Source organism: Spirosoma arboris (assembly GCF_009754945.1).
In the GTDB taxonomy this organism is placed as follows: Bacteria; Bacteroidota; Bacteroidia; order Cytophagales; family Spirosomataceae; genus Spirosoma; species Spirosoma arboris.
Map to the genome: position 1 here is coordinate 1 of NZ_WPIN01000019.1, position 115,343 is coordinate 115,343.

General features: G+C 45.8%; 110 protein-coding genes and 2 tRNA genes (1 of these 112 running past the window's edge). 56 read left to right on the forward strand and 56 right to left on the reverse strand.

Annotated elements, in window-relative coordinates; translation table 11 throughout:
- Nucleotides 1-202: 202 nt before the first annotated feature.
- Entirely contained in the window at nucleotides 203-580 is a 378-nt protein-coding gene (locus tag GO755_RS32820; RefSeq protein ID WP_157589679.1) for a helix-turn-helix domain-containing protein, read from the reverse strand.
- A 131-nt stretch (nucleotides 581-711) separates the two neighbouring features.
- On the opposite strand from GO755_RS32820, the gene GO755_RS32825 reads away from it, so the two are divergent.
- The 23 genes from GO755_RS32825 to GO755_RS32930 all read left to right on the forward strand — a co-directional run bounded on the left by GO755_RS32825 (nucleotide 712) and on the right by GO755_RS32930 (nucleotide 15,911).
- A complete protein-coding gene (locus GO755_RS32825; protein ID WP_157589680.1) occupies nucleotides 712-978 on the forward strand; it encodes a hypothetical protein in 267 nt (88 codons plus the stop codon).
- Nucleotides 975-1,169, forward strand: a complete 195-nt coding sequence (locus tag GO755_RS32830) for a hypothetical protein (RefSeq protein ID WP_157589681.1) — start codon at nucleotides 975-977, stop codon at nucleotides 1,167-1,169. The genes GO755_RS32825 and GO755_RS32830 overlap by 4 nt, the downstream gene beginning before the upstream one ends.
- 80 nt (nucleotides 1,170-1,249) lie before the next feature.
- Nucleotides 1,250-2,461, forward strand: coding sequence for a VapE domain-containing protein (locus GO755_RS32835; protein ID WP_157589682.1), 1,212 nt, complete (start codon nucleotides 1,250-1,252; stop codon nucleotides 2,459-2,461).
- A gap of 345 nt (nucleotides 2,462-2,806) precedes the next feature.
- A complete protein-coding gene (locus tag GO755_RS32840; RefSeq protein ID WP_157589683.1) occupies nucleotides 2,807-3,682 on the forward strand; it encodes a CHC2 zinc finger domain-containing protein in 876 nt (291 codons plus the stop codon).
- Nucleotides 3,683-3,895: 213 nt separating this feature from the next.
- Nucleotides 3,896-5,971, forward strand: coding sequence for an NACHT domain-containing protein (locus GO755_RS32845; RefSeq protein ID WP_157589684.1), 2,076 nt, complete (start codon nucleotides 3,896-3,898; stop codon nucleotides 5,969-5,971).
- 491 nt (nucleotides 5,972-6,462) lie between these two features.
- Nucleotides 6,463-7,155 (forward strand): hypothetical protein, encoded by a 693-nt coding sequence (locus GO755_RS32850; protein ID WP_157589685.1) that lies wholly within the window; start codon nucleotides 6,463-6,465, stop codon nucleotides 7,153-7,155.
- Nucleotides 7,152-7,610 carry an NDR1/HIN1-like protein gene (locus tag GO755_RS32855; RefSeq protein ID WP_157589686.1) on the forward strand — a complete coding sequence of 153 codons (459 nt, stop codon included), beginning with the start codon at nucleotides 7,152-7,154 and terminating at the stop codon, nucleotides 7,608-7,610. The genes GO755_RS32850 and GO755_RS32855 overlap by 4 nt, the downstream gene beginning before the upstream one ends.
- Nucleotides 7,610-8,065 (forward strand): hypothetical protein, encoded by a 456-nt coding sequence (locus tag GO755_RS32860; RefSeq protein WP_157589687.1) that lies wholly within the window; start codon nucleotides 7,610-7,612, stop codon nucleotides 8,063-8,065. Before GO755_RS32855 ends, GO755_RS32860 begins: the two co-directional genes overlap by 1 nt.
- Entirely contained in the window at nucleotides 8,052-8,408 is a 357-nt protein-coding gene (locus tag GO755_RS32865; RefSeq protein WP_157589688.1) for a hypothetical protein, read from the forward strand. Before GO755_RS32860 ends, GO755_RS32865 begins: the two co-directional genes overlap by 14 nt.
- Nucleotides 8,409-8,449: 41 nt before the next feature.
- Nucleotides 8,450-8,986: a hypothetical protein gene (locus tag GO755_RS32870; protein ID WP_157589689.1), complete on the forward strand. Its 537-nt coding sequence runs from the start codon at nucleotides 8,450-8,452 to the stop codon at nucleotides 8,984-8,986.
- A gap of 89 nt (nucleotides 8,987-9,075) precedes the next feature.
- Nucleotides 9,076-9,246, forward strand: a complete 171-nt coding sequence (locus GO755_RS32875) for a hypothetical protein (RefSeq protein WP_157589690.1) — start codon at nucleotides 9,076-9,078, stop codon at nucleotides 9,244-9,246.
- A gap of 77 nt (nucleotides 9,247-9,323) precedes the next feature.
- Nucleotides 9,324-9,848 (forward strand): hypothetical protein, encoded by a 525-nt coding sequence (locus tag GO755_RS32880; RefSeq protein ID WP_157589691.1) that lies wholly within the window; start codon nucleotides 9,324-9,326, stop codon nucleotides 9,846-9,848.
- Between the two features lie 44 nt (nucleotides 9,849-9,892).
- Nucleotides 9,893-10,222: a hypothetical protein gene (locus GO755_RS32885; protein WP_157589692.1), complete on the forward strand. Its 330-nt coding sequence runs from the start codon at nucleotides 9,893-9,895 to the stop codon at nucleotides 10,220-10,222.
- A 39-nt stretch (nucleotides 10,223-10,261) separates the two neighbouring features.
- Nucleotides 10,262-10,948, forward strand: a complete 687-nt coding sequence (locus GO755_RS32890) for a hypothetical protein (RefSeq protein ID WP_157589693.1) — start codon at nucleotides 10,262-10,264, stop codon at nucleotides 10,946-10,948.
- A gap of 2 nt (nucleotides 10,949-10,950) precedes the next feature.
- Entirely contained in the window at nucleotides 10,951-11,547 is a 597-nt protein-coding gene (locus GO755_RS32895; RefSeq protein ID WP_157589694.1) for a hypothetical protein, read from the forward strand.
- A 5-nt stretch (nucleotides 11,548-11,552) separates the two neighbouring features.
- A complete protein-coding gene (locus GO755_RS32900) occupies nucleotides 11,553-11,717 on the forward strand; it encodes a hypothetical protein (protein ID WP_157589695.1) in 165 nt (54 codons plus the stop codon).
- 15 nt (nucleotides 11,718-11,732) lie between these two features.
- Nucleotides 11,733-11,858 (forward strand): hypothetical protein, encoded by a 126-nt coding sequence (locus GO755_RS41920; RefSeq protein WP_262887037.1) that lies wholly within the window; start codon nucleotides 11,733-11,735, stop codon nucleotides 11,856-11,858.
- A gap of 28 nt (nucleotides 11,859-11,886) precedes the next feature.
- Nucleotides 11,887-12,342 (forward strand): hypothetical protein, encoded by a 456-nt coding sequence (locus tag GO755_RS32905; protein ID WP_157589696.1) that lies wholly within the window; start codon nucleotides 11,887-11,889, stop codon nucleotides 12,340-12,342.
- Nucleotides 12,343-12,423: 81 nt separating this feature from the next.
- Nucleotides 12,424-13,002: a lysozyme family protein gene (locus GO755_RS32910; protein ID WP_157589697.1), complete on the forward strand. Its 579-nt coding sequence runs from the start codon at nucleotides 12,424-12,426 to the stop codon at nucleotides 13,000-13,002.
- A gap of 18 nt (nucleotides 13,003-13,020) precedes the next feature.
- Entirely contained in the window at nucleotides 13,021-13,656 is a 636-nt protein-coding gene (locus GO755_RS32915) for a hypothetical protein (protein WP_157589698.1), read from the forward strand.
- Nucleotides 13,646-14,914, forward strand: coding sequence for a hypothetical protein (locus GO755_RS32920; RefSeq protein WP_157589699.1), 1,269 nt, complete (start codon nucleotides 13,646-13,648; stop codon nucleotides 14,912-14,914). The genes GO755_RS32915 and GO755_RS32920 overlap by 11 nt, the downstream gene beginning before the upstream one ends.
- Nucleotide 14,915: 1 nt before the next feature.
- On the forward strand, nucleotides 14,916-15,653 hold the full coding sequence (locus GO755_RS32925; RefSeq protein WP_157589700.1) for a hypothetical protein: 738 nt from the start codon (nucleotides 14,916-14,918) through the stop codon (nucleotides 15,651-15,653).
- Nucleotides 15,654-15,665: 12 nt separating this feature from the next.
- Nucleotides 15,666-15,911, forward strand: coding sequence for a hypothetical protein (locus GO755_RS32930; RefSeq protein ID WP_157589701.1), 246 nt, complete (start codon nucleotides 15,666-15,668; stop codon nucleotides 15,909-15,911).
- 63 nt (nucleotides 15,912-15,974) lie between these two features.
- On the opposite strand, the gene GO755_RS32935 is transcribed toward GO755_RS32930, so the two are convergent.
- Nucleotides 15,975-16,982 (reverse strand): DUF4062 domain-containing protein, encoded by a 1,008-nt coding sequence (locus GO755_RS32935; protein WP_157589702.1) that lies wholly within the window; start codon nucleotides 16,980-16,982, stop codon nucleotides 15,975-15,977.
- A gap of 222 nt (nucleotides 16,983-17,204) precedes the next feature.
- On the opposite strand from GO755_RS32935, the gene GO755_RS32940 reads away from it, so the two are divergent.
- A complete protein-coding gene (locus GO755_RS32940) occupies nucleotides 17,205-18,206 on the forward strand; it encodes a DUF4062 domain-containing protein (protein WP_157589703.1) in 1,002 nt (333 codons plus the stop codon).
- Between the two features lie 85 nt (nucleotides 18,207-18,291).
- Here the strand turns inward: GO755_RS32940 and GO755_RS32945 are convergent, their stop codons facing one another.
- The 3 genes from GO755_RS32945 to GO755_RS32955 all read right to left on the reverse strand — a co-directional run bounded on the left by GO755_RS32945 (nucleotide 18,292) and on the right by GO755_RS32955 (nucleotide 19,989).
- On the reverse strand, nucleotides 18,292-18,879 hold the full coding sequence (locus GO755_RS32945) for a PKD domain-containing protein (protein ID WP_157589704.1): 588 nt from the start codon (nucleotides 18,877-18,879) through the stop codon (nucleotides 18,292-18,294).
- 34 nt (nucleotides 18,880-18,913) lie between these two features.
- Entirely contained in the window at nucleotides 18,914-19,813 is a 900-nt protein-coding gene (locus tag GO755_RS32950; RefSeq protein ID WP_157589705.1) for a tyrosine-type recombinase/integrase, read from the reverse strand.
- Nucleotides 19,814-19,915: 102 nt separating this feature from the next.
- Nucleotides 19,916-19,989 (reverse strand) — tRNA-Ala (locus tag GO755_RS32955).
- A 150-nt stretch (nucleotides 19,990-20,139) separates the two neighbouring features.
- On the opposite strand from GO755_RS32955, the gene GO755_RS32960 reads away from it, so the two are divergent.
- Nucleotides 20,140-20,394 (forward strand): GIY-YIG nuclease family protein, encoded by a 255-nt coding sequence (locus GO755_RS32960; RefSeq protein WP_157589706.1) that lies wholly within the window; start codon nucleotides 20,140-20,142, stop codon nucleotides 20,392-20,394.
- A gap of 101 nt (nucleotides 20,395-20,495) precedes the next feature.
- On the opposite strand, the gene GO755_RS32965 is transcribed toward GO755_RS32960, so the two are convergent.
- The 3 genes from GO755_RS32965 to GO755_RS32975 all read right to left on the reverse strand — a co-directional run bounded on the left by GO755_RS32965 (nucleotide 20,496) and on the right by GO755_RS32975 (nucleotide 23,743).
- Nucleotides 20,496-21,125 (reverse strand): C40 family peptidase, encoded by a 630-nt coding sequence (locus tag GO755_RS32965; protein WP_157589707.1) that lies wholly within the window; start codon nucleotides 21,123-21,125, stop codon nucleotides 20,496-20,498.
- A gap of 67 nt (nucleotides 21,126-21,192) precedes the next feature.
- On the reverse strand, nucleotides 21,193-23,352 hold the full coding sequence (locus GO755_RS32970) for a Tex family protein (protein WP_157589708.1): 2,160 nt from the start codon (nucleotides 23,350-23,352) through the stop codon (nucleotides 21,193-21,195).
- A 199-nt stretch (nucleotides 23,353-23,551) separates the two neighbouring features.
- On the reverse strand, nucleotides 23,552-23,743 hold the full coding sequence (locus GO755_RS32975; protein WP_018620078.1) for a cold-shock protein: 192 nt from the start codon (nucleotides 23,741-23,743) through the stop codon (nucleotides 23,552-23,554).
- A 301-nt stretch (nucleotides 23,744-24,044) separates the two neighbouring features.
- On the opposite strand from GO755_RS32975, the gene GO755_RS32980 reads away from it, so the two are divergent.
- A complete protein-coding gene (locus GO755_RS32980) occupies nucleotides 24,045-24,836 on the forward strand; it encodes a M23 family metallopeptidase (protein WP_157589836.1) in 792 nt (263 codons plus the stop codon).
- A gap of 5 nt (nucleotides 24,837-24,841) precedes the next feature.
- Here GO755_RS32980 and GO755_RS32985 read toward each other — a convergent pair whose 3' ends face one another.
- The 4 genes from GO755_RS32985 to GO755_RS33000 form a co-directional block, all read right to left on the reverse strand.
- Complete coding sequence (locus tag GO755_RS32985) at nucleotides 24,842-26,023, reverse strand: acyltransferase family protein (RefSeq protein WP_157589709.1); 1,182 nt, start codon at nucleotides 26,021-26,023, stop codon at nucleotides 24,842-24,844.
- Nucleotides 26,024-26,129: 106 nt separating this feature from the next.
- Nucleotides 26,130-26,339, reverse strand: a complete 210-nt coding sequence (locus GO755_RS32990; RefSeq protein ID WP_157589710.1) for a hypothetical protein — start codon at nucleotides 26,337-26,339, stop codon at nucleotides 26,130-26,132.
- A 72-nt stretch (nucleotides 26,340-26,411) separates the two neighbouring features.
- Nucleotides 26,412-27,881, reverse strand: a complete 1,470-nt coding sequence (locus tag GO755_RS32995; protein ID WP_157589711.1) for a CCA tRNA nucleotidyltransferase — start codon at nucleotides 27,879-27,881, stop codon at nucleotides 26,412-26,414.
- On the reverse strand, nucleotides 27,878-28,447 hold the full coding sequence (locus GO755_RS33000; protein ID WP_157589712.1) for an L-threonylcarbamoyladenylate synthase: 570 nt from the start codon (nucleotides 28,445-28,447) through the stop codon (nucleotides 27,878-27,880). Before GO755_RS33000 ends, GO755_RS32995 begins: the two co-directional genes overlap by 4 nt.
- A 171-nt stretch (nucleotides 28,448-28,618) precedes the next feature.
- Here GO755_RS33000 and GO755_RS33005 point away from each other — a divergent pair, with 171 nt between their 5' ends.
- Complete coding sequence (locus GO755_RS33005; RefSeq protein ID WP_157589713.1) at nucleotides 28,619-29,731, forward strand: AI-2E family transporter; 1,113 nt, start codon at nucleotides 28,619-28,621, stop codon at nucleotides 29,729-29,731.
- A gap of 106 nt (nucleotides 29,732-29,837) precedes the next feature.
- Here GO755_RS33005 and GO755_RS33010 read toward each other — a convergent pair whose 3' ends face one another.
- Complete coding sequence (locus GO755_RS33010) at nucleotides 29,838-30,845, reverse strand: nitrilase-related carbon-nitrogen hydrolase (protein ID WP_157589714.1); 1,008 nt, start codon at nucleotides 30,843-30,845, stop codon at nucleotides 29,838-29,840.
- Nucleotides 30,846-31,066: 221 nt separating this feature from the next.
- On the opposite strand from GO755_RS33010, the gene bshB1 reads away from it, so the two are divergent.
- A complete protein-coding gene (gene bshB1, locus GO755_RS33015) occupies nucleotides 31,067-31,786 on the forward strand; it encodes a bacillithiol biosynthesis deacetylase BshB1 (RefSeq protein WP_157589715.1) in 720 nt (239 codons plus the stop codon).
- Nucleotides 31,787-31,854: 68 nt separating this feature from the next.
- Here bshB1 and GO755_RS33020 read toward each other — a convergent pair whose 3' ends face one another.
- A complete protein-coding gene (locus tag GO755_RS33020; RefSeq protein ID WP_227687182.1) occupies nucleotides 31,855-35,073 on the reverse strand; it encodes a ligand-binding sensor domain-containing protein in 3,219 nt (1,072 codons plus the stop codon).
- A gap of 307 nt (nucleotides 35,074-35,380) precedes the next feature.
- On the opposite strand from GO755_RS33020, the gene GO755_RS33025 reads away from it, so the two are divergent.
- Together GO755_RS33025 and GO755_RS33030 are read left to right on the forward strand one after the other, a co-directional pair.
- Nucleotides 35,381-36,622 carry a histidine kinase gene (locus GO755_RS33025; RefSeq protein WP_317166011.1) on the forward strand — a complete coding sequence of 414 codons (1,242 nt, stop codon included), beginning with the start codon at nucleotides 35,381-35,383 and terminating at the stop codon, nucleotides 36,620-36,622.
- Nucleotides 36,619-37,359 (forward strand): LytR/AlgR family response regulator transcription factor, encoded by a 741-nt coding sequence (locus tag GO755_RS33030; protein WP_157589716.1) that lies wholly within the window; start codon nucleotides 36,619-36,621, stop codon nucleotides 37,357-37,359. The genes GO755_RS33025 and GO755_RS33030 overlap by 4 nt, the downstream gene beginning before the upstream one ends.
- A 525-nt stretch (nucleotides 37,360-37,884) precedes the next feature.
- Here the strand turns inward: GO755_RS33030 and GO755_RS33035 are convergent.
- The 4 genes from GO755_RS33035 to GO755_RS33050 all read right to left on the reverse strand — a co-directional run bounded on the left by GO755_RS33035 (nucleotide 37,885) and on the right by GO755_RS33050 (nucleotide 45,565).
- Complete coding sequence (locus GO755_RS33035; protein WP_157589717.1) at nucleotides 37,885-40,365, reverse strand: S9 family peptidase; 2,481 nt, start codon at nucleotides 40,363-40,365, stop codon at nucleotides 37,885-37,887.
- A gap of 105 nt (nucleotides 40,366-40,470) precedes the next feature.
- On the reverse strand, nucleotides 40,471-40,950 hold the full coding sequence (locus tag GO755_RS33040; RefSeq protein ID WP_157589718.1) for a DUF4843 domain-containing protein: 480 nt from the start codon (nucleotides 40,948-40,950) through the stop codon (nucleotides 40,471-40,473).
- Nucleotides 40,951-40,959: 9 nt separating this feature from the next.
- Nucleotides 40,960-42,411 (reverse strand): RagB/SusD family nutrient uptake outer membrane protein, encoded by a 1,452-nt coding sequence (locus GO755_RS33045; protein ID WP_157589719.1) that lies wholly within the window; start codon nucleotides 42,409-42,411, stop codon nucleotides 40,960-40,962.
- A gap of 25 nt (nucleotides 42,412-42,436) precedes the next feature.
- Nucleotides 42,437-45,565: a SusC/RagA family TonB-linked outer membrane protein gene (locus GO755_RS33050; protein ID WP_157589720.1), complete on the reverse strand. Its 3,129-nt coding sequence runs from the start codon at nucleotides 45,563-45,565 to the stop codon at nucleotides 42,437-42,439.
- Between the two features lie 371 nt (nucleotides 45,566-45,936).
- Between GO755_RS33050 and GO755_RS33055 the strand changes: the two genes are divergently transcribed.
- The 7 genes from GO755_RS33055 to GO755_RS33085 all read left to right on the forward strand — a co-directional run bounded on the left by GO755_RS33055 (nucleotide 45,937) and on the right by GO755_RS33085 (nucleotide 55,535).
- On the forward strand, nucleotides 45,937-46,653 hold the full coding sequence (locus GO755_RS33055) for a hypothetical protein (protein ID WP_157589721.1): 717 nt from the start codon (nucleotides 45,937-45,939) through the stop codon (nucleotides 46,651-46,653).
- 49 nt (nucleotides 46,654-46,702) lie between these two features.
- Nucleotides 46,703-49,447, forward strand: a complete 2,745-nt coding sequence (locus GO755_RS33060; protein ID WP_157589722.1) for a VWA domain-containing protein — start codon at nucleotides 46,703-46,705, stop codon at nucleotides 49,445-49,447.
- Between the two features lie 206 nt (nucleotides 49,448-49,653).
- Entirely contained in the window at nucleotides 49,654-50,397 is a 744-nt protein-coding gene (locus tag GO755_RS33065) for a BPL-N domain-containing protein (protein ID WP_157589723.1), read from the forward strand.
- A gap of 387 nt (nucleotides 50,398-50,784) precedes the next feature.
- Nucleotides 50,785-51,351, forward strand: coding sequence for a dihydrofolate reductase family protein (locus GO755_RS33070; protein WP_157589724.1), 567 nt, complete (start codon nucleotides 50,785-50,787; stop codon nucleotides 51,349-51,351).
- Between the two features lie 163 nt (nucleotides 51,352-51,514).
- Nucleotides 51,515-51,853 (forward strand): PadR family transcriptional regulator, encoded by a 339-nt coding sequence (locus tag GO755_RS33075; protein WP_157589725.1) that lies wholly within the window; start codon nucleotides 51,515-51,517, stop codon nucleotides 51,851-51,853.
- Nucleotides 51,846-54,590, forward strand: a complete 2,745-nt coding sequence (locus GO755_RS33080; protein WP_227687183.1) for an FtsX-like permease family protein — start codon at nucleotides 51,846-51,848, stop codon at nucleotides 54,588-54,590. The genes GO755_RS33075 and GO755_RS33080 overlap by 8 nt, the downstream gene beginning before the upstream one ends.
- Before the next feature lie 207 nt (nucleotides 54,591-54,797).
- The gene (locus GO755_RS33085) at nucleotides 54,798-55,535 is read left to right on the forward strand and encodes a hypothetical protein (protein ID WP_157589726.1); all 738 of its coding nucleotides are present in this window, start codon (nucleotides 54,798-54,800) and stop codon (nucleotides 55,533-55,535) included.
- A 20-nt stretch (nucleotides 55,536-55,555) separates the two neighbouring features.
- Here GO755_RS33085 and porG read toward each other — a convergent pair whose 3' ends face one another.
- From porG to GO755_RS33115, 6 genes are all read right to left on the reverse strand, one after another.
- A complete protein-coding gene (gene porG / locus GO755_RS33090; protein WP_157589727.1) occupies nucleotides 55,556-56,227 on the reverse strand; it encodes a type IX secretion system protein PorG in 672 nt (223 codons plus the stop codon).
- 41 nt (nucleotides 56,228-56,268) lie between these two features.
- Nucleotides 56,269-57,249, reverse strand: coding sequence for a DUF6089 family protein (locus GO755_RS33095; protein ID WP_157589728.1), 981 nt, complete (start codon nucleotides 57,247-57,249; stop codon nucleotides 56,269-56,271).
- A 171-nt stretch (nucleotides 57,250-57,420) separates the two neighbouring features.
- Nucleotides 57,421-58,296 (reverse strand): NAD kinase, encoded by an 876-nt coding sequence (locus tag GO755_RS33100; protein WP_157589729.1) that lies wholly within the window; start codon nucleotides 58,294-58,296, stop codon nucleotides 57,421-57,423.
- 103 nt (nucleotides 58,297-58,399) lie between these two features.
- Nucleotides 58,400-59,068: a CBS domain-containing protein gene (locus GO755_RS33105; RefSeq protein ID WP_157589730.1), complete on the reverse strand. Its 669-nt coding sequence runs from the start codon at nucleotides 59,066-59,068 to the stop codon at nucleotides 58,400-58,402.
- Nucleotides 59,069-59,255: 187 nt separating this feature from the next.
- Entirely contained in the window at nucleotides 59,256-60,032 is a 777-nt protein-coding gene (locus tag GO755_RS33110; protein ID WP_157589731.1) for an alpha/beta fold hydrolase, read from the reverse strand.
- The gene (locus GO755_RS33115) at nucleotides 60,029-60,646 is read right to left on the reverse strand and encodes an anthranilate synthase component II (RefSeq protein ID WP_157589732.1); all 618 of its coding nucleotides are present in this window, start codon (nucleotides 60,644-60,646) and stop codon (nucleotides 60,029-60,031) included. Before GO755_RS33115 ends, GO755_RS33110 begins: the two co-directional genes overlap by 4 nt.
- A gap of 220 nt (nucleotides 60,647-60,866) precedes the next feature.
- Here GO755_RS33115 and GO755_RS33120 point away from each other — a divergent pair, with 220 nt between their 5' ends.
- On the forward strand, nucleotides 60,867-62,171 hold the full coding sequence (locus tag GO755_RS33120) for a protoporphyrinogen/coproporphyrinogen oxidase (protein ID WP_157589840.1): 1,305 nt from the start codon (nucleotides 60,867-60,869) through the stop codon (nucleotides 62,169-62,171).
- A 57-nt stretch (nucleotides 62,172-62,228) separates the two neighbouring features.
- On the opposite strand, the gene GO755_RS33125 is transcribed toward GO755_RS33120, so the two are convergent.
- Nucleotides 62,229-63,857 (reverse strand): carboxylesterase/lipase family protein, encoded by a 1,629-nt coding sequence (locus GO755_RS33125; RefSeq protein ID WP_157589733.1) that lies wholly within the window; start codon nucleotides 63,855-63,857, stop codon nucleotides 62,229-62,231.
- A 172-nt stretch (nucleotides 63,858-64,029) separates the two neighbouring features.
- Between GO755_RS33125 and GO755_RS33130 the strand changes: the two genes are divergently transcribed.
- Complete coding sequence (locus GO755_RS33130) at nucleotides 64,030-64,755, forward strand: NUDIX hydrolase (protein WP_157589734.1); 726 nt, start codon at nucleotides 64,030-64,032, stop codon at nucleotides 64,753-64,755.
- Between the two features lie 25 nt (nucleotides 64,756-64,780).
- On the opposite strand, the gene GO755_RS33135 is transcribed toward GO755_RS33130, so the two are convergent.
- Nucleotides 64,781-65,953 (reverse strand): Ntn hydrolase family protein, encoded by a 1,173-nt coding sequence (locus tag GO755_RS33135; RefSeq protein ID WP_157589735.1) that lies wholly within the window; start codon nucleotides 65,951-65,953, stop codon nucleotides 64,781-64,783.
- Nucleotides 65,954-66,091: 138 nt separating this feature from the next.
- Between GO755_RS33135 and GO755_RS33140 the strand changes: the two genes are divergently transcribed.
- Nucleotides 66,092-66,901, forward strand: coding sequence for a hypothetical protein (locus GO755_RS33140; RefSeq protein ID WP_157589736.1), 810 nt, complete (start codon nucleotides 66,092-66,094; stop codon nucleotides 66,899-66,901).
- A gap of 18 nt (nucleotides 66,902-66,919) precedes the next feature.
- Here the strand turns inward: GO755_RS33140 and GO755_RS33145 are convergent, their stop codons facing one another.
- Together GO755_RS33145 and GO755_RS33150 are read right to left on the reverse strand one after the other, a co-directional pair.
- Nucleotides 66,920-69,364, reverse strand: coding sequence for an Ig-like domain-containing protein (locus tag GO755_RS33145; protein WP_157589737.1), 2,445 nt, complete (start codon nucleotides 69,362-69,364; stop codon nucleotides 66,920-66,922).
- A gap of 232 nt (nucleotides 69,365-69,596) precedes the next feature.
- Complete coding sequence (locus tag GO755_RS33150; protein WP_157589738.1) at nucleotides 69,597-70,538, reverse strand: hydrogen peroxide-inducible genes activator; 942 nt, start codon at nucleotides 70,536-70,538, stop codon at nucleotides 69,597-69,599.
- A gap of 183 nt (nucleotides 70,539-70,721) precedes the next feature.
- Here GO755_RS33150 and GO755_RS33155 point away from each other — a divergent pair, with 183 nt between their 5' ends.
- Nucleotides 70,722-71,510 carry a hypothetical protein gene (locus GO755_RS33155; RefSeq protein WP_157589739.1) on the forward strand — a complete coding sequence of 263 codons (789 nt, stop codon included), beginning with the start codon at nucleotides 70,722-70,724 and terminating at the stop codon, nucleotides 71,508-71,510.
- A gap of 41 nt (nucleotides 71,511-71,551) precedes the next feature.
- Entirely contained in the window at nucleotides 71,552-72,613 is a 1,062-nt protein-coding gene (gene hemH / locus GO755_RS33160; protein ID WP_157589740.1) for a ferrochelatase, read from the forward strand.
- Between the two features lie 322 nt (nucleotides 72,614-72,935).
- Here the strand turns inward: hemH and GO755_RS33165 are convergent, their stop codons facing one another.
- The 3 genes from GO755_RS33165 to GO755_RS33175 all read right to left on the reverse strand — a co-directional run bounded on the left by GO755_RS33165 (nucleotide 72,936) and on the right by GO755_RS33175 (nucleotide 75,566).
- The gene (locus GO755_RS33165) at nucleotides 72,936-73,523 is read right to left on the reverse strand and encodes a carboxymuconolactone decarboxylase family protein (protein ID WP_157589741.1); all 588 of its coding nucleotides are present in this window, start codon (nucleotides 73,521-73,523) and stop codon (nucleotides 72,936-72,938) included.
- A gap of 114 nt (nucleotides 73,524-73,637) precedes the next feature.
- Nucleotides 73,638-74,192 (reverse strand): peroxiredoxin, encoded by a 555-nt coding sequence (locus tag GO755_RS33170; protein WP_157589742.1) that lies wholly within the window; start codon nucleotides 74,190-74,192, stop codon nucleotides 73,638-73,640.
- A 291-nt stretch (nucleotides 74,193-74,483) separates the two neighbouring features.
- Complete coding sequence (locus tag GO755_RS33175) at nucleotides 74,484-75,566, reverse strand: hypothetical protein (RefSeq protein WP_198175004.1); 1,083 nt, start codon at nucleotides 75,564-75,566, stop codon at nucleotides 74,484-74,486.
- Between the two features lie 205 nt (nucleotides 75,567-75,771).
- Between GO755_RS33175 and GO755_RS33180 the strand changes: the two genes are divergently transcribed.
- Entirely contained in the window at nucleotides 75,772-76,707 is a 936-nt protein-coding gene (locus GO755_RS33180; protein WP_157589743.1) for an OmpA family protein, read from the forward strand.
- Nucleotides 76,708-76,709: 2 nt separating this feature from the next.
- Here GO755_RS33180 and GO755_RS33185 read toward each other — a convergent pair whose 3' ends face one another.
- From GO755_RS33185 to nadE, 4 genes are read right to left on the reverse strand one after another with little or no spacing between them, the layout of a single operon-like run.
- On the reverse strand, nucleotides 76,710-77,609 hold the full coding sequence (locus GO755_RS33185; protein WP_157589744.1) for a DMT family transporter: 900 nt from the start codon (nucleotides 77,607-77,609) through the stop codon (nucleotides 76,710-76,712).
- Nucleotides 77,610-77,620: 11 nt separating this feature from the next.
- On the reverse strand, nucleotides 77,621-78,244 hold the full coding sequence (locus GO755_RS33190) for a hypothetical protein (RefSeq protein ID WP_157589745.1): 624 nt from the start codon (nucleotides 78,242-78,244) through the stop codon (nucleotides 77,621-77,623).
- Entirely contained in the window at nucleotides 78,241-79,518 is a 1,278-nt protein-coding gene (locus GO755_RS33195; RefSeq protein WP_157589746.1) for an AAA family ATPase, read from the reverse strand. The genes GO755_RS33190 and GO755_RS33195 overlap by 4 nt, the downstream gene beginning before the upstream one ends.
- A gap of 35 nt (nucleotides 79,519-79,553) precedes the next feature.
- Nucleotides 79,554-81,638 carry an NAD(+) synthase gene (gene nadE / locus GO755_RS33200; protein ID WP_157589747.1) on the reverse strand — a complete coding sequence of 695 codons (2,085 nt, stop codon included), beginning with the start codon at nucleotides 81,636-81,638 and terminating at the stop codon, nucleotides 79,554-79,556.
- A 205-nt stretch (nucleotides 81,639-81,843) separates the two neighbouring features.
- Here nadE and GO755_RS33205 point away from each other — a divergent pair, with 205 nt between their 5' ends.
- On the forward strand, nucleotides 81,844-82,071 hold the full coding sequence (locus GO755_RS33205) for a DUF433 domain-containing protein (RefSeq protein WP_157589748.1): 228 nt from the start codon (nucleotides 81,844-81,846) through the stop codon (nucleotides 82,069-82,071).
- The gene (locus GO755_RS33210; RefSeq protein WP_157589749.1) at nucleotides 82,071-82,403 is read left to right on the forward strand and encodes a DUF5615 family PIN-like protein; all 333 of its coding nucleotides are present in this window, start codon (nucleotides 82,071-82,073) and stop codon (nucleotides 82,401-82,403) included. The genes GO755_RS33205 and GO755_RS33210 overlap by 1 nt, the downstream gene beginning before the upstream one ends.
- Before the next feature lie 41 nt (nucleotides 82,404-82,444).
- On the opposite strand, the gene GO755_RS33215 is transcribed toward GO755_RS33210, so the two are convergent.
- The 8 genes from GO755_RS33215 to GO755_RS33250 all read right to left on the reverse strand — a co-directional run bounded on the left by GO755_RS33215 (nucleotide 82,445) and on the right by GO755_RS33250 (nucleotide 93,636).
- Complete coding sequence (locus tag GO755_RS33215; RefSeq protein WP_157589750.1) at nucleotides 82,445-83,428, reverse strand: phosphatase domain-containing protein; 984 nt, start codon at nucleotides 83,426-83,428, stop codon at nucleotides 82,445-82,447.
- Nucleotides 83,429-83,446: 18 nt separating this feature from the next.
- On the reverse strand, nucleotides 83,447-84,469 hold the full coding sequence (locus tag GO755_RS33220; protein WP_157589751.1) for an RNA ligase: 1,023 nt from the start codon (nucleotides 84,467-84,469) through the stop codon (nucleotides 83,447-83,449).
- A 213-nt stretch (nucleotides 84,470-84,682) separates the two neighbouring features.
- Nucleotides 84,683-85,969 carry a DUF5690 family protein gene (locus tag GO755_RS33225; protein ID WP_157589752.1) on the reverse strand — a complete coding sequence of 429 codons (1,287 nt, stop codon included), beginning with the start codon at nucleotides 85,967-85,969 and terminating at the stop codon, nucleotides 84,683-84,685.
- A gap of 93 nt (nucleotides 85,970-86,062) precedes the next feature.
- Nucleotides 86,063-86,623: a phosphonate degradation HD-domain oxygenase gene (locus GO755_RS33230; protein WP_157589842.1), complete on the reverse strand. Its 561-nt coding sequence runs from the start codon at nucleotides 86,621-86,623 to the stop codon at nucleotides 86,063-86,065.
- 4 nt (nucleotides 86,624-86,627) lie between these two features.
- Nucleotides 86,628-87,551, reverse strand: a complete 924-nt coding sequence (locus GO755_RS33235) for a metallophosphoesterase family protein (protein ID WP_157589753.1) — start codon at nucleotides 87,549-87,551, stop codon at nucleotides 86,628-86,630.
- A gap of 31 nt (nucleotides 87,552-87,582) precedes the next feature.
- Nucleotides 87,583-88,665, reverse strand: coding sequence for an alkaline phosphatase family protein (locus GO755_RS33240; protein ID WP_157589754.1), 1,083 nt, complete (start codon nucleotides 88,663-88,665; stop codon nucleotides 87,583-87,585).
- Nucleotides 88,666-88,740: 75 nt separating this feature from the next.
- A complete protein-coding gene (locus GO755_RS33245) occupies nucleotides 88,741-90,339 on the reverse strand; it encodes a SusD/RagB family nutrient-binding outer membrane lipoprotein (RefSeq protein ID WP_157589755.1) in 1,599 nt (532 codons plus the stop codon).
- A gap of 72 nt (nucleotides 90,340-90,411) precedes the next feature.
- A complete protein-coding gene (locus tag GO755_RS33250; protein WP_227687185.1) occupies nucleotides 90,412-93,636 on the reverse strand; it encodes a SusC/RagA family TonB-linked outer membrane protein in 3,225 nt (1,074 codons plus the stop codon).
- A gap of 457 nt (nucleotides 93,637-94,093) precedes the next feature.
- On the opposite strand from GO755_RS33250, the gene GO755_RS33255 reads away from it, so the two are divergent.
- Nucleotides 94,094-97,465 (forward strand): fibronectin type III domain-containing protein, encoded by a 3,372-nt coding sequence (locus GO755_RS33255; RefSeq protein ID WP_157589757.1) that lies wholly within the window; start codon nucleotides 94,094-94,096, stop codon nucleotides 97,463-97,465.
- Between the two features lie 83 nt (nucleotides 97,466-97,548).
- On the opposite strand, the gene GO755_RS33260 is transcribed toward GO755_RS33255, so the two are convergent.
- The 3 genes from GO755_RS33260 to GO755_RS33270 form a co-directional block, all read right to left on the reverse strand.
- Nucleotides 97,549-98,697 (reverse strand): TIGR03364 family FAD-dependent oxidoreductase, encoded by a 1,149-nt coding sequence (locus GO755_RS33260; RefSeq protein ID WP_157589758.1) that lies wholly within the window; start codon nucleotides 98,695-98,697, stop codon nucleotides 97,549-97,551.
- A 34-nt stretch (nucleotides 98,698-98,731) separates the two neighbouring features.
- Nucleotides 98,732-99,466 carry an HAD family hydrolase gene (locus tag GO755_RS33265; RefSeq protein ID WP_157589759.1) on the reverse strand — a complete coding sequence of 245 codons (735 nt, stop codon included), beginning with the start codon at nucleotides 99,464-99,466 and terminating at the stop codon, nucleotides 98,732-98,734.
- A gap of 154 nt (nucleotides 99,467-99,620) precedes the next feature.
- The gene (locus tag GO755_RS33270) at nucleotides 99,621-101,141 is read right to left on the reverse strand and encodes a nicotinate phosphoribosyltransferase (protein ID WP_157589760.1); all 1,521 of its coding nucleotides are present in this window, start codon (nucleotides 101,139-101,141) and stop codon (nucleotides 99,621-99,623) included.
- A 153-nt stretch (nucleotides 101,142-101,294) separates the two neighbouring features.
- On the opposite strand from GO755_RS33270, the gene rpoN reads away from it, so the two are divergent.
- The 7 genes from rpoN to GO755_RS33305 all read left to right on the forward strand — a co-directional run bounded on the left by rpoN (nucleotide 101,295) and on the right by GO755_RS33305 (nucleotide 107,099).
- Nucleotides 101,295-102,740 (forward strand): RNA polymerase factor sigma-54, encoded by a 1,446-nt coding sequence (gene rpoN, locus GO755_RS33275; RefSeq protein WP_157589761.1) that lies wholly within the window; start codon nucleotides 101,295-101,297, stop codon nucleotides 102,738-102,740.
- A gap of 152 nt (nucleotides 102,741-102,892) precedes the next feature.
- Nucleotides 102,893-103,480: a hypothetical protein gene (locus tag GO755_RS33280; RefSeq protein WP_157589843.1), complete on the forward strand. Its 588-nt coding sequence runs from the start codon at nucleotides 102,893-102,895 to the stop codon at nucleotides 103,478-103,480.
- An 11-nt stretch (nucleotides 103,481-103,491) separates the two neighbouring features.
- Nucleotides 103,492-104,289 carry an enoyl-CoA hydratase/isomerase family protein gene (locus tag GO755_RS33285; protein WP_157589762.1) on the forward strand — a complete coding sequence of 266 codons (798 nt, stop codon included), beginning with the start codon at nucleotides 103,492-103,494 and terminating at the stop codon, nucleotides 104,287-104,289.
- A gap of 53 nt (nucleotides 104,290-104,342) precedes the next feature.
- Nucleotides 104,343-104,416 (forward strand) — tRNA-Arg (locus GO755_RS33290).
- A 317-nt stretch (nucleotides 104,417-104,733) separates the two neighbouring features.
- On the forward strand, nucleotides 104,734-105,909 hold the full coding sequence (locus GO755_RS33295; protein ID WP_157589763.1) for a phage integrase SAM-like domain-containing protein: 1,176 nt from the start codon (nucleotides 104,734-104,736) through the stop codon (nucleotides 105,907-105,909).
- Between the two features lie 440 nt (nucleotides 105,910-106,349).
- A complete protein-coding gene (locus GO755_RS33300; protein ID WP_157589764.1) occupies nucleotides 106,350-106,526 on the forward strand; it encodes a hypothetical protein in 177 nt (58 codons plus the stop codon).
- Nucleotides 106,527-107,099: a recombinase family protein gene (locus tag GO755_RS33305; RefSeq protein ID WP_157589765.1), complete on the forward strand. Its 573-nt coding sequence runs from the start codon at nucleotides 106,527-106,529 to the stop codon at nucleotides 107,097-107,099.
- Between the two features lie 108 nt (nucleotides 107,100-107,207).
- On the opposite strand, the gene GO755_RS33310 is transcribed toward GO755_RS33305, so the two are convergent.
- The 3 genes from GO755_RS33310 to GO755_RS33320 all read right to left on the reverse strand — a co-directional run bounded on the left by GO755_RS33310 (nucleotide 107,208) and on the right by GO755_RS33320 (nucleotide 109,041).
- Complete coding sequence (locus GO755_RS33310) at nucleotides 107,208-107,408, reverse strand: hypothetical protein (RefSeq protein ID WP_157589766.1); 201 nt, start codon at nucleotides 107,406-107,408, stop codon at nucleotides 107,208-107,210.
- 782 nt (nucleotides 107,409-108,190) lie between these two features.
- The gene (locus GO755_RS33315; protein WP_157589767.1) at nucleotides 108,191-108,493 is read right to left on the reverse strand and encodes a hypothetical protein; all 303 of its coding nucleotides are present in this window, start codon (nucleotides 108,491-108,493) and stop codon (nucleotides 108,191-108,193) included.
- A 200-nt stretch (nucleotides 108,494-108,693) separates the two neighbouring features.
- Nucleotides 108,694-109,041 carry a hypothetical protein gene (locus GO755_RS33320; protein ID WP_157589768.1) on the reverse strand — a complete coding sequence of 116 codons (348 nt, stop codon included), beginning with the start codon at nucleotides 109,039-109,041 and terminating at the stop codon, nucleotides 108,694-108,696.
- A 332-nt stretch (nucleotides 109,042-109,373) separates the two neighbouring features.
- Between GO755_RS33320 and GO755_RS33325 the strand changes: the two genes are divergently transcribed.
- The 3 genes from GO755_RS33325 (at nucleotide 109,374) to GO755_RS33335 (ending at nucleotide 110,649) form a co-directional block, all read left to right on the forward strand.
- On the forward strand, nucleotides 109,374-109,775 hold the full coding sequence (locus GO755_RS33325; RefSeq protein ID WP_157589769.1) for a LytR/AlgR family response regulator transcription factor: 402 nt from the start codon (nucleotides 109,374-109,376) through the stop codon (nucleotides 109,773-109,775).
- 259 nt (nucleotides 109,776-110,034) lie between these two features.
- A complete protein-coding gene (locus GO755_RS33330) occupies nucleotides 110,035-110,190 on the forward strand; it encodes a hypothetical protein (protein ID WP_157589770.1) in 156 nt (51 codons plus the stop codon).
- Nucleotides 110,191-110,478: 288 nt separating this feature from the next.
- The gene (locus tag GO755_RS33335; RefSeq protein ID WP_157589771.1) at nucleotides 110,479-110,649 is read left to right on the forward strand and encodes a hypothetical protein; all 171 of its coding nucleotides are present in this window, start codon (nucleotides 110,479-110,481) and stop codon (nucleotides 110,647-110,649) included.
- A 73-nt stretch (nucleotides 110,650-110,722) separates the two neighbouring features.
- Here GO755_RS33335 and GO755_RS33340 read toward each other — a convergent pair whose 3' ends face one another.
- The 7 genes from GO755_RS33340 to GO755_RS33370 all read right to left on the reverse strand — a co-directional run.
- Complete coding sequence (locus tag GO755_RS33340; protein WP_157589772.1) at nucleotides 110,723-110,872, reverse strand: hypothetical protein; 150 nt, start codon at nucleotides 110,870-110,872, stop codon at nucleotides 110,723-110,725.
- Between the two features lie 265 nt (nucleotides 110,873-111,137).
- Nucleotides 111,138-111,329 carry a hypothetical protein gene (locus tag GO755_RS33345; protein WP_157589773.1) on the reverse strand — a complete coding sequence of 64 codons (192 nt, stop codon included), beginning with the start codon at nucleotides 111,327-111,329 and terminating at the stop codon, nucleotides 111,138-111,140.
- Nucleotides 111,330-111,557: 228 nt separating this feature from the next.
- Nucleotides 111,558-112,007: a hypothetical protein gene (locus GO755_RS33350; RefSeq protein WP_157589774.1), complete on the reverse strand. Its 450-nt coding sequence runs from the start codon at nucleotides 112,005-112,007 to the stop codon at nucleotides 111,558-111,560.
- Between the two features lie 57 nt (nucleotides 112,008-112,064).
- On the reverse strand, nucleotides 112,065-112,616 hold the full coding sequence (locus GO755_RS33355) for a hypothetical protein (RefSeq protein ID WP_157589775.1): 552 nt from the start codon (nucleotides 112,614-112,616) through the stop codon (nucleotides 112,065-112,067).
- Nucleotides 112,617-112,618: 2 nt separating this feature from the next.
- Nucleotides 112,619-113,110, reverse strand: coding sequence for a hypothetical protein (locus GO755_RS33360; protein ID WP_157589776.1), 492 nt, complete (start codon nucleotides 113,108-113,110; stop codon nucleotides 112,619-112,621).
- 11 nt (nucleotides 113,111-113,121) lie between these two features.
- The gene (locus GO755_RS33365) at nucleotides 113,122-115,131 is read right to left on the reverse strand and encodes a hypothetical protein (protein ID WP_157589777.1); all 2,010 of its coding nucleotides are present in this window, start codon (nucleotides 115,129-115,131) and stop codon (nucleotides 113,122-113,124) included.
- 47 nt (nucleotides 115,132-115,178) lie between these two features.
- Nucleotides 115,179-115,343, reverse strand: partial view of a right-handed parallel beta-helix repeat-containing protein gene (locus GO755_RS33370; protein WP_157589778.1) — the final stretch only. The gene runs 1,299 nt beyond the window's last position; only the last 165 of its 1,464 coding nucleotides appear in the window; its start codon lies beyond the right edge, outside the window; the stop codon is at nucleotides 115,179-115,181.

The following is a 115,343-nucleotide window of genomic DNA, read 5'->3' on the forward strand; positions in this document are numbered from 1 at the left end:
TAAATTACCTAGCTGAATTAGTATAACTAAACACTAATTATTACAAAAAGAAAAGCCGTTTCCTTATAGGAAACGGCTTTTGATATTAGAAATCTACTATAGAGTGGAGAATATCGGATTTTGCTCTATTCCCAACAGTTTGGCGGCTCGTCATTTCTGACGAATAAACACTACTTTTTAGCAGGTTTACCAATAGGCTCATTTACGCTGTAATTGAATCCTGTTGAACCGCGTTCGGAAAAAAACGTAAGACTAGATTATCATATCTTTCCTGTAAGTCAAAGTACTTGCGTTGTAACTCTAAATGAATTTCAGCAGGTACCGTTTCTCCATTAAGATTTATCTGCCTCTCTATTTTTTTGTCTTGCTGGACACTCTTCAAATTTATTTCCTCAAAAAAATCATCTAAGGAAAAACCCAACTTTTCCGCATACCTACTTACAACCTTTCTCGTAAGTTGCTCGCGTTTAAAATGGTTCTCAACGGCTGTTCTTGTTACTCCAAACATTCCAGCTAATTGACTCATGTTAAACCCTTTAGCTTTTGTGAGTTGTTTTAGTCTCTCTCCTTGGTGCTCCATAGTTGGAATTTTTATTAAGAAAAAACTTTCTTTTTGATTGGCATAATGCTAATGTTGTCACGTTTAAACGTAAATCGTTACCGTTTAGATGTAAAAATAAAGCAAAGTTTAACCGTATCGCAACTTTTTTTATGCACCGAACTGCAACACAACCCACCCAGAAGAAAAGAAAGCTCCTCAACAACTTAGGCCGTGCCTATAGTGATGCTAAAAGAAGCAAGCAGCTAGCCTATCAATCGGCCCTATTAGAAGCAGGTGAGAATGATAATGCAAACTACTGGCGGTCATTCCGGGACGTTTGGCAGTATGCCGAAAGCATTGGTAAAGCTCCTTTTATCATTGTTGCGTTAGCCGAAGAAATTCTAAGCGCTAAAATTCTAAATCCTTTAACGAAATGAAAACCTACTACTGTACCGTCTGGTATGATGGTGACAAAACGCCATTTGAGTTTGATTATATACAGGCCGAAAGTGAAGAATTAGCCTTAAGAGATTTTAAAGCATGGTACACCAAATGTTATGAACACATGCCAAATTTTGAGGGAGCTATATATGAAGTAGAAGAATCTAAAAACGAAAATTCAAAATGAGAAAGTGGCTATTCACCTACGAGAACGAAGAAATTGATTGTGTTGAATTTGAATAATACCCACTCTTTACCTTTTATAAAATGTCAAAAGCTGGCGATAAACCAATTAAATTTTTATTGATTATGAGCTACCTAGAAAAGAAATATGATTTTCGATTTAATACAGTCTCCATCGACTTAGAGTACAAAGACAAAAAAGGAACTGATTGGACAACACTAAACCCCGCTGATTTAGAAGTAGAACTTCTGAAAGAGGGGTTTACAGGTTTCGACAAGCAGTTAGCAGCTTTATTAAAATCCTCATTCGTAAAGCGTTACGACCCAATTGCGGCTTATTTCGAGAGTTTACCTGAACCTGACCATAGCCAAGACTATATAGGAGAACTAGCCGGGTACGTAAAAACAACCGATCAGGAATTTTACGTTAGGATGTTTCGAAAAAAGCTGGTTAGAATGGTTGCTCAGGGAATAAATGCAATTGCATTTAACAAACACTGTTTTACGTTCTTCTCAAATCAAAACGACGGAAAAACGTATTTTTTCGAATACCTACTACAAGGAACTCCGCTTGCAGAATACTCAAAAAAGAATATTGATTTTGAGGGTAAAGATTCTAAAATTTCTTTGGCGGCTAATTTTATGATTAACCTAGATGAATTAGCTGGACTAAGTAAGCAAGATGTAAACCGGGCCAAGGCGTTCTTTTCTGAGTCACAAATTAAATTACGATTGCCCTACGATAAAAAGGATTCTATAATGTCTCGTAGAGCTTCATTTGTTGGCTCAACAAATCAACGTGAATTTTTAGTTGATGAAACCGGGAACGTTCGCTGGATAGTTTTCGAAGTCATTTCTATTAATCACGATAATGGAGGGCCAAACGGCTATCATAAGGTTGATATGAATAAAGTTTGGGCGCAAGCCTATTATTTATTTAAAGAGGGTTTTCCTGTACAATTATCAAAAGATGATATTGCACATAGCGAAAGTAACAACGCTAGATACGGACGTGACTCAGTAGAGTATCAAATGATACTTCAATATTATACCCCCTGTACTAAAGAACAAGGCGGTACGCATTTACAGCCCTACAAAATGGCCGAACGGCTTACACAGCTATCTAATAATACAATTCGGCTTACAAGTGAAAATATTGGCCGTGCAATGCGGAAAATCGGCGTAGACAAAGTTCAGGTAAGTATTGGACAATACTCAGTTTGGGGCTACTACGTAAAAGAGAACTTATTAAACGTTGCCGGGTCTCCTGTGGTACTGTCAGATACCCCAATGTAAAAAAACACTCATTTCTCAAAATCGTCTTACTACACTTACTACTTACTACATACTAAGCTATTTAACAGGGCTTTAACTGTAGTAAGTATATCTTAATTCTCTTACTATCTAACCTACTATTTCTTACTACATTTTAAAAGATTCTATAGTAAGTGTAGTAAGTATGATTTTAAAAAAATTAGCACATAACCGACACAAAATCAGCACATTACAAAGAAATATAGTAAGTAGTAACTGTAGTACCATACTTTTTGGAAATCTTTTTTTATTCCTAACTCGCTTTTTCTTTAGCGGCTTTAAAGAATTGTATTTAGCCGCTAAAGAAAAAGCACAGATTTTACCTAAATGATCCCACTGGAAACAATTGAAAAGGTTAAAAATGTGTCGATTACTTCCTATCTACAATCAAAGGGCATTCTACCTGCTCACCAACTCGCAGACAAAAAAGAATATGCTTATTGCTCTCCCCTATCTGGTGAGCGTACACCGTCGTTTTTTGTAAACTATCGCGATAATGTTTTTAATGATTCCAGTACGGGCGAAAAGGGCGATATTATCCGATTAGTCCAGAAACTTGAAAAGATTAGTTTTTTTGAAGCCGTAAGACGCTTACAGGCGTTTGTAGGCATTAACGAGCCGATTGTAATGTCTCCTTATAGCATTGCATCAGATAAGGCTTTAGATACAACGTTTCGTATTACTGCAAATCGAACATTACAACATCCTGCATTAATAAAGTATCTTGAAGAAAAACGAGGTATTCCTTTTGCCTATGCCAATCCGTGGGTAAGGCAAATTCATTATACTAGAAAAGATAAACCTTTTTTCGGTATAGGCTTTCGTACCAATTCAGGAACGTGGGCAATAAGAAACGAAGCATTTAAAACGTGGATTGGAAAAACGGACATCACAACTATTCACGTAGAAAATACAACTACACTAAATTTATTTGAGGGGTTTATTAATTTCCTTTCTGCCCTTACACTTTATAAAAAGCACGGCCCGGCAGCGACAACTATAATATTAAACTCAGTAACCAATCTTAAATCGGCTTTACCAGTTCTTTCCAATTACGAATCGGTAAACTGTTACTTAGATAATGATCGGGCAGGTAAGAAAGCCGTAGTTGATATGGGTATAGCAGGCATTAAGACGATAGATAGGTCTAATCTATATGCAGATTACAACGATTTAAACGATTTTCTACTAGCCCGCCTATAGTGCCTTCTATGGCTTTAGGAAGGCTTTAGGAAGGCTTTTGGCTGGCTTTCAGTAAGAATCAGGTAGGCTTTTAGCAAATTTTGCTTTATTTATATTATCATTACTTATAAAATAAGCAACCATAGTGACATATTTAATGAATCGTTACAAATGAGATTTGTAACGATTCTACTATTATCCTATCTCAAGAGGAATTAAATAAATTTATTAAACATGGAAATCAGTAAAGAACAAGAACTGCTTGCCGCTAATCTTATTTTGCCAATAATAAAAGACTTAGTAACTCCTAAGATCTTAGCTATATTTAGCAGGTATCAAACTAATCATATAGAAAGTACTATATATGAAAAAAATTTTGAAACATATTTAACTAGAAGATATATTAAATTCCTGACTATAGATACCTTGGCTTTTCCTAATAAGCAAACACAATTCGATTTACTATATGAACCTCTTACCTTAATTTCTAACAATAGAGAGTCAATTAGTAAAAAAATAGATGACAACTTTGAACCGTCTACTTTTTTTGCTAAATATTATAGAATTATTATCGAAGATACGGCGGGAATGGGAAAATCTACTTTAACAAAAAAGTTATTTAAACTATGCATTAAAAAGAAATGTGGTATTCCAATTTTAATAGAACTCAGGCATATAAATAGGACAAACCCTATTTTAGAAGAAATTAAATGTCAGCTATCTATACCTGGTTCAGAGTTCAACAAGGAAACTATTATAAATTTATTAAACGAAGGTGGCTTCACATTTTTCTTCGATGGCTATGATGAAATACCTCTTATTGATAGAATATTTGTCAAAAAAAATATCCAAGATTTTATTGAAAGTTCGCCGGAAAATTTTTTCATCATTACGTCACGCCCAGAAGTATCATTAGCTTCTTTTGGTGCTTTTCAAAAATTTAATATAGTTCCTTTAGAAAAAAAAAGTGCATATAATCTAATAAAAAGATATGACATATACAGTCATAATCCTATTGCTGATAGGCTTATAAACGAGATAAAAATAAATGAAGAGGAATCAATCAATGAGTATCTTGAAAATCCATTGCTCGTTTCTCTTCTATTTAAAGCGTATGATTACAAAAAAGATATACCTCTAAAAAAGACTCAATTCTATAGGCAGATATTTGAAGCACTCTTTGAAGCTCACGATTTATCAAAAGAAGGATATCTTAGGAGAGAAAAAAATTCAAACCTTCATTTTGATGATTTTGATCGTGTTCTACGGCATGTGGGTTATTTTACCGCAATCGAAAATAAAGTAGAATATACAATAGATAGTTTTACTACTATAATTGATAAAGTAAAGAAATATGTTCCTGTTTTATCATTTAATTCCAGTGACTTTATTAGAGACATACTTGAACCAGTACCATTATTTAAAAGAGAAGGAAGCTACATAATGTGGTCTCATAAATCATTACAGGATTATTTTGCTGCAAAATTTATATGCTTAGATACCAAAGAACACCAAGAAAAAATATTAATAAAATTGCATTCTATGAATAATCCTCAAAGGTTTAGCAATCTTTTAGAATTATTTTATGAATTAGATTCCCAAGTTTTTGAAAATACGTTCTTATATTGGATATTAAAAGATTTTAAAGAATATGCTGATCAATCTAAAATAGATTATTCATCAATGCCTATTGATTTGACAAAAAAAAGAATAACAAATACTTTTCAAAAAAAAGCTTATATATTAGTAACAGAAGAAATAGACTATGAAGTCTTAAGGCGTTATGGTTCTAATGGAAATATATTTAATCGAAAATATAGAAATCAATTAAAAGGTTTATCAAGCTATCAAGGTCATGTTAATTATTATGGTAATGATTTTGATGATGATTTTGATGATGATTTAATCTCAACAGATGCACGGGAATCTATATATTACAATAGCGATGAATTACACAATGAGCTTTATTTTTCCAATAATCCCAAAATTATATTAGTAGTTTATTATTTAATTAAATATGAGCATCCACTATTTATACAAAAGTTAATAGCAAAACGATATCCAGATATTTTAAAATTTGTTGAATCTAATAATTTTACAATTGATATACCACATCAATATCTTCAACAAGGCAAAATGTATGGAGTCAGCAAATCAGATTGGATATCAAATAATCCTATTTTATTTGATTTTATAAATGATTTGTTATTATATGGGGTTACATTTAATTATGATAGTGCTTTAGAAAAATTAGAAGAAATAGAAAAAAGAAAAATCAACAATTCAAGTGATGAATTATTTAATTGGTAAATCATTTAAAGTATAAAAATAAAATAACTAATATCCTTAAACATGATTTATACAAAAGTTTTTAGTTAGTCAATTAATCATCGAAATAATTTCGCTTTAATAGCTTTTACAATCTAAAAGCTCGACTAATAATTGACTCGGCTTCATATAGGCTCCCCTAAGTGCTCAAACACCTTAATAACAACTTTCGGCGGGAATTTCTGACGCTGGCCTTTTATCCATCCTATCTCCTTTGCAATGTCACTAATCCACTTCTCAAAAGTTGGCATTGTGACCCCGTAAGCCATGCAAAAATCAGTTTTAGAATAGACCCCAATACGCGCCGTTTGCATCGGTTAAAATATAGTTAAGCCCTTGTAATAGCCCTGTTTACCTCGATTATCCTCAGTTAATCATCGTTTTCGTGCGTTAAGTTACGCAAACCTAAACACATACTAAAATGCTAACTATTCTTGTATCGTTAATCACGAGCAAAACGATACGGCTATGTAATGGCAGACAAGAACACACAGTATCAGGGCTATGCAGAAACGTTTGACATTGCCCAAATAAAGCGGAACATGTATGGTTATTGGGGGAGCCACAACCCTACGAATGAGGAAATAGAAAACTTTCTCAGTCACAACCCAGACCTGCAAGACAGAGCGAATAAGGTAATTCAGTTTAATGCTGATTCCGTTTCAACGGTAGCAGCCGTTAAAGTGGCCTATTCTGGAACAACACAGGCCGAACGTGTAGCATGGATTAATGAACGCCTACAGGCAATTGAAAACCGCGCCGACTTTATTAAGGCACGTGCAGACATTATAATCAGTAGTCTGAAAGAGTTAGGCGCAACAGGTGCAGGGGATGTTTTTCTAAGTCTTTGGGGTGCTGCCTTTTCAATTGCGGTACCAGTGTTCGGGACATTGCTTAGTTCGCTTTTTGTGGGTGGCTTTATGGGTGCTAGTGCTGATACCATTAACGATCAGCAAACAAGACTACAGACATACTCCAACGATATTCAGCAATTGGCAATTATCAAGGCCGCGCTTGTAAAGGAACTCAATGGATACGAACAAACCGATCCAACTAGTAATGCTGCAAACGCTTGGCCAACATGGTACTACTACGTTGGGGCTGGATTATTACTTCTCTTAGTTGTCTGGATTCGCAGACGCAACTTAAAACGCCGGAAGCGATGAAAAAAGGATTTATAATACTGGCTATAGTCGTCATAATTGCCCTGTACATTTTGAACAAGGTGAACACGGCAAAGCAGTTAGAATTTACGGTCGGGTTGCCCAAGAATGTCAGTTTACAAGGTGGTGCATTAACGTTCGATTTGCCCCTTACTTCTCTGAATGTTGCGTCGGGTGAAATCAATATTAAGGCGATTGACTTTGATGTACTGACCAACGGCAAACCACTTGGCAAGGCCATATTACTGCAACCTGTCACCATTGTTGCTAACGCTTCAACCACTTTCTACGCTCACGTAACAATCGGTTATTTCGATCTGATAACGGCGGCAAATGCAGTTATTAACCTGTTCAAATCGGGTAAAGTGAATCTGACTTTAGACGGGCTAGTCTATGCAGAAGGCGTTCAATTCCCTGTTAAGCAAAGTTTTGATCTTGACACTAAAACCCTTCTCTAATGTTTCCAGACGCTAATACAATTTGGTCTATTGCCCTTGCTGGCGTAAGTGATACAGACATTTCGTCGTATCTGTCAGACTATGGATTGACCCCAACCGCGCCCTCTGACGCTAAACTGACGGCTGACGTTACAACGGCAAAAGCAACGGCAACGGCTACCGGAAATACCAAGCTTGCTAATACGTTAGACTTCATTTTGAAGTACGGCGATAAGGCTCTGACAATCCTAACGAAGAATGGGATTATCAAAACAAATAGCCTTGCCGGGGCTGGCTATTCCTTAGACCTTTCGACCCTTTCCACCGATACAACGAGTTCAGCACCTGACGCAAGCAGTCGGGTTTTCAATATCGACTTTACAGACCCGAAGGTTCTGATTATCACGTTTCTGCTGGTAATGATTCTGTTTTACTTCCTCTTTTTTAACCCTTCTACCAAACATGCAAAACGTTAGAATTGCACAAATTGGACAAGTTGCCGTAAACCGTCCGTTTTACGAAGTCTTTATAAACGGCAAACGATTTGCTGCCGTCGTGAACAAATCCGGCAAAGTTGAATTTGTCCCCCCTCGCTTTCTTAAAGAAATCGGCATCGGTTCAGTGTATGCCGATACATTTCGTGATTCGCTGGATAGCGAGGTTATAACGGCAATGAATATTTCAGGTACTACAACGGTTTTAGATTCCCGCTTTGCAGTCGTGAACTACGGAACAGGTCTTGCCTTTGTAGCTGATTTCTTACCCTATAAAGGGTGGTCGGGCCTTAACCCAACGGCGAGCATTACGATCAACGCCTAACAGTCAACTTTCTCTTTTTTAACCCTTAATTTTTTCTCAAAATGGCAATTACACAAATTGGCTACGCTGGCAATATTGGACCAGTGTTCCGTGATGACTCTCCGGGTGGTGGTATGTACATCATATTGCAAGGTCAGACGTGGTCTAATGGTGTTTCGGGCTTATATGCAAAGCAACCCGGTTACGCTACAAACTTGGGTCTTAGCGCATCCATCTACACACTTGGATCATATGCTGATAACCAGCGTGTAAGTGATATTCCAGCCTTTAAACAGCCTGTCTCAGGGCCAAGTTTCTCCGGCTATGATTCCAATGTTGCCGCAATGGTAACGGCTACAACTATTCCCGGTTCAGCCACTATTACAAGCACGACAACCAGTACAGGCACGACTACAACCAGCACAGGTACAACCAGTGCAGGCACCACAGACACAACGTTTTCAGCGCCTACCCTCATGGAGCAGGTAACAACATTCCTGACTAACTATTGGTGGTTGGTTGCCCTGATTTTGCTTGCTCTTCTCTGGAAACCCTTTATAGCTCCATTCTTAGGAATGGGCAAGAAGCGCCGACGATAACAACCCCCGACCCGATAAGCCTGGCAGGTAATTGACGACCGTAAGACCGGGCTTTAGTTCTCAAAACCTTAAATATCTCACTCACCAAAATGGCAAAATTGCAGAAATACCCAAAGGCTTTAAAGGCCGGGGCTTCGCTCAAATCCTTGCAGAACTGGGAAGCCCGCAACAAGAAAGTAAAGGCTAAAAATGACGCGATTATGAAAGATCGTAACGCAAAAAAAGCCGTTCGAGACCGTGTTGCTAAAATGAAGAAATAAACAGTTTCCCGGCTCTGTAATCCCTGACTAATGAAATAAGAGCGGGTTAGGGCCGGGCTGTTTTAACCCTCGTATATATGGACACGTTAGAGAACGCCATAGCCTTTTTACGTCACAACGATACGCCTTTCTGGTGGTTGTTTTCGGGGAATTCCAAAGTAGGAATGAACGTGAAGGAGGAAGATATAAACGCAAGTATTGACCTCCTTAGAAAGTCGGTCGAGTTCCTACCAAATGGTTCCTATAAACTCGAATGTTCTGCTAACAAGAACGACCGTTCCGGTTCCTTCAAATTCCCATTCACGAAAGGACAAATTAGTACTACTAGAGCAGCGACAATGTCAACTAATTCCATGAATCCGGGCGGTCTCTCTGACGAACATCTCCGACGCATTCGAGATGAAGAACGATTCAAATTGAAGGTCGAAAATTTGGTCGATAAGATGGAACGGTTCTTTGAAGAATGGCCGGATTACAAAAAGAAGATCGACCGACTTCTGACTGATGATGACGACGACGGAATACCTGATATTCTGGAAATGACTAGAAAAGTCACAGATGTAGCCAAAGCAGGAAAGGAAATGAAAGGGCTATTTAGCTAGTCTTTCCCTTCCCCTTACAACCCCAACCCCCAACCAAAACGACCATGAAAACCAACCAAGAAACTACAGAAATTCAAGCAGTTGAGATTACCAAAGAATATGCAATGGAACAGTTAATCAGACTGTTTAAAGCGCTCGAAAATGCTACCGAGGATACTGCTACAGCCGTTGCAATTATCGAACGAATTTCAGAAGGTATTGAAGCCGATCCCGAATCTGCCAAGAAAATGTTTACCCCTGAAAACGTTGCAAACGTCATGCTACTAAAACGCAAAATGGACGCTGGTACATTTAAGCCAAGCGATTTAGAAGCCGCTTTTCCTGCCATTGCAAACTTCCCGCTTTGGCCGCTTGTCAAGCAATTTATTAAGTAACCCTTATAGGCTATTTCTAGCCCCTTAACCCTTACAAAAATGAATGATCGACTAGGCCGATTAAACGACGGTGGTTATAACAACCTGTTAGCCGTTGCCCTTGTAGTCCTTGTTATTTACCTGTTTATCAGTGGCTTTAACAAGTCAAAACAACAAGCCTATCTCGATAACGCTGGACTCGACAAAACAACACAGATGGCTCAAGCCCTACGCGATGCGATGAACCGTTCTGGTATCAAACTCATGATGTCGGTCGATGGGACTGACCTTGATTTAGTGATGAGTACAGCCGCTTTAATTACCGATTATAAGGCCGTTTCCGATGCCTATCGGGTGCTTTACGGTAGTGAGTTAACCACTGATTTGCAGGAAGAACTTACCCGAGATCAACTGCAACAGTTCTGGAATGTGGTCTACAAAACCAATGCGACTACTACCCCCACAACCACCAATCCAACTAGCAACGTAGGCAAAACGGTAACCGCTATTCAGACCTCAAACATTCGGGCCGATGTCTCTCCCTACGAGGTGGTCGTCAACATTCTAGGCCAACGCCGACAAGCAAGCGCCGGGCAAGTTTTAGGCAAATACGTATCTGAACGGCTACTGCCTGACCTACCCAACAAAGGGGATAAGCTCACCTTTGTCAAGTACGAAGAATCGGCCTTCTTTGGCACGTACACTGTTCCTTATTGGGTGCTGAAAAGTGCCGTTAAAATCGCTTAGTTATGGCACTCGCTTACGAAAGTTTAGTCCCGTCGGCCTACCGTTCGGAGTTTATCGCAAAGGTCGTTGCTATCTCCAACCGACTCGGAATAAACCCCAATTGGTTGATGATCGTCATCAAGTTTGAGAGTGCGGGGACATTTTCCCCCTCGGTCAAAAATCCCGGCTCCGAAGCCTACGGGTTAATCCAGTTTACCAACGCGGGTATCTCTGGGTTGGGTGGGGTAACGCTGGCGCAACTCAAAGCGATGGACGCCGTTACCCAACTGGATTGGGTTGAAAAATACCTGACTCCCTACAAGGGCAAAATGACCGATTTGTACAACCTGTATTTGGCCGTTTTTGCCCCTGCTTACATCGGTCGTCCTGATGCTCAGAAAGTGTACGCCAGTCCGTCAGCGGCTTACTCGGCAAACGCAGCACTCGACACCAATAAGGACGGGGTGATCACGGTAGGCGAAATCAAACAGGTTATAACACGCTACATTCCAGCCGGGTATGATGCCGGTACGCTTTTACCCCCTACCAGTACAATCGTTCCTATTGCGGCTGTTATCGCCGTTCTTCTCTTTCTCTTTTTTATCCTTAAACGCCCTTAAACAAAATGGCTAAAGTGTTCACTGTAATTTCCGAAAGTCAAGTCATCACGGCAAAGGTTGGCGATAAAACCACGCTCGTCAATGCATCAACAGGAAACATTTTCCTAACCGATGATGCCACCAATACGGCATTAAATCCGACAAATCCCGAACTACAACCAATACCCTAAGAAGCTAAACAAGCGGTGTTAAATGCACTCTACAGCATTGCACCGGGGGCTAGTAAAGCGTTAGCGGCTGGCACCTATAACCTGTCTTTTGCCTTCAGTTTTGGTTCTTCTGCCGTGTTGGTGGTTGAAAATAACGACTAGTTTAACCCCTTAAATTTCTCCTACCACTATGAAAAAAGGATCTGTAAAACGTTCTCAGTTTCAATTTTTCTCGATCACAGATGCAACAACTAAAACTGCATTAGTTGAAGGCGATGAAGCCTACATCACTGTAATGACGAGTTCGAACCCAGCATCTATTCGTAGACAAATTGGCCGTGATACTGCCAAAGCAATTGCGGCAAATGGCGGTTTAGCTTCAGTTACTTCGTACTTGCCAGAATGGGAAATTGTAGATTTTAGTTTTGGTAAAGTTCCGTTAGATGTGCCTGTAGCATCAGGTAGTTATCTGTCAAACATCGCCCCTACTAGTACAGTTGGTAACGTGGGCTATGTTGAGCGTATTCGAAATGCTGATGTAGGATTTAAAGAGTACGTAGACATCAAAGCATCAAATACGACATACCCCCTTAATGTCTGTATTGAAACCGTACACTACGTACCTGCTGATACAATTTCGGCCTAATTGCCCTCTTATTCTACGCCTTAAAAATGAGGTCGGGCGCAATCGTTCGACCTCATTTTTTTAACCTTCTTCCCTCTTTTCATGAAGTCTTTTTTAGTACTGCTATTCGCAGTATTCAGCCTGAATATTGCTTACACTAAGCCAGTTAAGCCCAAAACCTTACTGTATTCCGAGCTAGTCCCAGCCGATCAACGGGCCGCGTTTGTCGAAGCCGTTGTCCTCTCCGCCGAACGCTTGCACGTGCATCCCGATTGGTTAATGGTGGTGATGCGCTTTGAAACAGCCGGAACCTTTCGGGCCAACATTAGGAACCGCTATAGTGGAGCCGTTGGCCTTATTCAATTCATTCCCAACACGGCCAAACAGTTAGGGACAAGCCCTACCAAATTGGCCGCAATGACGCTGGTGGAGCAAGTAGCCTACGTCGAAAAATACTTCACGCCCTACGCGGGTCGAATGACTGATGTGTACGACGTGTATATCGTGGTGTTCGCGCCTGCATTCTTAGGGCGCTCTAACAGTACCATTCTCTACAGCGCCAACAGCCCTACCCTCTTAGGCAGGCAGCGTTACAACTGGAATAAAGTTTTAGACGATAACCGGGACGGCGTAATCACGATGCGCGATGTAAAACGGCAAATCAAACGGTTCGTTCCTTAACCCTTTTCCTCTTTCAACATGGCAACTCTACAAGACCTTACTAATCAGGAAACCCAGTTAAAGGCGCAATTAGCGCAGCTTGAAACTGATAAGATCCAAGCCGCTGAACAGGCCAAACAGCAGAAATTAGGCCTCATTACGACCTACGAAAACGAAGCGGCTGGCTATCGAAACCAAGCGGCCAAAGCTAACAGCGACGACGATAAACGCAAGCTCTACGGCTTCGCGGATCATGCCGACGAGTTAGCCAATGAACTACGCGCCGAACTGGGTTTAGTCCCGTTGGCGGGTGAAGAAAACAACGAGCAATTCACTAAAAACGAGACGCTTAGAAAAGTAAACAGCTTGCTTATAAAAGCCGCGTTTGCGCTGGTTGCCTTCTTCGTTGCTGACTTCACATCGGCCCGGCTGGAAATGGGGTTTACTTCCTTCGCGCTCAAATCCGTAGCGCAAATCGCTTACTCGCTCAGTGCCGTTTTTGGAGGGTGTTGGGTAGCCTGTTTACTGCTTTTCGGCTTCGTCGGTAGCTATGGTTATACGGACTTAAAGCACGATTTCAGAGATACTAACCCAGCCGTACGACTCGGTGTACTAGCTTTTTTACTGGCTTCCGTTCTGTATTTCTTCGCCAACGCCTTTACCAATGTCAACTAACCTAACCCTTAATCAGCCTTATTCAAGTTGCGTCTACCAGCGCAATTCGGATGGTTACGCAACCATTCCGGTAGCCGGAACCGTTGCACCGGGCATCGAAAACGTATTGGCTACTTTCACTCGTTTGCAAGTGGGTGCCGTTCAGAATTTGGCTTACGCGGTGCCCATCGTTCAGACCTTGCCGGTCGATGTGAATGGGAACTTTGGCGGTGGTTGTGTAGTGCCGGGTGGCTGGTATTCGCTGAGCGTTTCGGCGGGTGATACCACCGTATCCATGAGCAAAGTTGGAGCGGGTGAAGTGTTCGTTTTATTCGGTCATAGCTTCATCCAAGGCGGTCACGATAAGAGTCATCAGCTACCCGCTACCGACGAGCGGGTAATTACCCTCCTTGATTCGCTCGACCAACGTAACTACCAGTTTGGGCCATTAGTGAGCAAAGTCGGGCCATTTCACGGCGATCCTGATAGTTGGGGACAACTCGGCGATTTGCTGGTTAAGCGGTTAGGCGTTCCGGTTCTGTTCTACGGGTGTGGCTATGGCGGCTCTAATCTGCAAATGAATCTGGATGTGATAAACGGGGTAACAAACCGGACCAAGCTACCACCGGGAACGACCGACCCAAGCAGCCGCCAACCGTTTGCCCCGCTCGAAGACGTACTGACTAATTACGTACCCAAAACAGGTGTTCGGGCTATTCTAGTCGAGCATGGCTACAACGACCGAGGAACCGACCGGGCAACCTATACCGACATGCTGAAACGGTTTTTCGATTACGTTCGCTCCCATTGGCAAAAACCGGATTTGTCGGTCATACTGGTTCAGGAACAACTTACCCCCGTGCAAGGGAGCTTGTACGATATTCCAACCGCGCAGGGCATTGCAGACTTTATCAATACCTATCCGAATGCCTACAAAGGGCCGGATATGAATACGCCCGAATGGTTTGGTATTTTCGCCCAACACGATCATTTGTTTGGCCCGGCATTAGACCTGTTTGCGACTCAATGGGCCGACAGCATAACGGCAGGTTCGTTTCTGACCAAGAGCTATCCATATGGGCCAACTCAATTGCCCGATGTGTTCCCGGCAGTGCTGTACAAGGCTCCAGCTACCGACATAAAGCCGGTTGATTGGGTAATCCTAGCTTTGGCCGGATTGTGTCTTGTCGGGCTATTCATTTACAAGTCCAAAAAACTGATGTGGGGTTTTCTGCTGCTTGGATTATTGGCAGTAGGCCGCTTAACGGGTAAGGTATAATATGATAGCGGAACTGATTAAAGCCGGGTATTTCAGAGAGGTAACGACCGAAGGCCGCAACGAGTGGATTCTAAAAAGCCCGGTCAACGTCGTGATTAAAGCGGCTGTACTGGCCGACCTGAAAAAAGCTTACCCCTTACATGAGGAAACGGGCGGTATTCTATATGCCTTCCCGGTGAACGGTTCTTTAGTGGTCACCCACTTTACGGTGCTGCCTAATCAATTGGGTAGTCCAGAACGTAAAACGGCGTACAAGCCCTTAAATAGTGCGTTAGAAAGTAGCTATGCTGTAGCCCAGGGAGCCTTACCCATTCGGTTCCATTCGCACCCGGTAGAAATCTACGAAAACCCCTATGATCAACAGCCGCTTACGTTCTTTCAGAAAACCAGCTCCGCCGACCGTCACAACGCCTATATACCCCTAACCATTGACGGATACACGATTGTATTGCCCGATGGCCTGTTGTCTGCCAATGACCGTTCGGGTACGGATATACGCTTCTATTTGTACGGTGGATTAGTGGCACCCGACAGTCTTAAAGCTTTACTAACATCGGAAAAAGTGTACGTCTATTTTGCGCTGGCGGCTGTATTCTTCGCCTTTGTATTCGGTACCAAAAAGAGTGCGCTTAAAATTTTTGTAGTGTCAGCCGTTGCTAGCATCGCCGTATTCCTGATTGAAAAGCGGCCAACCACCGTCAAGAATGGTGACGGTGATTTAGTCATTGCAATCTCTTAAATCCTTATAGTTATGGTCACTCAGAATAGTATCACGCTGGGAGAACGTTTAACGGCTCCTACGCCCAAATTCTTTAAAACCCTTAGAACGGTGGTTCTTTCACTGGCTGGCGTAGCTACAGCGATTGTAACCGCGCCGGTTGCCTTACCTGCCATTATTACCACTGTAGCCGGGTATGTCATCGCAGCCGGAACGGTAGCCGGGGCCGTATCCTCTTTACCTGTTGACTTTGATAAGTTGGCAAAACAAAAGCAATAGTTGGTTAATTAGTTATTGGTTGTAACAAGCAAAACGCCCGACCATTGGCCGGGCGTTTTCTATTCATATATTATTATATAGTCTTACAAGCTCTTCAGCTAGGTTCACATTTCTATACAGCCTTAATTTCAACAAGAAAGAGTTAAAAGGCGACAAAAAATAAAATTTAATTTTAGGCTGATTCTCTGAAGAAGTAAATACATCAATGTACGACATCATTTTTAATGGCTGGATAATTATTTTTCTTACATAATCATTATTAGGCAATTCTATATCTGCATTAGGGTTTGATTCTTTAAGAAACCAAATATAATGTAATAAGCTATATTTGGAATCACCAAATGCTTGGGCAATAGAAATTAATAAATTTTCAAAATCATCGTTTTCGGCAATATTGTGTACCTTAAAACTACTAAACAAATCGTAACTTTCTTCAAAGGTAAGATCAAAAGCTTTCTTCTTATATGAAGGTATTTCATTTATTTTTTTCTTTAAATCCGTATTTTCTTTTGTTAATCTAACAATTTCTTCTGCTAATATAATACTATTTGTAGATTCATTACCGGGTATCCATCCTACGAGATCTTCCCTTCTACTAAATTCTGATATAGTTTCTAAAACTGATATTTTTATATCACGATAGTCTTCCCAAAATCTCACCATTTTAGAAGTTACCAATTTCCTAAATTCTTTCAAAAGATAAGGATTCTCTAACTCAATAAATGCTTTTCCTCTTTTTATTCTTTTTTCTTCTGCACTTTCTTTAATTGCCACCGCAAAAAAAGGTTTGCCAATTTCAATTGCATACTCATATTCTAATTGTGTATAACTCTTACCAGAGATAGGCTCAACGCTACCGTATCGACTACCTAGTATTAGTAAGTATACATCCGATTCATCTATCCAACGCTTTATTACCTGCATTTGAGATTCATCACCAGCAGTAAACAATTCCATCCCTGCCGGTATATGGCCAGCAGTTAGGATAGCTGATACAGCGGCTTGGCGTTCTTCTTGTAAGTCCGTGAATGTGGATGAAATAAAGACTTGAAGTTTCTTTTTGGAGGCCATATTGGGTAGTGGATATAGTCTAAAGTGAGCGTTTGGTATAAAATAACTGCTTCTTGTAAACCTACTGTTTCAGAGGGATAAAACAAAGCCCGACTAATGACCGGGCGTTTTCTTTAGCTAAGTGTCTTATTATTACAACTTTCTTTTCAAAATCGCTTCTCTTCAAAATTGGCAAAGATCTGTATATTTACGAGGTAGTGTCAATAATAATGTATCTTAAACATGGCTAAACCTAGAGTTTTCATTAGTTCAACACATTATGATCTTAGACATATTAGATATTCTTTAGACAATTTTATTGAGAGGCTTGGGTATGAGGCTATCCTATCTGAAAAAGGAGATATAGCCTACTCTTTTGATTTACCACTTGATGAATCCTGCTATCGTGAAATTGAAAATATTGATGTATTTGTAATTATTATTGGAGGGAGGTATGGCTCCGAAACAAGCAAAAGCCAAGGAAATTCTGAAAAATTATTTTATGATAGATATGAGAGTATTACGAAAAAGGAATATGAGGCAGCTGTAAAAAAGGACATACCTGTCTACATTCTTATTGAAACGAATGTATATGCAGAATATAAAACTTTTTTAAAAAATAGAAGCAATACAGCCATAAACTATGCACATGTAGACTCAATTAATATTTTCTATTTCCTAGAGGAAATTTTGGTTAAACCAAGAAATAATCCAATCCACAATTTTGATAAATTCGATGAAATTGAAAATTGGCTAAGAGAGCAATGGGCAGGTTTATTTAGAGAGCTTCTTAATAGAAAAACACAGCAGAACCAGATTAGGACATTGGCAGCTGAGGTTGCAGAATTGCAAGAAGTCAACAAAACATTAAAAACATATTTAGAGGCTGTATTAAAGTCAATTAAGCCAGAGTCAGAGGAATTGATTAAAGATGAAGACAAGAGGTTGAGTGATGTAACAAAAAAGAGAAATTTAGAGGAAAATGATTGGATTGATTTTTGTGTTAATGTGCTTAAATTAAACTTAGACACCGTTATTAATCTCATAGTAGATGCTAAAAGTTTTGATGATTATATTGCATCACTTCCCGACGCTCATATGCAAATCGTATCAAGAGACACTTTATCAAATGCTAAATCGGCGCGAGATGAGTTTAATAATGCAAGGGAATTATTAAAATTACCTAAATTCACTAAATTACCCACAGGCTTAAATAAACCTATAAAACACGGGAGTGCTCGCTGAAAATATAGAATAGCAGTTTCATACTCTTAATCAATACGAAAGCCCGACCATTGTTCGGGCTTTCGTATTGATTAAGAGTAAAGCTTTATTTCGTCAGTTGCGTACTACGGCATACGCCACGAACAATTGTAAGAGTCCCGCTCCAATTATAGGGAAATAAGCCTTGAGACTTCGCCGTAAACGGATAATTACCTGGCGGCAAAGTAACCGTTACTGAACCTTGTTCACCACAAGCCGGAGTTCCACTTGAGTAATATTTGTTAATCTTTCCTTGTAATACATTGTTTACATAAACGCTTATATCTCCCTTATCTCCAATGTTTGTGTAAAAGATAAAATCGCCCGTAGTGGCCAATCCGTAAATATCAATATTCTGTATTTTAGTGTCCTCTCCAACATCATTTTTGGCCGTTAGAGAAATGACTTTACGTCCGTTTTCTGTGTAATGAGCAGTTACGTTAGTGGTAGTTACAGCGTTATTGTCGGATGTTAACCACTGAAATCTATCGGCATTTTTAGATGTGTTAGTAAATTGTATAACCTGTTCTAATGGGGATGAACTAATTATCTGGTAAGTAAAATCAGCCGTAGGCCGGGGTTGTACATCCTTATGGCACGCTACCGCGCAAAGGGATAGGGTTGCAAGGGAAAGGGATAGAGTTCTAAGCTTCATTATATGTAGTGATTAAAAAGTAAACTGGTTACAATTATACGAACTTGTCGTAAATCTCACTTGACATATATGCACTTAACTTACGAACGTATATTTCTAAGGTTCTAAAATCTCTAAATCCGTTCTGAAATTGCAATTCACGCTCATTGATTCCTAATGTAATAGCTCGAATATTACCCGTATGTTTCCAGCCATATAGTGTGTATTTCCCTTCTATTTTCAGTTCTTTTAAAATCTGCCGGTGTCTGTGATAATACATATTCCGTCCACAAGGAACGGTACCAGGGCAACCATTCGCGCCAAAAATATAGTATTGCAAAGGCAAGTTTTTTACGCCTAAATACTCGATCAGTTGCTCAACAGGCTTTGCAATCGTGGGGGTTTTAGTGCGTCGCGTTTTGGAGTTTTCAGGACGTATAAGCAGTGTTTTAGGCTTAATGTCTCCTACTTTCATCAATCGAACTTCTCGACCGGGCCGCGCAAAAGTGTAATGAATCATATAGATATATAGTAGTAACCAATAGTCTTTCTTCTGTAAAATATTGCCTATTATCAGTGCCGTTTGCTCTTCGTTAAAGGGTTCATGCATTTCACTGTCCTGCTTTGGTACGAGTTCGACGTTTGCGGCTGGACTAACCTTAAAACGCTCCCAACCGGGTTTCGTGAATTGATAGAAGAAACCCTTCATTTGCCCTATCTCTTTGTTTCTGGTTGTCGGGTGTTTATGGAGTTTAAGTATATACCGTTTATAATCCTCACATAGTTTAGGGGTTGTTTTACGAGTCTGTAAATCAGTTAGTTTACGGGTCTTTAAGAACTTCGCAAATTTGTCTCCGAATAACCGATACACTTTGTAGCTATCCTCTCTCAGTGTGGATTCTTTATACTCTAAATACTCTTTTAAGTCACTTGTCAAGGTGGGGGGAATTATCATTTTTGTGTAGTTACGGAAAACTTTTGAATCTTGGAATAGTATAAACGAACAATGCCGCTACGGTTTCCCGTAGCGGCATTGCCTTGTAATAGTACCAAACTGTGGAGAATATCGGAGTCGAACCGATGACCTCTTCCATGCCATGGAAGCGCTCTAGCCAGCTGAGCTAATCCCCCATTTTGTGGGTGCAAAGATGAGCAAAAAATCAATGTAGCCCAAACCCAAACTCAATTTTTTTGAGCCACAAAACATACTTTCCCGTATACACAGGTAAAGTTTGTTTTGTATTACCATTTGTGTAGCTTTGACAATAGTCCAATAATCATATGCATACCGTTTATATTATTTACAGTCCCACCCTAGACCAATATTTCATTGGGCAAACCAAAGATCTCAGAATAACCTTGTGGCAACACAATGCTAAAACAAATCCAGCCACAGCTGAAGGTAAACCTTGGGAAGTTAAATTCACTCAGCAATTTGCTACTCGAAATGAAGCACTGAGTCTGGAAATGAAATTAAAGAAAAAGGATCGTGCTCACTGGGAAGAGCTGATCAACAGCGCTCAACCAACTGTCTGACAACCCACTTACTCATAAAAAAATCGCCCACAAGGCGATTTTTCGTTTTTAAGCTCTTTTGTCTGTCATTTCGGCCTTAGGGGAAGTGACAGACAAAAAAGTTAAAACGGTCGTAATGCTTTTACAAAACGGCCTTTGAAGTAGTCAGTATATAGGTTATCCTCTCGAACACCCCGCGATGATGATGCGTGAATGAACCGAATGTTTTGTGCCCCATTTACCTCGGTCACAATACCCGTGTGCGACACATAGCCTGCCTGCCCTTTGTCGGGTACGAAGAAAATTAAATCGCCCGGTAAAATTTCATTGACTTCTACCTCATGCCCAACTTCCGACTGCTGCCACGAAATCCGGGGCATTTTCAGGCCCACGGTGTTAAAAACAGCATATACTAACCCTGAACAGTCGATTCCATCTGTAGTGTTGCCGCCCGAGCGATAGGGCGTACCCGTATACGTACGAGCAATCTTGACCACTTCCGGCACATAACGGTCTTCGTAGGTACGTACATCAACTACTTTCCCAGCCGGTTTCGCTGGCACAGAAGGTGGACGAGCAGGTGTTTTGCCCGTTGAGGTTCTACGGGCAACCGGCTTTGATGAAGACGGGCGACGACTGACAGATGGGCCGGAGGAACGAAGGGCCTCGCAGGCCGTAAGCGTTGAGAGTAGGCAGGCACTCAGCAGTACGGGAGATATCATTTCCCCGAGCCAGCGTAAGCGTAGTTGCATACAGGATGGGATTAGGTTAGTAAGTGCCTTTATGTAACGTAAAAGCACATAGGAACAATGCAACCTATTAAAATTTCATGGATAAAGCAATACGCTTTCGAGTCTTGTCGACTTCCATGACCTTAACTTTTACTTTCTGGTACACCTTAACAACCGTTTTCGGGTCAGAAACAAAGTGATTGGCCAACTGCGAAACGTGAACCAGCCCATCCTGCTTAACACCAATATCGACAAAGGCCCCAAAGGCAGTAATGTTAGTAACGACACCATTCAGAACCATGCCTTCGTGCAAATCATCAACGGAACGAACGCGAGCGTCGTATTCAAACACTGAAAGTTGTTCACGGGGATCGCGACCAGGTTTGGCAAGTTCAGCCACAATATCGCGCAGGGTGGGTAAGCCAACGTCTTTCGTCACATAGCGTTCGGGCTTGATTTGTTGGCGCAACTCGGGTCGGCGAATGAGATCGGAAACGGTACTGCCAGCGTCAACAGCCATGTGCTCAACAACAGCATATCGCTCAGGGTGCACGGCACTGTTGTCCAATGGATTTTTAGCCCCTTCGATTCGTAAAAATCCGGCACACTGCTCAAATGCTTTCGGACCAAGTCTTGGTATTTTTTTGAGTTGATCGCGAGAAGTAAAAGCCCCATTCTCAGCTCTATAGGCTACAATATTTCCCGCCAGTTGTGGTCCTAGGCCCGATACATACCGCAACAGATAAGCGCTGGCGGTATTGAGCGACACGCCTACCTGATTCACGCAACTTTCGACTACGGTATCTAAACTGGTTTTTAAGTCGGTCTGATCGACATCGTGCTGATATTGTCCAACCCCAATCGATTTAGGATCAATCTTCACTAGTTCGGCTAGGGGGTCCATGAGTCGGCGACCAATGCTGACAGCTCCCCGCACAGTAACGTCACGATCAGGAAACTCATCACGGGCAACTTCCGAGGCCGAATAAATGGATGCTCCCTGCTCACTAACCATGAAAATTGGCAAGGCTTCACCTGATGTAGTAGTTAAATTCAAACTCTGTACAAATTCCTCCGTTTCGCGCCCGGCGGTACCGTTCCCGATGGCAATGGCGCCGATCTTATACTGGCTAACCAGTTTCTGAACGGTTTGAGCCGCCTGTTGCCGCTGTCCTTCCGACTGAGCCAGATACAAAACCGTATCTGTTAGTAAATTCCCCTGTGCATCAAGGCAAACAGTTTTGCAACCTGTTCGGTAGCCGGGGTCAATAGCCAGGACACGTTGTTGGCCCAATGGTGGACTTAGTAGCAGTTGGCGTAGATTATCAGCAAAAATCCGGATTGCTTCGGCATCTGCCTTTTCTTTAGATAAATTAGAGAACTCCGTTTCGAGCGAAGGTTTGAGCAGGCGCTTGTAGCCATCACGAATAGCCAGCGAAACCTGCTCCTTGCAAGCCGATGTACCAGAACGGTCGGCAACAAACTGCCGTTCAAGCCGTTCGATAGCGGCTTCTTCATCAGGACCAATACTAACGTTCAGAAATCCTTCCGTTTCTCCTCTGCGCAGGGCCAGCAATCGGTGCGAGGGTACGCGCCGAAGCGGTTCGGCAAAATCGAAGTAGTCTTTAAATTTTATACCCTCAACTTCTTTCCCTTTTTTGACTGTCGAGCGAATAATGGCTTCTCGTTCGAACAGATTACGAATACGCTGGCGAGCATCGGCATCTTCGCTTATGCGCTCAGCCAGAATATCGCGAGCTCCTTGCAAGGCATCGGCCACCGTCGGAACAGCATCGGATAAGTAGCGCTGGGCAGTTCGTTCAATGTTTAGCTCACGCTGGGCAACAATCACATTAGCAAGCGGCTCCAGGCCGCGTTCAATGGCCATGATCGCCCGGGTCTTTCGTTTCTGCTTGTAGGGCAGATAAAGGTCTTCGAGATCAATGAGTGAATCTGTTGCTTCAATCTTTCGGCGAAGCTCAGGTGTGAGTTTTCCCTGCTCGTCAATGGATTTAAGAATAGCCTCCCGTCGTTTATCTAACTCAAGTAATTTTTGGTAAGTGTCCTTGATCTGGCTGATTTGTACTTCGTCGAGCGGAACTCCCTCTGCCGATGCAGTTGCTTCTTTTCGATAACGGGCAATAAACGGAACGGTAGCTCCGCCGTTGAGTAATTCGATGGTGGCGGCTACCGATCGGGCATTAAGGCCGAGTCGAACTGCCACACGTTGTTCAGGTGATTGATTCATACATACTTGTCACATATAATCAGGAATCGTCAGGCTTGGTCAGGTATTGCTTTTGACAACACTTGACCAAGCCTGACGATTCCTGACTACACTTGACCATTTGTTTAAGGCCACAAAAATGGCACTACGAACCGATAGGGCAAAAAAAAACATGCCATCTGGCATGTTTTTTACAACGGTTTGTCTTTATATCTTACAATTAAGCTATTTCGACGTTAACGGCGTTTAGGCCTTTCTTACCGCGTTCGACATTGAATTTAACTTTGTCGTTTTCACGGATTTGGTCGATGAGACCGGAAGCGTGTACAAAAATGTCTTCGCCACCTTCATCGGGTTTAATGAAGCCAAACCCTTTGGTTTCATTAAAGAATTTTACAGTTCCTGTTTGCATTGTATTGTTTTAAATTTGGGCGAATAACGACACAATAAAACTCATATCCAAATGTATTTGAGTTTTTTCCCCTATGAATCAAAAATATTTTTCAAAAATCCAGATAACTTGGCTAAAGCCCTCATCCGGTGACTTTAAGCAACAAATCTAGTTCTCTTATTGTCCAGTTTCCTTTCTTTCCGTGGTCATTGTCCATGAGACTATCACTAGTCATCATTTGATAGAACTGTCGCGCTACTTTGTGTATTTTTGGCCACTTAATCGAAAAATCAGCGTAGTGGAGATTGACGTAACTTCGTTCATGCGAGTAGTGGGTATTGTGGGAGCATTATTAATAGGCGGGCTGAATGCAGCTTCGTCGCAGGTCGTTAGCAACAATTCCGACGAACCGACTCTGTATACCTATTGCCAGCAATTCCAAACTTTGTATACCCAGATTCGGGAACAGTCTGTCACACCCGACTCGGCCCGCCTACAGTTTAGTAGCATTATGAACAGTTTGCAGGCTCGATTTCGGAGCATGGAGAGTTATCAGCAAGACTCTCTCCAGCGCGACAGTTTACGCCGAACGGGTCAATACTTTTCGTTCCCAATCCGTGGCTATTCAACCAGTGCCATTGGCGGTACTCATGGTGAAGGCTACAAGGGAACAGGGTTTGATTTGTTCGATTATAACGTTCGGGGGAGTCATCCTGCACAGGATATTTTCATTACTGACCGGAATCAGGACAACATCGACGACCGAACGAGTAAACCCGTTGATATATTAGCCATGAGCCAGGGCCTGGTATTAGCTATCGAAACCGATTGGAAACCGGGTTCCGAATATAGAGGGGGCAATTGGATCTGGGTATATGACCCTATACTCCACGGATTATTTTATTACGCTCACAACAGTGAAGTGGATGTATCGCCGGGCCAGTGGGTACATGCCGGAGAAAAACTCGCCGAAATGGGAAGATCAGGCTTCAATGCTTATAAAAGTCGCTCGCCAACGCATCTGCACTTGATGTATCTACAAATCCAACCCGATGGCCTACCTCAACCGATAAACACCTATGAGTGGTTGCTAACAGCAAGGCCGTCTAAATAAGCCAACTACAAAGCCTGCGCCACGAATGAATTTCTTCTGGCCAGTTGGCTAAGTAGCCAGCTCACACTTAGTGAGCCTAAAAATACAATAAGGAATTTGACTATAGCTGGTAACTCGACTGCTAACAGGGCAAATTGAAGCCATGTTACAAACGGGTAATGCACAATGTAAATCCCGTAGGCATTTCCCGATAAACTCGCCCACCCTTCAGACGGTTGGATCATCTTCTGTCTAAAAAACGACAAACAGGCACCGATACTTGCCAGACAACTAGCCACAAAAGCTACATCATATAAAAAGAAACCCATCGTAGAGCTAAGTCTACCTTGCCTGACCCAATCTTCTCCAAGGCCTGAAATCAAGACGACCGATAGGTAAGCAATTAAGCTTAACAAGACCCAGAATAACCAGTTTCTATTGAAAAAATTGTCGCCTTTGAACAGATATCCTTGCCAATCGGTACTCCCCAGGCAGCCCCCTAGTAAAAAGAAGAATAGGTAAAAGAGAAGTCGGTTGAGTTGAAAATCCAATGGTCCCCAATTCCCTATCCAGGTATATTGCCCTACCCATAAGCTTAGAGGAATGAGCGAAATAGCGGTTAAACTGTAGATCACTCCACCAAAAAGAACAGGCTGTTTGCTCAATTTAGTCAGTTTGTTTCCTACCAACTCAAAAAAGGAAGGGCTTAGTTTGACGATCAGCACAGCGACGCCATCAAATGCCAACAGGAGCCAAATAAACCAGGGTGGTCCTACAGGCCATTGCTGCTTACCGATATAATCCTCAATAAAGGCAATGGCATTGGTCGAATGCGTAGCCACGTAAAAGGAAGGTACATAAGCCAGCGGAATAACCAGCAATTCAGCAACCAGAAACGGAATACCCAGGCGCATGAATCGGTCAGTCAGGTAGCCTTTTGCGCCTTTTTTTCGCAGTCCTCGATAGGTAAATAGCCCACTGATTAAGAACATCAGGGGCATAAAGAATAAATCATTGAAGCCAATAAATCGATCCATTCCCACCCAACGACCATCATCTACAATAGGCGCAGTCGAATAAATGTAGTGGGCAGGATCAAAATAGGCGAAGGTTGGATAGGCCAGTGCAGCATGGTGAGCCACGACCAACAGGGTAACAAACGAACGCAAATAATCAAGCCAAACCGCCCGAGTGTTACCCGTTTCCATAAGCTTCAACAGAAGGAGTTATCAGTAGAAGGATTAGAAAAAGAGCAATACGTTGCATGAATCGACAAGTCAATAACCCCGTTTGTTCAGCTACGTTAGTCCATCACTATGATTCGCGAACCAGATTGACGCCCGTGACCAGGAAAATCATGCCTACAATAAATGGAGCGGCTGCTTCTGCCTTCGATATACTCATCCCCAGTACGGGTTTTCCATCAGATAGAAAAGCGATTAACGCAAACAAAACGACAACTACACCCAGAATGGTGAGCGATGCGCCAAAGAAGCGCCGAAAATTAGTATTGTTATTATCCATGAGGGAAATTGATATATGATGTATGCTATAGTATGTATGATTGCCTGGGGTTCATACATATTATAGCATACATCATACTTTTTTAGTTAATCCGCGTTTGCGGCCTTCTTCAAGTAAAAATGGGTAAGCGGTATCGAACGAATTAGGGATAATTCCATCTAAAATTGCTTCTCGCAACACTGTTTTTAGGTCACCTACTTCTTTCGATGGGGTTAAACCAAATGTTTCCATAATCAACTCGCCTGTGATAACCGGCTGAAAATTACGCAGTTTATCGCGTTCTTCAAGATCATGAAGCTTCTGCTCAACCCGGTCGAAATTACGCAGATGTTTCTGCACTCGCTCGTAATTTTTCGATGTGATATCCGCCCGACAAAGCGCCATGAGCCCTTCTAAGTCATCGCCCGCATCGAACAGCAACCGGCGCAGAGCGGAGTCGGTGATTTGTTCTTTAGTGAGCGCAATGGGTCGTAGGTGCAGTCGCACGAGTTTTTGCACAAAACGCATGTGTTCGTTGAGCGGTAGCTTCATCGTCCGAAAAATACCCGGTACCCAACGGGCACCCAGGTCTTCGTGCCCGTGAAATGTCCAGCCTACTTTAGGATCGAAGCGTTTGGTGGCTGGTTTAGCAATATCGTGCAGCAATGCCGCCCAGCGAAGCCAGAGTTCATTTTCCGGATCAATAATCTCATGCGTTGATTTGGCCCGATTAGCAACATTATCGAGCACTTGCAAAGTATGGTAAAAATTATCCTTGTGCCCCTTGCCCTCAATAGTTTCAACGCCTTTCAGGGCAATCAGTTCAGGGAAAATTCGCTCTAATAAGCCCGCGTGATAGAGCAGTTTAAACCCATAGGATGGCGTTGGCGACAGAATGATTTTGTTTAATTCGTCGGTTACACGCTCCCGAGAAACGATAGTAATCCGATCGCTCATCCGAATAATCGCGTCGAACGTATCCGGTTCAATGTCGAAACTCAACTGCGAAGCAAACCGAATGGCACGCATCATGCGCAGCGGATCATCGGAGAAGGTAATATCGGGATTGAGTGGCGTCCGGATTAGTTTACGCTTAATGTCTTTCAACCCATCAAACGGATCAAGCAATTCACCGAAATCCGCAACCGACCCGCCCTGACGGGACAGGCTGATACCCATGGCGTTAATTGTAAAATCCCGTCGATTCTGATCGTCTTCTAGCGTACCATCTTCCACAATTGGTTTGCGCGATTCACTTCGATACGACTCTTTTCGCGCGCCTACAAATTCAACTTCCCACGCATCTTCATCCTGCCCGGTTTTGAGCATTGCGGTACCAAAATTCGGAAATACCGACACGTTTGTTCGTAATGCTTTTCCTACGGCTTCGGCTAGTTCAATACCACTCCCGATGCACACGATGTCAATATCTTTCGATGGACGACCCAGAACCAGGTCCCGCACGAAGCCCCCAATGACATAGGCACGTAGACCAAGCGCATCAGCTTCGCGGGCAATGGTGTCAAAAACTGGGTTTTTATGTAAGGTTTCGCTAAAATTCATTTTCTAATAAAACTAACCTCTCCATTTACTTTCAACCGCATGATGCGCGGCCGTTTAGGCATTCCGGGGAGGGTTCCGAATCGTATTGTAGCAAGCGCTTCGGCAGCGGGTGGTAGCAGTAGTGATTCAAATGGAATGGTGAGTAGACCACGACCAAAGCTACCAATCAGGCGTTGTACATCGGCGCTCAACACGCGCCGAACGGCTATTTGTTCTTTTGCCTGGACACCCTCGCTCGCTACGGTCGATTCTGCCAAAGTCTGCCAGAATACAGTCGACAGGTTTTTGCCTTGATCGTAAACAACCGTTAGCGGGTTTTCGGCAAACTCGACCAGGTCATAAGCTACGTCGGGCACTTTAGTGACATAGAGCCCTAGTTGATCGCTATTGTGAATAAGCACCGTTGGTTCTAGCTCCTTAGGCATTGTGCCTAGTAACGTCAATAATTGACCAACGGCTGCATCATTGACAGGATCGGCTGCAACCGACCAACCCGTTTCGTCGGCAATGGCGATCAATTGTCCCTGTCGCAGTTGGTAAGCGATATCGCGAATAGATAGAGTCATAAACTAACTAAACCGCAAAAATACGGCAAGTTTGGCGAAAGACGACAGGTATCGTAAAGATGACCCGAAACGAGCCCGGCGAACAAAACAGGGAATGGAATGTTGAGTCTCTGTTTAATTGACCTCTCTAAGTAAATTCACTTATTTCAATTTGTACTCGATACCAATTCTATGCTTGCTGAATCGCGCCCGCATTACCACCAATTTTCTCATACTCTCCTCGCTCTGGCTATTCTGACAGCCGCCATTTATTTAGGGCAGGATATTCTGGTGCCGCTCGCGATGGCAGGGCTGATTGCCGTTTTACTTCGACCTATCGAAAACCGCCTAACCCGTTGGGGCATCCACAAAGTCATTGCCATTAGTCTGGCTCTCTTACTAGCCATCGTTGTGGTATCAGGCGTAACAATCCTCATATCGATGCAGCTATCAGACTTTGCGGATGATCTGCCAAAGATTCGCCAGAACCTGAATGATTTTTTCCGCGACGCAAAGCGATGGGTTCGGCGCGAGTATAATGTCAGCTATCGGCAGCAGGATAAGTATCTGCAAAAAGCGCAGGCCCAAACACTCGATAGCTTGCAAAGCAGTGATACGCTTGGCTTTATTACTGGTCCACTGGGCACCCTGACCCTGATTCCTATTTACGTCTTTCTATTGTTGTATTATCGGTCTATGCTGCTCCATTTTGTTATCGTACTTTTCCCGGAGAAGCATACTGAGCGCGTGCGTGAAGTGCTGGGCGAAGTTAAATCCGTGATTCAGAGTTATATGGTCGGGCTCCTCATTGAAACCTCCTGCGTAGCAGCACTTAACTCAATTGGCTTACTGATACTAAATGTCCAATACGCTATTTTACTGGGCATTATGGCCGCCATTCTAAATCTCATTCCCTACATTGGCGGTCTGGTCGCTACATTACTAACCGTGCTCGTCACCTTCAGTAACAATCCGGAAGTATCGGTCATTTTAGGCGTTGTCGGCATTTTTCTACTTGTACAGTTCATCGACAACAACGTATTCGTTCCGCTCATTGTGGCATCTAAAGTTCGGGTAAATGCCCTTGTCTCCATCGTTGGTGTACTAATTGGCGGTGCTTTAGCGGGTGTATCCGGCATGTTTCTATCTATCCCCGCCATTGCTATTATGAAAGTAATTTTTGATCGGGTAGACAGTTTACGTCCCTGGGGCATTCTGCTCGGCGACCAAACTCCGGAAGATAGCGGCAGCAATCTATTTCGATTACCCAGACGCAAGCGGAAGCCGAAAGTGATTGAAGAATGAAATATTGTTTCAAGTTTAAGGTTCCAGGTTTCAAGTTGGCTGACGCATAATTAGTTGCATTCGCGTCAGCCAACTTGAGACCTGGAACCTTAAACTTGAAACCTCTTTAACTATAAAGCTTCTTAATCACTTCCTGCTGGGTTCGCATAAAATGTTGCCGCTCGGCGGGTTGGCCTAATAAGGTATCAGGTGGATAGATACGGTGTTTAGCATAGCTTTCTGCGTATAGCTCGAACCGTTGGCGAGCCAGCAGATTGCCCATAGCCGGTCTTTGCCGGAACTCCCGTAGGGCAGCCAGATCAATATCGGCATTGGCAACAATGCTTTCGCCATAAGCAGCTTCAGCGAGTACGATCCCTTTCGGATCAATGATTTTAGAGCCGCCATCGGTCGTTCCTCCCGGAATCAGGCTACCCGACAATCCACCCGAGTTGGCCGACACGACATAGGCCATATTCTCCGTGGCCCTGGCTAGTTTTGCTACGTTTTTCTGAGTCATCAGCGGACTACCAGCCTCCGACGTTGAGTGAATTAATACCTCTGCGCCACGCATGGACAAGCAACGGGCAACTTCGGGATAAAGGATTTCCTCTGACGCAATACAGGCCAGATTACCAATGTTAGTTTTAATTACCGGAAATAGAGAATCATAGCCGTAAGCGTCTAAATACAATTCCCAAACATCGTGGGGTGTAGGAATGAACATAGCATTCAGGCGTCGATAGCGTAGCAGCACGTCACCGTTTGGCCCCATGATAAAGCTGGTCTGGAAGTAAAGTTCCGGGAAGAAAGGGTCCTGCTCATACACATTACCCGAGAAATAAATCTGTTGCCGTTGCACCATAGCACTAATGGCTTCATAAATAGGGCCATCAATCTCCAAAGCCGCCTTTTCTCGCCATTGCTCTACTGTCTCGTTAACGGGTGGCCCGGTCAGGAAATGTTCGGGTGCCACAATGAGTAAGGTCTCACGCCCAAGCAGGCCAACCGATGCGGCAATCTGTTGTTCAATACGCTCAATTGTTCTGAGCATTACGGCTTCGGCTTCATCGCGAGTTGGATACGCATTAACGGTTTGGCAGGTTAACTGGAGGGCCAGGGCTTTGTAAGACATAGGTTAAGTTACTTCAGGTGATTAGTCGTTGGGTTGGCAAAATAAGGTGTTTCCGCGAAAAAATCGCCAACAGCGCGTTTTAGGGCAATTTTAGGTTCGTTTTACCCCCTTACAGGATCAGCATTTGGGCATATCAGGAACAATTTATCAGTCTGGATGATTAACTGATTGTCGGTCTATAAATCCATGCCTGGCACTAATCACTACACGAACAAAACCACATGACTGTTGACGTACTAGCCATTGCGGCCCATCCTGATGATATTGAAATGACCTGTGCCGGTACCGTTCTCTCGCTGGTTGCTCAAGGCAAAACGGTGGCGGGTGTAGACCTGACCCGTGGCGAATTGGGAACACGGGGAACACCCGAAATCCGGGCTCAGGAAGCTGCCGAAGGGTCCCGAATTATGAAATTATCAGCCCGAGAAAATATGGGTTTCCGGGATGGTTTCTTTCGAAATGATGAAGAACATCAGTTGGCTCTGATTCCTATCATTCGGCACTACCGACCAACAATTATACTCACGAACACCCCCGATGACCGCCATCCCGATCACGGTCGTGCAGCAGAACTGGTGAATGATGCCTGCTTTTATGCCGGTTTACGGCAAATTAAAACGGTTGGCAAAGATGGCCAGCCACAGGAAGCTCATCGGCCTATCTATGTCTATAATTTCATTCAGGATCGCTGGCTAAAACCCGATTTTATCGTGGATATAACGCCCTACTGGGAGCAAAAATTGGCCGCGATCAAAGCCTATAAAAGTCAGTTTTTCAACCCCGACAGTCCTGAGCCACAAAGTTACATTTCGGGCGAACCGTTCATGAAGTTTCTGGAATCCCGCACCCGCGAGCATGGCCACATGATTGGTGCCGAATTTGGCGAAGGGTTCATCAGCAGACGTATGCTGGGCGTTAAAGACTTGACTGCGTTGGTGTAAAAGCTTCAATACATTTTTGCGGGTTGGTTTGTTACTATGCTCAGCGTAGTATTTACTACATCGGAGCGTTATCCGTTCTCTGACCGGACACTGATAAACGGCAGTTGAATCACCACCTTTGTTCCGGTGGCTTGTTGTTGATCGTCATGTTTGTCGATGATGGTTACGCCAGCGGCCTGACCGCTACGCTGCCCAATTAGCTGAAGCCGATCTTCGGTCACGCGCAAGCCCACACTTTGGTGCGTAGATGACTGTTTTTTAAGCGACTGTGTCCACGCACGGCCTACACCGTCATCGTCGACAGTGCAGTCTAAATGATCGGACTGGCGTTCGATGAGTAGCTGAATGTGGCCTTTGGTCTGTTTATGCGCTAACCCATGCAGGATAGCATTTTCGATATACGGCTGAATAATCATGGGTGGGATAGCCGTTTTCTCGAGCGATAGCGACGGGTCAGCAGTTACTGAAAAATCGAACTTGTGGTCAAAGCGTAGCTGCTCCAGTTCCAGGTAGAGTGTCAGTTGTTCCAGTTCACTGGCCAGGCTTACCCATTCCTGGCGCGAATTATCCAGAATAAGTCGCATCAGCCGAGCAAACTTAACGAGGTATTTATCGGCATTATCGCTGTCGTTTTGCAGGATAAACAGCCGAATAGCATTCAGTGAGTTATACAGAAAATGCGGATTCATTTGCGAACGCAACGCTTTCATCTCCGACGCTGCAATACGCTCGCGGAGTTCGCTTTTTTCGCGCTGCTCCCTGGTCCGCTGTTGCTCTCGCCAACGCACAACAAAGCCCGTTAGTGTTAGCAATGTAATTAGCGCGATTACGCGAAACCACGCTGTCTTCCAGAAAGGAGCTAGGATAGTGATGGGTAAACGATAGCCTGCCCGGTTCCAGACGCCATCGTTGTTGGCCGCTATGACGTGCAGAACATAGTCGCCGGGAGGAACGTTTGTATAACTGGCAAACGAGCGATTACCCTCCTGATTCCAATCCTCATCGAAGTTTTCGAGCTTATAGGCATACTGGTTATCGGCAGGATTGTCGAAACTCAGGGCCGCCATCTCGAACGTAAACATATTCTGGTTCGACTGAAGCTCTAAGCCAGATGGAGTCACCGACGGGTTTTGCACCATTTCCTGTCCATTTGCCCGAAGTGAAATTAAGTAAACGGGTGGCACGAACCGGTTTTGTCGAATCGCATTCGGCTGCATATATACCAGGCTGTGCGTACCTCCGAAGTAAATTCGCCCAGTTGAATCCTGAATAGCGGAACCTGATTCAAACTCCGATGGAGCCGTACCATCCGTTTCGTTAAAGGGCTTAATCTGGAATCGACGCACATCCATGCTGGCCAGTCCATGGCTGGTGCTCAGCCATAGTGTATCGCCCACCAGTATAAGTGCCGAAATATCATCAAAAGGCAATCCCTGTCGGGTAGTAAATACCTGAGATTTCCCCGTCTTCTGGTTCAGGCAGGCCAGACCGTTATCTGTCCCGAGCCACATTCGTCCAAATCGATCTTCGGCAAAAGCAGTCACGCCCTCGTCAGGTAAACTCTGTGGATCGTCGCTATGTGTATAGGTAGCCAGTAAACGTAAATCCGGACTGATTTTATAGACAGGCCCCAGTCCTCCAACCCATAAATTCTGGTGCCGATCAAAGAATAAGGTATTGTAATTTTTCCCCGGTAATTTCTCAATCCGTGGGTCGTTGAACTGGTGGCTAAATCGGCCCGTTTTAGGATCGTAGATTGTCAGTTTCTCATTTGTGCCAATAAACAGCCGGCCATCCGGCGCTTCGGCAAGCCCAAATACCTGGTTGCCTGCAATATTTTTATCCAGGTTCGCAATAGACCCATTTACTGATTTAACCGGGGGAGTGAGGCTTAGTATATGTTCTACTTGCCCGGTAGCGGGATGCAAGCGATCTAACCCTATACTGGTACCAACCCACACTTGCCCACGTTGATCGGCCAATATAGAATAAACATAGTTGTTGATTAAGCTATTGGCATTTTTCGGATCATGATGATATTGCCGATATACTTTAGACTTGAGATTGATCTGGACTATACCATCTCGAGTAGCAACCCATAACGAGTTAGTTGTTCGGTCTACGGATAAAGCGGCTGCGTCGAAACCAAGGGTATTAATGGGTTTGTACCCTACTTCATCGAAAAGAGAATGAAATTTGTCTACGGTTGGATTAAACCAGCACACACCTGCATCGTTCGTCAGTACCCAAATTACCCCCGACCGATCTTCCTTAAGCGCGCTAATTGAATTAGAAATCAGGCTTCGCGCATTGTTTTCATTGTTAAGATAGCGTAAGAATTGATTGGTCTGCGCATCGTAGTGATGAAGACCTGCCCCGCTAACGCCAACCCATAAATCGCCAGTGTGAGTGAACAATATTGCCGAAACGGGTTGGTCGATTCCTAATCGGGCAATTATCCGAAATACCCCTGTCTCCGGAGTAAGACCAGTAAGGTAACCCTGATTGGTTCCTACCAGAATCTCGCCCGTTTGTGGGTTACGAGCCAGCGACGTTATATGATCGTCGGGTAAAGAGGTAGCTGTTGCCGCTTCGTGTTGAAAATAGCGCACCCGTTTCGTAGACAAATCATACGCATATAGCCCTATCTGAGTACCAATCCAAAGTGTCTGCCCATTAAGCAGCATTCGACGAATGTTCTTCGCATCCGTATCCGGGCCGTATGGGAGAGTTAGTAATGATGCCTCACCAGTAACCGGGTTCAGGTGTATGACTCCCTCTTTAGTACCCAGCCACAGTCGTCCATCCTGGCTTTCGGTTATGGCACGAATAAAATTACAACCTGCCCCCAAATGCGTAAACGAGTACCGCTGGAACGATTGAGTTGCTGGTTCAAATCGATTTAGACCTTCCTGTGTACCTACCCATAAGGTTCCATCGCGGGCAGTAAAAACATAGCGGGCAATTCGGTGTGACAACGACCGGGGGTTGTCTGGCTGATAAGTAAGATTCAAACAGCGCAGCCCATCAAACCGGGTTACTCCTTTCACCGTCGCAATCCAGATGAAACCAGGGGCATCCTGAGTAATGGACATTGTGTAATTAGCCTTCAGACCCTGCTGTAGTGAAAGTCGTTGAAACGCCAGAGCAGGTGCCTGTCCACGCCCTTGTGTCCAACAAAAAAGCAGTATAACCAGTAAAAGCTGAGTCCGTCTCTCACGAAACCAGCTTTGTCGATTATACACACCAGCTTTTGTCCGACTATCACTATTATAGCTACGCATCATACTCGTTCAGATACCCTCAACTGGTTCAGTCGGTCTACGGAGCGAATATAGATGATTCAGAGGCAGTCTTCATAAATTGGTAACGTATTGTATTCTCGATCAATCAATTTCTGCAATTCTCTTTCCAAAAGCGTCCAACCAAAGATTGGCTGTCTACTACTAATTGCGAGTACGAGCTTTTAGGGCATTTGCAAGAAAGTGAGAACTAACAACCAGTTATTTGTCCAAATCCACTTGTTGTTAGTTCTCATTATTTTACACAAAAAAATATGCATTCTTTTGTCAATTAATTATTCTCTATGAGCTTGTGGCAAATGATAAACGAATCGCATCCCGACCAACCTCCCAGCAATCCTTAAAAAATGAACTGGAAGTAGAACGGATTATTAATTTTTTTGCCATGTCGCTTCTGGAGCAAACAACGGTAGAAGAAGTATTATGGGATGTAGCCAAGAATTGTATTGCCCGTCTGCATTTTGTGGATTGTGTCATATATCGTCTTGATGAAGATCGTAAAGTGTTGGTACAGAAAGCCGCCCACGGTCCGAAAAGTCCATCCGAATACGTTATTCATGAGCCAATTGAAATACCATTAGGACGTGGCATTGTGGGCGAAGTAGCCCTGACTGGCCAACCCGAACGGATTGGGAACACCGCCCTGGATAAGCGCTACATTGCCGACGATGCCGTTCGCTATTCTGAGATTACGGTACCCATCTGGCTTAACGGACGGGTATGGGGTGTACTTGATGCTGAGCATCCAAAACGGAATTTTTTCCGCCCACATCATCTAACCGTATTGACCAAAGTAGCCGCCTTATGCGCTCAGAAACTCCGTCGGGTTGAAACGGAATTGGCTTATCAGCAGGCCCGGCAACAATTGTCAGACAATAACCGACGAATTGCTGAAGCTAAACTGATGGCTCTCCGAATGCAGATGAATCCACATTTTGTATTCAACAGCCTGAATGCCATTAATAAGTTTGTCCTGCAAAACGATAGCGAACAAGCCTCGCTTTACCTGACCAAATTTGCCCGGCTAGTACGACAGGTGCTGGCCAATACCCAAACAGACTGGGTATCTCTGCACGATGAGTTAGCAGCCTTACAGAGTTATATAGAACTGGAACAGCTGCGTTCGGACGACCATTTCGATGTAACTGTACGCATAGATCCAAAGTTGAATGCCGATTCGGTTCAGGTACCACCGCTGCTGATTCAGCCTTATGTAGAAAACGCTATTCGGCATGGACTGCTAGCGCAAAAAAATCGCCGGTCAATGCTAAAAATTGACTGTAATCGAATTGGAAATCGCCTGGCTATTGCCATTACCGACAACGGTATCGGGCGGGAGGCAGCGATTAGTAGCCGACCTCAAAACCTCAATGCCCACCAGTTTCATGGTAGCCGAATTGCCGAAGAACGGGTGGTTTTAGTGAATGACCTATACGATGTTGATGCCCGGATTGATTGCCAGGACTTAATTGGGCTGAACGGACAACCTGATGGAACTTGCATAACGTTTACCATGAACTTAAAACCGCAATGACTGCACTACTGATTGACGATGAAAAGCACTGCCGCGATGTGTTAAGTCTGCTCCTGAAGCGGTACTGCCCTACCGTCCAGATACTGGCGACCTGCGCCAGTGGCGCCGAAGGCCAAACAGCGATTGAAACCTTACATCCAGACCTTATTTTTCTGGATATTGAAATGCCTGGTATGAGCGGTTTCGATATGCTGGAAGCCTGCCGCTATAATAAGTTCCGGGTGGTTTTCACAACGGCCTTTAACGAATATGCCATCAAAGCTATACGGCACAACGCCCTGGATTATATCCTGAAACCGGTTGACAAAGATGAACTGATCCGGGCGGTTGATAAAGCGGAGCAGGAATTAGCCAGTCAGGCCCCAGCCCGCATCGACCAGTTTCTGGACTATCTGCAAAACCAGCGCGCTGGTGACCGGATTGCCCTGCCCACTATGGAAGGATTACAGATCATTCATAGCGAAGAAATCTACTATTGTGAATCAGATGGTGGCTATACGCGATTTGCCTTGAAAAGCGGGCAGATCATCCTGATTTCCAAGACACTGAAAGAAGTGGAAGAGGTCTTAGAAAGCAAGGGGTTTTGTCGGGTCCATCACAGCTACCTCATCAATCTTCGTTATGTACAACGCTACATTCGGGGCGATGGTGGAGAAGTTGTCATGGCAAATAACAAGGCGTTGCCTGTTTCCCGGAACAAGAAACAGGAGTTCCTCAGTCTGCTGGAGAAAATATGATGCGTTTCGTTAAAGCCGCTCTACGTGTTTTAGTAGTCAAACTTTATTCTAAATTGCATCGTTATCAACCGAAAGCGCGAAACTACAACTCATCATACTCAAAGAGACTGAGCTATGAAAACAATCAAACATAGTATCCCTTCCTCCGCGAAGGAGAGCCCGGTCGTCAAGAAAATTCTTGCTGACAAGAAGGCATTAAGGGAGCATTGGGCGAACGTAAAAAACGTGACGAGTGTCAGTGAAAAGAAGCCAGACCACCTACAATCCGTATAGCTGCAAACGAGAAGACACGCCTACGGGCACAAACTTTTTCTTTACTACTGATTGGGGAGTGCGCTATGTGGCGCACTTTTCTAGTTATGGGTACCTGTTCGGAGCACATCAGATCGGCGATCGTGAATGGCCATGTAACTATTTAATTCAATGCCCTGTCTTCCAGTACAATAAAAAAAGCCATCAAGCTATACGGGATAGCTGATGGCTATTGAAGTAGTCAGGTTGTAGAGGAGGTAAGTGTAAAGACGCTTATTTTCCGCTACCCAACTTACCGGCTTTGTTTGGTTGCCCGGCAGCCGTTGGGTTTTTCACGTACTTATCTAACCAGCCGTTCATTTCCCACAGCATGTGTAGTAGTGATTCTTTGGCTGTGTAGCCGTGGCTCTCGTATGGCAAGAATACCAGTCGGGTTGTGGCACCAAAGCCTTTGAGGGCATTGTAATAGCGCTCCGACTGGATTGGGAATGTACCCGTATTATTGTCGGCTTCACCGTGTACTAACAGCAGGGGCGTTTTCATCTTGTCGGCATTCATGAACGGCGACATGTTGTTATACACTTCAGGTGCCTGCCAGTAGCTACGTTGTTCGTTCTGAAATCCAAAAGGCGTTAATGTACGATTGTAAGCACCGCTACGGGCAATACCGCCTTTAAACAACTTACTGTGTGTGAGCAGGTTCGCGGTCATGAACGCCCCATACGAATGACCGCCTACGCCTACACGGCTCGAATCGACCACGCCTAACCGAACACCTTCGTCAACGGCAGCTTTGGCGCTCGATACGAGTTGCTCAACATAGGTATCGTTTGGCTCTTTATCGCCTTCACCCACAATGGGGATGCTGGCGTTGTCCAGAATAGCGTAGCCCATCGTTACGAAAGCCGCACCACCCCAATAGCTAATTCGGTTGAATTGGTAAGGCGAACCGGACACTTGGCTGGCCGCTTCTTTGCTTTTGAACTCGGCCGGATACGCCCACAAAAACGTTGGCAGCGGCCCTTGTTCTTTCTTATAACCAACAGGCAAATAAAGCGTAGCAGTCAATTCAACACCATCAGCCCGCTTGTAGCGAAGTTGTTGTTTTTGTACGCCTTTCAGTTGTGGGTAAGGGTGCGGGAAGAACGTTGCCTGAACAGGAGCAATCTTAGCTTTCAGGTTCCGAACGAAATAGTTAGGGTTTTCGTCGGGCGTTTCGCGAGTGGTCAGAATTACCTGCTTGGTCGCGTCCAGAACAGCAACAGGACGCTCGAAATACGGAGCTGCCGACCGCCAAAGCTCTTTAGTCTGCTTTGTTTTCAGACTCAACAAGCTCACAAAAGGCCGGTCACCCTCTGGCGATGAACCCACCGCGTTAAGCATTAGAATATCACCCGTTGGCAACAAATTCAATACTTCGCGACCATATTGGTTATGCTTCATATCGGGTTGACCAGGATTCGTATACCGATCTTCGTATGAGCGATCAAATAAAACCGATGTTTGCCAGGTAGTTGGGTTAACGATTTTGGTGATCGTTTTACGGTTCTGCCACCAACGTTCGGTCGCCAGCGCTGTCGTCTCATTGCCCCAATCGAAATTCTCGAAACGGAACTGAGCCGCATAAATTTCTTTCGGCTGAGCCGAGAATGGTGCTTCAAGCTGGAAAACTTTGTCCCGAACATCGGCCTTCACTTTGGGGTCGCCATTATCCTGAGCAACGGTGTAGTACACTGTTGCCGGAGCATCAGCCCGCCAGCTAAAATCGCGGGGGCCGGTAGGAACACCGTCACGGCTGTAGGGTACGGCCTCCTGCAAGGGACCATCGTTCAAGGTTTTTACCAGCGAACCAGCGATGGCATAAACTTCCGTTTTAAGCGGAAATCGGTTTACAGGAACCAGGTACGAAAACGGTGTATGAACCGTCTCGATCATCACATACTTACCATCTGGCGATGGGTCTGACGAGAGAATAATACCGGGCTGACCAATGCTGGTGACGGTTCCATCTAAACCCAATCGCACAACCTGCGCGGTGGTATAATACGCAAACTGCTTTTCGTCGGACGGATTCTTTAGCAAATCCTGGTACGTTGGTGCCTGACCACGCGAACCTTTTACGTTTTCCTGTGTAGTTGGCCCGGCTGGAACCCGACTAATCTCGGGCGCTGGTCCACGACCCGCCGGAATTGTTTTTACAATCAGGCTTTTGCTATCAGATACCCAACGATATGGTACGCCCAGGGTTGCATTAATGGCAATTGAGCCAACTTTTTGGGCTGCTGCCGTAGCTACATCGGCGATATACAAGTCGATCCGGCTGTCGGTCGAATTCGCAAACGCAATCTTTGTTCCATCGGGCGACCATTGAACGAAACTAAGCAGGGGCGTAGCAGGAAGGCCCGTTATTGCTTTTTCGTCTTTGTCGGTCAGTTTTTTAAGTTTCAGACCAGTGATGTAGCGCGCCCGACTGGGGCCGTTGTTTGCTGGATTCAACCGCAAGCCAGCCAGTTTAAATTCAGGTTGAGCCAGTTCGTCGATGCTGGGCGCACCCGCCTGTTCCAGAAATAACATCATATCCCCTTTGTCCGACATACTCACGTTCGGAGTGGGTGGCATCGTTACTAAATCGGCTAACGCTTTGGGGGGCGTTTGATAGACCGGTGCATCCTGAGCCTGCCCGCTAAGCGAGAGTGCAATCCAGGAAATAAACAAAAGCCATCGGCTTTTTCTAGTCGTTAGGTTGTGAAGCATAAAGTAGAGGATGTTTCAGGTTATTGGGTAATAAAGATAAGTCGAAAACAAATGGCCTATGCCATAAAAAATGCCGCAGCCAGTACTGGCTGCGGCATCTAAACGTTAAAACGAAATTCGATAGCCGACTTTTTTGTAGTTTTCATTCGGAGTGATGTCCGAACCGTTTCCTTCCAATATCAAAACCAGATCAACTGTTTGGGTTGTACCGGTCGGAGCCGCCCCGGTCAATATATTGACAGAGCAGCTTCCAAAACTGGATTTAGCCGGAATCGTGAATGTCCCTCCGTTCAGACTGTAGTGGACACCTTCTACCGCTGTTGTGTTGTCTTTATCGACGGAGAATTTGATGACCTCATCTGTATTCCGTTGGGCACCTACCAGATTCACCTGGGTAGTTTGCGCACCGGCTCCGTTCTTGATAGGCAGCAGTGGATACGTTTTTCCAACGGCGAACGAAGTAACTACCGTTGCCTGAAACTCAACAACCGTTTTTTTATTATACAGGAAATCGTTTTCCTTGAAACATGAAGTTTGCGCAAGTAAAACAATACCTATCAGCGCGAAACGCAATAGTCTTTTCATAGTAATGGCTCAGTAGTTATAGTTTTGCTTCAGGTTACGGTTATTGTTGATCTCGCTGATCGGAATCCGGGCCAGAACACGATAATCTGTGAACGGAAGATTAGTAGGCAATTTGACAATGTCGCGACCAAGTCGTTTCAGATCCCAGAACCGGTGTCCTTCGAACGCAAACTCCAGACGACGCTGTTTGATGACCTCATCCAGCAAAGCGGTGCCAGTCAACCCTGTTTTTTCGGGCAATCCCGAGCGCGTCCGGATGGTGTTCAAATCTTTAATTGCATCAGCCTCTCTTCCCAGTCGATAATAGGCTTCGGCCCGGTTCAGATACATTTCTGAAATACGAATCACCGGCACGTTATCAAGGTTAATAGTCCCGTTTTTGCCCAGGAATTTAGTCGTCTCGATGTTTTGTGCACCGCGTCCTTTTGTTCCTAATTCATACAGTTGGCGACGAATGTCCAGCACCGCGCCCGATGCATCTTTCTCTGATTCCAGATCGGCCAGAAGTGCCACCGTAGGCACAACATCCCCGAATCCGCCGGTTTGCGCCGTGTTACCAAGCGTTACCAGCGTCGTGAAGGTTGTTTGCAATGAGGTGTTTACGCCAATGTTCTCATTTGTCTGAAAATTAATTTCAAACATCGACTCTGGGTTAATAGCGGTACGCCAGCCTGCGATATACGTGGTTTTAGACTGAAATACGCCTACTCCAGAGGCCAGCGCACTGGTTGCCATATCGGCCGATTCTTGGTATTTACCGGCATACAGTGCTACGCGAGAGTAGAGCGCCTGGGCTGCTCCTTTAGTGGCATAAGCTGGACCCCGTGAAGTAGCAGTCCCCGTCAGTTTATCGATAGCTGTTGTCAGATCGGTCAAGATCTGCGTATACACTTCATCAATGGATGGTCGGCTTGGATAGGCTACTTGTGGCAATGTTAATACGCCCGTCAGTGCTAGCGGAACACCACCCCGATTATACTCATTAATAATCGCAGTAGGCATATAAGCATAGGCTTTCACCAAATCGAAATACATCAATGATCTCAGAAACAGACATTGTCCCATATAGGAGTTGCGCTGTGCATCTGTCATAGTCACCTTAGGCAGGGCGTCCAGTACCAGGTTTGCCTGATTGATACCATAGTAATCCTGCGTCCAGTTAATCATGTGATTGCCAGGCTGATTCTGATATTCAGGAACCAGGCGGCTCGAGTTGTTAGTCGCCCGTCCATTATCAGCGAGCACTTCAGGGAGGGCAATCAAATCCCGACCATACAAATCCGTACTTTGCAAGGCATCATAAACAGCATTGACGGCGGCATTAACTGCTTCCTGAGTGGTAAGAGCTGTCGATGAATCAACGGCGGTTTTAGGCTTTACATCTACTAGGCTACTACAGGCAAAGAGCCCACCCGTTAGGATCGTCGTGGCCAGTACCCGCTTAAACATGTATGTTTTCATAAACTAAATAACAAGGATGAAGTGATTATAAACCGATCTCAACGCCGAACGTGTAGGTCTTCGACTGGGGGATAGCACCCGTATTACCCGATCCGAAGTTCAGGAACTCTGGGTCGTAGCCCGTCCATTTCGTCCAGGTAACCAGGTTTGTAGCTATTCCATAAATGCGAACGTTTTGAAGTAGCTTGGTTTTGGTCAGCAGGGCTTTGGGGAAGGTATACGCCAGCTGAACCTGCTTTAGACGGATATACGAAGCATCTTCAATAGACCGGCTAGTGCTGGATACATACGAAGATCCCAGTACTTCGGCACCACCATTGTAGGGTCGTGGTACGTCTGTGATTTGCCCCGGCGCCGTCCAGCGATTGTTATAAGTATCCAGTAAGGTATTCACATTACGAGTTCCGTCATCTATCAGTGTGAGCCCCTGCGAGTTGTTGACACGACGACCGAACTCATATTGGAAAAACGCGGTCAAATCGAAACCTCTGTACGAAATCTGGTTACGCCAGCCACCATAAATATTGGCAAAGTCAGAACCCAAGTATTTAGAATCACGAGGAGTCTGGTAGGTGTACACAATGTTGCCGTTCTGGTCATACCACATGGCCCGGCCCGTTGCAGGATTTACACCCGCATATACAGGAGCATAGTTGGCATAAACAGGTTTACCAACAATGAAGTTACGGGTAACGGTTGTGTTCCCCGCCTGCACTGGGGCTGTCAGCAAAATAAGGCTGTCGACGTTGGCCTGTGGCGAAATCCCATCATACAGTTTGGTAACCTTGTTATCGATAACCGAGAAGTTAAAGCTACTTTCCCAGCGAAGTGATGAGGTTTTCAGGACATCAACGGTGATTTCGGCTTCAAAACCCCGGTTTTTTACCTGACCGGCATTGAACGTAATGGTGGTATAACCACTAGTGTTAGGCACTTGCCGTTGCAACAACAGGTCGTTACTGGTACGATCATATACATCGAATTGGCCACGAATCCGGTTATTAAAGATGCCATATTCCAGACCTGCGGCTACTTCGGTATTCCGTTCCCATTTCAAATCGGGGTTTGCTAAGCTGGTCACAGCAATACCACTGCCACCATTGTAGTTAGCACCACCCACATACAAACCTCTTGAATCGAAGTTCCCGATCTGATCGTTTCCGGTCGATCCAAAGCTGGCCCGCAGTTTCAATTCGGTCAATACTGGATTGCCTTTCAGGAATGATTCGTCTGACACTAACCAGCTACCCGAAATAGATGGGAAGAAACCAAACAGGTTGTTAGCACCAAAGCGGGAAGAACCATCGTAACGGCCAATAAGCGACAGGAAATACCGGCTATTGTAGTTATAGTCGATTTTACCAAAAGCAGAAGCCCGATGATAGCCCGTCCAGGAACTTGACATACTTTGGTAATTAGCAGCGGCAGAAATGTATTGAAAGGCTGATGTTGGGAATCCATAAGCAGAACCGCTGGTTCCATTCCGGGTATCGCTCCGATACTCGAGCCCTGCCAGTGCGTTAATCGAATGTTCGCCAAACTGGTGCGAATAGGTAAGCGCGCCATTTGTGAGGAAGTTGATACTTTCTTCGTTCTGGAAGGAATCCCGCCCCTGCACACTATACGCATCCTGAATACGCGGATCGGCATAGTAGTTTCCTTTAATAAGGCGATAATCCAGGTTGACGGTTGGCCGGAAGGTTAGCTGGGGCGTTATTTTATAAGTAAGCGCTGCACTACCTACCAGTTGATTCGTGGTCGATGTGATTTTAGCGTAATCGGCCGACAGGATGAAATTGTGACTAACAACCCCAACTGCACCACCTGTCTGTGGCGTGTTTGCGTAGGTTCCATCTGCGTTGTAAATCGCGTTGGTCGGTACCATAACTGGTCCTCCGAAAGCCGCCGATCCAAGATAACCACCTCCGTTTGGCGACGCGTACTGACCGCCCTGCGTTGTTGTACTCAGGTTGATAGACTGCTCAAACTGCAACTTGTCCGACAACTTCTGCCCCAGTCGTAAGCTCGTCGTAAACCGTTTAAAGTTGATGGCAACCACGTTCCCATCCTGCGAATTATAAGATGTCGAGAAGTGAAAATTATTCCGATCACTGCCACCTGAGAGCGATAATTCATAATTCTGTACACGTCCAGAGCGCATAGCCGCCCGCTGCCAGTCGTAGGTTTTCAGTGTATCTACAATACCCTGTAGTTGGTTCTCGCCCAGACTCGCTATAGTTGCGGCTGGATAACGAAGAATACCAAGTACTTGCTGAAGTGCCCACGTTCTGGATTGGGTTGGGTTAGCATTCATGAACGCTTCGGTTCGCATGTTTACCCATTGCTGCGAATTCAGAACGTCGAAGTATTTAATTGGCTCGACAACACCCTGATAGTAATTGAGTTTTACTTGCGTCTTGCCCGCTTTCCCTTTTTTGGTTGTAATGATGACAACCCCGTTGGCAGCCTGAGACCCATAAATAGATGCAGCGGCAGCATCTTTTAATACCTCAATCGACTCAACGTCATTCGGGTTAAGGAAGTTAATAGGGTTCGAGCTGGCATAACTGTTGGTATTCTGCGTATTAAGCTGAACACCATCGACAATATAGAGGGGTTCATTACCGGCCGTAATAGAACCTACGCCCCGGATACGTACCTGCATGGCTCCACCAGGAGCACCGTTAGCAGAGGAAATCTGCACACCCGAAATACGACCCTGCATAGCCCGGTCGATACTTTGGGCTGGAACGTTCTGGATGTCAGTACCTTTAATTTTAGAAACGGCTCCGGTCACTTCGCGCTTGCTGAGAACACCACCGTAACCTGTTACAATTACTTCTTCCAGATCACTGTTTGTACTCTGCAATTGCACCGTAATCGTACTACGGTTACCTACTTCGACTTCCAGACGAGCAAAGCCAATTGACGAAACAACGAGTGTTGGTTTACCCGATACGGCCAAACTAAAATTCCCGCTGGCATCAGCTGTTGTACCACGAGTTGTGCCTTTCACAGATATACTGGCACCAGGCAACGGCCCACCATCATCGCTGGAGGTAACACGTCCTGTAATAACGCGATCCTGAGCATATGAGAAGCTCATAATGCTCAATAGCATTAAAGTAAGGTTAAATAGAAGTTTTCGAATCATCTTTGATGAGTGCTTAAATTTTACCCTTAAAGTAAAATCACCCTTCCCCTATTGCAAAATTTTATATCGAATTTACAATAAATTACAATTTTATATTTCACTATTTCTATTTTCTTTGATATATAATCCTAATAAAATGAAATATATACATATTAAAATTACATTAAAATAACAATTATATTTATACATTTTTTAACATAATATTAGGACAGGAAAGGCCGATTAATTGGCAATAGATCGATCAGATTATCATGTCATCTCTACATGTTGTTGCCCTAAAACCACCTGTTGTTCATTCATAGTAGCTTCTCCTTCGGTTTGGTATCAACTTCGAGGTATAAAATCCCACTGCTATCACTAGAAGATAAAACATGGAACGATCAGTCACACTTCTGGTTGCCTGTTTGTGTACGGCACCTCTTTTTTTCATGTTGGGGTACGGTTTGGTCTGGTGGTTCACCAAAGACGCAGGCGGTGGCAGCGATGATAGTATAGCTTATGGCTATTTTGGTATATTGGGTGGCCTGGCCATAACGGGTATTGGCATTGGGCTACTCTGGTATCTGAGCGGACGTTTTCTGACGCCGACTTACCTACGATACCTGCAAATCACTGATGGCATTCTACTGGCGGGTTGGCTTGTTTATTGGCTAGTGAACGCTTCCCAGCAACCTCAACGACTTCGCTACGAAGGCAAGTGGGCAGCTCTGGAAATAGAAGTACGCGTAAACAAACCGTTGCTTAATGGTTCAGACATTGCGTCGGCCATTTCAATGGATTATATCGGTGGACAAAACAGCGGTAACTTCCCCCGTTCCGACGCGGTTCGGGAGGATGGCGAGTTTGTTATCTTACCTTGGGCTACAGCGCCTATGGATGTCGATAAATGGCAAATGCGCGTATTCTTACACAACAATCCAGTCTTGTTCCTATTAGATTTGCCGCGGCTGCCCACCCAATCGACAAACTGGTCGAACTGGATTTTCCCCAGTCAGTATCAGGACTATAGCTTATCTGATACGATTAAACAGCGACTTACCCTCCGGTATCGACTCAGGCTTGTTCCCGCTACCGAGAATTTCCACTAAGCGGCTTTATGTGAGTATGTTAGACCATTGTTTTTGTGTTATTTTGAGTATGCATACCCCTCTTTTCCTACTTCTGCTATTCGCGGCCTTTTTTGCAACAGGTCAGTCCTTACGCGAAACACCTCAGCAGGCCCTTAATCAGTATGTCGCATTTCTGAATCAATCAGTCGATGAAGTGAGCGACCGGTTGCAACGTATACAGGCTTATTATGCCGATATGGGGACGTATCAATCACGAGGGCGCTCTCTGTTGCGACTATCGCCATCGGGTACACTGGAGGAATATTACTACAAAAAGGCGCTAACCGACAATGCCTTCACCGATATAGAAAAACAGCGATTGCAAGCCAGCGCTCAGGCACTCTGGAAATTAGTGACCAAAATCGATCAGACAGCCAAAGCCTTAGAAACCTACGACCGATTGAAAGATTACGAGCGTGACAATTTCAAGAAAGCAATCACACTCATTACTCAATTTCAAGCGCTTACCACTCAATTTAGCAACGACAAGGACGCTTTCTACAAACAAATTCAACGAGTCTATCGCCGATACCAGCCTTACCGCGCTACGGATGCCTATCTCTACACCGAGAAAGAAATAGAGCAGGTACTGATAAGTCAGCAACAGTTGCTCGATACGCTGGCTTATTATCTGAATGAAAAAAGTCCGTCGAACTGGCCTGTTAAACTCGTTCAGCAGAGCATTCTGGCAGATGAAAAACTGCTCAATGAATTTGGGAAAGGTCGGTCGGTTATTGAATACCCCGCTTCAGATATGCTGAGTTCGTTCAAGGGAGGTTTGCATATAATTCAGGCCGTAAAGAAACGGGCGGTCGATGACTATACCTTTGCCGCCCAACAAACAGCGCGGCACAACAATGAATTCTATCGGTCATTTATCAACCAGTACAACAACGATTTGCTAAACTGGTACCAGAGTTTTGTTAAGTACAGCGCATCGACCAAACAGTTGCTGGATTATCCTAAATATGCACCTGTTTTTGCGTTCGATGTTCCGCAGGCATCCAGCCCGAAATCTGATGGAACAGCCCCCTTTCGGGATGTTCAACCTGCGGCATTCACAATAAAACCAGCTACGGCCCCGGCTAGTACGGCTACTTTTGACGCGCTGAATGCCTACGTTGACTTTATCAACGAATCTTTACGGCAGATGAATCGTATGCAACTACTGATCCGCGATTATCAATCTTCAGCAGAATATTATCGGGAACCGGGTGCATCTAAACGTCGGGGTAATCTGACCTACTCGCATGAAGACTATAAGGTGCCGATATCCGAACATCAACTTCTTGCCATTAATACTCCACAGATTCCGCAACCGTACCGGACTTCGATTAACGGACAGGCTGATGTATTACTGGCGATACTGAAAGAAATGGATGCATTGAGTATTGAGTTGATTACCTATACCAGCACCAAACAATACGAACAGGATAGACTAAAACGCTCCGACGCTATTCTGGATCGATATGCCTACCTATTCGATGTGTTCGATCAAAAGAAAGAGCGGCTTTATCAGGATGTTCGACGCATTCACGAGAGTTATCCGGTCAAAAAACCGATCACATCCTATGACGTATCGGGCAAAGCGCTACTGAAACTCATTGATCTGAATAAAGAGATTTTGTTCGGCGTAAGAGCCTATTTGAAAGGAGAAGCCACACAGGTACCCGCTACCGATGCGCTACAAGCCGAAGCCAGAACGCTGATTACAAACGAATATCAGAATCTGAAAGGCCTGAAACGACTGGGGCGCAATAACGGCCTATGCCCCTACTCGCCTTATGAAGACCTCGCCGAAAACTCACTCCGAATGGCCGAAAAGGCGCAGAAAGTCTCGCTAAAATCGCCAGGTCAGACGTACGAATCGTTTTATTATTTCTTCAATAACGAGATAGCTTACCAATACAACCAGTTTAGCGAGTTGGCCAAAGTAGGCGTATTGAAAACCATCAATGAGCCAAATATCCTGGCTTTTCGTCGGTTAGGTCCACTAACAATTCCTGTAGCGACAACCGAAATGGTTACGAAACCAATCAATAAACCGCTTGCAGAAACAAAGCCAGTTGCTCAATCGACAACGACCAATACAACTCCAATGAGTAGCCCGACTACGACAACGGGAAAAACAGGTATTCAGCATGACACTATTTATGTTAATCAGACCAAAGTCGATACGGTATTTATAGACCGGCCCGGTCAGACAAACGTAGTTAACTCGCTGGCAGGCTTTGCAGCCAATAATATGGTGCTGCTGCTGGATGTATCCGGCTCCATGGATTCGCCTTATAAACTGCCGCTATTGAAAACAGCCATTAAATCACTGCTGCGTATACTCCGCCCCGAAGATCAACTTTCGATTGTGGTGTATTCGGGCAAGGCGAAAGTGGCATTGAAACCTACATCCGGTACAAACGCTACCGAAATAGCCCGCGTCATTGACCAACTCCAGTCCGACGGCGATACGGATGGAAACGGCGGCATCCGCCTGGCTTACAAAGTAGCCGACAAAAACTACATCCGCGCAGGCAACAACCGTATAATCCTGGCCACCGACGGCGAGTTTCCGGTGAGTGACGAAGTGTATCAATTGGTTAATGAAGCCAGTAGTCAGGATGTTTATCTGACAATTTTCACCTTTGGCCGGAATGAAATCAACGGCCAGAATCTCAAAAAATTAGCTCAGACTGGCAAAGGCAGTTATACCCACATCACCCGAGAGAACGCAAACCTGCAACTAATTCTGGAAGCTCAGGCGAAGAAAGCTCCGTAGAACTCGTTATCAGGAATCGAACATATTCGTCTATTTACTACTTGGCAATCATTATAGAATGACATCCGACAATCTTTCACTAGTTAGAAAAACAAAAAAGCAAGATTTTGAAAGTAGAAATTGAAGCCGTTTAAATTTTCTAATTTCTATTAAAACGGCCTAACATTTCCTATAAACAAAAAAGGTTAAATAGCTTCATCAATAAAATGATCACGACTAAGAATAGACTTATTTGTTTTACATATTTTATTATTATAGTATTCTTCACAAACTGTAAAAGCACAATAAAAGAAGCGCCAATTATGCTTTTTAATGGTACAGGCACGTCGCCTAACGATGTGGAAGCTGTTAAGGATATTTTATTTTCAAATCATATGGATTTTACCCTAGTAAATTCCACGCAACTAAACGAATTAGATACAAGTCAATTGAAGAAATACAAATTGATTATCATACCCGGTGGAAATTTTATAGATATAGGTAAAAGTCTTACAGAAGAAACGACAAGAAAGATCCAAAAAGCGGTTCATCAGGGATTAAATTATCTGGGAATTTGTGCTGGCGGTTTTTTGGCAGGGAATACTCGAAACAATAGTTTTAATATTACTAACGGTGTACAATTTAAATTTTATTCAGCTGAGGCTAAAGGGATAAGAAAGGCGGCAGTTGCCGTTTCCAATGCGGATGGAACACGAATCGAGCACTATTGGGAAGACGGTCCCCAATTCAGTGGTTGGGGCGACGTGGTTTCAAAATATCCAGACGGCACACCAGCGACTGTTCAGGGAAATTATGGGTCAGGATGGGTGGTGCTTACGGGAGTACATCCAGAAGCACCAGAAAACTGGCGAAAAGAATTTTCGTTCTCAACTTCTATAGAAACCAGTCATAACTATGCGGATAGCCTTATAAAGGCAGCAATAGAAAAAAGAGCAATGTCACATTTTTAAATAACACTTAAAGATAAAAGATGGCGAACTGTTATCAAAATTTTTTGTATAATTGAAGCCCATACATAACCAACGATTGTACATAGAAGCGGTTTAAACTTTTTCCTCTTATAGAAAATGTTAGGTTTTTTTGTCATTCCGACGACAGGAGGAATCTCAAGCTTGACTAATAAGGAAGTTTGAGATTCCTCCTGTCGTCGGAATGACAAAAAAATAATCCAATTTTAATAAAAATTAGGGAGCTTAAACAACTTCATACTTAACTTCACATTCGGCAAAATTTTTCCTGCTGGGCAGGATCCTTTAATATCAACTTTTAATTATAAATTTAGCTTTAGTTTTTAGCGAACAATTAGTTACTTTCTCAACTGCACAAATAACTCATCAATGGCAACAGACTCCTTTAAACTGACAATACACATGGTCTCAAGTCTTGACGGCATTATTGCAAAAAAAGACAATAGCGTTTCCTGGTTTGAGACATCTGATAGCTATGAAAAAGGAGTTGAACTTACAGAACAAGACACGGGAGAATTTCTTAAAACAATAGATTGCTATGTGATGGGCGCCCGGACCTACGAGCACGCCCTGGAACTGTCAAAATCGTATGGATGGGCTTACGGAGATACACCAACAATTGTTGTAACTCACCAGGACCTACCGATTGACAGAACGAATATTGAAACTTATTCGGGCGACCTCAACAAACTTGTGGATGAACGATTAAAGCTAAACTATACTAATGTTTGGCTCGTAGGCGGAGCAATGCTTGCCAAAGAATTCATTCGTCTACAATTGGCGAACGAAATAAGATTATCCGTTTTGCCTATTATTCTGGGGGACGGGACCCTGTTTCTTGACCAAATTGGCCAGGAACAAGCGCTACACCTGAAGGACGTGACCGCCTACAAAAGCGGAATGGTCGAGCTGTGGTATGAGCTAAGAAAAGAATAGAATTGGCGGTTTTACCATGTCCGCAAGTGTACGATTGCTGTCCGTTTCTGGACATTCATTAAGTCTCTCCATAACAAAAATATCCCTCAGTTAACCAGAAAAGCCTATTTCTTAAGTTGGCAAGGCATTTGTTTAGCAAATAACAAGCAAATCATTACTGACAATGGGAAGAGCTTATTTAGGCGAGTTCGAAGAGCTGGTTTTACTCACCGTAGCCGTGCTGGAGGGAGGAGCTTATGGCGTTACAATAGCCGCTGAATTAAAGCAGCGCACCGATCGAACGATTAGCCTCAGTGGTGTACACATTGCCCTCTATCGCCTAGAGGAAAAAGGATTCGTACGATCTGAGCTAGGGGGTGCCACAGCTTCCAGAGGGGGCCGCAGAAAACGATTATTTGTCATTACCACCTTGGGAAAGCGAACGCTGGGCGAGATGCGGGAAGTGCGCAACCAACTCTGGGATTCTATTCCTAACCCCCACCTGATCGTAAGCTATGAATAAACAAAACCAGTCCCCGCTCCCACCGGCCTGGGCCGATCGCTTACTAACGTGGTTCTGTCCATCTTACCTACTGGAAGAGCTGGTAGGCGATTTACATGAACAATTTGATCTGCACGTAGAAGAAGTTGGCGAGAAGAAAGCGCGCCAGTTGTACATACAGGAAGTGATCAAATTCTGCCGCCCTTACTTTCTGAAACGACGAGTCAGTACCCTTACAAAACCATCTGCCAGCGTTAGCTCACCAACCAGCCATCGCTATAGGTATCCACAACACGAACTCCGGTCCACTTTTTTTCTTAGTCCCGATATGCTACGTAATTATATCAAAATAGCCCTCCGTAATCTCTGGAAAAGCAAAGGATATGCGGCCATCAACGTCGTTGGCCTATCTGTGGCCTTTGTTGTCTGTATCTTTTTGTTTCTCCGGTCTTATCTACACCTCACTTTCGACGATTTTCATCAGGACGACGACCGTATTTTTCAGACGTATTTTTTCTCGAATGATCCGGAAAAAGCGCTTCGAAGTGGTAATATGGCCTTACCTCTGGCTCCTGCCTTAAAAGCTGATTATCCGGAACTGGAAGCTGTAGCCCGCATTTTAACGGGCCGGAAGAGTCTCGTAGAAGTAAAGGGAAAGTATTTCGATAAACTGGTTCTGCAAACCGATCAGGATTTCCTGAAAATCTTTTCATTTCCACTGATTAAAGGAAATCGGGAAGTTGCACTCCGCAATTTAAGTAGTGCCGTTATCAGCGAGACTATGGCTAAAACCGCATTTGGCGCCGAAGATCCTATCGGCAAAACCCTACTAATTGGCAGCGACAGTAATAAGAAGCAATACATTATAACGGGCATTATTAGCGATGCGCCTTACAATTCCACTATTCAATACGATGCGTTAGTGCGGATCGAGAATTCATACGCTTATCAGCACGACAAAGACAACTGGAGCGCGAATTCGCATACAGTTTTTATAAAGTTGCCACCCCATGTCGATCAGGCAACGTTCGAGAATCGATTGAAACCGTTCGCCCAGAAGTATTTCAAGGGCAGGCTTGACGATCTCAAAAAGAAAGGAGCTAAGCCCGACCAGCGTGGCGATTTGTTCGCCGTTCGGATTCAGAAGCTTTCCGATGTTCATTTCGATCGGGATATAGCCGGTGGCGGTGGCACTCCCATTGCCATCGTGTATACATTGATGGGTATTGCCTTTTTTATCCTATTGATTGCCTGCATCAACTTCATCAATCTAAGCATTGCCCGGTCGTTTACCCGCGCCCGAGAGGTTGGGGTTCGGAAAGCGTTGGGTGCGCTGAAAAATCAGCTTTTTGTCCAGATTTGGGGGGAATCAACCCTGATTTGCCTGGTTGGTTTTTCAGTGGGTGTGCTGCTTACCTACCTGCTTTTGCCTCTGTTCAATGCCACTTTCGACGGTCGGCTTCAGTTTGATCAAATGCTTCAGCCAGGTTTTATCGGCGTTATGCTGGGTGTATTTGTCGTGGTCACCTTTGTGGCGGGTGGCTATCCGGCCTGGCAAATGGCGAAGTTCAATGCGGTGGAAGTACTGAAAGGAAAACTATCAATAAAACGCCCCGGCGCCATACGCAACTCGCTGATTGTTACCCAATTTGTCATGTCGAGCTTACTGGCCTGCTGTACCATCATTGCCTCGCAGCAGTTGAATTTTCTGCGCACTCGTCCGGTTGGATTCCAAAAAGAGCAGGTTATTAGCATTCCAGTTGGCAATCAGGTGAACGGTCGGCAAGTGCTTGGTCGTCTGCGTAATGCACTGGCGAATGATCCATCGGTACTGGCTATAACCGGTACAAGTGTCAATCTGGGTCGAGGCAAAGATCATGTCAGCTCACGGTCAACGGTCGGCTACACCTACAAAGGCAAAAACGTCTCAAGCGATTTACTATTAATCGACTTCGACTACCTCAAAACCCTGAGTATTAAACCAATCGCTGGTCGTGATTTCAACCGGGCCTATGCAACAGACTCCGTAAAGCGTGTGATTATTACAGCAAGCATGGCTAAAATGATGGGCGAATCTAACCCCGTAGGTATGTTACTGGGAGATGATGCCGATTCTTCGAATACAAAGTCTCAAATTATTGGCGTTGTTCCCGATTTTCATCTGTATTCGCTGGCAGATGAAGCCAAGCCTATCACCCTGTATCTTTCTCATAATGAGCCTATCCGATACATTTTTGTCCGCGTCACTCCGCAAAGTCTGTCGGGCACGATGGATAAGCTCAAACAGGTATGGAAAGAAGTAGCTCCGCAATCGGAATTTATAGGCACGTTTCTGGATGAAAATGTCGACGCCTGGTACCAGAATGAAGAGCAATTGTCGCGCATCTGCAGCCTGGCTTCCAGCATCGCCATTTTGCTCTCCTGCTTAGGCTTGTTCGCCGTTGCCATGATGATCATCGAGCAACGAACCAAAGAAATAGGTATTCGGAAAGTAATGGGTGCCAGTATTGCCAGCATCATTGTTACGTTGTCGCAGAGCTTTGTCAAGCTAGTACTTATTGCCCTGATAATTGCCTTGCCATTAGCCTGGTTTTTAATGAAAACATGGCTGGATAATTATCTGGAACATATTTCCATCAGCATATGGGTTTTCGCCGGAGTTGGCCTGGCCGCTGTTTTAGTTGCTCTGGCAACAGTGAGCTTCCAAACGGTCAAAGCTGCGTTGGTGAATCCAGTAAAGAGTTTACGAAGCGAATAGCATAACTTACGATACGCATTCAGAGAATCGCTTAAATTGCATTCCACCACATGAAAAAGCATCGCCCACACTAGCGATGCTTTTTCGTTTTAATCACTATCACTCATTCCAAAATTCTACAGCGTACCATTCATTTAAAAATAAAGCCACTTATATAGTATGTATTGCAAAGTACCTTACATTACATATATCTTACTTTTAAAAAAGATGGCACCGACACGAGTGGGTTCTGATGAGATTAACGCTTTCTGGTTTCCCGGACGCTGGGTAGGGGGAATCTCAATGATAATTGGCCCGATTTTGATTCTGGTAGGCACTCTTCTTCGCATACAATTTGATTTCTTTTTTCCTCAGCAACTTAAAGCCTTTGCGGACCATCCTACCCTACTAACTACTTCTTACAGTCTCTTTTTAGCAGGTAACATTTTATTATGGCCAGCTATTGTTACCCTCGCCAAACTGATTGGGCATAAAAAGCCTGGTTGGGCACTCTGGGGAGGTACACTGGTCATCTTAGGTTTGTTTGCCCGTACGTTTCACTACGGTATCAATCATTTAGCCTTTCAGTTAGTCCATGTTCAAAATCTACAACAGGCAACAAAAGCCATTGCCGACTCCTATAGCGCCTTCCATATTGTTTCAACCTTGTCGGCAGCTATTTTATTTGGCTGGATAATACTGGCTATTGGGGCCTATCTTTCAGGTACGCTCAACCTGGTACGCTCGATAGGATTAGGCTTAATGTCAACGTTAATGCTGGGCGTACTCAAAGGCAGTTCATTGGTATCGGCAATTGATACAATTGGCCTTTGTGTGGCTTTGATACCATTGGGTGTTAAGGTGCTGCGAGACGGGCCTACACCAGGTAAGCGAACCATTGTGGGCTGGTCGGGGCTTATTCTTGGCCTGGTTACACTTATGTATTTTTTTGGCCAGGCGGGCTAATGACGCAAATTCAACTGATTTTACGGGCAAACGATTTTGTAGAAAGTATAACTAAGGGTAATCGCTGTATATGTATAACTATCCGACAAAGCAGGGTTACCCTGAGTCGTTTTAGTTAGTGCTTTACCAAATGTAGCATCACCGAGGCCATCCAGATAATCGTTTCTGGTAAAGCGGGTACCAAACTCCAGACCAATACTCCAGGGGCGCTTTATTTCGTACTTTACGCCTATACCAAGCGGATAGGTCACAACACCACCTGCCCGAATGACGTCATTATTAAATTTACATAAACCTATTCCACCAAATATATAGGGGGTCCAATTCTTGGCTTTTGGTAAAGGCTTATAATTCAGAAAATTGTATTCAAAATCAATATATAATTCCTGGATGTTGGTCTTATACGAGTAGTTACGTGCCTGTTGAAGAGGATCGCTACTGAACCGATCTTCACCATGGAAAGAGCCAATAGAGCCTCCTGCACGTAATGAAAATGAACGGCTTACATTATAACGAAAAAAACCTCCAATACCTGGACTAATAAAACGAGGGTTCAGCGATGGATTTACATCGCCTTTGCAAAGCATTCCGCCTAAAGTGGCTCCAAGTTCAATTTTTTGCGCCTGTGTGCTAAAACTGATAAAAAGCCCGACCACAATCAGCCGGGCTGTACGTATTCGGTATCGGTGCATAGATTTGATAACTGTAATCTATAAGCTTTTTTGCCCGTTATTCACTTAATAGGTGGGCACTTAATGTTAACCGGAATGATATAGTGGATTGAAAATGTAGTTAGTAAATAACCATCGTTAAGCAGCCCATCAGCCCCTCGTACTGCAGTTGCAGTAAACAGGTCTGGATTCGTTTGCTGAAATTGCGACAAGGCAGGGTTACGCGATACATTCACACGAGCAGCATCAGGTTCAAGCCGTCGATCGGACATTGTCTTTGCCAACCCTTGTAATGCATCAGGAGCCGCATAGTTACCGCCCACATCGTCGAGATAATCGGTAAATGTATACCGATAGCTAATCTCGACGCCGAGATTAAAGTTGTCATTTAGCCTGTATCGAGCACCAATACCAACCGGAATAGCTAGTGTCACCAATGAATAGGGCTTCTGGTAACCTGGTTGTCCTTGTCCTTCGGTATGTAATGGCTGAAGTTTTACCCACGTACGCGCTCCGTACTGGTTACTGGTATCACTTACGGTAGGCGTTCTTGCTTCCGGGCTATGGGCCACTAAGGCCAGTCCACCGAATATATAGGGAGTAAATTTCGCTCGAACGCTTGAATTACGACCATCAGCAACGAAATTATAAATACCCGAAATAGCAAACTCTTTTAAATCATTCCGAAAGTGCAGGTTTCGCGTGTACTGAGCGGCAAATTTAGTAGGATCATTGTGGGAGTATGTGTAGTCGTCGCCTGTAATTCGAGCCCAGGTAAATGTAGCACGTGCAGCAAAATGTGGCGTAAACTGACGAGTATACCCAATACCAACATTCCAGCGTGGCAAGGTAAACAAGGATTTAAACGGCTGGCTGTAGCCTGCCAGATCACCAAAGTAAGTAGATGTTCCTCCCCCGAACGAAACCGACGAGTAGGGAACGAAATGCGGATTTGGCCGCCGTTGAGCCCAGCTTTCTGTAAGTAAACCTGTCAGCAACCAGATTGCCGCAGCGCTTATTACCAACTGCTTGTAGTTAATCATACGCTTAAAATAGGTGAATCAACCCTAGTTGGGCTATAAGCCAACCAATTCCGAAACGGCCAAATTATCGCTTTTATTGGCAGTATACCGTAAAAATTATGCCACAAATGGGAAATAGAGGGAAATTGAGAAAACTAAGGCTGACTGTATACAATCTTCGACATTGATTCGTTAATTACGGATATCCCATCCCCAATTAAGTTTACTACGCAATGTATTCAGGAAGTTATCGTCACTAAGTTTAACCAGCCGAGCCTTAAATGTTTCTTTCTGAAGACTAATTCGAACGGATGTGTCGACAGTGAACGAACGCGAATCCAGCGCGGCCAGGAAATTGCCACTCCGGCTCTCAACTTCGAACGTAAACTGGCAGGTATCCATCACAATCATGGGTCGTACGTTAAGGTTGTGCGGGCTAATTGGCGTTATGATCAGGCTACCAGTATGAGGTAATAACACTGGCCCACCACAACTGAGCGAATAGCCAGTAGAACCCGAAGGTGTCGATACAATAAGACCATCGGCCCAGTACGAGTTTAGAAATTCACCATCAAGGTAGGCATGAACCGTTATCATCGATGATGTCTGGGTACGTGTGATTGTGAAATCGTTCAAGCCGAAAGGCAAGCTCCCAAAAATATCCTGACTCGACCGAACGCTTACCAATGTCCGCTCATCAATGCTATACTGCTCGTTGAAAAGTGCATCGATCATGAGTCGCACCGATGCTGGTGCAACGGTTGCCAGAAAACCCAGTCGTCCAATGTTGATGCCAATAATCGGAATCTCTCGCGGCCCTACATGCGTCACAGCGTCGAGCAGTGTACCATCGCCACCCAAACTAAAAATAAAATCAGCATCGGTAACCCCTTCCTCAACCGTATAGGTGGCCTGACTGTAATGGGCTACGCCTGCATTATCCAGAAACTCGCGATAACCTTGCGAGATAATCAATTCGGCCTGACGTCTGGCCAGTTCCTCAAACATGGACTGGATATAAGGCCGGGCCGATTCGGGAAAGTTGCGCCCGTGAATGGCGATTTTCATAAATAAGTGAATAGGTTGTAAGTGAGTAAGTTGTAAGTAGCTGATGCATTCTGTCATTGATGATATGCCACTTACAACTTACTCACTTACAACTTACAACATTTTATGTATTAAGATAACGAAGTAGCGAATCGAGCCGTTCCTGGTCTATACTTTCGACAGGAGCGTTGGCAAAAGCAGCTTCAATTTGATAACCGAAGCGTTCGAGTGTTGAAATAACGGGCGAAATATCCCGTCGATTAAGTTTTAGCGTTAATCGGGAGCGGTCTGGCATACCATACGCAGCGCTCGAAAAGTAACTGCTAATGATTTTGACGTTGTTGGATTCGACTAGTCGGCTAATTTCTGTCAATGAATAATCGCGCTCGTTCATGTTCAGAATCAGAATAGCGCCTATATCCTGTACACCAAGTTCCTGTGCAAATTGCTTAAGTAATTCGCTAACAGCAATAGTGCCGATGAATTCCTGAACTTCATTCAGAACAGCCACCACTTCCATTTGCTGCTGAATAACCAACCCTAGTACTTCAAATAAGTGTTGGTCTTCATGTACATAGGTTTGTTCAAACAGACGCATCACATTGCCTAATGGCCGCTCATCGTCGGCAACATCCATGAGCAGTTCTTCGCTCACGATACCCCGGTAATCGCCCTGATCAGTCAGTACGAGTTGCCCGACGTGGTGTTCCTGCATCCAGTCCAATGCCTGCCCGACAGAGTCGGTTGGCTTCAGAGCCGGAAGCATAGGGTCTATTAATTCGGCAGCCAGCATAGGTAATAACGTGTAGTAGATAAAACAGAAAACTGTTTGTCAGAAAACTACGGAAATTCCTCCATAGTTTCCAAATCTTGTTTGGTAGTTAGTTAAATAAGTGAAGTTGGTGGAGTAGGTGAAGTGTGTTTAACTAGTAATTCGTATATTCTTACTGCACTCACTTCACCTACTCCACCAACTTCACTTACCCCACCAACTCACTAACCAGATGCCCGGCGAGCCAACCATCCAGCAGTTGGTTAAATCGGTCGGGACATTCCATCATGGGAGCATGACAGCACTTATCAATAAAGTATAGTTCCGAATTGGCAATCAATCGATTGAATTCATGGCCCACTTCAGCCGGAGTAATAGTGTCATTGAGTCCCCATACCAGCAACGTTGGTACCTGAATCTTGTACAAATCTTTTGCCACATTATTCCGTTGAGCCGATTTGGCAATGCCCACAATACTCATGCATTTAGGAATACTGCTGGTAATCTCGAATACTTCGTCGATTAGCTCTTTTGAAGCCACCTTTGGATCGTAGAATGTATAGGCAACGCGCTCTGCAATGTAATCGTAGCTTCCTCGTTTGGGAAACGACCCACCCATACCATTCTCAAATAAACCCGAACTACCTGTGAGCACCAGGCCCCGAACCTGATCGGGATTCTTGAAGGTATAAAGAATGGCCAGGTGACCACCCAGCGAGTTACCCAGTAGCATCATACCGTGCAGATCTTTTTGGGCAACAAATTTTTCAATGTACGCTACCAACCCTTCCAGACTTGCCTGTCGAATCGGCATTTCATAAATAGGCAATAGCGGAATTACAACTCGGTAGCGATCCGAAAAATTACTAATCACACTATCCCAGTTACTGAGTGCGCCAAATAGGCCATGTAGCAATAGTAGCACATCACCCTGACCCTCATCAACATAGCGGAAGCCCGCTTCTTCCCGAATCTGATAGTTCATACGTATTCAATAGTTAAGGATGTGGCGGAATCTGTTTTTTTAGGAGTAAACAATACAAAGTCAATCCAGTTTTTTATGATTCGTAATCCGTACTGAGTTAGTGCGGCTTCAGGGTGAAACTGAACACCCCAGATCGGCAACGTCTGATGCCTCAATGCCATTACTTCATTCTGCTGCGTAACAGCCGTAGCAATCAATTGATCAGGCATAGCTGTCAACACCAGCGAATGGTAACGGGTTACCTCGAACTCCGTTGGCAGACCATGCCACAACAAATCGGTGGTTAGCACACGGGTTGACGATACTTTGCCATGCATCGGACGATGGGCTGGTATGAGTTTCGCACCAAAAAACTCACCCAGCGCCTGATGTCCCAGACAAACACCTAGTATGGGCACATGCTTATGGTAATAACGGATCACATTCATAAGTTGCCCCGCCTGCTGAGGAACACCTGGTCCCGGCGACAAAACAACTGCATCAACAGGTTCGTTTGTCAACTGACTCCAAGATTCGTTGTTGCGCACAACCCGGCAACTGGCACCTGCCTGCTGTAGATAATCTACCAGCATATAGGTAAATGAGTCGAAGTTATCAACAACCAACAGATTCATGCCGCTATAACGCAACTTGTTGCCACAAAATTAATATTTTCTAAAAAAAAACAACAACTAACAATTACTAATACCTGATTATCAGAATGTTAAATTTTTATAAACTTCGTATAATTCAAGTTTTATAGAAAAAGTACCACATATATGTGTTGGATTTTGTTATCCGGTTAGCGTGTCATTTAAATTTGATCTTTATTCGGGTTCTCAACTTATTATGAATATGTCTACTGATTCGTCTGGCCAGTCGGATTCGCCCCACGTGGATTCGCGCGTTATTATTATTGGTGCTGGTATAGCTGGCCTAACCTGTGCTGTTTATTTGAAACAAGCCGGTATTCAGGCGCTCGTACTCGAAGGCAGCGATGGCGTAGGGGGGCGTGTTCGCACCGATATAGTCGATGGTTTCAAGCTCGATCGGGGTTTTCAAATTTTATTGACGGCCTACCCGGAAGCACAGCGCCTGCTCAACTACAGTACTCTCAATCTAAAGCCTTTCCGGTCAGGAGCGTTGATTCGTGATCAGGGTAACTGGATAACGCTGCAAAATCCGCTACAGGAACCTCTGGCCATTTTTCAGACGCTGGCGTCTTCGGTCGGTACACTGGGCGATAAACTGCGTATTGCTGAACTAATGCGCCAAACCCAAAGCCTGACATTTAGTGAATTATTCCGCCAGACACCCAAAACGACCCTGGCTTTTTTACAGGAGTATGGCTTCTCCGATCAAATTATCGAACGTTTTTTTCGTCCTTTTTTTGGGGGCGTTTTTCTGGAAGATGAGCTGACAACATCGAGCAACTTCTTCGAGTTTTGTTTTCGGATGTTTTTCTCGGGCGACGGTGCTGTACCAGCGCAAGGCATTGGAGCCATTGCAGATCAGTTGGCAAGCCACCTGGAGCCTGGCCAAATTCGCCTTAACAGTCCAGTAGAGCAGCTTTCGGGTAATAACATCCGTTTGGCTACTGGTGAATCACTCACAGCTGGTACCATTGTATTGGCCGTCGATGCAGCACAGGCTGCTATCCTGTTAGGAGACCCTGCTCCTACTCCGCAGGCATTTAACCAGACAACCTGTACTTATTTTTCAGCTGATCCTGATCAGGTTACCATTAGCCCTGAACAGAAAAAGCTCTTAATTCTTAATACAAACCGTAGTTCAGTTGTACACAATATCGCAATCATGAGTGATGTTGCACCCAACTACGCACCTGCGGATAAAGTTCTGATCTCAGTAAGTACGCAAGGACAGCAAACCGTTAGCGAAACGGTATTAGCGGAGCAGATTAAACAGGAATTGAGCAGTTGGTTCGGTGAGGGAGTTCAAGCATGGCATCACCTGCGAACCTACTCTATTCCACATTCTTTACCGGCTTACAATCCAGAGCAGGCTGGTGAAGATGCTCTTCGCAAACCCCTACGACTAGGGACTAATCTGTACCAATGTGGTGATCAGACGGGGTATCCATCGCTCAACGCGGCTATGCAGACTGGTCGTGAGGTAGCTGAGATGATTAGTAAAATATGACAAAAAAGTCAGGCTACTAAGCCTGACTTTTTGTTAAACAACGACAACCGATTGACTTTACTGTTTGGCGCTTAGTTGATCCAAAAACAGGTAACGCGCCCGGTTTTTCTCTGTTTCGGCACGTGTATTCACATCAATCTGCATAACATCAACAGGCTTATCTACACTCACAGCTGACCATTTTGGCAAGCCCGGTCCATTAGGATTAGCGGTTTTTATGAAGTTGGCAAAGTAATTCTGCATCACTTCCGATACTTTGTAATCGTCAGGTGTCCAGGCATATACTTTGTTAAGCGGCAGATTACCCATTGCATACTCGATTTCGGCAGAGTGTACGGCACCACGAGCAGGCGCTATTTTCATTGCGGAGGAATTTCCTCCTTTTACGACACCACCAGCCAAACCAGGTGCAGCGTCACCCATGGCCGCCGTCATAGCTGGGCGTGGGCGTGCGTACAGGTAACGATACACAGGCTTACCGCCCGTTTTCGCCTGCATATCAGACCAACGCCAGGTGCTGTAGCCAATGAAGCGGTCGCTGGCCAGATCAGTAGCTGCCTGCGCAACTTGCTCATCGCTACCAGCAGGATATAATTTCAATACTTCGTCGGCACGTTCGGGATAGAGTTTCTTCACGGTAGCCGTGTAATTCGCTACAGTTGGCTCTTCCTTTCCCATGACAGCGCGGTAATTCATTTCTTCCGAATTCCAGCCAACCAATAAAGGCACGTGCGCCTGCTGACCTGTTGCGAATAATTCAACCGGCGATTTCGGGAAGAAATACCCATCCAGTGCCGATGTGAACCAGGGAACACCAGGTTTGGTCGTAGCCTCAAGTAGTTTTTCGGCCGACATCGCCCGTAAATCAGCCAATGAATTCGCGCCGATACTGGTCGCAAACTTTACGCCCGCTTCTTCGGCAGTAGCCAATGGAGCGGGTGGTAACGTCCCTAAAAGAGAGCCGCTTTCACCAATGGCACCTGCAATCAGGTTCTTCGATAGGGGTGATACCATGAGCGCACTTACCGAAACGGAGCCTGCCGACTCACCGGCAATCGTAACCCGCTTTGGATCACCACCAAAAGCAGCAATATTTTGCTGTACCCAGCGCAAGGCCGCAGCCTGATCTAAATACCCGTAGTTGCTCGATGCGTGATGGGGTGATTCTTTGGTCAGTTCGGGATGAGACATAAAGCCAAACACACCCAACCGATAGTTTACAGTAAGGGTCACAATGCCTTTGCGAGCCATGCTTTCACCATCATAGCGACCTTCAGAACCGTCGCCCGCCACAAAGCCACCACCATAGAAATACACTAGTACAGGCAGTTTCTCGGAAGCCGATTTGGCCGGTGTCCATACGTTCAGATATAGGCAATCTTCGCTCATACCGTCGGAGCGGAAGCCCATATCACCAAAAATAGCACCCTGCATGGCGCGTGGGCCAAAATGGTCTGCTTTACGCATACCCTGCCAGTTCTTGGTTGGCTGGGGTTCTTTCCAGCGTAAATCGCCAACGGGAGGTTGCGCAAAAGGAATTCCTTTGAAAGCGCGAATGCCGCTGGCTTCGGTAACGCCTTCCACCATGCCATTGACCGTTTTGGCCTGGGGTGCATTGGCTGACTGAGCCACAGCCATGTCGGCCAGAGGAACAGTCAATAATGAAAGCATAAAAAGGGTTTTCATGACAATCTGTTTAGTGTATTCGTGTAAAAAAGAAGCCGCCTAAATCGATTTACCCTCAAATCAGGCAACTTAGTAAAGAATTGTTTTTATTATTGTACCAATTTGTTACAATAATAAACGCTTCAATCTGGACGGCCAAATTTTTTGTTATTTGCGGCTAAATTTTAATAGTATGCGTGATCAATTACACCCGGAAGAAATTGAACCAGATGGGGACGACTTTTTACCAGGTCTGGCCATCGACGCTGTAATTTTCGGGTTTCATCAAAATCAGTTGAAGATTCTGCTGCTGGAATATCGCAACACAGGACTGATGGCGTTACCGGGCGGCTTTATTCTGACAAACGAAAATCTGAACGATGCAGCCCGGCGAGTTTTGTCAGAACGAACGGGGCTAAGCGATATTTACCTTGAGCAGTTCTACGTTTTTGGCGACCTTAATCGATTCGATCCGGCCCCGATGCGGGCTATCATGGCGGCTAAAGGGTTTATGCCTCCCAACAATCACTGGTTGCTGCGCCGATTTGTATCGGTGGGTTACTACGCGTTAGTCGATTTTACAAAAGCGGTTCCTATTCCCGATTCGCTGTCGGATAGTTGCGCATGGTACGATTTGGCCAACCTCCCTCTTCTGATGCAAGACCACCAGTTTATTGTTCAAAAGGCATTAGACACTCTACGCACCGACCTCGACCGCAAACTAATCGGCTTTAATTTACTGGCCGAGACCTTTACCATGGCCGATTTGCAAAGTCTTTACGAAACCATTCTGGATCAGAAACTGCATCGATCTGGCTTTCAGCGCAAGATGCTCAGTCTGGGAATTTTAGAGCGCCTGGATAAACACTACAGTGGTGGTGCACACAAAGCGCCATTTCTGTATCGGTTTATCAAATAGCCATCCAGAAACACGACCCCGGAACTTACTTTTCCCGCTTCTTTAACTCGTTTTTTTGTTCAGCTGCTTCGGATTGAATCATGGCAACGCGGTTTTGATCATCAAGCGTAAAACGTTGGAGTACAGTAGCGTTTTCGAAGTCGACACAGTATAAATAGCTTGACTGATGAGCTGCTTGCTGGCGTTCGAGAAGGGTCAATGTAAGCAGTTTGCCCAGCTTTGCGAGCTCGGCCTGACTGTCTTTTTGAGCAGCTGAAATCCCTTTCCAGAACTCAGGGGTGAAATCTTCTTCTTGCAAACGCCCCATGGCAACATTTTCCAGAATGGTCCTAATTCGTTTGGTAATCGCGGGATCACTATTAGCAATGGGTGGATAATCATCCCACAAAAAGCGCTTCATCAGCGGCAAAAGGGGCACCGGTGCCTGGGCGAGTTCCTGCCTGATTTCAGGAATTTTGTAATAGTGGCCTCCCTTGCTCAATTCCTTCGCCAGGTTAAGCTTGACCTCATCCTGCTGGTTGGCAAACGAGATGAGCGATAGTTCACCAGCCCTTAAATCATATACGGTAGAGTACTTAGTGGCATACATACCTTCCTGCAAACAAGCCTGCAAAATGGGAATTCCGTTTGCCAGCGTTGGTTCGGGAGCCGCCGATAACAGCTTAGAAAGGGTTTGTCCGCCATACCCAAAACCCCTTGATTGATTTGATCGGTCAACATGGAGTTTACCGTTCGTAGCGCCGATGATCACAGAAGCTCCGGTGTTGTCTGCGATCAGGATTTTTGCATTGGAGAAACTTGGCTCCAGGTTTTTCTGGTAAAAGGCAATGGCTTCATCGACGGTAGCACAGGTTTCCAGCATTCGTTCGCTGGGATTGCCCTGAACCCGTTTCATGGCAGATGTCGGTGTCCATTCTTCGTCAAATCCGGCTACCCAGTCAAAAGCCAGCCCTTTTGTATTTACGCCACCCTGCGCCCAACCATCGTCAAAACCAACATAAGCGCAACCATAATACCCTTTCTCGGCTGGCAGAAACCACATTCTGGTGGCAGGATTAGAGTAATCCTCGTTATTGAAAAACAAGGTTCGCCTGGCATCTGTAAGCACGAAAATAGTACAGGCCGATGTGTAGTTAACCGCACCTAACAACAGCCAGCACAATCCACATACCGAAACAATAGACAGTCGAGTTTTCATGGTTTCAAGAATTTAATAGTCAGTGGGTAATAAGATTGTTGATGACGTTCAAGCGTACAATAGGGTTTATCTAATTTCTATTCCAGCTAATGCTTTGCAAAATAGCAGTTAAATTGCTGCCAGATTCATTGATTTTTCATGCGTGGAAACGTATTGCTCCGTTATGGTTTACCCTTGCTAATTGCCCTGCCGATTGGCTTTCTACTCCTTTATCCGCAGCTAATTCACTGTTTCAGAATCAGGAGCTCAGAAAACTTTCGGCTACTCAAAGATATACCAAATGTCTACATTCATCAGACAGCCACAAGCCAACAGCAAAAGCAACTTCGTCAACATATAGTAGCGGCTCGCAATCGTATCCGGAGATTCTGGGGTGATCAGCGTGGGCAGGCAATCCTGATTTATTGCCCGAACCAGTCTGACTATGAGCACTATTGCGCTGGGGGCGAAGGGGCCGGTTGCAGCCTGGGAATGCCGTGGGGAACCTCCTACCTAGTTCTGGGTCCCGATGGCAATAATGTCGACGTAATTGCCCACGAGTTGTGTCACGATGAATTATTTGCACGGCTGGGCTGGTGGCGCGTAAAACGGCAGATTCCACAGTGGTTCAATGAAGGGCTTGCGCTGATGGTCGATTACCGATTCAGCAATCCAACAGTATGGGAAACGCCAGACAGTTCCTCCCACGATGCATCGGTTTGGGATGAAACCAACCCAACGCCCTATCCGCCAAGCCCCATGCTAAAACTCTCCGAACTCGAAACCACCCGAGATTTTTTCGGGAGTAATGCAACCCATACCATGCAGGCTTACCAAACAGCAGCCGACGAAGTGGCGCGTTGGCTATCGATAGCTGGCCGGAAAAGTGTGCCCATCCTGGCCGATGCCATCGCCAAAGGGAATGATTTCGGGGAGGTTTATCGCCGATTGGAGCGGGAACACATGTAGACACTGACGAACCAGTTTCTACAATTTCACAATCCGCCGGGAAACCCTTCGATCTCCCACCCGAATGTGCAGAATGTACGTGCCTGCCGGATGCTGGTCGAGCGCGAATGACGACGTAGCGTGCCGGGTTTCCTGTCGATTAGTTGTATGTCCGTTCAGATCCATAATTTCTAAAAGTGCCGTTTGCGTAACAGGCAGTCCATTGATGCGTACCGTCAGATTTGCTGTTGCGGGCACAGGGTACACCTCTACGGCATCGGCTAATGATTGATCCTCAATGCCTAGCAGCGGATTTACGCTTACAATAACCATGCGATCTGTTAAAGAACCACTACCACAACCATTACTAACTGATGTCAGGAAATAGGCAGTTGTTTTTTTGGGATTAACGGCAAATGGATACGGATTTATTGTAGCCGTTAGCGATTGAACAGCACCCAATCCGGCGGATGTGCTATCACGATAGGAGAACGTCCAGGGCGCATCTCCCGAAAATACAACCGATAAACTGGCTGGTTGTCCTTCGAAGATCGTCTGATTACCCGTAAGTGTTGCTGCCGGCAATGGCCGAATAGTTAGTATTGTTGGGCTGATTGTTCCATTAATCGGTATTTTCGGGTTTGTGGCAATGACCCGCACCCGGTAGAGCCCACTGGTAGCATTAGCCGGAATAGTACCAACAACTTCTCCATTCGCGGTCTGGCTCATCGGCACATCGACATAAGCCATTTTCGTCGTATCGGTTTCGACCTTCGCTAGTTGAAGTTTGAACACATTACCCGAATTAAAGGCCTCCGAAGTGGCAAAACTGGCGGTCAAGCTCGTTCCGGCACAAACTGTTGCGGATGTTAACGCCAGGGTTTGGATAGTTGGGACAAGTACCGTAACGGTCGCTGATGATCCACCTGTAAGCAATCCAGCTCCACACTTATTACGCACTTCGGCAACCTGATAAATAGTTGTTTGCGCTGGCATAACCAGTATTGTCGTGTCTTTTATAGCGGTTCCGGTCAACCCGTTCGACAGCTTATATTGATAGGGGCCCACTCCCAGAAAGGTTAAGGTAAGCGGTACTTCCAAACCCAGATTGGCGGTAGTTGAGCCGAGAATAGATAGGGTTGGCAGCGACTGAACAAATACCGTGATGGCTACTTTCGGACTTTCGCAACCATTGGCCGTTTGTGTTACATAGTAAACATCCCCATTTGGATTCGTAGAGGCACTTAGGGTTGGTGGCGCAGGAGCTGTTGTGGTCACGTTTCCGTTCGGATCAGTCCATTTCAGATTTGTACCCGTAGCCGTAAGCGATTGCGCAGTAGTACCCTGACAAATTTCAACCGTCGTCTTAGCGACGGTCGGCACTGGCGTCGTCAGAACTGTAACGACAAAGGTAGCTTTCGGGCTTTCGCAGCCACCTACTGTTTGCGTAACCAGCAACGAAAAAGAGCCTCCTTTATCGGTACTAATGGTAGGCGCTTCGCCAAACATATTTCCATCGAGATTGTACCAGTGTAGTCCCTCGCCTATTGCCGTTACTGGTTCGGCTGGTGCAAACTGACAGATGTTCTTTTGTGTCACACCCGGAGCCGGTGGTGTGGGTGTGACCGTTATGGTGAATGCAACTCGTGGGCTTTCGCACCCATTTGTTGTCTGACTGATGTAGTAGGTTGTCTGACTGGTTTGCGATGTACTAACCACTGGTGCCGTAACAGATCCGGTTCCGCCTGTACTGTTCGTATACCATAACAGATTTTGGCCCGTAGGCTGCACTACCGGAACTGTCGTATTCTGGCAAACCAATAACGACTGGACATCAGGAGCCTCAGAAGGCGGCTTGACTTCTACGGGAGTGACAGCCCGATCGCTTTCACATCCATTCAGTTGCTGGGCAACATAATAGTTAACTACACCGGCATTACCAGTCGATGGCTGTGTTGGGGTCAATACACCGGTTCCACCTGTTGCATTTGTTCCATACCAGACCAGTACCGCACTGGCATCTGTCGGTGTGGCGCTGAGTGGCCCCGTTGATTGGGCCTGACAAAGCGAAAGTGAATTGGCGGGAACTGTTGGCAAAGCTGGCTTGGCTTTCACCGTCAGAATGCTCGAACTGGGTGTTCCATTAATATCTGGATTTTTTGATACCAATCGAATCCGGTAAGTCGTTCCGGCAGGCGTATTGGCTGGAATTGTAGCCCGATAGGAAACTTCATAACGGCCTGAGGCCGACAAAAAGGTAGAAGGAATGTCAGTATAGGTAGCTCCATCATTAGACAGTTGTACTGAGAATTCGCCAGCGGGGGCGGTTCTAATACCTGTCACGTCTATTTGTGAACCTGGGCAGACAGATGTCACCGCCAACGGTTCAGTATCAAGTGTTTGTGCCAACACCTGACTAGTCGATACGAGCTGAATAAAGCAACTTAAGAAGATGAACAGGTGTTGCCAATACAGTTTGGTCATAATAGGGCAAGGTAAATGGTGGTCATTAGTATTAATCGACTTATGGGTTAGCTGCTGATAAATGACCAGACAAACAAATATATATCTCTATCTATTGATTTATACTTAACGGCATAACATTACTAATAATAAACTGTTTACGAAAAAGACTATTCTGTCCCATTTACGCTCAATCGTCAACTACGGCTCACGCCAATACGGTCATTTTTATCTTGATTCGACCTCTTACTTACTATTTCAATCGAACCACCTGGCTGCTTTTTTCTTTACTGGATACTTCATCAGGCAAATGCGTCAGAATTTCAGCTCTGAAGGTATTAATGAGTTTACGTTTCAGAAAACTTCGATGCATAACAAGGCTCACTTCACGTACTGGCTGGGGCAAATCGAACGGACGAAGTCGCGCCTGGCGTGTTGTATCCATATCGAGCGTAGCCAGATAGGGCAACAAAGTAAATCCTCCCTGTTTGTCAATTAGTTTGATAAGTGTTTCAAGTGAGCCCGTTTCATAACGCAAGGCATTTGTACCGTTTGCCTGTCGGTCAGCCCCGCATAGGTTCATGACCTGATTACGGAAGCAATGCCCTTCGGTCAGTAACCAAAGACCATCCATCTGCAGGTCGGCAGGGGTAAGCGCTGATTTGGTTAACAAGGGATTCGAATCGGCGGCATAGACCACAAAAGGCTCCTCGAACAATGGAATTTCGGTAATTCCATTTTCGGTTAAGGGTGTCACAACTAAGCCTACATCAATCAACCCATTTCGAAGTCGTTCAATAATTTGCTCAGTCACTAATTCCTGAATCTGCACCGATACGGCAGGATACTTAGCGATAAATTCACCAATGAAATAGGGCAACAAATAGGGCGCCAATGTCGGGATAATGCCAATTCTGAAATCGCCCCGAAAATCGTCTTTCGACTCGCTGACAATTTCGGGAATACGGCGGGCAGCCCTTAATACATCCCGTGCCTGCGCCAGAACAGCCTGCCCTGTTTCGGTGGGGACTACAGGTTGTTTCGAGCGATCGAAAACCAGAATACCCAGTTCATCTTCCAATTTCTGAATCTGCATGCTCAGCGTTGGCTGAGTTACATGGCAGGCTTCAGCGGCTGTAGCAAAATGCCGATAGGTATCAACAGCAACAATATAATCGAGTTGGGAAAGCGTCATTCGCAAAGATAGATATGGGATGTATGATGTAGGATATATGAAGTATGAAGTATGATGTATGATATAGCTGACGCGAAATACATCTTACATCATATATCATACATCTTACTTCATATATCTAAACCGTCTAGAACCAAACCAATGCGTTGTTGTTCTATTTTTGCACTGCAATCCTCACTACTTATGAAAGAAGTTCTACTACCCCTGTTCCTGCTGTTGATTAATGCATCATTCAGTCAGGCGCAGTCAGGAAAAACGTCGAATCCACCCGCTCCCGGTTTTGATGTAACAGGTTCAGACCCTCGTGCTATACAAATTGCCGATCAGGTCATGACTGCCATGGGTGGTCGGGCTGCGTGGGATGAAACCCAGTTAATTGCCTGGAATTTTGATGGGGTCCGAAAAATCATCTGGGACAAATGGTCGGGCGATGTCCGGGTAGATAATCTGCATGACGATCAGACCGTTTTGCTAAATATTAATAACGATATGGGGCGGGTTTACCGTCATGGAGAAGAATTACTTGCCCCCGATTCGGTTGCCAAGTATGTAAAGCAAGGGAAACGAAACTGGATTAACGATTCCTATTGGCTACTCATGCCATTTAAGCTCAAAGATTCTGGCATAACACTCAAATATCTTGGAGCAGAACCCACTCAAACGGGCAAGGCCGCTGATGTCCTGCAGGTAACTTTTAAAAATGGCAGTATTATGCCCGGCGCCCGGTATAAAGTGTGGGTCGATAAGAAATCTCATCTGGTAAGCCAGTGGGCCCATTTCCCCAAACCTATTGATAAACAACCTGTTTTCACGCTTCCCTGGGAAGACTATCAGCAGTATAGCAATATTCTACTTGCCAGCGACAGGGGAGACCACGACCTGACTGATATTATGATTTTTACAGGCCTGCCCGGCGAAGTGTTCAGCGATTTCACCCGTACAGATCTAAGCCGTTATCCGGGAGCCAAGTGAATGCAATAAACCAACCTAGTTAAATCTCTGTTTTCCTCTACATGGAAGTTTCTGTTTTACAGCCGCACGTCACTACTCCAAAATCAGTGGGTAAAACGGGCGTTTTGATTGTTAATCTCGGTACGCCCGACAGTCCCGCTGTTCCGGATGTCCGTAAATACCTGCGCGAATTTTTAATGGATGGTCGGGTGATCGATATTCCACTTGTTTCGCGTTTTTTTCTTGTCAATGGGATTATCGCTCCGTTTCGGGCGCCAAAATCAGCTAAAATTTACAAGCAGCTCTGGACTGAAACAGGCTCACCCTTGAAATATTATGGCCATATTGTGGAGAAGGAGCTGCAAAAACAGCTCGGCGATGCCTACGTAGTAAAGCTGGCTATGCGGTATCAAAGTCCCAGTATCGAAGCAGGTTTGAGTGAATTTCAGCAGTTAGGATTGACCGACATTGTTGTTGTTCCGTTTTTTCCGCAATACGCATCAGCTTCCACCGGCTCTGTTTACGAAAAGGTAATGACCATCGTAAAAAGTTGGGAGGTTATTCCGGCCATTCGATTCGTGAATCGCTTTCTGGAGCATCCTAAATTTATTGAAGGCTTCGCACAAATCGCCCGCAAATACATGGCGGCTTACGATTACGACCACTTTCTGTTTAGCTACCACGGCTTGCCCCAAAGTCAGATTCGAAAAGGTGACGTAACGAAAACTGTTTGCCAGTTCGGAGAGTGTTGTCAGACATTCCATGCCTTAAATCAGCATTGCTATCGGGCGCAATGCTTTGAAACAACGCGTTTGCTCGTGCAGGCGCTGGGCATTCCCGAAGGTAAATACACAACCTGTTTTCAGTCGCGCCTGGGCAGCGATCCCTGGATTAAGCCTTATACCGACGACGTCATTAAGGAATTACCGGCTAAAGAGATCAAGAGTGTATTGGCGTTTTCGCCCGCTTTTGTGGCCGATTGTCTGGAGACCACAATCGAGGTAGGGGTAGAATATAAGGAATTATTTGAGCAGGCAGGCGGAAAGCACTGGCAATTAGTCGAGAGCCTGAATGATAGCCCAATCTGGATCGAAACCCTGGTCGATCTGGTCAAAACAGTATAGTTTAAACGCAGAGATGCGGAGAACACAGAAAGTTATAGCGCATTACTATTCTCTGTGTTCTCCGCATCTCTGCGTTTAAATCAGCCGTCAAAAAAGAGCCCGCTTCTTGTTTAGAGAGAGCGGGCTTTACATTACGGCAGATACAGTACTGAGAATATAAGAGGCAATTTATTGCAACAGTAATTACAGTAGCAACATACTATATTTCTTACATCTGGCACCAGACTATATATGCGTTACATTTCTTTAACGCATCTTCATTTACTAATGTTTCCCGGCAGCTCATTTTTTATCTTGTCGGGTTTATCAACGACTCGCAATCCTACAACAGTGTAATCAAGCCTTTAATGACCGAGGCCAACCGGATGGCGTCAAAAATACGTGCTTCACTAGCACCGTGTTTCAGCACACTTTCCTCGTGCGACCGAACGCAGAGCTCACAACCATTAACAGCCGATACGGCCAGACTCATTAGCTCGAAAAACTCCTTGCCCAGTACCGGATTCATCATGATACTCATGCGAATACCTGGCTGTGTTTGCTGATAATAGTCTTTACCAACAAAGTGCCGGAACCGATAAAACACGTTATTCGTGCTCAGCAATGAAGTGCAGGCAATGGTTTCGGCTACCTCGGCATCGGTTGCTCCTTCCTGTCGGACAGCGGTTGTCAGAGAATCAACCAGCGGTTGTAGTTTTTCGTTGACAGCTACTGACAGAGCCAGCAGTAAGCTCTCTTTTTTCGTCAGCGTCTGACTACTGTTGAGCACATTGCCAACATTAATTTTCAGATCACGCAAATAGCGATGATCAGCTTTCGCCAGCGCATCCAATGCAGGATACTCGGCTTCTGTATCCAGTCCCACTAAATTCAGTAGCGACGTAACAGTTTCGTTTTGTGTGGTCGTCATGATTTTAAAGAGTGAAATCGGACCGCCGAAGCGGAGCGAAAGAGCGAAGGGTGAAAAGACTGCCAGCGGCATCGCTCTTTCACTCTTGCGTTCTTTCGCTCTTTAAATCATTGATTAAGCCGTTAACGTAGCTTCGCCCTTAACCCAGTTACATGGGCAAAGTTCGTCGGTTTGCAGAGCGTCTAACACGCGAATTACTTCATTTACGTTCCGGCCAACTGATAGGTCGTTAACCGCTACCCAACGAACAATACCCTGTGGATCAACGATGTACGTTACGCGATATGCTACTTTCTCGTTTGCTTCCAGAATACCCAGTTCTTCGGCCAGTGACTTCGAGGTATCGGCCAGCATTGGGAATTTCAGACCACGCAGATCGTCGTGGTTTTTACGCCATGCCAGGTGAACGAATTCGCTATCTGTCGAAGCACCAATAACCATCGTGTCTCGATCCTGGAAATCTTCGAACTTCTTGTTGAACTCGGCAATTTCAGTTGGGCAAACGAAGGTGAAATCTTTAGGCCACCAGAACATAACTAGCCACTGACCCGCATTCTTATGATCGTCTGACGAGATTTCGTAGAACTCGTTGTCTTTATCGAGCGAAACAACAGCTAGTTTCTTAAACTCCGGGAACTGAGACCCAACTGAGACAATGTGATTTTTCATGGAATTTACTGAGGTTGTATTAAGAATCAATCTTGATCAAGTGCAAATTACGGAAGCAATACGCATAGAGAATATGATTTTTATCAATCAGCTCATAGATAAAAACTATCACTTTCCATGAATTATAATGATATTCAGCCCACTACGATTTTTTAACAACGAAAGTCACTGCTCATCTTCTTTAAAGAATAATGCAATCGATTAAAATCGTCCAAATTATAATTTTACCAATACAAACAAAAAAAGCCCGATGAATTGCTCATCGGGCTTTCAAACTATATAGGCTAACGATTAGGCCGCCATTCGTAAGTAGGGTTCCTGTCCTGATTGTGGTTCTTCCAGCATCGGCGCAATGACCGTGTTCATTCGATCCCGCACAAAACTCTCCTGGAGATAAGACGGCAATTTGGCTACTAATTGGCGATAAGCCTGCATACCAAGCGCCTTCGCAATATAAGCTTCGTGAACTGAATTCACATGAGCCACAATATTCACTAAACTTTGGTGGAACAGTTTCACATCAATTTCAGAATCGACAAACCGTTCGATTTCCCGATTTGTTGACGAAATCCGCAGTCGGCTCAACATGTCGAAGTAGGTCGTATATCCGATTTGCTTAGCCAACTGCTTGTATTGCTCTACGCTGAATTTTTGCAGAATCTCACCTGTTTTCGGACTACGTAATGCCGTTTTCGGATTCGTCTGAATCGCGTTACGTAAAGCCCGCACCCGCTGATCACGAGTGGTTTTCAGAAACTGCGCCAGTTCAACCTGAACCGAACCTTCGCGCGAAGGCAACAATAAATCGGATTTAGCAGCTACGGTAAACCGCTTCGCCATCGGTAACCGTTGAATGCGATAGCTGTTGATTGGCCCGAGTGCATAATAGCCAATTGAAGCCGGGTAATAACCGCGAACAACCATGTTGCCAATCCGCTTGCGAATCAATTCTTCATTACTCACATTAATACCCTGCACGGCCAGAAATGCCCGTGCACTGAACAGGGCGCTGTAATAAGCCTGCGGAAACGTCCAATGCAACGAGCTCTGTAGATACTGTTCGTCATTAACAACAGGCGTAATACGCAGGGCATATTCGGCGCTCCAGCTATTTAGTAATAACTTCTCCAGCGCTTTGCGGTTTTCATCAGTCGCACGCCCATAGAACTGTTGAAAAATGGGAAATTTAGCGAGGTCAAAAAGGTCGTTTTGGTGATGGATGTGGTAATCCATCGCAAAAAAGTGGTTCAGAAACACCTGCGCCGGAATAGACTTCCGCCAGTTATCGTCGAGCGGCAAATTGCCCGCTGAAGCCTGTGCAAGGGGTGCCTGAGCGTTCGGGGAATGCATCGTTGCGTTGGTTTTCTGTGTCATACAATAGTAACGAAAAAGAGTGTTTTCCCGTTCATTTTTTACCAACAATTTTCACCATATAACTATACTGTAAATCAGCCAATTATCTATCATTTTTTACGATCAAAAATTAGCCTGAAATTAGGCTAATTCAGGCAGGACCGATGGGTAAGTTTTAGGTATTTAAACGTACTTTTGCGGTACGTTGCAACGTTGCCTCTATAGTATGAAGTGGACAAAATATATAGTGATTTTTGGAGGCCTGTGCCTGAGTAACTTAGGCCCGTCTGTAGGGTTGGCACAACCCAAACACCAAGTTGCTCCACCAGATGGAACAGCCTCCCTTGAAGGAACAGTACAGGATGGTCAAACGCAAAAGAGCATCGCTGGAGCCATAGTAATGGCAAAAAATCAAGCAGGTGTGATCTATACACAGCAGGTAACAAATGCTGATGGTAGTTTCCAGCTTAAGCTTGATCCAAAATTGCCTTATATTATTTCAACCAAAGCCGAAGGGTATGGTACGACTGATGAGCAATTGGCTTTTACGTCGGGTAGTACAAATCGATTATTCGGAAAAACCATTCTACTATTCCGGATTAACTCAAAACCTGTTAGCACAACTACAGCTTCCCCAGTCCATGCGACAACATCAACCGTAGTATCACCCCCACCTGCTCGCCCTGCTACAACTCCACCAGTATCTGAGCAACCTGCGGTCAGTAATACGTCTGTCGTTCAAACATCGCGTGTAACGCCCCCTAAAACGCTGGATGCAAAAGTGGTTTATACTCCTCCGCCAATCGTGGCTGCTGCTGGCAAAACGACGCAGCTACAGGCGCTCCAGTTTGTTCAGAGTAAGGCAGAACTGCTACCCGATGCTCAACCCGCCTTAGATCAACTGCTGGCCTTTATGCGTGACCATGCTACCGCCGAAATTGAGCTGGCAGGTCATACCGATAATCAGGGCGATTTTGACGAGAATCTTAAGCTCTCTAAACAGCGGGTAGAGTTAGTAAAGGATTATCTGGTAAAGAATGGAATTGCTGCTAACCGAGTTACCACACGCGGCTATGGCCCTACCCGCCCCATCGCGAGCAATAATTCTGAAAACACCCGAAAACTCAATCGGCGCGTGGAAATGACGGTATTGAAGGAATAAATCTATTTCCTCCCCAGCCACAATCCGCCAATAACCAGCCCCGTTCCGGCAACAGTGAAAAGGGTTATGGGTTCGCCCATGAGTAGGTACGAGTACGCGAAACCGAAAATCGGGCAGAGAAATAGCCATAGGGATGCCCGGATTGCATCTTGCCGAACCAGATAGAACCACAGTTGCAGTGCTGCCACCGAGACGGGCAGAATCAGCCAGAAGACTGACGCCCAAAAGCGTGCGTCAAAGTGAGATTCGCTCAATACGGCAGGATCAAGTACAGCGACGAGCAACGTGAATGGGAGTAATTGAAAACCACCTAATAACACCTGCCAGCCATTGGTAACCAGATTCGGCAATCGCCAGTTGATGCTGGCATAATAGACCGTTGCCGCCGATATGGAGATCGTTCCAACCAACAGAATCAGTAGTCCTTCAACAGTAGCGTAGCTATTTTGAAGCAGCGGGTAAGTCGCAATTCCTACTCCTAAAAGGCCCAGCAGCAAGCCACCCAGTTCATTCCAACGTGGCATTCGACGTAGCCATAGCGCCGATAATAAGGCAATGAACAATGGATTGGTGGCCGTCGATAAGCTGCCAATACCTGCCGATACCTGCTTAAGCGCCATCACAAACGAACCGAGATAAATAGTGGTATTGAGCAGTGCGAAGATGGCTAATTGGCGAAATTCTACACGCGTAGGCCAGGCGTTTTTTGGACTACCTGTCTCGTTACGCTGGACTCCGTACGCATAAAGAAGCATGCCGCTCCCTGCGATAAGAAATCGGACGTTAGCCAGAATAAGCGGATGTGCAGACTGCACGCCAAACTTGGTAGCAACAGAGGCCGAAGCCCAAAGAGCAGCGAAGAGCAGGCCGGCTGGCGCTCCGGCGGGAATGAGTTGTTTCATTAGAGACCGGCTTAGTCGAAGAATTCGGGAGGTAGGCTTTGTATTGCTTTTATGGATCGCATTAGCATTGTAAAATGGCTATCACGAGATAAAAGTTTTTTAATCAATAACTCCTTCTCAAATTCTTCATTCTCATTACCCAGTTTCTTTGCATTGTGCCATTCAGCCACAGCATTGACCACTTCATGATGCTTGTCTTTGACTGCAGGCTTTAAGTCTTTGTGAAGATGATTCAGAAGGTTAGCCGTATTTATGGCTTTTTGATTAGACAAATCCCTTGCCTTAAACAAAGAATTTCCCCCGAACTCAACAACGTAGATTATTTCCTGCTCAACATCATCGTCCTCATGGCAAGGATCAAGATAACCACCTACTGGCGTTTGCTTTGGCCGTTGTTTGTTAGCCTTCTGGTCAATAGCATACAGGTTATCCCAGGTATAGACTAAGTCCGGACTCTCAGTTTGCGTCATGAAATGATCGACCTCCATTTCGTTGGGGCTATCGAATACCTTCTCTGTCAGGTAACATTTCCCTCTAAAAACTTGGTGTAATGCGTCAATTACGTCTGAACTACGATACGATTTTTGACTAGATAATGAAGGCGGAGCGGGTTGGTCCCGAACTACGTTAATCATTGGTGGGCAGTCTGTTGAGCTTCTTGTTGGGCGATTAATAACTCCAATTCAACTTTAAGAGTCGGGGAAAGGTAATCGCTGTTCTCATCGTAAATCGCCTGCAAAGCATCTTTCATTTCGGTTGGCTTATCACCAAGCGTAGCTAGTACGTTATTGACCTGAGCAATAATCCCATCAGCAATGTCAGAATATTCATTGTTCAGCTCGAAGTGCGACATCATCAAATCCGAATAACTCCGGCCCGCCGTCTCTTCACTAATACGACTTTCTTTCGTCGTCAAATCAAAAATTGTAGCATTCTTGATACTGGCAATTACAGCCGGTGAATGTGTAGCCGCAATGAATTGAATGTTTGGAAATAAGCTGGTTAGTAATGGCAAAACCTGCTCTTGTAATTGTAGGTGCAAATGCGTTTCCGGTTCATCAATTAGGACAATGCCGCAGGGGTTGTAACTGTAGTCATTGACTTGTTTACGGATGAGATCAACGCGCATGAACAAGTCCATTAAAATGCTAAGTAAGGCAGAAAACCCCTCAGATAAAACGTCAAATGTAAGTTGGCGGCCATCAGATAATTGAAGAAAGAATTCAAAGTTTTCTCGGACAAAAACTAAGCTCAAATTTTCATCTTCAAATATTGAACGAAAAGCAGTCGTGAGTTTACTAAAAAACGCTTCGGATTCAGAGAGTCGAGTTTTATCATTCTCTAGTTGATCAAAGGCTTGGTAAACCTTCTTATTTACCAAATACTGCTTAAACTGTTTAATAAAAGTTTCTGTGGAATCGCTATTTTGAAGTTCGTTTGTAAAATCTGTTTCCTTTGTAACAGTGCTAACCGGGCTTACTTCACTATTACGCTTAGCCTTTAGATGGGAATATATAAGTTGAGTTTTATTTTGAGTCCAAATGGTGTCTACTGGAACTACATAAGTTGGCAGTATTCGTTCTAATTCTGAAAGTTTTGTTTTCCATGTCCGCACTGTTGAGTCATTCATCCCTTGTTTAGATGAGCGACTTTTAATACTAGATTTCAGCTCAGCAACTTGCTGAATTGGATCTATCGCGCCGTTTAAAAAAGCCGTTTTTCCTCGCCAAGAAGAAATATGATTATTAATTATCCTCAAAATCGTACTCTTTCCCGATCCATTCTTCCCTGTCAAAATCAGATGACTAAACGGTTTGTAGTCGTGTAGCTCAATGTTGAAATCCTTATACGCGTAACAGTCGTTCACGTACAAGGATTTGATATAGGGAAATTCTTCCGGCGTAATCATAGATAACGGCTTTTCACAAAGTTACACGGGCTTACCTAAAACCCAATCTTGCCTTTCCGCCCACTTGGCTTCTGCTCGTTTGCCCAGTCACGCATCTCGGCAATTTCTTTCTCGAAACCACCCGACAATATTGGGAAGCGGCACCATGAGCGTGGATCGAGGTTGTGGTCGTCGAGGTGGAACGAGGGAGCATAGCGTTCGCGCTTCCATTGGTTTCGGCTCCAGAGTTTGAAAAACCGCTCAACCCAGACCAGCAACTTCTCCCGATCATGAACACCAGCATAGCGAACTTCCACAAGTTTCAGAACTTCCACTGGCGGCTGTTTATCACGAATGGCGGCTTCTTCAATGGAATTCAGGACATCATAGGCCATCAGGTCGTCTTCGTCGGTTTGCTTTTTGTCTAGCGGTCGCAGTTCGGCGGTGGGTTGTAGGTTATTGACAGCGTGCAAGCCCTTGACCTTAATTAAGTCATCAGACGCGGTTGGCTCCATAACCGAACCAGTGCGGTCGGCGGGGGTCGATTCGTTTTTAACGTTCAGGCCAACCGTTTCGAGCCAGCGCAGCCAGCCCCGCAGAAAATGCTTGTCGATACCAGTAATGGGCGAAATGCTGCCCGCGGTGTCGCCATCCATAGTTGCATAGCCAACGGCGGCTTCGGAACGGTTCGAAGTGGTGAGTAACAAGGCATTATTGAGATTGGCCAGCATCCAGATGCTTGGAGCACGAACCCGCGCCTGAATATTTTGCAGCGCCAGATCATCGGTCTCCCAGGAAAGTTTTCGCCCTAACTGTTCCTCAATAAGTCCGCGATAGGTTTCGACCAGGCCGTTGATATTGATATTCATGAAGGTTGCTCCAATATCGTCGGCTAGTTCTTTCGCCGAATTGAACGTATCGTCCGACGAGTTTTCGGTGCCCTGATACATAACCGTCAAGAGCTTGCCTACCATTGCTTCGGATGATTCACAAGCCTGAAGCGCCTTTATATAACTGAGCTTTTTCTTAACACCCTCCAAACCAAGATTCTGCACAGCCATCCGAATCATTAGGGACACAAGTGCAGCAATAGCCGACGAATCAGCTCCTCCACTCAATGACAGCACATACCCTTGCGAACGACTTTTCCGCAGGTAATCAAACAGGCCGAGCGCAACCGCCCGTGCAAACTCTTCTTCTTTCAGATAACCGCCCCGTTCCCAGGCTTCGAGTTCGGCTTTCTGGATAACGGGCGCAATATCCGGCCAATCGAACCGATCCGACACACGCAGATTTGGGTAAGCGAGGGCGATATTACTTCGGTTTTGGGTCTGATTCAGGCGGGTAGCTTCTACGTCGACCACAGCCGGAACAATCAGAAAATCCTCGTAACTCAGGCGCGGCCCCGACACCAGCAATTCACCGTTGGAAGCCACCATCGCATCGCCGTCGTAAATCATTCGACCAGCTTCGTTGCCTAACATGTTGCTATACACGTAGCTAACGCCAAACGCCCGTGACGCATCGACCACAAATCGTTCGCGTACCTGCGATTTGAGAAAAGCAAAGTGGCTGGCGGTCGGGTTCAGGATAATATCGACTCCGCGCTCATACAACATCCGGCCCGGCCGGTTAGCGACCCAGGCATCTTCGCAAATCTCAAAACCAATCCGAATACCTGACAGATCGAATACGACATCCCCAAAAGGATACGAGAAATCCCCGATTTTGATCTCATCCCGAACATAAGGATTCCAGGGCTGAAACCAGCGTGTTTCGTAGTGAACGCCGTTATTTGCCAGGTTCTGCTTTACAGCAAAGCCCAGAATTCGCTTATTGGCAATTAGACAGGCCGTATCGTATGTGCGGTTGTTGTGCCGCAACGGCAGTCCCACAGCCACGGCAATGTCATTCGTGTATTGAACAATATCCAGCAACGAAGCAATGGATTGATCGATGGTATTCTGTGCAAAAAAGGCATCCTCGCAGCCATAGCCCGAAATGCATAATTCGGTCAAACACAGCAGACTCACGTCTTGTCGCTGAGCTTCCTCAATGGCATTGATAATGTTTTTCTTATTGTGTTCCCAGTCAAGCGGGATTTGATTCAGGACACCAGCGGCAACTTTAAGGAGTTTCATGTATTAATGGCGAATGAGTGAATGAGTAAATGAGCGAATTGCCTAATGGCAGTGATTTGCCCAAAGCTCAGTTCTGCATGAACTATACGCGTCTGTATGAGTAACAAAGATGGGGCGAAAATAGGTTTAGTTTGCTAGAAACTGGGTTAATGGAATCGAAGATGGCTTATTGATGCATCGGCCGTAAGTTTTGCTATATTTGGATATGCGTAATTATCAGGAGTATATCAGTTTGAATCCCGAAATTCGTTTCGGCAAGCCTTGCATCAAAGGTACTCGTATTGCCGTGCAGGATATTCTAAGCTGGCTGGCGTCGGGCATGACGAATGACGAAATTCTGGACGATTTCCCAGAGTTAACAATCGATCACATTCGGGCGGCACTAGCCTTTGCGGCTGATAGTGAACGCCGTACCCGTTTGATTGCAGCCTAATGCAAATTCTACTTGACGCTAATTTGTCTTATCGTTTAGTAAAGAAATTAGCGGATATATTCTCTGACTGCCTACACGTTACCCGAACAGGCCTACCGATTCCTGCAGAAGATATTGCCATCTGGCAATGGGCGCGCATGAATAACCAAATCATCATCACGAACGACGACTATTACAATCTAGCCAATACATACGGCTTCCCTCCGAAAGTTGTTTTATTGAGAATGGGCAATCAGTCGTCAGCAAGTGTTTTCGAAACTCTGCAAAAGCATATCGATGATCTTCAAAAATTGAACGAATCAGACGAATACGGCATGCTGGAGTTATTTTAACGGCTAGGCAATCAAAGTCGATGAAATCCGAATAAGCCTCCTTAAAAATCCCCATAATCCACCTGTACGCACGTTAGTCCTAGCGTTCGTCGCCACATATCTACTACTTGCTGGCGGTCGTCTACTACGAGTTCGACGTAGCATTTACCCAGAATGTGTTGCTCAAACAGCTCATGTTTAATAATCGAATCCTTGCGGTTATCATTTTGAGGGCGCATAAATAATTGATAATCTGGCGCTGTGGATTCGGCCGCCGTGGATTCGGACTGCCAGCCAAAATGCTGATTAAGCCAGGCCGTAGTTTCGGGTCGGCAAACGGTGTCTCGTCCTGAAAAGAAGATGATCTGATAACCCGATATCTTCAACGATTTTACCAGATTGATAATCGGCCATTTAGGGGTATCCTCGCCTACCCGATGCCAGTCGAACGGAAAGCGACCACCGTTGACTCGGTCAACCATTTTAGCTACGGTTCCATCAATATCGACCAATACGCAACGCGGCAATGCCTCGTCCTGTTCTCGTTGGAAAACAGGATTCCTCGTCAGGATTTCGGTCTGAAATTTGAAATTCTTCTTAAGCATACCAAGTTGTTCAGCCTGTTTCCGAATCACGGCCTCCCCTACTGAATCGAGTCGGTACCGATCCCGCTGGATGCATTCATCTACCGGAACGTCGATTAGTTTGTAGTTGATTTCAACCTCATCGAAATGACCAGAAAGTAGTTTTCGAAACTCGTTGATGTAACTCAGTTTCAGGGTTGTGTTGTCGATCAGTATGTGCCAACCTCGCGCTAATCCGTCCAGGATGGCCGTTTTCTGCAACTCATTAACGATATTTTCAATCCGGTTCTTCTCCTTGTCGGGCCAAGTTGCCCAGAATTCACTAAGCGATACGGACAATAGACTACGACGGAGATCGTCGCGATTGACGCGCAGCCAATTTGGGGTTTCGGCACAAAACTGTTTGGCAAAGGTTGATTTACCGCTTCCACTCAGGCCGGTTAAAATTAGGACTTGTTTCATTTGCTGTCTTGGCCCAGGCTAATTGTCATCGGCTTTAAAGGCCTTCTGAAATGTTGGGCGAATGTGTTTCCAGATGATAGAATCGTAAGGTTTGTTATCTAACATTTTGAACAGAACCGACGGATAGCGTTGCGTCTGGTAGTAAAAGGCGTTTTCTTTTCGGTCGCCGAGATCTTGAAAAGCAGCACGACATTCATTGTCAATCTGGACATACTGCGTTTCCAGCTGTGATTTCGTTTGCTTCACCCAGGCATAAAATTCGTCGGGAACGGCTTCAAGAAGTTCGTCCAGCGATTTTCCGGCGGCAAGATACTCCCAGATGGCCACGTTCGAGACGCCGGTCATGATTCGATGGAGACGCACGTATTCGGCCAGTTTGATTTTTACGCGCAACCCGCTCTCGAATTTCACAACAAACCCTTCTCGATTGAATTCATCACCCGTTGATAGCATCCGAAAATCGGCGATACTATCGTAGCGTTTCACTACTGGAAATCCCAAGTCGTCGGGCAGATTTTCATCTTGCCCTGTTTCGTTGTCAATTACGGCCAGCAGAACAAGATCATCCAAATCAGCGTAGTCAACTACGATCCGATTTTCAGGGTAAATGATCTCGAATAGGTACGTTTTCGACCGATCAAGTCGATCAAATGTATGCGCATAACGGTCGTATAACACTTTTGTACCACGCTGCGATTGTTCACTTGTGAACGAACCACGCGTTGCTAAATAGGGTCGATCATTAAGCCAATACAGGATTCCCAATGAACCATCCATCTTTTCGTATACGTCAAATGGTTCAACTGGAATTTCGTTGGGATCATGTTCTTCAAGATTAAAAAACTTGCGAAATGGACGCGCTACCACCTGCCCGGCAGCATCGAGAATCAGTCCACGGCAGGTCAGCGTCCAGTCATTCCAAAGTCGCTCGTACTGCGTTTTGGGTGCGTAATTGTAAATAAAGAGATCGACCGTCGGGTGCTTCTGCACAGAAATATACCGATCGGCGATTAGTTGATGAAGTTCGTTTAAGGATTGCATGGATAAAAAAAGCCCGGCATTCTGATGAGGAAGCCGGGCTTATAAGTATGGTTTGATTCGTTGCGTTTTTGTTGTCGTCAACAACCTGACCAGTTTGCCCAATACCTCCGGCTACCATCCTGTTTGGGGCGGTAATTGGTTAGTATTGACTGTGTAAACTGATGCATGATTAGTTCGTATTGCGGATGCAATAGTACGAAATTACGGTTGATTTTAAGCAATACTTTCTTCCCGAACAACAACCACTATTTCCTGAAAACGCCTTCTGAAATACATAAATGAAGCGATGACCAGCAACATATACAACACAGCCATGATGTAGGCTCCATACATGAAAAATTCGCGGTAACTGATGTTGGCGTGCCCGAAGTTCTTATAAAGAAGGACCGACACGCTGCCCAGATAACCATACCAATCGGCCAGCGTTACGATGAAGCCTACCGTACTCACGTAGCGGAACGAGGCAATCAACCGCTCGAAATAGAGACCATTGCAGGGTACATAAGCCATATACAAGCCTAAGCCCGTCAGCAAAAACCAGTTACCCGGCGAAAGCGTATCGATTGAATAAGCATAGGTACTCAAACCGACCATTGCTCCACCCGCCAGCATTAGTCCGTTGAGCAGAGTAAATGCCCGAAAATTATCGGTTACCCGCTGAAGAAGGGCCATGACAATCAGGATTCCAACGGCCACCATTGTTTCGGTTTTGGCGAAAATGCCAGGATTGTCAACGCCCGCATCTTTCAGGATTTCGGGGCCGAAATTATCCCGAAAATCACGGAAGGCTGATAGTAATACATAAGACAGGATCAGCAAAATCAGGCCGGGTCTAAAGCTCCCAACAAAAGCGCTTCGTTCGTCGGCATCCATCGGTCTGCGTTCGGTGCGGAGGGCGCGGTCTTCGTCGGTAGGTGGTGGTAGTAGCGTCATGGCGTAGATCGACACGAGCATCGGCAAAACGAATAAGGAACCCGTTACAAACGGTAACCAGAATTCAGATACCCCCCAGGCGCTTTTGATCGTCAAAGCCACTGTTTTGACAAAACCTGATGCGAAAATAAACGAAGCGGTTAAGCCAGCTACGAGCGCATCCGTTTGACGGCGACCTTCTAAAAAGCCAAGCATGGTGCCATACACCAGACCAAGCGGCAGACCATTCAGAAACAGAAAGACGATGTTATACGGAGCTGGAACCAGCGCAAATCCGAGTAAAGCTGAGAGCGCAACGGCCACAAAGAAGAGAATATTGATAGCCCGACGTCCCGGCGACATTTCCGAAACCACCTTTACCCCAATGCCTTTCGATACCGCGTAACCAAATACCTGCGCCGTAACGAGCCAGATTTTATAGCTGATGCCCGCAAAGAACATGCCTTCGAAGGTAGTTGCCGTAATGCCCCTTCGAAAGGCGTACATGCAGGCGTAGGTGCAAAAAGCGGCTGTTGCACCGAAAATAACAAAGGTGGTTGGGTTGCGCAGAAAAGCGGGAGAACGCATAGATTTTTGTTATGCTAGCAAGAAGGTATTATTGATGAAGCATGACAAAATAGCGAATAAGTCCGAATGCGCAACAAGCATCACCCGCGTAACTTAATGCCAAGAGTCGGCCTCGTATCCAGCGCATCGTTGGCAGATGGCTAAGTAATGCGCCATGTCGGGAGTAGGCAAACCGGGTATTTTGGCCTGTTCATCCCAGCCCCGGACCTGTAGAATCTCCCGGAAATAAGGATTCGTCTCAAACGCCAGGGCCTCCCCCGCTTTCATCGGGCCGCCCTGAAATTCCAGCGTTTTTACACTCGCTTCCGACAATCGGGCGAAGTATTCTGGTTTTTTATACACCAGATATCGCTTGGCATTCACGTGATGCTCAATCAGTTGACCTACTTTTTCCGAAAAACCCATCTCACGCAGATAATCAGCACCGAGTTTTTCGTGGTCAACGGTGCCATAGCCATCCATGTAGCCCCCAGCTAATTCGGGGGGTAAAAGGTGGCCAATATCGTGCAGAAAAGCGGCCGCTACTGTTTCCTCATCAGCACCGGCCTTCTCGGCCAATTGAGCGCATTGCAGGGCGTGTTCAAGTTGGGTTACAGGCTCGCCATAATAGGCGTCGTCTCCACTCTGAGCGAATAAATTGGCAATGACTTGCATAGCACTATTGGTATTGTAAATAGGTCCGTTCCACCGTTCCATCATCGTATAAATCAATAAGGGCATAGCCGGCTTTCGTTTGCTGATAGGTATCGTTACGCCACCAGTCGCCACAAACAGCCCCATTACACAGGTACGTAACGCCGTTATAATCCACCCGGTCGAGCAGGTGCATGTGTCCACTCAGGGCGGTTTTTACGTTCGGGTATTGATAAAACAGCTTCAGTAATTCAGGCGTATTCGACAAAACCAAAGCCGCCGGAATAGTCCAGTTGCCATCCTTGATATTATTGTCACTAAAGAAGCCGGTGGGGCTAAAAATCGGAATGTGCGACAGGACTAGAGTTGGCTTTTTCGTGCCCGTTTTAACCAGATCCTGTTTTAACCAATCTAATTGTTCAGCGTCAATATTGCCCGTATACCACTTTCCGTCTGGTTTGGGCTGCACGCTGTCGAGAATAATAAAATGCCAGCCACTGCGGTCAAATGACCGATACCGATTGCCGATCTTCATTTGATCGATCGCCCATTTTTTGCCATAGCTGGGGTCTGTTTTCGCATTCTCGAAACCCCAGATATCATGATTACCAATGCAGTATTCGATAGGCAGCGAGTTGTTCGCTTTCACGACGGAGTTCCAGGCATCCCATTGTTTCTGCACATCCGAGCGATCCTTTGCCAGGGCATCCATGATCACATCGCCCCCGTGCAGGATAAATGATGGCTTATCGGCGTGGCTCTGTGCATGTTGAAAACACTTCGCAACAGATTCCATCGGCTTACTGTCTGGCGTAATATGCGTATCGCCGAGGTACGCAAAGCGAAGGCTACGCTTACGGGCCGTTGAGGATGGAATGTTCTGGCCGTCGACGGCAGGCACGAACGGCAGTAGCGCCGACGCTTTAAGAAGTGTTCTACGATTTATCATGACAGCTTGCTTCTGTTCTGACACAAACCAATCACCGATTTGCGCCTACTATTGTATCAATTGGTTTTCCTACTGGATGGTCAGCCTTAAAGTCAAAGCCCAGTAACTGAGCCAACGTAGCTGCTATCTGATTCTGAAAGAACACGGGGCCGTTTTTCTGCTCGCCAGTAGCGGAAATTCCAGTACCCATTGTTACCATCCATATCTGATACGAGTCGGCCGTTTTTGTGCCATGATCTTTCCAGCGGGCTTTTGGTGTATGGCCTCGGCCATGATCAGTCGTAACCAATATAGCTGTTTTTCCGGCATACTGTGGCATTTTCTGGATCATTTTCCACAAATCAGCCAGGTATCCGTCAATCGACTGAAGCATTCGGAGATGATCTAGATAACGTCCGGCATGGGCCAGATCATCGGTCTCGTCGAACGATAAAAAAAGCACCCGTGGCTGATTCTGTTTCATGTACTGCCGGGCACTAAAATACGTCAGAAAATCGGCTCGTACGCCATCGCCATTTTCTCGCGGATACAACGCCGTTATATCGCTCAGCAATGAATCGGTGGCCGTGCGTGGTTGGGTGGGTTCATTAGCCGAGCTGGCATAAATACCAGTTTTCTTCTCGTTGACAGCCGCTTCAATGACATCCCAGGACGAAAAAACGGACACTTTACCAGCAAAGCCAGGTTGCTTGTTCAGGAACTCCAGTACTGTTACGTTCGGGTTGTCAATTTTATCGTTCGACTTGATTCGGTCGTCGGCATACCCAGTCAGAATTTCGTTATAGCCCGGATAACTGAACCAGTGCGGATTCGAGACATTCACCCGGCTACCCAATTGTCGATTCCCGTAGAGTTGCCCCTGTTGGCCAATGGTATTCCAGATAAAGGGCGTAAGTCGTTTCCGGCGTTCGGTGGGGGTAGCGGCCCAGAACTGTTTATGGGCGCCAGCCGTATCGCGACTGAATACGGGATCAAAAAGCAAGGTAGAGTCGGCTCCATTAAAAATCTCCTGCCAGCGTACACCATCGAGGGTCACCAGAATCAGATTCTGCGCTGGTTGAGCCATCGCCGGGGAGCCTAGCAGAACACAAAAAAGTAGACGAATTAATCGCATGTCTAAAAGCTCGAAAAAGACCAATAAGATTTTAAAACCTTATTGGTCCAAGTAATTATTGATAGGCCAGAGCAATTATTTCAAAATCCACATAGCGGCATTGATGTCGTCAGTGCCACCAAACTGGCTTGTAACAGCCGATGTATTGTTGGCGGTATTGTAAGATCGTTCTGTAGATGGATACTGCCACCGGAGCGGAATTCGGCTACTATTTGCCGTTCCTGGACCGACCAAAAACGTCGGAACGCCTGTTCGTCGTTGGTTGTAGAAGGCTTCCATACCCGAATTCTGTGCAAAAGCCAGGTATTTCTGTGTCTGAATCTGTGCCTGACCAGCCGCAGTATTGCCCGCATATTTTACAGTGGTCTGTGCATAATAGTCAGCGAAGCTCACATTCACGGTGTAGGTATTAAAGTTTTTGTAACCTCCGTCAGCTGAAAAATAAACCGTATTCGCCCCATCGGTCAGGCCATAAAAGCCCCACGATGCCTGAATCCCTTTTTGATAATACGTTTCGGCATTACCCGACGCCCAGCCCCGGTTAACTCCTTCGGCAATGTTGAACATCAGTTCGGGGTAACCGATAATGATATAGGGCTCGGCAGTGTAGGTGCTATAATAGCGCTTGCGGTTCTGGAACGAATAACCGCCAACGTTGGCTTTAGAGGCCATTATTTGTAAATCTTCGCCTGATGAAGCGCCTAAGAACGCGCTAAAATCCGTTGGCTTGGCACCAGCCGCTACTAATGAACCAGCAGGTTCGGCCACGACAAATGTCCGTGGATCTTTCAGGCTTGTCAACGTACCGAGGTAGGTAGCAGCCATATTTTCGCGAGTGGCGTTCTGCCCAAAATTGTCTGGACTACGGGTGTATTTGTTGTAGGTACTGTTATAGACATACTGCAAATTGTCCGCCATTCCGGTCAGGATCGGGTACTTTGTCGGGTTATTCAGCACATCGGCAAAGCGGGCTTTTACGTTTAGGTCCGTATCGGCTTCCTGCTTACTCAAACTTACCAACACCCGCAGCTTGTACGTATTCACCACTTTCTGCCACTGCGTCAGGCTGTTACCGAGGTAGAAATCGCCAGCCAGGTTATTATCGGCTTTAGCAATAAGCGTGGTCAAATCCGTATTGGCGCCGTCGAGCCAGCTTAGTACCTGCACGTATACTTCTTTCTGTGTATTGTATTTTGGGGTAAGATTACCCGCAGCCTGAAGCGCATCAGTCATTGGAATATCACCGAGTCGTTTGGTCATATTCTCGAAAAAGTAAGCGCGAAAGAATTTACCAAGCGCAGAGTAAACGTTTATATCTGGCTGGCCCGCTTTTTTAGCTTCCGCTTCCATCTGCACAACATTTTTCAATGTCGTATAGTATAAGCTTGTCGATGTCCAGGCATAATCATTCGTTGCGTAGTAGTTGTAATTGGAGCAATAGAACTGATTCCAGCGTTGCTCTGGTCCCCAGGGGCTACCCGTTACCCCATTGTAGCCCGATGGATCATTGCTACCAGCGTACATATCGTTTTCAATGCCCTGAATAATCAACGAGGCTGGCACACTCGTTGGTCGGTTGTTATCGGTCTCAAGCTGATCGAATGGCTTTTCGCAGGCACTCAGTGCCAGGCTCAATGCGAAAATAGCAAGCAAACTTTTTTTATAGCGTTTCATGAGTTTGTTAGCAGTTAGCTTCTGCCTTCGCTTTGCACAAAGCGAAGGCAGAAGAGAGTAGAGGTGGTGAGTTTAGAATGTCAGATTCAGGTTAACCCCATACCGTCGGGTCGTGGGTGTTTGCAGACCTGATGTAGCACCGGTAATGAATTGATCGAGGTCGATATCGTTCCGGGCAGCAAAATACAGCAGGTTCCGACCGACAAATGATACGGACGCAGCCCGTAAACCCAGTTTACTGATGAGTGGCTGGGGAAACGAGTAGCCGATGATCACTTCGCGCAGTTTGGCAAACGACCGGCTAATCAGGTAAGATTCGGTCTGGCCGTACTGACGGGCTATGTAATCCTGAACGAATGTTTTAGCTGTGTTCGGGGCATAGGTCAGCTCACCATAGTTTGTGATGGCTCCGGTCGCAGCATCGTATTTAATCGGTGTACTGCCTGAAATAACCACGCCACTGCCAACGTAAGACTGAACGCCCTGTACATCATTCAGACGGGCAACGCCAATTTCTCCTTCAGCGGTTTCGAGGTTACGACCGCCCTGGTAGGTTTTCTGCTTGATATAGTCACCGATCACACCCCCAACGCGCCCATCGAACTGAAAGCTGAAGTTGAAGTTTTTATAGGAAAAACGGTTGTTAATTCCCCATACAAACTTCGGGTTCACATACCCCAGAAACTGCGAGACCGGGTTAGCAATAGGTCGTCCACCAGCATCATTAATTAATTGACCATCTGGGGTTTTATAAAAGGCACCACCATAAAGTGCATCGACCCGGTCGCCGATATTAATGTAGCGGCTTCCGCTGCTTCCGTTCACGAAATAGCTGGACGCTACCGTGTTGATACCACCTTCTGGATATACCTCTTTCAACCGTTGCACGTAGGTCGAATAGTTGGCGACGACATCCCAGTTCAGGCCACCAGACGAACGAATAGCTTTTGTCGTTACCGATAATTCAACGCCTTTCTTCTGAGTTTTAATACCATTTACCAACCTCCCTGTGTAGCCGGTTCCTTCTGACTGGTTCAGGGTGAAAATTGCCGGACCTTCGTTACTGATATAATACACGGCATCTAAGGCAACCCGGTTATTCAGGAAACGAGCATCCAGACCAAACTCCGTTTGTGAAGTGGAGCTAGGTTTCAAATTTGGGTTGTTCAGCGTATTGGTATAAAAACCAGCCGGCTTATTGTTGTAAATCAGCGGGGTTGAATAAACAGCTGCGTTCTGGTAGCTGGGACCGCCGTATGCAGAGAAATACTGTGCTCCATAGCCTAGCGGATTGGCATCACCCTGGGTCGGCGTTGCCCCAATGGTACTACGCGTCAGGCCGTCTTTCACGTTGGCATAGGAAGCCCGTAGTTTCAGAAAAGATAAAAACGGTACTGCCTGGGCAATAGGTAGGTAATCCGATAATACAGTGCTCAGCGCCACCGAAGGATAGAAATAGGTATTGTTCGATTTAGGCAGCGTTGAGAGTTTATCCATACGGCCCGTGGTCGACAGCGTTGCATAATCGCGGAACGTAAAGTCAGCAGAATAATAGGCTGATAGCACCCGCATATCCGACGCAAAACTCGATGCCTGTACAGGATTCGACGAGTTCGAGAGCGAATAAACACCCGGTACAATCAGGTAGTTTGTGCTGGCGTAGTTCGAGTTGTAGTTAAACACCCGCATTTCAGCACCCGCCAATGCATTAATGGTCAGATCTTTCGTGACAGGCTTGTTGTATTGCAGCAACAGCTGGTTAATGTTGTCGGTCAGATTCCGACGATCTTCCCGGTAATCGCCCCGTGCTTCTTCGCGGCCATAGGTTGTAGCAGAGTACGGAAATTTCTCGTTGCGCAGCAGGTCCCAGGTTGTCAGTTGCACTTTACCGGTCAGATCCAGACCATCGGCGAGATTGTATTTCAGGGACGTATAGCCGTACAAGTTGTTCATATAGTGACCACGTGTCCAATATTTAGCCTGAAACCAGGGGTTATTGTAGCGCTGGTGTTCTTCATAAATCTGCTGAACTCCTTCTTTACCTGGCTCCCAGATCTGCTTCATGTCGTCGATATTCCAGTCGGCACCACCCCAGATATTAACGTTGTAAATCAGTGAGTTTGGACCGTAGTTCACATCCGGGATATTGGGCGTGTACTGCTTGTTGAAGTTGATGCTCGACTCAAACCGGAGCCGGTTTGAAAAATTGTAGCCCAGCGTTGTATTGAAGTTGGTGATATTCAACCGGGTAGTGGGCACCAGTCCACGCTGGTAGTTCTGCGAAACTGAGAAACGAAGGTCATATTTCTCACCCGACGACGACACGGCGATGTTGTTCGAACTTAAAATCCCAGTCTGTAAAAAACGCTTAAGGTTATCTTTACCACGCGGTAAAAATGGCGTCGGCTGACGATTGCTTGTAAAGGAGCCCGCCCAGAATTTGGTAGTGTAGGTTTGGCCGGGCGTCACTGGACTATCATACTGAGGAATCAGCTGGCCATTCAGTGCTGGCCCCCAGATGTCATAATCACCATCGTTGATACCGCCCCCTTTTCCATCGCCATACGCATACACGCCATATTCGCCAGGACCGTACTGATCCTGTACTTTCGGAATAGCCAGGAATCCCTGATCGGCCATCTGACTGGTGTTGACTTCTACCGAGAAACCCCGCTTGTCTTTCGAACCCCGCTTGGTTGTAATCAGAATGGCACCGTTTTTACCCCGGAAACCATAGAGAGCAGAAGCAGACGCTCCTTTTAATACCGTATAGGTTTCAATATCATCCGAACTGACGTTCCAGGTATCGGAATTGATTGGAATACCATCGACAACAAACAACACATCGGTATTGCCCCGAAGCGCGATGGAAGGTGCTCCCAGGAGTTCGGAACTGGCCCCAATCGTTAACCCTGCCACTTTACCCGTCAGGGAGTTGATTGGGTTTGGTTCACGGGCCTTGGTGAGCAGCGCACCATCTACCGTCTGAAGCGCCACACCCGTATTCCGAATATCTTTCTTGATACCAAGCGCCGTTACCACCACTTCGCTGAGTGTCGATGTACCTGCTCTCAGCGAGACATCGAGCGTTGTTCGATTGCCAACAGCGATATTCTGCGTTTCGTAACCGATAAATGAGAACGTCAGCGACGAATTAGGATTGACACTATTGAGTGTATACGACCCATCAGCTCGGGTTGTCGTACCCGTCGTGGTACCTTTCACCACCACCGATACACCCGGTAATGGCTGGTTATCATCAGCGGCCACAACACGGCCGGTTATCGTTTGCGCCATAGCCGAAAATCCCGATAGTGTACACAGGGAAAATACGATGGCAAAGGTTGCCCACACGGATCTACATAAAGCACAAATCGACGGTGGTAAAGAGAGTAAACTAGATTTCATACGTTAACAGGTTAGTATTACTTAGGTAATTACCTGCAAAAGTAAACGCCTGCTATTACGCCAATATGTAATGACTATCAACGGTTTGTAAATAGAATTCAAATAATTTCACATCAATTTAACAGACACTATACTGTCAGTTTATCAAATTCTATTTATGAGTATATTAGCTTAGTAATTGTACAAATTCAATACTTATTATTTACTTTTTCAGATATTTACAACTCCAGAACGCAAAACTCTTCCCGCTGACCATGTTTACGGCATGAATATATGGCCTACTTTTTGAGGCAATTTCATGAATTATGATCCACTTTTAGTAACCACCGAGTCTACTATTCATCCCATGCAAAAACGTATACGTTTCGCACTGCGTTGCTTATTTTTTTTGGCATTCCTCTGCCCAGTCGTGCAAGCTCAGATAACCACTCAACCAGTTGTCCCTTTTTGTGGCACAGAAGACCTTACACTGGAGCAGGCTCAGTCTTTAGTAAAGCAGGCGGAAATAGCTCGCCAGAAAAAATTAGCTTCGGGTGCTGCTTTTCAGTCAATTACCTATGTACCCATTCGCCCACACATTATGCGGCAAAGCAATGGCACTGGTGGTTTTAGTATAGCCAGTCTGAACCAGGTGATAGCCATGACCAATAGTTACTACCTGTTGAATGGGCTAGGCATCCAATTTTATTTTGCCGGTTCATCGCCCGATTACATCGACAACGACAATATGTATACTGCCTATAACGGTCAATCGGTGGACGCCAATGACGCCCATAATGCCCTCAATCAGTATTATGTCAATCAGTTCTCAACGTCGGGACTGGGTGGGTATGCCTATTACCCAAATAATGATATTATTTCGACTCGCTCGTTTATTTTGACGGGTTCGGGTGAATACGAAGACGATTTAGGAAATCGATTGATTCCGCATGAGTTAGGCCATAACTTTAACCTGATCCATACGTTTGGCCAGAATGCCGGGAATGGGTCCCTCGGCTCCGGCATAACCACCGAATTAGTCACTCGCGGAGTCGGTGCCAACTGCGCTACGGATGGCGATCTGATTTGTGATACACCCGCCGACCCTTACAATATGGCGGGAGCTTACTTTACTTATCCCAACGGCTGTCCACAGTATGACCCTAACAGCACTGCCCGCGATGCCAATGGGATGCCCTTTGCCCCGTCAATTACGAACATCATGTCGTACTATTTTCCCTGTACGCACGACTTTACGCCTGGGCAGTACGACCGGATGCAGGCCGGACTAGCCCTTCGGCAAAGCCACACAGCCTATACGCTCGATGCTCCGCCGACCAACGTACCCGCTCCCAGTAACCTGGCTGCCAACCTAAGCGGAACGTCTGTTGTGTTAACCTGGCAGGACAATGCCAGCAACGAAATGGGGTATTTCATCGAGCGTTCTACCTCGCCCAGTGAGGGGTTTGTAGCCGTTGGTGGTGTGGCTCCCGACATCACTACCTTTACCGATAGTAAAGCCGTTCTTTATACGCAGTACTACTACCGCATTCGCCCATCTAACACCACAACTGGCAGCCTTAGTCCAAACGCGGCTATCCGGATTTCACCAGTCGTTACGGGGCTGAACACCACGAATATCAGCGGGTCCAATGCTCAGTTAAATTGGAACAGCCTGGGAACTGGCATTACTTATACGGTACAATATCGGGCTGTTGGCAGTAGCAACTGGAGTACGATTTCGAATGTGCCGGATAACTATACTATCTTATACAGCTTACCCGTGAATACCACCTATGAATGGCAGGTTAAAGCAACCAATGGTGATACGTACAGCGGTCCGGTGAATTTTACTACCCCTTGCCCCACTCCATCCCTCTACACAGCGTACCCTAGCCGCGTCTCAGCTTCACTTAGCTGGACATACGGTTACCTCGAAACATACACCTTACAATGGCGCGTTCAGAACACCCCGACCTGGAATAGTATCAGTGCCATTACCAGCACCTATTATTCATTAACAGGTCTGACGGCTTCTACGCCCTATGAGTGGCGGGTACAGGGTACCTGTCCTGGTTCAACCACCATTGTCACTGACTATAGCAGCCCAAAATCATTTACAACGATAGCCTGTCCAATACCAACATTATGGCTAAACAATACAACTAATTCATCCTCAGCTTCGGTCTTCTGGAGCACCGACTTTTCCGAAACGGGTCGTACTTTTTCGCTCCGTTACCGAGCAGTAGGCGCACCTGACTGGATAGTTATCAGCGACCCAACTATGCGTGAGTACACACCGTATTCGCTCACCGGCCTGACGCCTAATACGACTTATGAAGCGCAGGTAGAAAGTATTTGCTCCCCCACTGAGCATTCGGGCTTTTCAGCTTCTCTCAACTTTACACCGACTTGTCAACCAATCACGTATGTATATAGCTCGGCCAAAAATTCAACGGCTAGTTTGATATGGAATACGAATTACCCAGCCGAACCCGGCACAACCTTCGAACTGCAATATCGTCTGTTGGGCAGTACTGATTGGACTACTGTAAGCAATATCACACCTGCACAGAACGGCTCCAATACAGTGTATTCACTTACTGGTTTACCCAACAATACGACTTATGAGTGGCGTGTCAGGGCTTTTTGTCCAGGTAATATTCAATCTACGTATAAGTCAGGCCCTAACTTTACAACCGGCTGTTTCGCACCGATATCTCCTTATTGGGGTTTCCTATCAACTACATCGGTGATCCTTCTCTGGAACGCTTTCGTTGAACCGAATACGCATTTCGATATACAATACCGAATAGTGGGGGCAGCAGACTGGATAACCCTCAGCAATCTGTCCTTACAGGATGTAAGTACTAGTTTCTCCTATAGCCTAACGGGGTTAACTAATAATACTACCTATGAGTGGCAGGTTAGAACAGTGTGTTCGGCTACTGACAATTCATACTTTGTAACTGGCCAGAGTTTTACAACTTCCTGCCGAATCCCAGACGGACTAGGTTCCAATCCGAAAGCGACCACGGCCTACCTGAACTGGACGCAGGTGAGTAACGATGTCCATTACGATCTACGCTATCGACGGATTGGGACAACCGATTGGATAACAATTGATAATCTGACCACCTCCAACGTTACGATAACAGGCTTACTAACAAATGCGGGCTATGAATGGCAAGTCAGAAGCCGGTGTACCGATGGCATTTTTTCTGACTTCTCTGGTTTACGTTCATTTGGTACCTATCCGTGCTATGCGCCCGGTAGTTTATACACCGCTGAGCCCACCTCTACCTCGATCAAATTGAGCTGGTATAACTATTCGGGTGATGCCAGTACAATGTACGAAGTTCGATACCGGGTTGTCGGAACAACCGATTGGACAGTTGTCGGCAGTATCAATTCCACGAGTGTTGCAATTGCGAATTTAACGTCTGATGTACAATACGAATGGCAGGTCAGGACGCTATGCTCAGCAACAGAGACCTCAACATTTTCGTACTCGTCTTACTTCCAGACGTGTAGTGTCATTTACACTATAAAGGCAGGCTATTGGTCCGACAGCTCCATCTGGTCGTGTAATCGTGTACCTTACTCTGCCGATGTCGTACAGATCAAGCATAACGTGATCATTCCGGGAAACTACAATGCTAGTGCGCTCAGAATAAGTTATGATCCGGGGCAGCAACTAACGTTCAGCCTCTATGCCAATCTGAAACTGGGGCAGTGATACATAGATAGGATTTATTAACCGCAGAGGCACAGAGAATTATAAACTCTGTGCCTCTGCGGTTAATAAATCCAGATCTTAACTTATTGCAGTAAGTTCGCAATACTCTGTTCGGCATATCCGGCTCCCGAACTCATGCCTTTTCCACCTATCCCAGTAATGATACGAATGGCTGGATCGACATCATGTTCGAAGATTTCAGCCTTTGTCTGACTATAAAAACCCGCCCAGGTTTTTCGTATGACTAACGGAAAAGAAACAATACGACGAGCCTCGGTCAGCATCAGATCGTTAATAAAATCCTGGGTGTGATAGCCTAAATCTTCGGCTTGGGTTGCGTCAGCGTATTCGTGCGAATCCCCCACGATGATCGATCCATCTATGGCTTGTTTGAACAAAATGTGAATACCCCATTTTTTCAGTTCGGCTAGGTGCGCTGGCAGCTGGTTTGTCAGCGTAGCATACGACGGACATTCCTGAAAAGCTTCGTACCGTCGAATCGTCAAACCGGTCAGAATATTACCCGGTAAGCGAAGGCCAGCAACCGGCTCTGCCAGCAACATTTGCAATTTACTAACGACCAAACCTGCATCGGCTAGTAGTTCGGGGAAAAGTAAGCGTACTTCATGTCCACCGCAAATCAGCACCCGTTCTGCCTGAAAGCGCTCTCGATTGCTAAGGGTAACTATCGCCCCCGAACTGCTCGGCTGGCAGTCGATAACAACCGAGCCGGGTCGGTAATCGACACCATATTTTTTTTGACTGTACGCAATCAGCCGGTGAATCATCTGCTCTGGCTCCACGCTCATTTCCTGAGGGAAGAAAATGCCGCCCATGACATAGTCGGGCTGGAGCGATGGGTATTTGGCCAGGCATTGGGCTTTGCTCAATAACTCGCAAGTGTAGCCAATTTGACCATATCGGTCGTGGAGTTCGTTGGCTAATGTCCATTCGTCGGTATCCGACGCGATGTAAATCGTGCCGTTTTCCCGAACTGTCAGATCAGTTTCCTGTTGAATAGTCCGATAGATTTCCAGGCTCCTTCGTCCATAATCGAACCAGCGCCCAGCCAGTCCCGACGGCACTACCTGCCCGAAATTTCGTACTGTTGCGCTAACTGGATAGCGATCTTTTTCAAGCAATAATACACGTTGTCCGGCCTGAGCAGCATGATAGGCATGGAACGTACCAAGTGTCCCGGCACCAACAACAATTAAATCGTAAGAAAGCATAACTACGTAGTCAAGGGGACAATACCTGACATTTTTATACGAGAGAAACTTCGCGGGCATCCAACAGAGCTGGCAACTCCCACAGCGAGTTGATCAGCAAATCGTGTGGGTGAGCCTCCAATTGATCGCGTGAGTGCGTACCGTTTGTGATACCCAGATTCAGGGCAACGCCAGCAGCCCGACCCGATAGTAAGTCAGAGGGCGTATCGCCGATGTTTACAACGGCTTTCGGGTTGCTTACGCCAAGCAAATACATCGCCCGCTCAATCATGTGTGGATAGGGTCGTCCGCGCTCAACCTCATCACTGGCAATAGATACCTGAATTAGACTCTCGGACGTACCCACTCGTCGACCATCGAGGCCTTTGAGCCAGCCGAGTTTTTCCAGAATAATATCGGTCACAACCCGGTAAAATCCCGTTGTAAGCGCAATAGCAATGCCTCGTTCATACAGGTAGGCAAACGTATCCAGGCAGCCTTCGGTGGGTGTTGCGCCCTGTGTCAGGTAATGGTTTTCGAGAATTCTCCGAAAAATTGCATAGGATACATCCACCTGCCGCTGTATTTCAGGATTGTGTTCGCCCAATTGTTCTTTCCAGAGCGTCTCAAACACATATCGTTTGGCAAGGCCCTGCATAGCCAGAATGCGCTCATCGGTAACGAATAGACCTGTTTCGGCGGCTGCCTCGGCAAAACACCGTTCTACCTCGTGGTGGTCGGTTACCGTAGTACCGGCCATGTCAAATACCACTAATTCAATCGGTTGCATGTATTGAGTTGTCTGAAAAGAGAGAGCCGCCAAAGCGGAGCGGTAAAGCAACAGAAAAAATATATACCCTCGGCCTGTTTGATATTAAGAAAAAAAGAATGTTTGTAAGCTTACTCAATGGTTAGATAAAAGATACGGGAGCTTACACTGGTCATTACTGAGAAGCGCCTTCCCGCAGCTTAAGAATTAACTCTGTTTTCAGCTCATGAAGGCCCTTCTCCAACCCAACCGGATAAATGTGCGGATTCACAAATCGCTTCACACCCGGATGCAAACCCGCGAGTTGCGTTTGGACGCGTGCTCGTACAGCATGAATATCGGGGAGGCTGTAGACACACTTACCATCCAGAAAAATAGGTACAAGTAAATCCTCGTATTGCTGATTTGCATCAAAACGACGACGTTTGGTGAAATCCATCGGGTCAATCATTGTAGTTGGCCGACCTAATTCGTTCATCTCTTCCGTATTATAGATCATATCGGCCAGGAAGCCCCGCTCATCCTGGAATCTACGTACCTGCTGAATACCCGGTGTCGAAATTTTAATAGCCTGTTCCGATAGCTTCATCTTATAGGACCAACGGTCCGTCGCACGGTGGCCCGTCACACGGCGGTCCGTTGTCTCTTCACTCGTTTCATTCTGAAGGGCAGCCAGTTTATAGACACCACCAAGGGCAGGCTGATCAAAAGCTGTTACAAGTTTCGTGCCTACTCCCCAGATGTCTATTTTGGCTCCCTGCTGTTTTAAACTGGTGATAATTGTCTCGTCGAGATCGTTGCTGGCCACGATAGATGTACGCTGAAAACCAGCCTCGTCCAGCAATTTTCGCGCTTCAATACTCAAATAGGCTAAATCCCCCGAATCAAGCCGTATTGCCGCTAATTTGTGCCCCTGTTGCTCCAGTTTACGTCCCGTTTCGATAGCGTGTCGAACGCCCTGCAACGTGTCGTAGGTATCGACCAGCAAGGTTACGTTATTGGGTAATACCTGAGCGTACGTATCAAAAGCTTGTTGTTCATCATCGAACGACATAACCCAGCTATGGGCGTGCGTCCCCCGAACGGGAATATCGTGGAGTTTGCCAGCCAGCACGTTTGAGGTAGCATCGCAGCCCCCAATGTAAGCAGCCCGACTAGCGGTCATCCCGCCATCGACGCCCTGGGCTCTGCGTAGCCCAAACTCCAGGAGTATATCCTTCTCGGCAACCAAACGTAATCGGGCCGCTTTCGTAGCAATCAATGATTCAAAATTAATGAGATTCAATAGGGGCGTTTCGAGCAACTGGCACTGCAAAATGGGGCCACGCACGCGCACTAAGGGTTCATTTGGAAATACAACAGTTCCTTCGGGTATAGCTTCGATGCTACAGGTGAGTTTCAGGTCGGCGAGATAATCCAGAAAAGCGGCCTCGAACAATGGCTTATTGTCATTGCCTGTCAGTGTGCGGAGGTAGCGCAAATCTTTTTTTGAGAACCCAAAATGATTGATATAACCGATTACATTAGCCAACCCACAGGCAATGGTGAAGCCTCCATTGAATGGGTTTTTTCGGAAATACAGATTAAAAACAGCCTCTTTCTCAGCTGTTTTCGATTTCCAGTAGCCATAGGCCATGGTTACCTGGTAAAGGTCTGTCAGTAGACTTAGCGAGGTGTCGTAAAGCTTGTTCGTCATGGCCACGAAGGTAGTATGTCCAAACTTCACAGAAAATTTATCTCGATAAAAACAAAAAACTGACTATTTTGGTCTGATAATTGTGAGGGGCAGTTTTATATCCAACTTAACCACTCAACGTAACGGAAACATTTTACCGCTTATAGCACCACCATGCAGAAGTTAAGCCTATCCCAATCGCTTCAGCAGAAGTTATCTCCACAGCAGATACAATTTATCAAGCTTCTGCAGATTCCTACCGCTGAATTAGATACACGAATTGAAGAAGAGTTGGAAATTAATCCAGCCTTGGAAGAGGGCATGGACGAAGAGTACGATCAAAAAGATGATGACTCATACGACGAAGCTGATGACTATAAAGAACGGGACGACGACCTGGACATAGATAGTTACATTAAGGACGAGGACTATGCCGGGTATAAAATGCAGGGTGATGGCAATTATGCGGAAGATGATCGCGATATGCCCTTAGCAACCAGTTCAAGCCTCACCGACTCACTTCTTCAACAGTTTGGTTATCTTAATCTGACCGAACAACAGCGTATTGTAGGGCTACAACTTATTGGCAGCATTGAAGCGGATGGCTACATCCGACGGTCGTTACAGGCAATTGTAAATGACCTTGCTTTCGGGCAAAATGTGTTTACCGATACCGAAGAAATCGAAGGAATTCTGCATAAAATCCAGTCATTCGACCCACCAGGTATTGGGGCACGCACACTTCAGGAATGCCTGATTCTGCAACTTCAGCGCAAAGATATGTCAGACCCTTATAACGTTCTGGCCATTCGTATCATCGATGAATTCTTCGATGAATTCTCTAAAAAACATTACGACAAGATTCAACGAAGACTTAACATCAGCGACGACTCTCTCAAGAAAGTCATCGACATTATCATCAAACTGAATCCCAAACCCGGCTCTGTTGAAGGCGAGTCCAGTACGGCGCAGTATCTGGTACCTGATTTCATTCTGACTAATAACGGCGGCAAGCTCGAATTGACATTAAACTCAAAAAATGCACCGGAGCTTCGTATCAGTCGTTCGTTTGCCGACATGCTTGATACGTACGACAAGAGCAAAAAGCAGAATAAAAACCTAAAGGAAACCGTCTCATTTGTAAAGCAGAAACTAGATGCAGCCAAATGGTTTATCGATGCCATCAAGCAACGTCAGCAAACGCTGCTCCGAACGATGAACGCCATTGTACGTTTCCAGTATGATTTCTTTCTGACTGGCGACGAATCCCGGCTCAGACCCATGATCCTGAAAGATATCGCTACCCTGATCGATATGGATGTTTCAACGGTATCGAGGGTAGCCAATAGTAAGGCGGTGCAAACTGAATTCGGTATCTATCCGCTTAAATATTTCTTCTCGGAAGGCATTTCGACTGATACTGGCGAGGATGTCAGCAGCCGCGAAGTGAAAAATATTCTGAAAGACCTGATCGACGCAGAGCCCAAGCTTCACCCACTCTCGGATGACAAGCTCGAAAAAATCCTGAACGACCGAGGCTATAACATCGCCCGCCGAACAGTTGCCAAATACCGAGAACAGCTTAATATTCCAGTGGCCAGACTTAGGAAGCAGTTATAAGTGGAGTTGTGAAGTAAGTGCAGTGAGTCAAGCAGGATTATTGGTATTTTTGCAGCAGAATTTACTCTACCTACTGCACTTACTCACTAATTTCTTTTCCATTGACAAACTCGTTTGCCCGTTTCCTTTCGGTCGCCCTTCACCCGCTGCTAATGCCGACATTATTGTTCGGTGTGTTACTATTACAGGTACCCAGTGTTATAGGCATGGATGCCTTCTCTAGTTCACTAAGGCTCAGCCTGTTGGTCTTGATTTCTGTCGGCACATTTGCAGTACCGTCTTTGTTAATTTATTATCTCTTCCGCAGCGGTTATGTCCAGAGTCTGCAACTGAACACATTAGCCGACCGCCGTTTACCCTATTTCCTCACCGCCTGCGTGTATTTATTCCTGGCCTATTTATTTACGTTCCGGATGCAGCTCGTGTCGACGGTTGCACCAGAAATTGGTATTCTGTTGGGAAGTATTGCGGTCTCTATTCTGTTAGTAGGTCTGGTTAGCTTGTCCTGGCAAATTAGCGCCCACTGTGTCGGGATTGGGGGAGTGGTGGGAATTATTGGCGGCATTATGCTTAAATTCAGTATACCCGATTTATTTTTCACACTTCTGTTGCTAGTTCTTTTAACGGGTTTGGTGGCTAGTGCCCGATTGAAACTCAATGCCCATACACCTGCTCAGATTAGTGCCGGATTAGTGTTGGGTTTGGGGGTCAGTGCAATGACCGTGTTCTGGTTAATTTAATTTTTGTCTCCATGTACGAAAACCTTCTTTATGACATATCAGATTCGGTTTGCCGAATTACGCTAAACCGACCACAAGTCTATAATGCTCTTAGTCTGGGGTTGATTCGTGACATTACTGCAGCCATTGAAGCCGCTGGCACTGACGAGCAGGTACGAGTGGTCGTGATTACTGGGGCAGGCGATAAAGCCTTTTCATCAGGAGCCGATTTGAAAGAAGGATTCGCCAATGCGGCATCATCGGATGGTCAACTCACCCTCGGCGATTCTTTACGGACTACCTACCACCCGATGATTCGGGCTATTCGTAACCTGCCTAAGCCCGTCATAGGCCGTATTAATGGTGTGGCCGCCGGTGCAGGTTGCTCGCTCGCACTGGCCTGTGACGTGGTCATCTGTGCCGATGAAGCGTATTTCAGTCAGATTTTCGTCAACATTGGCCTGATGCCAGATGCAGGTTCAACATTTTTCCTTCCCCGGCTCATCGGCCCGCAACGGGCATTCGACCTATGCAGCACAGGTCGACGCGTGTATGGCCCTGAAGCTGCTCAACTGGGTTTAGTAAGTCGTTCTGTTTCAGCTGTCGATCTGGATACTACTGTTGGAGAAATTGTGTCCTATTATGCTACGGCCCCTACCCTCGCCATCGGTACGATGAAAAAAGTACTGAATCAATCCCTCTATTCTGATCTTGACCATCAACTGGAGCAGGAAGCTGATAGTCAGGGCCTACTGGGTCGATCCGCCGATGCTGTTGAGGGTATTGGCGCTTTCCTAATGAAGCGAAAAGCAAATTTTTCAGGAAAATAGGTTGACAAGGAAAATTTTTCTCCCTACTTTTGCACTCCCAATCAACGGGAAATGCATTCGTAGCTCAATTGGATAGAGCACCTCACTACGGATGAGGAGGTTTGGGGTTCGAATCCCTACGAGTGCACTGAGATACCACCAGATTAAGTCCAAAGCCCGCCAGATGAGCGGGTTTTGTTATTTTCACCCCCTATATATCTGATGCCCAACTGTCTACAATGGGGTTAAAAATGGGGTGCATCTATTTTTGAGTGGGGTACACTAAAAAACACCTTCTAGACACGGGTAACATCCCGGAAGAATACGGGCGATCACCCGTATTTTAATGTATCCATCCCTTATTCGCTAACCACTCATTGCGTTCATCGTTAACTGATTCTTTGCTAACCTTTTAGTAAGCTAATCAAGTTCATGTTAAACCAATAAGACCATGTATCGTAAAAAATGCGCGTACTCTTCAAACTGCGCCGAAACAAGAAAAACCCTCAAAGTCAGGCTACGCTGTATTGCCGAATCAAACTGGACGGCCTGCACGCCAATGATTTTTCCACCTTCATCACGGTGATGCCGGGCGACTGGGATTCGGAAGCTCAGCGGATCAAGGGTCGAACCCTTCGCACCCACGATGATAATCTCCGACTGACCCAGATCCATTCGGACATCACGCGAATCTTTCTCCAGTTCCAGCAGGGAGATGAGATGCTATCAGCCCAGCGCCTGGCGGATCTGTTTACCGGCAAGCAGCAGAAAACTTATACCTACTGGGAGCTGGTCGATTTATTCGAAGCGCACGTTGAGGCTACCTACAAGAACAAAGGTACCCGGCGAAATTACAAAACCCGAATCGACAACATCCGCTTATTTCTGACCGAAAACAACCTAACTAAATTGACTGCTGACCGCTTCAATCTAGGCCAGGCCGATAGCTTTGTACGTTGGATGAAAGCTCGGGGGCTCGACCACCAGTACATTGTTCGCCATACCCAGATCCTTAAAAACATTACTGAGGATGCCGTTCGAAGAGAGATTTTACCCCTGGACAAACTAGCTGCTTTTAAGCTCAAGAAAAAGGAGAAGGTTAACACAAAACACCTGACCCTGGAGGAAATCAACCGACTGGCCACCTTTGACTGGCGACCGGAAATGCGCCGGATCGTCGATCTGTTTTTATTCTCTATTTATACCGGTTTACACTATGAAGATGCCCAGACGCTCCAGGCCGATGACCTGCGTATAGGCATTGACGGTCGGATGTGGCTCTTTAAAGAACGAGGCAAATATGCCGAATCTGAATTCTTCGTTAATGAGGCTATTCAACTTGTTCCGCTAAACCAACCCGCGCTGGACTTGATCGAAAAATATGGCGGCGTGGAAACCTTACCCAAAATCAGCAACTCCGGGTTTAACGACTGGCTCAAGCAGATTCAGCACATGGCCAGTATTAAAACCAATCTCACGGTCAAGATTGCCCGAAAGACCTTTACCGATGTGATGCTGAATGAACTGGGGGTTTCCGAGGAAAGTGTGGCCGCTATGCTAGGTCACAGTACCACCCGGCATGTGAAGTATTATGGGAAAGCCAGTGAACGGCGGGTGGCCAGGGAGGTTGTGTATAAATAAGAATTCTAAAGTAACCAGGCCCGGTCAAGTTGATCGGAGTTTAGAGTCCAGCATACTTACAGTAGCAAAAAGCCACGACTTAGAAGCCGTGGCTTTTTGCTACTGTAAGTATATATTCGAGCTATGGAAAAGATAGGCCCCATTATAGCAATACTAATTGTGCTGGCAATTCTAGCTATAAGCATCCTTTTAGTTTGGTGGGAGGTACGCCAAAATGAGAAGTCCAAAAAGAAGAAAGGCAAAAAGAAAAAGTAGTAAGGTCAAAGCCCACCTCTCTCCCAGCGTCGGGACATATTGTTGTCAATCAAAACGAGCGGTATTCTGGACAGCATCCCTTAAGCAACTGACAGGTAAAAGAATTAATTTTAATGTCCATAATACCTGTCCATTATTTAGTGTTTAGTATATTTGTAGACCAAGCGTTTTAATGGACACTAACAATGGCACATAGACCCTTTCCTGTTTGGCTTGATGAAGTAATACGCGAACTCGGTGAATTAGATCATACCTTAGTACTCACCGTTAAAGCCAATCAGTGGCTAAAGGATGTGTGGCAATACTACCAAATTTCCCCCTCTGAAGCCGCATTGTTTTTCTTCAATGAATACGAACAGTAAATGAAAATCGGCTACGCCAGGGTATCCACCCTTGACCAGAATCTGGATCTCCAGTTGAACGCTCTCCAGACCGCTGGTTGTGAGAAGATCTATCAGGAAAAAATCAGCGGGGCTTGCAAAGAACGGCCGGAGTTGGAGCAACTGCTGAAATCATTGCGGCCAGGTGACGAAGTAATGGTTTGGAAACTGGATCGATTAGGGCGCTCCCTACAGCACTTAATTGAGCTGATCAACTTGTTTTCCGATCATGGAGTAACCTTCTCCAGTCTTCAGGATAGTATCAATACCAGCACACCATCAGGAAAACTCATCTTTCATATTTTTTGCAGCCTGGCTGAATTCGAACGGGCGCAAATCCGGGAACGCACGATGGCCGGTTTAGCCGCGGCTAAACTCAAAGGCAAAACGGGGGGAAAACCCAAGGGCTTAAGCGAACAGGCTCAGCAGACGGCCCGAGTAGCCGAATCACTGTATAAGGAAGGATTTGCCATTAAGTTAATTTCGGAAAAGCTGAAACTCTCCCGGCAAACGGTATATAACTATTTAGCGGAGCGGGGTGTTACGTTAAAGTAAACCAGATTAGTGCATTGAAAGTGCTGGCGTTCGGCTATGGCTACCAGATACACCTTATCCAGCACGAGGCCCCTTACCGGTGAATCGATACCCGGATATAGGCGTGAATCATTTCAATAAATAAGTCCCTAACCCTTCCAGATCACGGAAGGTTACCGGCTTCTCGCCATCCTTATATAAAACAAGCTCACTGGAATTAGATTCATTGGTTGTCACCCGGTACTGACAGCCTGTCATATCCCAGAAATACACGGTTGTTTCATCCGATCGCATATCAAAGAACTGCTTATCGGCTCTTAACAAAGGCATTTCCCTTTTATAGAGATAGCTTTGCAGCTCTTCTTGTAAATTCTTTAGGTCCATCAGGGACTGTTCAGGTAAAAGGGTATCTGTCAACCTAAAAATAGGTAAATTTTACCTGTAAAAAGGGGATAGTGCGCTACTATTTGTTGCCTAGTTAAATCTCCAACTCCATTCAGACTACGTATAAACAAAAAAAGCCAGCTACAGCGTAGCCGACTTTTCGCGTATTCACGATTATTAATTAAAGGGCCTGTTCGAAACAGCCCCTTTAACGTTACGCTAGCGCTAGCTGGCTAGTAAGTTAGGTAACAATACCTTAATAATCAGTCCTTACCGGGCAGAGTTTATTGTTCGGCTAAGGCTCCGATTCGCCTGGATAAACAAAAAAACTGCCCTTGGCAATCCAACTTTCTCACCACTTAGTTTTTTCCTCTAACCACTCAGTGGACGTTTTCTTAGTCCGAAAATTTACCGGATACGAATCCGTTTGTTCATGGCAGTCATGGCACAAAGTTCGCCCATTACGAATATCCCACAGGGCGAAGCACTGACGGGCTTCTTCCAGGGAAGTAATAGCATTCTCCCGAACTAGTTCGGCCAAGCTCGTTATGTGGTCAGCCTCGATCACGCGACGGCGTCCATTCCTTCTACCACATTGTTGACACTGAAAATGATCCCGGAGAAATACGCTTCGCTTCCAAACAGTATATAGGTCTAAATGGCGAATGCTTTTTACCAGGGCAGTCTGCTGACCGCCCTTAGTTACCGTGTTTGTTACCTCCATCACTCTATTGAAGGCTTAGTTTTTCGGCCTGGGCTACCAGGTACACTTTATCTATCACGTCGTGACGCTCCGCTACCCTAAGTAGGGATTCGTTTTTTCTACGAGGAATGCCAGGTAGATAAATTCCATAAAAAGCCTCCAGCTTTTCATAGAGCCGCTTCCAAATCTGAGACTCTGGCTCTTCGCTCAGGCGGGCAATGGCCGCAACAAGTAGGTAAATTTGGGTGCGGTAGGTGTGACTGCTCCAGGGTTGTTGGGCAGGGCTTGCATAGTTCTCCCTACCCACGTAGCTTTGCTCTGTGGACATAATTAATGAACGATTAAGTGTGTTTACATGCCCCTTCACCTGGTCTGCCAAGATTTGCGGTGTTGGGGTTTTTCTTTATTTATAACTAACTGATTATAAGTACAATATAAAAAGAAAAAACCGCCTTTACAAGTAGTAAAGGCGGTTTTTGAATATAAATGGTATACTGAGGCTAAGTATCTGCAAAATTGCCTCCCTCTCTAAGAGGCTGATGAACCTACCAAGTAGAGACTACTTTTGGCCTGGCGATTCAGCCGGTTTAGCAGCAACGTATGAGACGTTAGATTTCTTACTTGATTCAGTTGATCCGTGTCTTTGTCTAGCTTGCCTAGCTCCCGATGCATGGCATTGACTAAGCGTATTAGTTGCCTTGTTGGACATTGACCGATATAGACTCTAAAGGCCTGGCTACGTTCAGGTGTCCTAAGGCAGGTAACCAATTGAGTATAGGATTCATAAAATTCTTTAAGCGCTTGACTCCACCGCGTTACGATACGTTGAAAACGGACATTATCTGATAAACCGTTGTCCTGTATAAGAGTATTCATAGAAGTATGTGGATTATTTATGTTTGACGATGGGTATATATACGGTTACCTGCCTACTAAAAGATTTATATTTTTTGAGAAAATTTTCCTAAAAAATACAGATTTATGTTTAGAATTTGGGCCACCTATAGCGATACGACTACACAGGTAAGTAAACCCGAATAGATTTCTTATGGGTCAGAGCAGCTTACGGTTGCCTAAACACATAGGCACCTAATGCAATATGGCACTAGCCCATCAAAATACCCGTAACTGAATTTATCGTAAAAGCAGATTTACAAATAAGTAAATTCCTATACATTTGATTTACCTTTTGCTCAATCTTGCTATTTATGAAACGATTCGACGCGGCCAACCAACAGCATAAGTTTGACCCTAATCAGGTTCTTTATTTAATTGGGGACATCAACTATTGCACGATTTACCTGCTGAATGGAAAGTCAATCTTAACCAGCCGAACCTTAAAATGGTACAGTGAACGGTGGCCCCAGTTTATTCGTATTCACAAAGCCAACCTGGTAAATTCGGACCATATCTATAGTTGTGTCGTAGTTTCTTCCATCGTGGCCCATCTGATCATGCGAAATGGGGCTCGTCTTCCCATTGGCAGAAGGCGAATCAGCGAAGTGGTCCAGCAATTAGGCATTGACTGGCCTAAAAAATGCGGTGCCAGTACACACCTGCTTAAACCGGAATACAGTTCCTTTGTGTCAGACGATGTCCGGCTTGCCTAAAGGAAACTACTCCCCTGGCTCATCACAAGCTTGGCCAGTGTATAATAGCCTTATAGGGATCAGGGGACTGGTAAACCTGCTTTATCCTTCGGCTTTACCATTTCAGTTGTCGGTAGGGTAAGTGCGCTAATGCTTTCCAGTAGACGCTACTCCAGGCAAAATTAGTCGTTACTAAATGTGACTTTACTGCTTATTTTTTGTCTATTAAAAAGAGTACACTATTCGGCTCTTCTGTAATAGCAGACCTTGATCCATCGCCATGCTTAATTATGAATCCATCGCTATTCGTTGCCTGGTTATGAATCGTATCAATTCTACTTCTCTCGACCCTGTCAGGGCCATTACTTGGTTTGTTGTTTTTGGTATTAGCCTGCTTCTGTTTCTGGGTGCTGTATCTTTGCTGGTTCATGTGTAAATGCCTGCCTTTACTGAGCAAATCCCCTATAATTTTACGATTTGGCCCAGATCGTTACTGCTACACCCTGCCTGTAAGCTCGACGGGTTCGCTCTGGTCAGGCTTGGGGGCTTGGCATTACCGGGCCTGTTCCTTTTTTGTTATAGAACAACCAGATCACCGGTTTAGACCAACTGCCCAAGCCTGCCGATTTATTGAGCCCAGCTCAGATTTTACGATACGGAACTTCTCGGGCCAACTCCATTCAACATTGAACTGAAGGTTGGAACTTGTCAGGTAGAACCTAAAATGACTACCTTGTGCGCTTACCCTTGTCGAGCCGATACGATGCCGAATCAATTCCGTATTCTGGTAGTGGACGATGATCCAGACCTGGTCGAGATTCTACGGCTGGCAGCCCCATCCAGTTTTCTAGAAGCCTCGTTTACTTTATTTACCCGAGCTGACTTGGTTCCCTAGATGGAATGATCTATGATCTATGGGTTACGGAATCCATAGATCATAGATCATTCCATCTAGGGAACCAGGTGTTTCAATTTGTTTTGAATGGCGAACGCCTTCGGAGTCGCCGTGTGACCAGCGTAATTATCTCATCAGGCAAGCAGCCCATTTTTGTATAATAGTCCTTCCGATAAGCGGATTCTTTGGAGCGGTCAGGAGCATAGTCAAATGAGAAAGGCATGATTGTGAAGGATTTAATAAATGATAATACTTGGAGTTGATAGTATCTTACAATCGGTGTATCTGTGGTATTTGAAGTGGTCGTAACCCAGGTCAAAACCTCGTGTCCAAGGGAATTACATCGACGGTTAGCACCTTCTCCGGTCAGGACAATTTCTGCACGGTTCAGCGAACCACACTTGCTACATTTCTGATCTGGCCCTTTTGTCTGATACATTTTTATTATTTTTACACTAAGCTTGGAATGGGAAATAAAGATAAGCCGTCTACGATTTGTCGTTGGCGGCTTTTTCTTTGGCCCGATTATATTTCGGCTTTTGGCAAACCCGACAATTACAAGGACGTACTTGAGCTTTGAAAGCCGTGGCTTGCCCCGCATCCGAGATCGGAATCTTATACAGCCGAAGCCGTCGATGCCACTTTCGGACAGTGATCTGATTGCGTTCGAGTTTATTCATTTTATAGTTCGAATTAGTACGTAGAGCGATCCTGCTATTAAACCCCATTGCTTAACCTTTAGCCACACAATTTGCCGACCCTGTTTTTGAATCGTTTCATTATCTACTACGGCCTGTTGCTTTAGGGCAATGTTCTCATTCGAAAGTAGTACAGTCAGTGACGTTTGGTCCGCAACTGACTTTCTTAACTGCCCAATCTGATACTCCAAATTCGGTACGGAGATTCGGTCAGCGATGGCTTGTCTTGCCTGACTTGGGGTCAGACGTATAGGGCGTGAGGTTAGCTCTGTCGTGTCGTTCACTGCTGACTGCGAATACGCTATCGAGCACAGTTTGCAGACTATCAACAGGCAAAGAAAAAGCCGCTTTGGTAAGCTGTTGGCGGGTCGCTTCGGCACTATCGGCATTCGATACATGAGTGACAATGGAGTTGACGAGGGTTTCGATAGCGGCTTGCTGGGCTTTACTGGTTTTGCCCAATCGGCCCGATTTGGTTTGTGCGCGGGCCGTTATTACTTCCTGATCGATCTGCCGATTCATTAGGTAGGTGTAGCCCACAAGTAGAGCCACCACGAAGAGTAGTAGTTGCCAAACGCGCCAGGTCGTTTGTCGGGCGAGTCCCCGACCTAGCCAGGTCGCGCCCGTTTTGATAATATCCCAAATGAGTAGCCCTATCATAGCAAAAAGAAAAAGAACGGGCCAGTCAAGCGGCAGGCCCGTTGCCTGAACCTTAACCTATGCTTCATTTCGTTTTCGTAGCCAGATAATGATCCCCACGACGGCACCCACCAGGGTGATACTGAGCGCAATCAAGGCCCATTGGGGCATTTGCTTAACCGACGTGACGGCGGCAAGCATGGTGGCTGGAACAGGTGTGGTGGTCGTTGCGGCTATCACCGGCACGTCTTTGGCTTTCGTCGGCTCGGTTTCCAGCTTGGGCAGGGTCTGCGCTGCATCGGCGTTGGGACGCTTCAATAAATTGGCCGTGTCATTGGATTTGACAAACTCATTGCCGGGCACGCTCGTATCTTCGACCTGATTGGGTTTATCGGCAAAGAAATCGGCATCCGTCGGATGATCCGCGAAAATGGTCCCTTTTAGCCATTCCACAGACAGGGTGAACATTTTGCCAAACCGGGATTGACCGGCCCAGGCGGGGTTATCTTCCCGCGCGACGGCGTAGAGTTCATTGTTGACCACCCGTGCAAAAATGGGAAAGGTTGGTCCCCAGTTGCCGAACTGTTCGCCATCCTGGTAGCCGTATTTGGTCTCTGTTGAAAAAGCCATGTTTATAAAGTAATTAAGTTGTTGATGTCAATTTTTGGGCAATGCAAGTCAATGAGATACTGACGAAGCAGGGCGGGACTTACCTCGGCTGGATTGCGCTGAGGTAGTGCCAGAGGTGAATACTGAAGCAGGGTGGCATAGGTCAGCTCCGAACAAAACCAACTGTCCGTTCGGGGCAGTGACGCACCAAATACCTGACTGGCTACTAAACCTGACCAATTGAAGGATTTATCGGCCTGCGAGAGCAGAAAGTCCCACACGGCCATTTCTGAACTAACCGGCACCTCATAGTACTGCCAGGTCGATGCATTGGGTAGCGCAGAGGACCAATCCGAAACGGTGATGCCGCCGTGGCTGGGTCGGCTGCTGACGGCTAGCTGCCGGGGATATTGTAACAGCATTTCGACGTGTACCCAATCCGATTGCGTCCAAACGCTAATCAGCCGGTTGGCCAGATCGGGGTGATTGAGGTGATTCTTAAACGCAATAATCATGGTTTCGCTGGCTAGGGAGCAACTACATTATCAACCGATTGACGATAATCGCCCCGGTGGTATCGCGGTACATTCATCGTATCCGGGTAGGTCAAATAGACGTTCTCGCCTTCTACTTGCTCATAGCTGAATGAGGACGGCAGCAAAAAACAATCGTAGAAATAATGTCTGCCGGACGGTAATTCACACTGAAAAATCTCACTTTGAATGCTGCCCTGTTGCACCCAAACCTGAAACAGAGTGGAGCGATTATCCGAGGCCGGAAACGCGAGTAACACTTCCAGCCAGACGGTACCATTTACGTTCCTGATCTTGGCATGACACAGGGCTTTCTGGTGGTATCCATCGCCATCGGTCTGCATGTGATTGACCATCGCCAGATTAAACCAGCACCATTTGAAAGCCGATGCCTGAATGTTGGTAAAGGCCGCGTGCCGGTGGGCAGCTTTGGTGATGCTTTCCGCCACGCCATAGGCTCCGTAGTACCAGGTATCGGCATGGTTGGCTCCCAACGCATCCGGCTCGTGGTTGAAATCCACCCCCCAACACCACAGATGTTGGGTCAGAAATAGATTCAGGGCATTGAACAGCTCTAATTGCCAGGCGGGAACGGGTCGGTCGTTATGGGTGATACCGTCCACGCCTTCATTCGTATAGCGGGTAAATGAGCCCGTTTTGGTCCCTTCCAGCCCACTCCGGCGCATGCCACTCTGGGCGGGGTATTGCCCCGCAATCCGGTGATTCATTAAATATAACCTCGTTGACTGCTCATACAGATCACGCAGGCATTTTTGTGCTTCGCCCGCTTCGAGGGGTATCGTCTGGCCGTAGGCTGTGGTTTGGCTCAGCTCGTTATAGAGCACAAACCCACCCCCGTCCGTCTGTGGGGTGCCATTGCCATCGCGCATCAATAACGGTTCATTCCCCCAAATACCTTGCAAATAGGTATCATTGGCGAAAACACCCCCAAACTGAGCAATGGCCTGAATGGTTGGGTCCAGGGTATTGGCCAGAAAGTCGAACTGTTCCGACAAATATTCCGGGTCGCCACTGCCGCCCATTCGATCACTTAAGCCCTCGATTACAACCTGTTCAGGACCATAGTAGGTAAAGGGTCGGATGGTAAAGCCCGCTTCGGCAGCGGCTGAGCAAAAGCCCTTATAGAGCCAACCCACGATTAGGCGGTAGTTCGTATAGGGGGAGGAGATTTCGATGTCCAGGGAGAGGTAGCGGGAAAATTGCCCATCGATAGCATTCGTATAACGTTGATTTTGCCAGGCGAAACGGCCCAGTTCGATATACGCATTTTCATCCGCTATTAATTCATGGTTATTGGCCAAGGCCATCAATGCCTCATAACGGGGGTCAGCACTACCCAGGCTATTGGCGAGCGAACCGGAGAGCACCCAAAACACATCATCGGGTAGCATGGTGTTCTTTCGATTCGCCGGCAGGCTTTTGACATCCTGTGGCCCCCCATTACGGAAATTGGGTAAGGTGGTGATCGTGGTGATGCCCCGGCTAAACTGGGCATTCGCGGAGGCATCCGAAAACCAGGGGCCCATCGAATGAATCTTGACATCGGCCAGGGCGAATTCTGGAAAACGCTTATACAACGTAACCCCTTTAGCGGTCTGTTCAGGAAAATAATAATCCACCCCATGAAGGTAGGGCCTGACTTTAGCCTCAAAAGGAATAGTCGGCGCCGAATCCCGTACGAAGGCATTGCCTTCATAATCGACGCCCGACTCAGCGCCATAATCCCCTACCAGCCAAGAAGGGTTGGCCGTATAGTTGCCCGACCCCTGATCGGTGCCATCGACCGTCGTATAGTCATCGTCGGGAGAAACCTGGATGACTTTATTGACCAGGTTATTCAGGGTGTTCAGCATGGGTGAGCTGGCGATTTTTTTGGCCGTTGGCAATAGCAACCAGTAGACTAAACCGGCGAGTCCCACCACGGCCAGGCCAATCAGTACCCAGCGCAGGGGGGTCATGTGTTTGAAATCGAAGCGTTTCATCGTCTTGAGCTAGGTTATGATTGAATTGACAGTAAGTCGGGAAGTGGTTAATTCGACCAGGCCGGTAGACCAGCCACCATTTTTAGAAATTGTCCGTTGGTGCCTTTCGGGAGTAGAGTCCACGTTGTGCCATCATGCAGGAGCAAATCACCCGCCTGGGCGCTTTCTGGAAACAAGGAACCATTCGCCTGTGGTAAATGAAGTTGGGAGGT

Bases quoted from the DNA above. Each gene is read 5' to 3' on its own strand.
- GO755_RS32840 (WP_157589683.1), top strand. From the start codon at position 2,807: ATGATCCCACTGGAAACAATTGAAAAGGTTAAAAATGTGTCGATTACT.
- GO755_RS33215 (WP_157589750.1), bottom strand. From the start codon at position 83,428: ATGAAACAAGTCCTAATTTTAACCGGCCTGAGTGGAAGCGGTAAATCA.
- GO755_RS32950 (WP_157589705.1), bottom strand. From the start codon at position 19,813: ATGATAATTCCCCCCACCTTGACAAGTGACTTAAAAGAGTATTTAGAG.
- GO755_RS32915 (WP_157589698.1), top strand. From the start codon at position 13,021: ATGGCAACTCTACAAGACCTTACTAATCAGGAAACCCAGTTAAAGGCG.
- GO755_RS33020 (WP_227687182.1), bottom strand. From the start codon at position 35,073: ATGATGCGTAGCTATAATAGTGATAGTCGGACAAAAGCTGGTGTGTAT.
- GO755_RS32855 (WP_157589686.1), top strand. From the start codon at position 7,152: ATGAAAAAAGGATTTATAATACTGGCTATAGTCGTCATAATTGCCCTG.
- GO755_RS33285 (WP_157589762.1), top strand. From the start codon at position 103,492: ATGTACGAAAACCTTCTTTATGACATATCAGATTCGGTTTGCCGAATT.
- GO755_RS33055 (WP_157589721.1), top strand. From the start codon at position 45,937: ATGGAACGATCAGTCACACTTCTGGTTGCCTGTTTGTGTACGGCACCT.
- GO755_RS33360 (WP_157589776.1), bottom strand. From the start codon at position 113,110: ATGATTATTGCGTTTAAGAATCACCTCAATCACCCCGATCTGGCCAAC.
- nadE (WP_157589747.1), bottom strand. From the start codon at position 81,638: ATGAAACTCCTTAAAGTTGCCGCTGGTGTCCTGAATCAAATCCCGCTT.
- GO755_RS33035 (WP_157589717.1), bottom strand. From the start codon at position 40,365: ATGCTTCACAACCTAACGACTAGAAAAAGCCGATGGCTTTTGTTTATT.
- hemH (WP_157589740.1), top strand. From the start codon at position 71,552: ATGGAAGTTTCTGTTTTACAGCCGCACGTCACTACTCCAAAATCAGTG.
- GO755_RS33100 (WP_157589729.1), bottom strand. From the start codon at position 58,296: ATGAAAATCGCCATTCACGGGCGCAACTTTCCCGAATCGGCCCGGCCT.
- GO755_RS32830 (WP_157589681.1), top strand. From the start codon at position 975: ATGAAAACCTACTACTGTACCGTCTGGTATGATGGTGACAAAACGCCA.
- GO755_RS32975 (WP_018620078.1), bottom strand. From the start codon at position 23,743: ATGCAAACAGGAACTGTAAAATTCTTTAATGAAACCAAAGGGTTTGGC.
- GO755_RS32920 (WP_157589699.1), top strand. From the start codon at position 13,646: ATGTCAACTAACCTAACCCTTAATCAGCCTTATTCAAGTTGCGTCTAC.
- GO755_RS32970 (WP_157589708.1), bottom strand. From the start codon at position 23,352: ATGAATCAATCACCTGAACAACGTGTGGCAGTTCGACTCGGCCTTAAT.
- GO755_RS33120 (WP_157589840.1), top strand. From the start codon at position 60,867: ATGTCTACTGATTCGTCTGGCCAGTCGGATTCGCCCCACGTGGATTCG.
- GO755_RS32835 (WP_157589682.1), top strand. From the start codon at position 1,250: ATGTCAAAAGCTGGCGATAAACCAATTAAATTTTTATTGATTATGAGC.
- GO755_RS33235 (WP_157589753.1), bottom strand. From the start codon at position 87,551: ATGATAAATCGTAGAACACTTCTTAAAGCGTCGGCGCTACTGCCGTTC.
- GO755_RS33165 (WP_157589741.1), bottom strand. From the start codon at position 73,523: ATGACGACCACACAAAACGAAACTGTTACGTCGCTACTGAATTTAGTG.
- GO755_RS32910 (WP_157589697.1), top strand. From the start codon at position 12,424: ATGAAGTCTTTTTTAGTACTGCTATTCGCAGTATTCAGCCTGAATATT.
- GO755_RS33030 (WP_157589716.1), top strand. From the start codon at position 36,619: ATGACTGCACTACTGATTGACGATGAAAAGCACTGCCGCGATGTGTTA.
- GO755_RS33115 (WP_157589732.1), bottom strand. From the start codon at position 60,646: ATGAATCTGTTGGTTGTTGATAACTTCGACTCATTTACCTATATGCTG.
- GO755_RS33170 (WP_157589742.1), bottom strand. From the start codon at position 74,192: ATGAAAAATCACATTGTCTCAGTTGGGTCTCAGTTCCCGGAGTTTAAG.
- GO755_RS32865 (WP_157589688.1), top strand. From the start codon at position 8,052: ATGCAAAACGTTAGAATTGCACAAATTGGACAAGTTGCCGTAAACCGT.
- porG (WP_157589727.1), bottom strand. From the start codon at position 56,227: ATGCACCGATACCGAATACGTACAGCCCGGCTGATTGTGGTCGGGCTT.
- GO755_RS33305 (WP_157589765.1), top strand. From the start codon at position 106,527: ATGAAAATCGGCTACGCCAGGGTATCCACCCTTGACCAGAATCTGGAT.
- GO755_RS33050 (WP_157589720.1), bottom strand. From the start codon at position 45,565: ATGATTCGAAAACTTCTATTTAACCTTACTTTAATGCTATTGAGCATT.
- GO755_RS32890 (WP_157589693.1), top strand. From the start codon at position 10,262: ATGAATGATCGACTAGGCCGATTAAACGACGGTGGTTATAACAACCTG.
- GO755_RS33095 (WP_157589728.1), bottom strand. From the start codon at position 57,249: ATGATTAACTACAAGCAGTTGGTAATAAGCGCTGCGGCAATCTGGTTG.
- GO755_RS33190 (WP_157589745.1), bottom strand. From the start codon at position 78,244: ATGATTAACGTAGTTCGGGACCAACCCGCTCCGCCTTCATTATCTAGT.
- GO755_RS33225 (WP_157589752.1), bottom strand. From the start codon at position 85,969: ATGCGTTCTCCCGCTTTTCTGCGCAACCCAACCACCTTTGTTATTTTC.
- GO755_RS33135 (WP_157589735.1), bottom strand. From the start codon at position 65,953: ATGAAAACTCGACTGTCTATTGTTTCGGTATGTGGATTGTGCTGGCTG.
- GO755_RS32985 (WP_157589709.1), bottom strand. From the start codon at position 26,023: ATGGAAACGGGTAACACTCGGGCGGTTTGGCTTGATTATTTGCGTTCG.
- GO755_RS33205 (WP_157589748.1), top strand. From the start codon at position 81,844: ATGCGTAATTATCAGGAGTATATCAGTTTGAATCCCGAAATTCGTTTC.
- GO755_RS32990 (WP_157589710.1), bottom strand. From the start codon at position 26,339: ATGGATAATAACAATACTAATTTTCGGCGCTTCTTTGGCGCATCGCTC.
- GO755_RS32965 (WP_157589707.1), bottom strand. From the start codon at position 21,125: ATGCAACTACGCTTACGCTGGCTCGGGGAAATGATATCTCCCGTACTG.
- GO755_RS33265 (WP_157589759.1), bottom strand. From the start codon at position 99,466: ATGCAACCGATTGAATTAGTGGTATTTGACATGGCCGGTACTACGGTA.
- GO755_RS33195 (WP_157589746.1), bottom strand. From the start codon at position 79,518: ATGATTACGCCGGAAGAATTTCCCTATATCAAATCCTTGTACGTGAAC.
- GO755_RS33105 (WP_157589730.1), bottom strand. From the start codon at position 59,068: ATGCTGGCTGCCGAATTAATAGACCCTATGCTTCCGGCTCTGAAGCCA.
- GO755_RS33210 (WP_157589749.1), top strand. From the start codon at position 82,071: ATGCAAATTCTACTTGACGCTAATTTGTCTTATCGTTTAGTAAAGAAA.
- GO755_RS33155 (WP_157589739.1), top strand. From the start codon at position 70,722: ATGAAAGAAGTTCTACTACCCCTGTTCCTGCTGTTGATTAATGCATCA.
- GO755_RS33075 (WP_157589725.1), top strand. From the start codon at position 51,515: ATGGGAAGAGCTTATTTAGGCGAGTTCGAAGAGCTGGTTTTACTCACC.
- GO755_RS33270 (WP_157589760.1), bottom strand. From the start codon at position 101,141: ATGACGAACAAGCTTTACGACACCTCGCTAAGTCTACTGACAGACCTT.
- GO755_RS33000 (WP_157589712.1), bottom strand. From the start codon at position 28,447: ATGACTCTATCTATTCGCGATATCGCTTACCAACTGCGACAGGGACAA.
- GO755_RS32935 (WP_157589702.1), bottom strand. From the start codon at position 16,982: ATGGCCTCCAAAAAGAAACTTCAAGTCTTTATTTCATCCACATTCACG.
- GO755_RS32925 (WP_157589700.1), top strand. From the start codon at position 14,916: ATGATAGCGGAACTGATTAAAGCCGGGTATTTCAGAGAGGTAACGACC.
- GO755_RS33180 (WP_157589743.1), top strand. From the start codon at position 75,772: ATGAAGTGGACAAAATATATAGTGATTTTTGGAGGCCTGTGCCTGAGT.
- GO755_RS32870 (WP_157589689.1), top strand. From the start codon at position 8,450: ATGGCAATTACACAAATTGGCTACGCTGGCAATATTGGACCAGTGTTC.
- GO755_RS33125 (WP_157589733.1), bottom strand. From the start codon at position 63,857: ATGAAAACCCTTTTTATGCTTTCATTATTGACTGTTCCTCTGGCCGAC.
- GO755_RS33340 (WP_157589772.1), bottom strand. From the start codon at position 110,872: ATGCCTTTCTCATTTGACTATGCTCCTGACCGCTCCAAAGAATCCGCT.
- GO755_RS33005 (WP_157589713.1), top strand. From the start codon at position 28,619: ATGCTTGCTGAATCGCGCCCGCATTACCACCAATTTTCTCATACTCTC.
- GO755_RS33335 (WP_157589771.1), top strand. From the start codon at position 110,479: ATGACTACCTTGTGCGCTTACCCTTGTCGAGCCGATACGATGCCGAAT.
- GO755_RS32905 (WP_157589696.1), top strand. From the start codon at position 11,887: ATGAAAAAAGGATCTGTAAAACGTTCTCAGTTTCAATTTTTCTCGATC.
- GO755_RS33325 (WP_157589769.1), top strand. From the start codon at position 109,374: ATGAAACGATTCGACGCGGCCAACCAACAGCATAAGTTTGACCCTAAT.
- GO755_RS32860 (WP_157589687.1), top strand. From the start codon at position 7,610: ATGTTTCCAGACGCTAATACAATTTGGTCTATTGCCCTTGCTGGCGTA.
- GO755_RS33330 (WP_157589770.1), top strand. From the start codon at position 110,035: ATGCTTAATTATGAATCCATCGCTATTCGTTGCCTGGTTATGAATCGT.
- GO755_RS33150 (WP_157589738.1), bottom strand. From the start codon at position 70,538: ATGACGCTTTCCCAACTCGATTATATTGTTGCTGTTGATACCTATCGG.
- GO755_RS33140 (WP_157589736.1), top strand. From the start codon at position 66,092: ATGCGTGGAAACGTATTGCTCCGTTATGGTTTACCCTTGCTAATTGCC.
- GO755_RS33345 (WP_157589773.1), bottom strand. From the start codon at position 111,329: ATGAATAAACTCGAACGCAATCAGATCACTGTCCGAAAGTGGCATCGA.
- GO755_RS33220 (WP_157589751.1), bottom strand. From the start codon at position 84,469: ATGCAATCCTTAAACGAACTTCATCAACTAATCGCCGATCGGTATATT.
- GO755_RS33070 (WP_157589724.1), top strand. From the start codon at position 50,785: ATGGCAACAGACTCCTTTAAACTGACAATACACATGGTCTCAAGTCTT.
- GO755_RS32960 (WP_157589706.1), top strand. From the start codon at position 20,140: ATGCATACCGTTTATATTATTTACAGTCCCACCCTAGACCAATATTTC.
- GO755_RS32845 (WP_157589684.1), top strand. From the start codon at position 3,896: ATGGAAATCAGTAAAGAACAAGAACTGCTTGCCGCTAATCTTATTTTG.
- GO755_RS33245 (WP_157589755.1), bottom strand. From the start codon at position 90,339: ATGAAACGCTATAAAAAAAGTTTGCTTGCTATTTTCGCATTGAGCCTG.
- GO755_RS33365 (WP_157589777.1), bottom strand. From the start codon at position 115,131: ATGAAACGCTTCGATTTCAAACACATGACCCCCCTGCGCTGGGTACTG.
- GO755_RS32940 (WP_157589703.1), top strand. From the start codon at position 17,205: ATGGCTAAACCTAGAGTTTTCATTAGTTCAACACATTATGATCTTAGA.
- GO755_RS32980 (WP_157589836.1), top strand. From the start codon at position 24,045: ATGCGAGTAGTGGGTATTGTGGGAGCATTATTAATAGGCGGGCTGAAT.
- GO755_RS33320 (WP_157589768.1), bottom strand. From the start codon at position 109,041: ATGAATACTCTTATACAGGACAACGGTTTATCAGATAATGTCCGTTTT.
- GO755_RS32900 (WP_157589695.1), top strand. From the start codon at position 11,553: ATGGCTAAAGTGTTCACTGTAATTTCCGAAAGTCAAGTCATCACGGCA.
- bshB1 (WP_157589715.1), top strand. From the start codon at position 31,067: ATGACTGTTGACGTACTAGCCATTGCGGCCCATCCTGATGATATTGAA.
- GO755_RS33060 (WP_157589722.1), top strand. From the start codon at position 46,703: ATGCATACCCCTCTTTTCCTACTTCTGCTATTCGCGGCCTTTTTTGCA.
- GO755_RS32825 (WP_157589680.1), top strand. From the start codon at position 712: ATGCACCGAACTGCAACACAACCCACCCAGAAGAAAAGAAAGCTCCTC.
- GO755_RS33010 (WP_157589714.1), bottom strand. From the start codon at position 30,845: ATGTCTTACAAAGCCCTGGCCCTCCAGTTAACCTGCCAAACCGTTAAT.
- GO755_RS33230 (WP_157589842.1), bottom strand. From the start codon at position 86,623: ATGCAAGTCATTGCCAATTTATTCGCTCAGAGTGGAGACGACGCCTAT.
- GO755_RS32880 (WP_157589691.1), top strand. From the start codon at position 9,324: ATGGACACGTTAGAGAACGCCATAGCCTTTTTACGTCACAACGATACG.
- GO755_RS32885 (WP_157589692.1), top strand. From the start codon at position 9,893: ATGAAAACCAACCAAGAAACTACAGAAATTCAAGCAGTTGAGATTACC.
- GO755_RS33145 (WP_157589737.1), bottom strand. From the start codon at position 69,364: ATGACCAAACTGTATTGGCAACACCTGTTCATCTTCTTAAGTTGCTTT.
- GO755_RS33355 (WP_157589775.1), bottom strand. From the start codon at position 112,616: ATGGCTTTTTCAACAGAGACCAAATACGGCTACCAGGATGGCGAACAG.
- GO755_RS33300 (WP_157589764.1), top strand. From the start codon at position 106,350: ATGGCACATAGACCCTTTCCTGTTTGGCTTGATGAAGTAATACGCGAA.
- GO755_RS33315 (WP_157589767.1), bottom strand. From the start codon at position 108,493: ATGTCCACAGAGCAAAGCTACGTGGGTAGGGAGAACTATGCAAGCCCT.
- GO755_RS33295 (WP_157589763.1), top strand. From the start codon at position 104,734: ATGCGCGTACTCTTCAAACTGCGCCGAAACAAGAAAAACCCTCAAAGT.
- GO755_RS33260 (WP_157589758.1), bottom strand. From the start codon at position 98,697: ATGCTTTCTTACGATTTAATTGTTGTTGGTGCCGGGACACTTGGTACG.
- GO755_RS33310 (WP_157589766.1), bottom strand. From the start codon at position 107,408: ATGCCTTTGTTAAGAGCCGATAAGCAGTTCTTTGATATGCGATCGGAT.
- GO755_RS33080 (WP_227687183.1), top strand. From the start codon at position 51,846: ATGAATAAACAAAACCAGTCCCCGCTCCCACCGGCCTGGGCCGATCGC.
- GO755_RS32820 (WP_157589679.1), bottom strand. From the start codon at position 580: ATGGAGCACCAAGGAGAGAGACTAAAACAACTCACAAAAGCTAAAGGG.
- GO755_RS32995 (WP_157589711.1), bottom strand. From the start codon at position 27,881: ATGAATTTTAGCGAAACCTTACATAAAAACCCAGTTTTTGACACCATT.
- GO755_RS32895 (WP_157589694.1), top strand. From the start codon at position 10,951: ATGGCACTCGCTTACGAAAGTTTAGTCCCGTCGGCCTACCGTTCGGAG.
- GO755_RS33280 (WP_157589843.1), top strand. From the start codon at position 102,893: ATGCCGACATTATTGTTCGGTGTGTTACTATTACAGGTACCCAGTGTT.
- GO755_RS33185 (WP_157589744.1), bottom strand. From the start codon at position 77,609: ATGAAACAACTCATTCCCGCCGGAGCGCCAGCCGGCCTGCTCTTCGCT.
- GO755_RS32930 (WP_157589701.1), top strand. From the start codon at position 15,666: ATGGTCACTCAGAATAGTATCACGCTGGGAGAACGTTTAACGGCTCCT.
- GO755_RS32875 (WP_157589690.1), top strand. From the start codon at position 9,076: ATGGCAAAATTGCAGAAATACCCAAAGGCTTTAAAGGCCGGGGCTTCG.
- GO755_RS33240 (WP_157589754.1), bottom strand. From the start codon at position 88,665: ATGCGATTAATTCGTCTACTTTTTTGTGTTCTGCTAGGCTCCCCGGCG.
- GO755_RS33045 (WP_157589719.1), bottom strand. From the start codon at position 42,411: ATGAAAACATACATGTTTAAGCGGGTACTGGCCACGACGATCCTAACG.
- GO755_RS33350 (WP_157589774.1), bottom strand. From the start codon at position 112,007: ATGATAGGGCTACTCATTTGGGATATTATCAAAACGGGCGCGACCTGG.
- GO755_RS32945 (WP_157589704.1), bottom strand. From the start codon at position 18,879: ATGAAGCTTAGAACTCTATCCCTTTCCCTTGCAACCCTATCCCTTTGC.
- GO755_RS33065 (WP_157589723.1), top strand. From the start codon at position 49,654: ATGATCACGACTAAGAATAGACTTATTTGTTTTACATATTTTATTATT.
- GO755_RS33250 (WP_227687185.1), bottom strand. From the start codon at position 93,636: ATGGCGCAAACGATAACCGGCCGTGTTGTGGCCGCTGATGATAACCAG.
- GO755_RS33130 (WP_157589734.1), top strand. From the start codon at position 64,030: ATGCGTGATCAATTACACCCGGAAGAAATTGAACCAGATGGGGACGAC.
- GO755_RS33040 (WP_157589718.1), bottom strand. From the start codon at position 40,950: ATGAAAAGACTATTGCGTTTCGCGCTGATAGGTATTGTTTTACTTGCG.
- GO755_RS33085 (WP_157589726.1), top strand. From the start codon at position 54,798: ATGGCACCGACACGAGTGGGTTCTGATGAGATTAACGCTTTCTGGTTT.
- GO755_RS33255 (WP_157589757.1), top strand. From the start codon at position 94,094: ATGCAAAAACGTATACGTTTCGCACTGCGTTGCTTATTTTTTTTGGCA.
- GO755_RS32850 (WP_157589685.1), top strand. From the start codon at position 6,463: ATGGCAGACAAGAACACACAGTATCAGGGCTATGCAGAAACGTTTGAC.
- GO755_RS33175 (WP_198175004.1), bottom strand. From the start codon at position 75,566: ATGACACAGAAAACCAACGCAACGATGCATTCCCCGAACGCTCAGGCA.
- GO755_RS33110 (WP_157589731.1), bottom strand. From the start codon at position 60,032: ATGAACTATCAGATTCGGGAAGAAGCGGGCTTCCGCTATGTTGATGAG.
- rpoN (WP_157589761.1), top strand. From the start codon at position 101,295: ATGCAGAAGTTAAGCCTATCCCAATCGCTTCAGCAGAAGTTATCTCCA.